82 protein-coding genes and 1 tRNA gene (1 of these 83 only partly in view) are annotated in these 88,122 nt (G+C 40.7%); 56 read left to right on the forward strand and 27 right to left on the reverse strand.

Annotated features, from left to right (window positions below; genetic code table 11):
• Nucleotides 1-311: the start of a T9SS type A sorting domain-containing protein gene (locus ACE1EF_RS15295; protein ID WP_375721553.1), read on the reverse strand. The gene continues 2,974 nt to the left of window position 1, outside the view; only the first 311 of its 3,285 coding nucleotides appear in the window; it begins with the start codon at nucleotides 309-311; the stop codon falls past the left edge of the window.
• A 432-nt stretch (nucleotides 312-743) separates the two neighbouring features.
• Here ACE1EF_RS15295 and ACE1EF_RS15300 point away from each other — a divergent pair, with 432 nt between their 5' ends.
• Together ACE1EF_RS15300 and ACE1EF_RS15305 are read left to right on the forward strand one after the other, a co-directional pair.
• Entirely contained in the window at nucleotides 744-1,946 is a 1,203-nt protein-coding gene (locus ACE1EF_RS15300; RefSeq protein ID WP_375721554.1) for an alpha/beta hydrolase family protein, read from the forward strand.
• Nucleotides 1,947-2,319: 373 nt separating this feature from the next.
• Nucleotides 2,320-3,582, forward strand: a complete 1,263-nt coding sequence (locus ACE1EF_RS15305) for a tyrosine-type recombinase/integrase (protein WP_375721555.1) — start codon at nucleotides 2,320-2,322, stop codon at nucleotides 3,580-3,582.
• A gap of 8 nt (nucleotides 3,583-3,590) precedes the next feature.
• On the opposite strand, the gene ACE1EF_RS15310 is transcribed toward ACE1EF_RS15305, so the two are convergent.
• Entirely contained in the window at nucleotides 3,591-4,214 is a 624-nt protein-coding gene (locus ACE1EF_RS15310) for a helix-turn-helix transcriptional regulator (protein ID WP_375721556.1), read from the reverse strand.
• A 173-nt stretch (nucleotides 4,215-4,387) separates the two neighbouring features.
• Between ACE1EF_RS15310 and ACE1EF_RS15315 the strand changes: the two genes are divergently transcribed.
• The 11 genes from ACE1EF_RS15315 (at nucleotide 4,388) to ACE1EF_RS15365 (ending at nucleotide 10,086) form a co-directional block, all read left to right on the forward strand.
• Nucleotides 4,388-4,615 carry a hypothetical protein gene (locus ACE1EF_RS15315; protein ID WP_375721557.1) on the forward strand — a complete coding sequence of 76 codons (228 nt, stop codon included), beginning with the start codon at nucleotides 4,388-4,390 and terminating at the stop codon, nucleotides 4,613-4,615.
• Between the two features lie 13 nt (nucleotides 4,616-4,628).
• Entirely contained in the window at nucleotides 4,629-5,048 is a 420-nt protein-coding gene (locus ACE1EF_RS15320; RefSeq protein ID WP_375721558.1) for a hypothetical protein, read from the forward strand.
• Nucleotides 5,049-5,091: 43 nt separating this feature from the next.
• Nucleotides 5,092-5,679, forward strand: coding sequence for a hypothetical protein (locus ACE1EF_RS15325; protein WP_375721559.1), 588 nt, complete (start codon nucleotides 5,092-5,094; stop codon nucleotides 5,677-5,679).
• A complete protein-coding gene (locus ACE1EF_RS15330) occupies nucleotides 5,666-6,937 on the forward strand; it encodes a VapE domain-containing protein (protein ID WP_375721560.1) in 1,272 nt (423 codons plus the stop codon). Before ACE1EF_RS15325 ends, ACE1EF_RS15330 begins: the two co-directional genes overlap by 14 nt.
• 280 nt (nucleotides 6,938-7,217) lie before the next feature.
• On the forward strand, nucleotides 7,218-7,925 hold the full coding sequence (locus ACE1EF_RS15335; RefSeq protein ID WP_375721561.1) for a hypothetical protein: 708 nt from the start codon (nucleotides 7,218-7,220) through the stop codon (nucleotides 7,923-7,925).
• A gap of 173 nt (nucleotides 7,926-8,098) precedes the next feature.
• A complete protein-coding gene (locus ACE1EF_RS15340) occupies nucleotides 8,099-8,518 on the forward strand; it encodes a hypothetical protein (protein WP_375721562.1) in 420 nt (139 codons plus the stop codon).
• 1 nt (nucleotide 8,519) lies between these two features.
• Nucleotides 8,520-8,678, forward strand: a complete 159-nt coding sequence (locus ACE1EF_RS15345) for a hypothetical protein (RefSeq protein ID WP_375721563.1) — start codon at nucleotides 8,520-8,522, stop codon at nucleotides 8,676-8,678.
• A complete protein-coding gene (locus ACE1EF_RS15350) occupies nucleotides 8,665-8,862 on the forward strand; it encodes a hypothetical protein (RefSeq protein WP_375721564.1) in 198 nt (65 codons plus the stop codon). Before ACE1EF_RS15345 ends, ACE1EF_RS15350 begins: the two co-directional genes overlap by 14 nt.
• Before the next feature lies 1 nt (nucleotide 8,863).
• Nucleotides 8,864-9,172, forward strand: a complete 309-nt coding sequence (locus ACE1EF_RS15355; protein WP_375721565.1) for a hypothetical protein — start codon at nucleotides 8,864-8,866, stop codon at nucleotides 9,170-9,172.
• Nucleotides 9,173-9,190: 18 nt separating this feature from the next.
• On the forward strand, nucleotides 9,191-9,568 hold the full coding sequence (locus ACE1EF_RS15360; protein WP_375721566.1) for a hypothetical protein: 378 nt from the start codon (nucleotides 9,191-9,193) through the stop codon (nucleotides 9,566-9,568).
• Nucleotides 9,569-9,579: 11 nt separating this feature from the next.
• The gene (locus ACE1EF_RS15365; RefSeq protein WP_375721567.1) at nucleotides 9,580-10,086 is read left to right on the forward strand and encodes a hypothetical protein; all 507 of its coding nucleotides are present in this window, start codon (nucleotides 9,580-9,582) and stop codon (nucleotides 10,084-10,086) included.
• 611 nt (nucleotides 10,087-10,697) lie between these two features.
• Here the strand turns inward: ACE1EF_RS15365 and ACE1EF_RS15370 are convergent.
• Genes ACE1EF_RS15370 through ACE1EF_RS15380 form a run of 3 tightly spaced genes read right to left on the reverse strand, consistent with a single transcriptional unit; the run spans nucleotide 10,698 to nucleotide 11,520 of the window.
• Nucleotides 10,698-10,934, reverse strand: a complete 237-nt coding sequence (locus ACE1EF_RS15370) for a hypothetical protein (protein WP_375721568.1) — start codon at nucleotides 10,932-10,934, stop codon at nucleotides 10,698-10,700.
• Nucleotides 10,931-11,323: a DUF6941 family protein gene (locus tag ACE1EF_RS15375; RefSeq protein ID WP_375721569.1), complete on the reverse strand. Its 393-nt coding sequence runs from the start codon at nucleotides 11,321-11,323 to the stop codon at nucleotides 10,931-10,933. Before ACE1EF_RS15375 ends, ACE1EF_RS15370 begins: the two co-directional genes overlap by 4 nt.
• A 2-nt stretch (nucleotides 11,324-11,325) precedes the next feature.
• Entirely contained in the window at nucleotides 11,326-11,520 is a 195-nt protein-coding gene (locus ACE1EF_RS15380; protein WP_375721570.1) for a hypothetical protein, read from the reverse strand.
• A 351-nt stretch (nucleotides 11,521-11,871) separates the two neighbouring features.
• Here ACE1EF_RS15380 and ACE1EF_RS15385 point away from each other — a divergent pair, with 351 nt between their 5' ends.
• Nucleotides 11,872-12,417 (forward strand): Panacea domain-containing protein, encoded by a 546-nt coding sequence (locus tag ACE1EF_RS15385; RefSeq protein ID WP_375721571.1) that lies wholly within the window; start codon nucleotides 11,872-11,874, stop codon nucleotides 12,415-12,417.
• A complete protein-coding gene (locus ACE1EF_RS15390; protein WP_375721572.1) occupies nucleotides 12,404-12,670 on the forward strand; it encodes a hypothetical protein in 267 nt (88 codons plus the stop codon). The genes ACE1EF_RS15385 and ACE1EF_RS15390 overlap by 14 nt, the downstream gene beginning before the upstream one ends.
• A gap of 77 nt (nucleotides 12,671-12,747) precedes the next feature.
• Here ACE1EF_RS15390 and ACE1EF_RS15395 read toward each other — a convergent pair.
• A tRNA-Gln gene (locus ACE1EF_RS15395) sits at nucleotides 12,748-12,818 on the reverse strand.
• 327 nt (nucleotides 12,819-13,145) lie between these two features.
• Here ACE1EF_RS15395 and ACE1EF_RS15400 point away from each other — a divergent pair.
• Nucleotides 13,146-14,837, forward strand: coding sequence for a Na/Pi cotransporter family protein (locus ACE1EF_RS15400; RefSeq protein WP_375721573.1), 1,692 nt, complete (start codon nucleotides 13,146-13,148; stop codon nucleotides 14,835-14,837).
• Nucleotides 14,838-14,839: 2 nt separating this feature from the next.
• Here the strand turns inward: ACE1EF_RS15400 and ACE1EF_RS15405 are convergent, their stop codons facing one another.
• The 3 genes from ACE1EF_RS15405 to ACE1EF_RS15415 all read right to left on the reverse strand — a co-directional run bounded on the left by ACE1EF_RS15405 (nucleotide 14,840) and on the right by ACE1EF_RS15415 (nucleotide 17,642).
• A complete protein-coding gene (locus ACE1EF_RS15405; protein ID WP_375721574.1) occupies nucleotides 14,840-15,028 on the reverse strand; it encodes a PspC domain-containing protein in 189 nt (62 codons plus the stop codon).
• A 93-nt stretch (nucleotides 15,029-15,121) separates the two neighbouring features.
• Nucleotides 15,122-16,378, reverse strand: coding sequence for a metallophosphoesterase (locus ACE1EF_RS15410; protein WP_375721575.1), 1,257 nt, complete (start codon nucleotides 16,376-16,378; stop codon nucleotides 15,122-15,124).
• Between the two features lie 142 nt (nucleotides 16,379-16,520).
• On the reverse strand, nucleotides 16,521-17,642 hold the full coding sequence (locus tag ACE1EF_RS15415; protein ID WP_375721576.1) for a GNAT family N-acetyltransferase: 1,122 nt from the start codon (nucleotides 17,640-17,642) through the stop codon (nucleotides 16,521-16,523).
• 159 nt (nucleotides 17,643-17,801) lie between these two features.
• On the opposite strand from ACE1EF_RS15415, the gene ACE1EF_RS15420 reads away from it, so the two are divergent.
• The 5 genes from ACE1EF_RS15420 to pruA all read left to right on the forward strand — a co-directional run bounded on the left by ACE1EF_RS15420 (nucleotide 17,802) and on the right by pruA (nucleotide 24,755).
• Nucleotides 17,802-18,761, forward strand: coding sequence for an ROK family protein (locus tag ACE1EF_RS15420; protein WP_375721577.1), 960 nt, complete (start codon nucleotides 17,802-17,804; stop codon nucleotides 18,759-18,761).
• A 6-nt stretch (nucleotides 18,762-18,767) separates the two neighbouring features.
• Entirely contained in the window at nucleotides 18,768-19,442 is a 675-nt protein-coding gene (locus tag ACE1EF_RS15425; RefSeq protein ID WP_375721578.1) for a hypothetical protein, read from the forward strand.
• A 51-nt stretch (nucleotides 19,443-19,493) separates the two neighbouring features.
• Nucleotides 19,494-21,623, forward strand: a complete 2,130-nt coding sequence (locus tag ACE1EF_RS15430; protein ID WP_375721579.1) for an HD family phosphohydrolase — start codon at nucleotides 19,494-19,496, stop codon at nucleotides 21,621-21,623.
• On the forward strand, nucleotides 21,613-23,001 hold the full coding sequence (locus tag ACE1EF_RS15435) for a TlpA family protein disulfide reductase (RefSeq protein ID WP_375721580.1): 1,389 nt from the start codon (nucleotides 21,613-21,615) through the stop codon (nucleotides 22,999-23,001). The genes ACE1EF_RS15430 and ACE1EF_RS15435 overlap by 11 nt, the downstream gene beginning before the upstream one ends.
• Nucleotides 23,002-23,123: 122 nt before the next feature.
• Entirely contained in the window at nucleotides 23,124-24,755 is a 1,632-nt protein-coding gene (gene pruA / locus ACE1EF_RS15440) for an L-glutamate gamma-semialdehyde dehydrogenase (protein WP_375721581.1), read from the forward strand.
• 77 nt (nucleotides 24,756-24,832) lie between these two features.
• Here the strand turns inward: pruA and ACE1EF_RS15445 are convergent, their stop codons facing one another.
• Entirely contained in the window at nucleotides 24,833-25,957 is a 1,125-nt protein-coding gene (locus ACE1EF_RS15445; protein ID WP_375721582.1) for a lipid II:glycine glycyltransferase FemX, read from the reverse strand.
• 253 nt (nucleotides 25,958-26,210) lie between these two features.
• On the opposite strand from ACE1EF_RS15445, the gene ACE1EF_RS15450 reads away from it, so the two are divergent.
• The 7 genes from ACE1EF_RS15450 to ACE1EF_RS15480 are packed head-to-tail and all read left to right on the forward strand — an operon-like array spanning nucleotide 26,211 to nucleotide 32,446.
• The gene (locus tag ACE1EF_RS15450; RefSeq protein WP_375721583.1) at nucleotides 26,211-27,332 is read left to right on the forward strand and encodes a DNA polymerase III subunit; all 1,122 of its coding nucleotides are present in this window, start codon (nucleotides 26,211-26,213) and stop codon (nucleotides 27,330-27,332) included.
• 41 nt (nucleotides 27,333-27,373) lie between these two features.
• A complete protein-coding gene (locus ACE1EF_RS15455) occupies nucleotides 27,374-28,564 on the forward strand; it encodes a PSP1 domain-containing protein (RefSeq protein ID WP_375721584.1) in 1,191 nt (396 codons plus the stop codon).
• On the forward strand, nucleotides 28,524-29,027 hold the full coding sequence (locus tag ACE1EF_RS15460) for a gliding motility lipoprotein GldH (RefSeq protein WP_375721585.1): 504 nt from the start codon (nucleotides 28,524-28,526) through the stop codon (nucleotides 29,025-29,027). The genes ACE1EF_RS15455 and ACE1EF_RS15460 overlap by 41 nt, the downstream gene beginning before the upstream one ends.
• Before the next feature lie 11 nt (nucleotides 29,028-29,038).
• A complete protein-coding gene (trmB, locus tag ACE1EF_RS15465) occupies nucleotides 29,039-29,794 on the forward strand; it encodes a tRNA (guanosine(46)-N7)-methyltransferase TrmB (RefSeq protein ID WP_375721586.1) in 756 nt (251 codons plus the stop codon).
• Nucleotides 29,794-30,126: an MGMT family protein gene (locus ACE1EF_RS15470; protein ID WP_375721587.1), complete on the forward strand. Its 333-nt coding sequence runs from the start codon at nucleotides 29,794-29,796 to the stop codon at nucleotides 30,124-30,126. The genes trmB and ACE1EF_RS15470 overlap by 1 nt, the downstream gene beginning before the upstream one ends.
• 6 nt (nucleotides 30,127-30,132) lie before the next feature.
• A complete protein-coding gene (locus ACE1EF_RS15475) occupies nucleotides 30,133-31,242 on the forward strand; it encodes an Mrp/NBP35 family ATP-binding protein (protein WP_375721588.1) in 1,110 nt (369 codons plus the stop codon).
• Nucleotide 31,243: 1 nt separating this feature from the next.
• Nucleotides 31,244-32,446, forward strand: a complete 1,203-nt coding sequence (locus ACE1EF_RS15480) for a dipeptidase (RefSeq protein WP_375721589.1) — start codon at nucleotides 31,244-31,246, stop codon at nucleotides 32,444-32,446.
• A 318-nt stretch (nucleotides 32,447-32,764) separates the two neighbouring features.
• Here the strand turns inward: ACE1EF_RS15480 and ACE1EF_RS15485 are convergent, their stop codons facing one another.
• The 6 genes from ACE1EF_RS15485 to ACE1EF_RS15510 all read right to left on the reverse strand — a co-directional run bounded on the left by ACE1EF_RS15485 (nucleotide 32,765) and on the right by ACE1EF_RS15510 (nucleotide 37,606).
• Nucleotides 32,765-33,808, reverse strand: a complete 1,044-nt coding sequence (locus ACE1EF_RS15485; protein WP_375721590.1) for a hypothetical protein — start codon at nucleotides 33,806-33,808, stop codon at nucleotides 32,765-32,767.
• Nucleotides 33,809-34,037: 229 nt separating this feature from the next.
• Nucleotides 34,038-35,351: a tRNA lysidine(34) synthetase TilS gene (tilS, locus tag ACE1EF_RS15490; protein WP_375721591.1), complete on the reverse strand. Its 1,314-nt coding sequence runs from the start codon at nucleotides 35,349-35,351 to the stop codon at nucleotides 34,038-34,040.
• 99 nt (nucleotides 35,352-35,450) lie between these two features.
• The gene (locus tag ACE1EF_RS15495; RefSeq protein ID WP_375721592.1) at nucleotides 35,451-35,720 is read right to left on the reverse strand and encodes a hypothetical protein; all 270 of its coding nucleotides are present in this window, start codon (nucleotides 35,718-35,720) and stop codon (nucleotides 35,451-35,453) included.
• A gap of 5 nt (nucleotides 35,721-35,725) precedes the next feature.
• Nucleotides 35,726-36,241, reverse strand: a complete 516-nt coding sequence (locus ACE1EF_RS15500) for a hypothetical protein (RefSeq protein WP_375721593.1) — start codon at nucleotides 36,239-36,241, stop codon at nucleotides 35,726-35,728.
• 70 nt (nucleotides 36,242-36,311) lie between these two features.
• On the reverse strand, nucleotides 36,312-37,382 hold the full coding sequence (locus ACE1EF_RS15505; protein ID WP_375721594.1) for a hypothetical protein: 1,071 nt from the start codon (nucleotides 37,380-37,382) through the stop codon (nucleotides 36,312-36,314).
• A 59-nt stretch (nucleotides 37,383-37,441) separates the two neighbouring features.
• Nucleotides 37,442-37,606 carry a hypothetical protein gene (locus ACE1EF_RS15510; protein ID WP_375721595.1) on the reverse strand — a complete coding sequence of 55 codons (165 nt, stop codon included), beginning with the start codon at nucleotides 37,604-37,606 and terminating at the stop codon, nucleotides 37,442-37,444.
• A gap of 299 nt (nucleotides 37,607-37,905) precedes the next feature.
• Between ACE1EF_RS15510 and ACE1EF_RS15515 the strand changes: the two genes are divergently transcribed.
• Nucleotides 37,906-39,111 carry an anaerobic sulfatase maturase gene (locus ACE1EF_RS15515; protein ID WP_375721596.1) on the forward strand — a complete coding sequence of 402 codons (1,206 nt, stop codon included), beginning with the start codon at nucleotides 37,906-37,908 and terminating at the stop codon, nucleotides 39,109-39,111.
• A 35-nt stretch (nucleotides 39,112-39,146) separates the two neighbouring features.
• Complete coding sequence (locus ACE1EF_RS15520; RefSeq protein WP_375721597.1) at nucleotides 39,147-39,557, forward strand: secondary thiamine-phosphate synthase enzyme YjbQ; 411 nt, start codon at nucleotides 39,147-39,149, stop codon at nucleotides 39,555-39,557.
• A gap of 256 nt (nucleotides 39,558-39,813) precedes the next feature.
• On the opposite strand, the gene ACE1EF_RS15525 is transcribed toward ACE1EF_RS15520, so the two are convergent.
• Nucleotides 39,814-40,551, reverse strand: coding sequence for a TrmH family RNA methyltransferase (locus ACE1EF_RS15525; RefSeq protein WP_375721598.1), 738 nt, complete (start codon nucleotides 40,549-40,551; stop codon nucleotides 39,814-39,816).
• 66 nt (nucleotides 40,552-40,617) lie between these two features.
• On the reverse strand, nucleotides 40,618-41,118 hold the full coding sequence (locus ACE1EF_RS15530) for a transposase (protein WP_375721599.1): 501 nt from the start codon (nucleotides 41,116-41,118) through the stop codon (nucleotides 40,618-40,620).
• A 280-nt stretch (nucleotides 41,119-41,398) separates the two neighbouring features.
• Here ACE1EF_RS15530 and aspS point away from each other — a divergent pair, with 280 nt between their 5' ends.
• From aspS to ACE1EF_RS15630, 20 genes are all read left to right on the forward strand, one after another.
• The gene (gene aspS / locus ACE1EF_RS15535) at nucleotides 41,399-43,159 is read left to right on the forward strand and encodes an aspartate--tRNA ligase (RefSeq protein WP_375721600.1); all 1,761 of its coding nucleotides are present in this window, start codon (nucleotides 41,399-41,401) and stop codon (nucleotides 43,157-43,159) included.
• Nucleotides 43,156-44,253, forward strand: a complete 1,098-nt coding sequence (locus tag ACE1EF_RS15540) for a Nif3-like dinuclear metal center hexameric protein (RefSeq protein WP_375721601.1) — start codon at nucleotides 43,156-43,158, stop codon at nucleotides 44,251-44,253. Before aspS ends, ACE1EF_RS15540 begins: the two co-directional genes overlap by 4 nt.
• A gap of 4 nt (nucleotides 44,254-44,257) precedes the next feature.
• Nucleotides 44,258-44,998, forward strand: coding sequence for a zinc ribbon domain-containing protein (locus ACE1EF_RS15545; RefSeq protein WP_375721602.1), 741 nt, complete (start codon nucleotides 44,258-44,260; stop codon nucleotides 44,996-44,998).
• 108 nt (nucleotides 44,999-45,106) lie between these two features.
• Nucleotides 45,107-45,691: a nitroreductase family protein gene (locus ACE1EF_RS15550; RefSeq protein WP_375721603.1), complete on the forward strand. Its 585-nt coding sequence runs from the start codon at nucleotides 45,107-45,109 to the stop codon at nucleotides 45,689-45,691.
• Entirely contained in the window at nucleotides 45,688-46,467 is a 780-nt protein-coding gene (locus ACE1EF_RS15555; RefSeq protein ID WP_375721604.1) for a hypothetical protein, read from the forward strand. Before ACE1EF_RS15550 ends, ACE1EF_RS15555 begins: the two co-directional genes overlap by 4 nt.
• Before the next feature lie 478 nt (nucleotides 46,468-46,945).
• On the forward strand, nucleotides 46,946-47,203 hold the full coding sequence (locus ACE1EF_RS15560; protein WP_375721605.1) for a DUF2061 domain-containing protein: 258 nt from the start codon (nucleotides 46,946-46,948) through the stop codon (nucleotides 47,201-47,203).
• Nucleotides 47,204-47,214: 11 nt separating this feature from the next.
• A complete protein-coding gene (locus ACE1EF_RS15565) occupies nucleotides 47,215-47,661 on the forward strand; it encodes a precorrin-2 dehydrogenase/sirohydrochlorin ferrochelatase family protein (RefSeq protein ID WP_375721606.1) in 447 nt (148 codons plus the stop codon).
• Between the two features lie 8 nt (nucleotides 47,662-47,669).
• Nucleotides 47,670-49,448, forward strand: a complete 1,779-nt coding sequence (locus ACE1EF_RS15570) for an assimilatory sulfite reductase (NADPH) flavoprotein subunit (RefSeq protein WP_375721607.1) — start codon at nucleotides 47,670-47,672, stop codon at nucleotides 49,446-49,448.
• Nucleotides 49,449-49,466: 18 nt separating this feature from the next.
• The gene (locus tag ACE1EF_RS15575) at nucleotides 49,467-51,167 is read left to right on the forward strand and encodes an assimilatory sulfite reductase (NADPH) hemoprotein subunit (protein ID WP_375721608.1); all 1,701 of its coding nucleotides are present in this window, start codon (nucleotides 49,467-49,469) and stop codon (nucleotides 51,165-51,167) included.
• 40 nt (nucleotides 51,168-51,207) lie between these two features.
• A complete protein-coding gene (locus ACE1EF_RS15580; protein ID WP_375721609.1) occupies nucleotides 51,208-52,032 on the forward strand; it encodes an SDR family oxidoreductase in 825 nt (274 codons plus the stop codon).
• The gene (cobA, locus tag ACE1EF_RS15585; RefSeq protein WP_375721610.1) at nucleotides 52,029-52,766 is read left to right on the forward strand and encodes a uroporphyrinogen-III C-methyltransferase; all 738 of its coding nucleotides are present in this window, start codon (nucleotides 52,029-52,031) and stop codon (nucleotides 52,764-52,766) included. Before ACE1EF_RS15580 ends, cobA begins: the two co-directional genes overlap by 4 nt.
• A 315-nt stretch (nucleotides 52,767-53,081) precedes the next feature.
• Entirely contained in the window at nucleotides 53,082-55,280 is a 2,199-nt protein-coding gene (locus tag ACE1EF_RS15590; RefSeq protein WP_375721611.1) for a hypothetical protein, read from the forward strand.
• Between the two features lie 91 nt (nucleotides 55,281-55,371).
• The gene (locus tag ACE1EF_RS15595) at nucleotides 55,372-56,679 is read left to right on the forward strand and encodes a DUF4861 domain-containing protein (protein ID WP_375721612.1); all 1,308 of its coding nucleotides are present in this window, start codon (nucleotides 55,372-55,374) and stop codon (nucleotides 56,677-56,679) included.
• A gap of 30 nt (nucleotides 56,680-56,709) precedes the next feature.
• Nucleotides 56,710-57,405, forward strand: coding sequence for a DUF6250 domain-containing protein (locus tag ACE1EF_RS15600; protein WP_375721613.1), 696 nt, complete (start codon nucleotides 56,710-56,712; stop codon nucleotides 57,403-57,405).
• 159 nt (nucleotides 57,406-57,564) lie between these two features.
• The gene (locus tag ACE1EF_RS15605) at nucleotides 57,565-59,148 is read left to right on the forward strand and encodes a T9SS type A sorting domain-containing protein (protein WP_375721614.1); all 1,584 of its coding nucleotides are present in this window, start codon (nucleotides 57,565-57,567) and stop codon (nucleotides 59,146-59,148) included.
• A 10-nt stretch (nucleotides 59,149-59,158) separates the two neighbouring features.
• Nucleotides 59,159-61,453 carry a family 78 glycoside hydrolase catalytic domain gene (locus ACE1EF_RS15610; protein ID WP_375721615.1) on the forward strand — a complete coding sequence of 765 codons (2,295 nt, stop codon included), beginning with the start codon at nucleotides 59,159-59,161 and terminating at the stop codon, nucleotides 61,451-61,453.
• A 90-nt stretch (nucleotides 61,454-61,543) separates the two neighbouring features.
• Nucleotides 61,544-63,076: a glycoside hydrolase family 28 protein gene (locus tag ACE1EF_RS15615; RefSeq protein WP_375721616.1), complete on the forward strand. Its 1,533-nt coding sequence runs from the start codon at nucleotides 61,544-61,546 to the stop codon at nucleotides 63,074-63,076.
• Between the two features lie 11 nt (nucleotides 63,077-63,087).
• On the forward strand, nucleotides 63,088-64,065 hold the full coding sequence (locus tag ACE1EF_RS15620) for a DUF6929 family protein (protein ID WP_375721617.1): 978 nt from the start codon (nucleotides 63,088-63,090) through the stop codon (nucleotides 64,063-64,065).
• A gap of 177 nt (nucleotides 64,066-64,242) precedes the next feature.
• Nucleotides 64,243-65,856 carry an alpha-L-fucosidase gene (locus ACE1EF_RS15625; RefSeq protein WP_375721618.1) on the forward strand — a complete coding sequence of 538 codons (1,614 nt, stop codon included), beginning with the start codon at nucleotides 64,243-64,245 and terminating at the stop codon, nucleotides 65,854-65,856.
• A 26-nt stretch (nucleotides 65,857-65,882) separates the two neighbouring features.
• Nucleotides 65,883-68,027, forward strand: coding sequence for a pectate lyase family protein (locus ACE1EF_RS15630; RefSeq protein ID WP_375721619.1), 2,145 nt, complete (start codon nucleotides 65,883-65,885; stop codon nucleotides 68,025-68,027).
• Here ACE1EF_RS15630 and ACE1EF_RS15635 read toward each other — a convergent pair.
• Nucleotides 67,990-68,799: an HAD-IIA family hydrolase gene (locus ACE1EF_RS15635; RefSeq protein WP_375721620.1), complete on the reverse strand. Its 810-nt coding sequence runs from the start codon at nucleotides 68,797-68,799 to the stop codon at nucleotides 67,990-67,992. The two genes, ACE1EF_RS15630 and ACE1EF_RS15635, sit on opposite strands and share 38 nt — an antisense overlap.
• 269 nt (nucleotides 68,800-69,068) lie before the next feature.
• Here ACE1EF_RS15635 and ACE1EF_RS15640 point away from each other — a divergent pair, with 269 nt between their 5' ends.
• Both ACE1EF_RS15640 and ACE1EF_RS15645 read left to right on the forward strand, forming a co-directional pair.
• Complete coding sequence (locus tag ACE1EF_RS15640; protein WP_375721621.1) at nucleotides 69,069-71,435, forward strand: beta-L-arabinofuranosidase domain-containing protein; 2,367 nt, start codon at nucleotides 69,069-69,071, stop codon at nucleotides 71,433-71,435.
• A 200-nt stretch (nucleotides 71,436-71,635) separates the two neighbouring features.
• Nucleotides 71,636-74,098 (forward strand): helix-turn-helix domain-containing protein, encoded by a 2,463-nt coding sequence (locus ACE1EF_RS15645; protein WP_375721622.1) that lies wholly within the window; start codon nucleotides 71,636-71,638, stop codon nucleotides 74,096-74,098.
• Between the two features lie 70 nt (nucleotides 74,099-74,168).
• Here ACE1EF_RS15645 and ACE1EF_RS15650 read toward each other — a convergent pair whose 3' ends face one another.
• Genes ACE1EF_RS15650 through ACE1EF_RS15665 form a run of 4 tightly spaced genes read right to left on the reverse strand, consistent with a single transcriptional unit; the run spans nucleotide 74,169 to nucleotide 76,892 of the window.
• Nucleotides 74,169-74,585, reverse strand: coding sequence for an OsmC family protein (locus ACE1EF_RS15650; RefSeq protein WP_375721623.1), 417 nt, complete (start codon nucleotides 74,583-74,585; stop codon nucleotides 74,169-74,171).
• Nucleotides 74,586-74,633: 48 nt separating this feature from the next.
• Nucleotides 74,634-75,371 (reverse strand): ribonuclease III, encoded by a 738-nt coding sequence (gene rnc, locus ACE1EF_RS15655; protein WP_375721624.1) that lies wholly within the window; start codon nucleotides 75,369-75,371, stop codon nucleotides 74,634-74,636.
• Nucleotides 75,372-75,374: 3 nt separating this feature from the next.
• On the reverse strand, nucleotides 75,375-76,631 hold the full coding sequence (gene fabF / locus ACE1EF_RS15660) for a beta-ketoacyl-ACP synthase II (protein ID WP_375721625.1): 1,257 nt from the start codon (nucleotides 76,629-76,631) through the stop codon (nucleotides 75,375-75,377).
• A gap of 24 nt (nucleotides 76,632-76,655) precedes the next feature.
• On the reverse strand, nucleotides 76,656-76,892 hold the full coding sequence (locus ACE1EF_RS15665) for an acyl carrier protein (protein WP_375721626.1): 237 nt from the start codon (nucleotides 76,890-76,892) through the stop codon (nucleotides 76,656-76,658).
• A gap of 156 nt (nucleotides 76,893-77,048) precedes the next feature.
• Between ACE1EF_RS15665 and purN the strand changes: the two genes are divergently transcribed.
• The 3 genes from purN to ACE1EF_RS15680 all read left to right on the forward strand — a co-directional run bounded on the left by purN (nucleotide 77,049) and on the right by ACE1EF_RS15680 (nucleotide 79,251).
• Nucleotides 77,049-77,615, forward strand: coding sequence for a phosphoribosylglycinamide formyltransferase (gene purN, locus ACE1EF_RS15670; protein WP_375721627.1), 567 nt, complete (start codon nucleotides 77,049-77,051; stop codon nucleotides 77,613-77,615).
• 72 nt (nucleotides 77,616-77,687) lie between these two features.
• Nucleotides 77,688-78,497, forward strand: a complete 810-nt coding sequence (gene zupT, locus ACE1EF_RS15675) for a zinc transporter ZupT (RefSeq protein ID WP_375721628.1) — start codon at nucleotides 77,688-77,690, stop codon at nucleotides 78,495-78,497.
• 10 nt (nucleotides 78,498-78,507) lie between these two features.
• Nucleotides 78,508-79,251 carry a transporter gene (locus tag ACE1EF_RS15680; protein ID WP_375721629.1) on the forward strand — a complete coding sequence of 248 codons (744 nt, stop codon included), beginning with the start codon at nucleotides 78,508-78,510 and terminating at the stop codon, nucleotides 79,249-79,251.
• Nucleotides 79,252-79,255: 4 nt separating this feature from the next.
• Here ACE1EF_RS15680 and ACE1EF_RS15685 read toward each other — a convergent pair whose 3' ends face one another.
• Nucleotides 79,256-80,866 (reverse strand): SGNH/GDSL hydrolase family protein, encoded by a 1,611-nt coding sequence (locus ACE1EF_RS15685; RefSeq protein ID WP_375721630.1) that lies wholly within the window; start codon nucleotides 80,864-80,866, stop codon nucleotides 79,256-79,258.
• 139 nt (nucleotides 80,867-81,005) lie between these two features.
• Between ACE1EF_RS15685 and bglX the strand changes: the two genes are divergently transcribed.
• Complete coding sequence (gene bglX / locus ACE1EF_RS15690) at nucleotides 81,006-83,267, forward strand: beta-glucosidase BglX (protein WP_375721631.1); 2,262 nt, start codon at nucleotides 81,006-81,008, stop codon at nucleotides 83,265-83,267.
• A gap of 65 nt (nucleotides 83,268-83,332) precedes the next feature.
• Here bglX and ACE1EF_RS15695 read toward each other — a convergent pair whose 3' ends face one another.
• The 3 genes from ACE1EF_RS15695 to ACE1EF_RS15705 form a co-directional block, all read right to left on the reverse strand.
• Entirely contained in the window at nucleotides 83,333-84,181 is an 849-nt protein-coding gene (locus ACE1EF_RS15695) for an alpha/beta hydrolase (RefSeq protein WP_375721632.1), read from the reverse strand.
• A gap of 206 nt (nucleotides 84,182-84,387) precedes the next feature.
• Nucleotides 84,388-86,001, reverse strand: a complete 1,614-nt coding sequence (locus ACE1EF_RS15700; RefSeq protein WP_375721633.1) for a sensor histidine kinase — start codon at nucleotides 85,999-86,001, stop codon at nucleotides 84,388-84,390.
• 4 nt (nucleotides 86,002-86,005) lie between these two features.
• On the reverse strand, nucleotides 86,006-87,823 hold the full coding sequence (locus ACE1EF_RS15705; RefSeq protein WP_375721634.1) for a PAS domain-containing sensor histidine kinase: 1,818 nt from the start codon (nucleotides 87,821-87,823) through the stop codon (nucleotides 86,006-86,008).
• Nucleotides 87,824-88,122 lie beyond the last annotated feature (299 nt).

The following is an 88,122-nucleotide window of genomic DNA, read 5'->3' on the forward strand; positions in this document are numbered from 1 at the left end:
TCAATGCTCCATCCTGTACCGATGGAACCGGCAGCTGCAGAACTGGAATTTGTTGTTCCGACAAGAAATTTAGAGTTGTCGATGCCACCGGGTTCTGTCAGTGAAAAATAAGCCGAAGAGAGCTGTGCTGCGGAAGGAGTAGCGTCTGTCCATCCGGTAAATCCATCTTCAAAACCTGGATTGGAAATCAGGTTCTGGCTCAATAGTACAAATTTTGTGTTGCCAACAGAAACTGTGTCACCTTGTTCCTGCGCCTGTACGTTCAACATGAATGCTGCAACTGCAATACATGTCATTATGATTCGGTTCATAAAAATAGTGTTCATATAAAATGCTTTTCCTGTACCAATTTAAATAATGGTATACGTTAATCATGCAAACAAACAATTTTTCCTTTCAATAAAGTGTAACATATAGCACTTATTCTGTCATTTTTTTTCAAAAAGTTGATAATAAGAGCTACAAAAAATGTCAGCTACAATACTTTCAAACCGTATACCTGATATCTTTTATCCGGTATTTTCCTCCGAAAGAATTTTATATAACCGTAAAAATATTAACGTTATGCAAGTGTTTTCAATTACATGGAAACAGCACACCTGTTTTTTTCATTTACTTTTCCATTTCATAGAATATGTCAATAATGGAACTTTTCTCAAAAGGGAATGCTTATCTTTATCATTTTGCCCGGGACCGCTTCTGTGTCAGGGTATAAAAGTATTTTGAAGTTAAAACAATATCATATGAAATACACAGGCTTCATATTAAAGACATTTATATTCATGTTGACTGGCATTATTCCTGATCAGGGGATATTTGCTCAGGGTAGATTCACCATGACTGTTTCTGCTGATGAGTTACCGGAATCAAAGGAGATGCCGGATCCACTGACCATGAATGACGGAACAAAGGTTACAACTGCAGAACAATGGCAAATCCGTCGTCAGGAGATGATACGAATTCTTGAAGACTATGAATACGGACATATGCCTCCGGCTCCGGGGAATGTAAAAGCTACAACTATTTCGAGTGAATCCGGTATTCCTGTAAATAAAGACAGCACGCTTACTGCAAATTATAGAAAGCAACACCTGACATTCGGACCCAATGCTGTATGTGGTTTTGACGTGGGTATATTCACTCCTGTTGGTGAAGGACCTGAAACGGGATATCCGGTATTTGTTACGCTTAGTTTTAATGCAGAGCGTTCAGGGATCTATTTTGCCGGGGAACCGCTGAAGCGTGGTTATGCGGTGGTTACGATTCCATATAATCAGCTTGGCGCTGACGCTCCGAACTGGAATAAAACCGCATTTTTTCCACATTATCCGGAATATGACTGGAGAGATTTTTCAGCATGGGCATGGGGCATATCGCGTGTAGTGGATTACCTGGAGACAGATCCTTTGATTGATGAGGATAAAATTATCATTTCAGGTGTATCGCGGCTTGGGCAGGCCGTATTGCTTGCCGGTGCCCTGGATGAACGAATTGCAATGACAGCACCGGTTGCAGGTGGTATGGCATGGCGTTTTTCAGGCAAAGAAATGGGAAATGGCCTGGGGCAGGGCATTACTGAGGTTGTTGATCAGAATACCTACTGGTTTGGTCCGAATTTCGAAAAATTCAGAAACCTGACGTCACACCTGCCCTGCGATCAGCACTGGTTACCTGCATTAACGGCTCCGCGCCTTTTTATACTGTGTAATGCGTTTAACGATGAATACGGAAGGGCCTATGCCGCATTACAAACTGTACTGAGCGCTCAGCCGGTGTACGAATTTCTGGGGGTTAAGGATAATCTGGGGATGCATTTCCGTGAGGGTGGTCATGGCATGACCATGGAAGACTGGAATGCTATCCTGGATTTTGCAGATCAGAAACTGCTCCATAAAACGGGAAATCGTGTATTTAACCGGATTCCGTCAGCAGAGAAATTGCCTTAATCTGGTACAGAGATTTTAAACAGGCTAAGTTCCGGAAGTCCGTATTATAAAAGGCATACTTAAGGTTTACTTGTTTCGTAGTTTTGTAGATTTATCGATCGGGTTTTAAGTATTTTGCATTGTTGAAAACGGCAGGGATCGTGTGGTAATATGTGTGCAATCACATTTGTGTTTTAACAAAAAAGCCTAACTATTAAATAGTTAAGCTTTTTGTCTGTTGTCCCACAAGGTTAACAATAATTTTTTACTGCACTTTTATAGCTTTCATAATTAGCACTTTATCAATATATTATTTTGCAATAATTTTCATAAATCACATCGTTTAGCTTTATTTTTTGTAACTTTTGCCCATAATTTGCCCAAAAGTATTTTTATGATACAGATAAGTTTTGTAATTCATGAAACAAAAAAAGTAACCGATACTGCAGGTAATATAAGCAAAGTGTATGTACCTAATAAGAATGGATTGGTTAGTGTGAAAATAGTTGTAACCTTTGATGGAGAAAGAGAACGTGGGAACCTGTTCAAAATAAAACCGGATGACTGGTCCGAAAAATACAGTAAGGTTAAGGCCAATAAAAAGAACATGCCTTATAATGATCACAATGAATTGAATGATTATATGAATGCACTAGAACACCGGATCAAGGCATTTTACTATAATAAGACATCCCAGGGTATTGCAGTTACCAAATCCGATATTAAGCAGATTATAAAATCCAAGATTCCTGCATCTGGCGAACCGTTTTTCGATGTCTGGCAACGTTTTATTGATGAAAGTGTGTTGGAAAAAGCATCTGGTACCATAAAGGCTTACGGGGCTTCTAAAACGTTCTTTGAGAATGCTTGTAGTTCACGGAAAATTACTCTTGATTTTAATAACGTAACCCCTGACTTAGTTGATAAACTCAAATTATACTGTATAGAAAACGGATACCAGGACAGTTACCTGGCTAAAAACCTAAAGGATTTTAAAACGTTTTGCAACTGGGGTATAAGAAATGACATTTTCCCTAATAGGGATCTTTCATTTTTAAAAATCAAATTACAGGAAAAGCAGGTTTTCTCTTTGACGAAGTCTGAATTCGACAAACTGGCAAATTTTGCTTTTGAAAATAAAAAGCATGAGAAGGTAAGGGACGTTTTTATATTTTCCTGCATGACCGGCTTGCGGATCAGCGATCTAAAATTCAGACCTTCTGATGTTGACCTGGAACAATCTGTTTTGAACCTTAGAGAGAAAAAAACCAAACACCTGGATGTAATTCCGCTGGTAGATCCCGCAAAGAAAATCTTAAAAAAGTATTCCGGATATAAATATGACAGAGCATTACCCGTGATGGCAGATCAGTATATGAATAGGATCCTTAAAGAATGTGCTGAAATTTGCGGGATAAACTCTGAAATTACAATTGAAAAAATTGTAAACGGTAAAACCATTTCAAAGTCAGTTAAGAAAAGCGAAGTAATATCTATACACTGGGGTAGAAAAACTTTAAGTACATTGGCAAGTGGTGTTTTAATGCCTGATCAAGTTAAAAAGATAACCGGACATAAATCACAGAAAGCATATGATAGATATATCAATCATCAAGTTGATGATTTAAGAGTAAAGCTGAATGAGTTGTTTGTTTAATCTGTGTTTTATTGTTCACCTAAAAATCGAAATATACCATGATCACCATAATCTTGGAATAAATAGAAATAATATGTATTGTATTTGTGATCTTTAAAAATGATATTGACTTTTTGATCGAATTCTTCTTTAAATGCTAAGTTACTAACTCTTTTTGCTCTAATATTATCTAATCCTTTGTATTCATCAATAAGTTCCTTTAGTAAAACTAATTCAGGTATATTTCTTTTTGAAATTTCTTTATATAACCTATTAGTGTCTTCCGCATACTGTAACATTTCTTTAAAGAAATAGTATAACTCCTCTTGTCTTTCAAATCTATCCAATTTACGTTTTAAGTCTTGAACGGCTTCGGATTGTGAATACATTTCTTTATTACTTAAAGAAAAATTTTCATTTGGATAATAACCGCCAAATTTAGTAAACGTAAAAAAATCGGTAATTGTAATTTCAAAAGCTCTACATATATTTATAAAGTTATTCAAAGACGGAATCATTTTATTGTTTTCATATTTCATGTAAGTTAACTTTGAAATATCTGCCTTTATGGCTACATCGTTTTGGGACATATCTTTTAACAGTCTAATTTTCTTTAAAGTATCCGCAAATTCCGCTATGTTAAATTCTTCCATTGAAATTTTTTTATAAAACTAATCATTTTCCCTTAAAACAGAGGTGTTTTCATTGGTGAAATTCACTGCAGGTATATAAAAAAATACCAAAAAGGTATAATAAAGTATGCCTATATTTGTAAATAACGTAATTATTGATTTACTTTGATATATTAAATTTCAAATTTACAACTATGAATAAAGAAAATGCAGTGTCCAGTAAAAACAGTGATGAGATTAAATCAAAATATGTCTCACAGCGAATAATGGCCAAAATGGCAGGGGTTTCACAACCTACTATTAAGAAATTAGAAGATATGGGAATCATATCTTCAATAAGAATACCTGGTTTACGTAGATGTTTATACGATCCAGTTAAAGTTTTAACAGCACTTGAAGAAAAGCAAAATGTAAAATCTTAAAATTTAAAAAACCATGAAAACAACAGATGTAACCAAAAAAATTGAAGAGTTCGTTAAAATGTACCCACACGAACAAATTACAGCAGAGTTTTTTAAGGACTATGTAATGCTTAACTCTGAAGATGAATTAAATGTATCGGGAGATTCTCTATTATCATTTGAGCTAATTTGTGATGTATCAAAATTGCTACCTGAATCCCTAAATGATAATGCAGCTCTAAACAAAATAAAATCCAGAATTGGAAGCTATCTGGAAATTGAATGCATAGAATCTGACCTAATGCATATAGTAACTTCTCTTCACAACTGTGAGGACTGGCGCGATCAGGACAAAAAAAATAGAGCAGAACTCCTGTGGCTTTTTAAGCACTTTGTTGAACTTATAAGGTCTATATATTCAGATGAGTTAAATAAAAATGATATAGCAGCATAACCGGTCGGTTATGCTGGTTTTCAATAAATAAATTCATTTTGGCATGATAAAACAAGATATAGATCAGGCCATTACTCAACTTTTCAATAAGATTAAATACCTATCCAACAATGGTTATCTTAATGATCGGTCGGTAAATCAATATAAGTGGATTATATCTACTATACAACAATACAAGAATGAAACCGAACAATATCAACTTGATACCGAATCGAAAATGAATGCCCTGAATGAAGATCGGTTAAAGTTGTTTAGACTGCTTGAACTGACAGGGTTAAAAGAAGATCTTATAAAAGAATTACTCTCAATACCACTACTTTTTTTAGAACAATATTTAGAGAATATTCACTCTCGTGAAGATTATTTGCAAAAAGAAATACTTTGGGATGAACTTATTCTAAAATACAGGTCAGTAAAGAGATTAGTGAACTTTGACATTGACATATTATCAAAATTTAAATCATTATGCCAGGATCAAACAATTAAGCATGATATAAAAATTGAATTGCTAACATCATTCAAAAAATGCAATCCACATTTAAAACAATTTTTCATAAAAATTGAAAATAACGCAGAATTCAATATCCACAAAGTTACCAAACAAATACAGTTGCATTATGCCGGATCTTAATATTGACGAAATTGAAAATAAAAAGAAGGAAACTGAAAAGCCTAAAAACAATCCTTTTCAACTAACAATAGATTATTTGAAGGAAAAATATGATTTCAAATATAATTTAATTAAAAATGAGTTTGAGTATAGGTTGTTAGATAGCGATGATTCAGAATATGAGGAGTTAAATGAGGATAGTGTATTTGTAGATATGATGATCGATATGCCAGCTTTTAAAGTAAGCAAATCGAATTTAGTTGCTATACTTAAAAGTGGATATGTTACAGTTAAATACAATCCTATTGAGGACTATTTTAATGATATTACTCAAAAGCCGTACGATCCTATTAAAGAGCCAGATTATATAAAGGAGATTGGTGACTATATTACGGCCGTGGACGGTGAACAGTTTGTTTATCATCTAAAAAAATGGCTAGTAAGGTCAATTAAATGTGCTTTTGTTCCTGATTATTATAACAAACAATGTTTTACCCTTAAAGATAGAAGGCAAAATAATGGAAAATCAACCTTTTGCCGGTGGCTTTGTCCGGGTTCACTAAAAGACTATTTAGCCGAAAATATTGGTACGGATAAAGATAGTTTGATTAAACTGTCTTCAAACTGGATAATAAACCTGGATGAACTTGCACAGATGACAAAAAGGGATCTGAATAGTTTAAAATCTTTGTTTTCCAAAGAGAATATAAATGAGCGTTTACCGTATGATGCCAGACCTAAAAGAGTTCCAAGAATTGCAAATTTTGTTGGAAGCACAAATGAAGATGAGTTTTTAACGGATGATACCGGGACTGTCCGTTGGCTGGTTTTTGAATTAAAGAGCATATCATGGGATTATGTGCATATTGGTATTGATAACATTTGGCGACAGGCGTTCCATCTGTATAATGATGAAAATTATAATTGTGAACTCTCAAAAGAAGATATTGAGAAAAACGAAGAAAGGAACAAAAAATTTAGGCTAAACTCAATGGAGCGGGATATGGTACAATTATACATACATGAGCCTGATAAAATCGAAAACGGGAAAAAGTCATATAAAAACATGGAAAATGTTAAGTTTTATAATTCAACTGAAGTGGTAAAAGAATTACAACTAAAAACAGGTATATCAAAACTTACTAATATCAACATGGGTAAAGCACTTAACTCTACTTTTGACAGGGATAAACATAAGGGGGTATATGGCTATTGGTTAAAATTCAGAACTGATCAGGAGATAGAGGATTATAAAAAAAGTAGTAACATCATAATTTGACGTTTTAATCTTACCCATCTTACCAAGCATATCTATTTAACTAATATATAAGCATTTATAAGGGTAGGTAAGATAATAATATAAGGTTTTAATATAATTTATATGCTTTATTTTCAGAATATTATAAGGGTAGGTAAGATAAATATGTTTTAACATGGGTAGTATCTATGATCTTACCCAATATATTTAAGTTACCCTTTTAATATGTTGATTTACAGGCGTTAGGTAAGAAGGTAAGAAAGGTAAGTACTTTTTTAACTTTTGTAAAATCTAAAAAATTATGAATCAAACGGAATTAAATACAAAGCAGATATCCAGACTTTTTGGTGTCACTGATGGATACCGGCAGCGTTTAAAACTAAAGGATCATTTTAACCTGGGATCATACGATAAAATTACTATTGAACACGTTGCCAGCTACTTTGATATTGATTTTTTTTATGTTGCAATATGTATCTTATTAAAGATTCCTCTAAGGATTACAAATAAAGATATTCGGGATATAATTAAACGTAGTAGTCCAAACACTCCTACAAGTATTTTAAAGCAGATGCAGGCCATGTATTCCAAACATGACCGTAATCAGTTATCTATCTTTGATTTTTCAAATTACAAAAAGATTGATACTATAAAGATCATATTACATTTATATGTTGAATATAATGGAAGTGGAATGGATTCGCTTGATCAGAATATCTGGGAACATGATATAAATATCCAGGATCATATTAAAAATGATAAGCTGGATTTAAATCGCATTTTTAATGTGGATGTCCTGATTCAAAATTCATATTTCTTTTATAAAATTAATAAAATATGCCCTGTAGAGTTTCCTCTTGAACTTAGAAGAATGAAAGAATTATATCAAATTAACACCTTTGGTGATGTTATTGAAAAACTACCTGACCTTATCAATATTACCGCTAACATTCTTGATGATACAAGGAATCCCGACGAATTTCACAGTTTTTTAAATATGATTAAGTAATAATTGACTTCGCTTAATTCATGGATTAACTTTATCTACGTAAAGGATTGACAAAGGGAATATCCTTGTTTTACAATAGACCAAAACAACAGTGTTTAAGGGGTGAACATAGGTATTTCTTAGAATGATCCAAAGTGTAAAAGAATAAAATGTTAATTCAAAAAATTAAGATTATGCCGTCAAAAAATCAGAAAAACATTAATGTCAGGGCGCATATCGAAACTGCCGAATTGTTCCAGGACACTTTTGAGCAATCAGGGGCGAACTCTAAAGGAGAATTCATTTCTATGTTGCTCGAAAATTATCTGAACCCGGATTACGAATCGAAGGTCAAAGCGGTAAAAGACCAGGTCGATAAAAAGGGTAAGGAAAATGAATCCTTGCTGCTTAAACTTAACGAGGCGAATACAACAGCAACCATGCTGGAAAATGAAATCGCCTTCTTTGATGAAAAGCTCGATCCCATTTTGCAAAATCACCTTGGTGAATTAGTAGCGATTAAAGATCCGGAAACCAAAGAAAAGGTTGAAATTGAGATTAACTCAATTCAGGATGTGTTTGAAGTTATCATGAAATCTGTAAAAATCAAGTAAGATGATTGTAGAACAAATTGCATATCCATTCGGTGGGGGTAAATCAAGCTCGTTGGTTGTTTTACTTTTAATAGCAGGTGTTGTTTTAACGGTTCTTTACAAAGATGAGATAATGAATTTTATTAACGCTTTAACACCGGGATCAAATGACACAAATTAAGACTGAATATATCTTGATTGCACTAGTTGTTTTAGTGCTGGCTGCTGTAATCCAGTTGTCAAGAATTGCCAAATTTTCAAAAGAGATACTTGCTGCCGATAAATTGGCTATTGAGAATGATAGCAGCGTCCCTGTTGAGAGTGTAAAACAGAAATCAGAACCAGAACCAGAAAAAAAAGAATAAAATGAGCTGGCTTAGTAAAGCAACTGGAATTGATATTGACCTAAATCCCTTCGATGGAGATGGATTAGGCGTTTCAAGAACTTCTCGGGATTCAAGTGTTTCAGGAGATAGATCCAATAACACTACACGAGCATCCGACACCTATCAAACTAATGGAACTAATATTTATGGGGCGAATGCCACGAGCAATTCGATTACAGATTATTCAGCAAAAACACAAAATAATACAGGGATAAAAAAACTATTCCCAATATTGTTTCTTTTAGTTGTGATAGTAGTTTTTATAAAAATATTTGTATTTAAAAAGTAACTAAATTTTATAAATATCATGGCAGAAGATACCAGGTCATTGTTAGAAAGAACAAGTGATTCTTTTCAAACTGAATTAGAAAAACAGAAAATAGCTGCACAAATAGCAGCTGAACAGAATAAAATAACAGAGGAAATTATTTTGCTGTTAAGCAAGGGATTCTCAATACAGGAAATTTTAGCTAAAGATTATTCTGTAGGCGATTTAAGAGAAGCTGGCATTTCAACGGATGAATTAATAAACACGGGTGTAGATTCTACAGATATTATTACTTCACGACCTACCGGATATACTAAAATTGAACAGTCAGATGCATCATTCTTCAGCAAGAATAAGACGGTAATTCTTATTGCTGGGCTTATATTCTCTGTTTTTATGATTTTTAACAACAGATAAATTAAGAAATTATGTCAGCAATTTTGGAAGCGGGAAATAAATCGAAAGAATATTCCATGGTTATTGATAATATTCTTTACGTATTAGGGCATAACAGAGCAGCCATACAAGGTTTGTATGATGAGTATGGCATTTCAGACGAGCCCACGCCGGAATCACTGATTTATTATGCTGGAAGATATGGCAAACAATTTGTCAAAGATCTTTATAGTGTCTCAAAAATAACCGTAAACTATTCAGGCCCATTATCTGATGAAGAGGTGCAGCAATGGGAGGAAGATTATAATAACTATTACAACAATGGCGGTAGTGGTGTGTTAGGCGGTTCAAATTCAATTTCAGATTTAACACGATACATTTACGCTGGACTGGATGTTTTAGGGTTTGCATTTTCAATTTTCAATAAAAATAAGCAGCCAGAAAACCCCTACGTTGAATCAAAAACCAATAATACACCTCTGTATATTTTAATTGGTGTGGCGGTAATATTTATTATTGTGGTTTTACTAAAAACATAGAACAAAAATATTTCGTAATTTTTTTCGAGGTCCATAACTTTCCCCCTGGCGATAGAATTCGCCGGGGTTTTTTTTCTCGAGTATCATTATTTATTTTGATGTGAGATCTCGCAATAATAGTTCTGCAGTACCGAATTTTATCCTGATAGGATCCAATCCTTTTACCTGGTTACACCGGTATAAATTATGATGCTGGCCAGCACAGTAAAATATTTCGATACCGGCAGCAAACCGAATATTATTTGATGTGATATCCATAAAAAGAAAAACCCGGGAACCACCCCGGGATTTATCTACCAAAAGTTCTATGGCCAAATAAAAACAACATTCTACCGACACAAATATACGTATATTTAATTAATATACATGTAGATATAAGAATTATATTAAGTGATTGAATAAATAAAAATCACTGTTTCCAGTGATTTTTACTTTTATGGTTTCCCGTGATTTTTTTTTCAAAGCCATTTTGTAATTTTATGGTAATGAAAAAATTACTTATGTTTAAGAATAGGGTATTGCCCCGCTGGTGACGGCGGGGTTTTTAGTTAAAATTTGTTAGTTAAAACGCATAACACCTGAAAGGATCAAGTGGAAGCAAGAATTTAGTGTTATGATGTTGGAGGGGGAGTGTCCTGTTGGATACTTACATTCTTTGTGAGATTAGTCAATGTTTTTATAGAATTTTCACTATAATCAACTTGGCCTGTAAAAAAAATTTTGTCTTTTCTAACTTTTGAATCTACAAAAGAATCTTTACCCCTGTTTTTCTTAAGTATCCAATCATATGCATAATTTGCAGCTACTCCAGCCACGAAACCTATTAAAAATGAAATCCAAGGGTTCATTTTCTTTCAGTTAAGTTAATAGAAATCTGTCTCAGCATTTTGTCACCTAAAAATAACTGAAATAGATGCTTTCCTGGTTTTTTGAATAAAACGTTGGTATTGGTAATACATATATTAAGATGTTTTAAAGGCTTTGACTCGTCATCTTTTAGATCAAACTTTCCAAGTATGGGTCTCAATAAGTCTTTACCATCTGGATCTAATACTAATATTTTAATATCTGAACCCTTTTCTTCTTCCGGCTCAAATACAATCCTGCCGGCAATCCCTAATACTGGATGCGTTGCTGGAAATTCGCGAGCAAATATCGTATCAAAAGGTCCAATGACAATCATTTTACCATGGTTGTCTTGGCAGTAATCGCAAATTGTAAAAATTTCTACTTCCATTTTTATTTAGTTAAAATGATAAAAATTGAGGTCCAATGTTCTCCTGCAGGAGGAGATACATTTTTAATATCTCGAACTAACCATCCTTCTTCAAGATATTCTTTAACTTGGTCAAGTTCCTGGACTTTAACACCCCTCTTTGAATCACTGAAAACATCATTAGAAATCGAAACGGAGATAATTTTGTGTTTTGCCATAGTAAATAAATTTAGATAAGTTATTTCTGCAATTTAATGATTTATTTGTTTTAAAAGATAAAAAGTAATAAAATTATTTTATTAATGTATTGATAATCATCAAATTAATTAAGCATAAAACTAACGGTTTTCCGTGATTTTAAGTTTTGGGGTTTTCCGTGAATTTTAATTCAATAATTTGTTATACTTTTAGGTGTGAATTAATAATATAATAACAACACATTAGGTTGTTGGCATTGAAGCAAATGACTTAAGCTGCTATTATTAAATATGTTAAATAATTAGGATGTGATATCGAAATATTCATATATTTGAAGTATTTAACAAACAATTAATGTAAACCCTTTTCATATGAGAACCCAAAATCCACAAATTAGGACAATAGAATTGTTTATTTATATAGCAGACAAATTAAAAAATGTTGAAACATACGGGGCTACTATGCTAAATAAAGCATTTTATTATATTGATAACTATAATTATTTAAGAACGGGCCACCCAATAACAAATTTCACATATATTAAACAAGACCATGGGCCTACTCCTAATCCATATCAATTTTTGTCTTTAAAGGAAAAACTGATAAGTGAAGGGAAAATTTATGAAGAATCCAAAGATCATCATGGTTACATACAAAGGAAGTGTTTAACTTCATTAAAAGCTAATACCTCTGTATTTGATGAAAATGAAATGGAGTTAATCGACAATCTTTTAAATGAATTAAAAGGGTATAATGCTTCTGAATTAAGTGAAATAACTCATACACATCCATCATGGCAAATTGCTATGGATAAGGAAGAATTACCGTTTTATTCGTTTTTTGTCACAAAGGTTGAACCAGGGGATGAGGATATCGATTGGGCAATACAAGAAATAGAATTATATGAGACTGTTTGAAATTTCCCGCAGTAAAAAAGTTGATGAATTTTCTGAAAAGATAGTAAAAAGTACCAAACAATTTTTCGAATTAGATTTAGGAATTGATTGGGGATTATCTAAAGGATCTGATCATCTAAACTTTAAAATTCGAGATAACTATTATTTATGGGTGACTGCCAAGCGCCCTTTTAATATCCCTCAGCTAAGGATATTATATAAGGTTGATAGTGAAAATGAATCAGTTGAAATTATTAATATAGATGTTATTTAATTTTATACATTTGCCCATAGTCTGCCCACGTCAAAAAAATAACCGCCTGAAGATCAGGCGGTTAAGTGTTTAAGAAGTTGTCCCACAAGGACTCGAACCTTGACTGACGGTACCAAAAACCGGAGTGCTACCATTACACCATGGGACAATCCTGAGCTCATTTCGTTTGAGCGCTGCAAATATAGAACACTTTTCAAAAATGCCAAAATAGAAAATGCAATATTTCATATTATGGTTACAGGTGAAGGGTGACATGTTACGAAGAAAGAATTTTAGTGTTCATTTCTCACTTTAAATTGTTCATTTCATGGGGCACCTGTTACCTTGTCAATCGTCGCCTTGTCTCCTGTCACTTTTTTAGAATAATTACATATTAGTATGTTTTTCAATAAAAAACGAAACACAGATGAAATATTCATTTCAAAAGTGTTTCAAAATAATATATTTGCAACAGAAATATTTGGAAACAAACACAATGAATTATTCTATTTATGATGTCCTGACGCTCATCGGGTCGCTTGGCCTTTTCCTGTTTGGGATGAAGATGATGAGTGAAGGCTTACAGAAGGTTGCAGGTGAGAAAATGCGGGCTATTTTAAGTGCCATGACAACTAACCGCTTTACCGGCATTCTAACGGGTGTTTTAATCACTGCGCTTATCCAGTCTTCATCAGCAACCACCGTTATGGTGGTAAGTTTCGTGAACGCGGGACTTTTATCGCTGATCCAATCCATCGGGGTGATTATGGGAGCCAATATCGGTACTACGGTGACGGCATGGATTATTTCAATTCTTGGGTTTAAAGTTAAAATGAGTGCCCTTTCGCTTCCGTTAATCGGACTGGGACTCCCGTTTATATTCTCAAAAGTAGGAAAACGCCGGTTCTGGGGTGAATTTATTATTGGTTTTGCCCTGTTGTTTATGGGACTCGAATTTCTGAAAGATTCAGTTCCTGACATCAAACAGAATCCTGAAATACTAAGTTTCCTTTCCAACTATACGCATCTTGGTTTTGGTTCGGTTTTAATCTTCCTGTTCATCGGAACGCTGCTGACCATTGTTATTCAGTCCTCCAGTGCCACCATGGCACTTACGCTTGTCATGTGTAATAACGGCTGGATATCGTTTGATCTGGCTGCGGCTATGGTTCTGGGCGAAAATATCGGAACAACCATTACCGCAAATCTGGCAGCGGCTGTAGCCAATTCCACGGCAAAGAAAGCTGCCCGGGCGCATCTCATTTTCAATATATTCGGTGTCGTATGGATGTTAATCGTATTTCGCTTGTTCCTGCATGGTATCGACTACCTGGTATCAGATGTCATCGGGCTCGATTCGCCCTACCAGGTGGCAACAGCGATACCTATTGCATTATCCCTGTTTCATACATCGTTTAATGTAATCAATGTGCTGGTGATGTTCTGGCTGGTACCGGTTATTGTGAAGACGGTCAACTATATGGTTAAACAAAAGGAATCAGACGAAGAATTCAGACTGAAGTATATCGCAACCGGCCTTCTCTCCACTTCTGAACTGTCTTTGGTTCAGGCAAAAAGTGAGATAAGTTTATATGCAGAACGCGTGCACAAAATGTTTAAGATTGCCCGGAAACTTTATCATATCAAAGATGAACGCGAATTCAGCAAGCAATACAGTCGCATTGAAAAGTATGAGACTATATGTGATAATCTTGAAGTGGAAATCGCATCTTACCTTACGCAGGTGTCAGAAGGGAAAATGACTCAGAACAGCACGGTTAAACTGCGATCAATGATGCGTATCATCAGTGATATTGAGAGCATTGCAGATTCCAACTTTAACCTGGCAAAGACCATTTTACGTAAAAAAGAGGGTAAGGTGAAGTTTGATGAGGATATTGAGCAGGAAATATTTGTCATGTTCGATCTGGTTGAAAAAGCGCTGAAAAAGATGGAGGAGAATCTTGCTGCTGTCGACTCAAAAGATGTGAATGTGAACGATGCCAACAACATTGAACACGAGATCAATAATTACAGGGATCAGCTAAAAATTCAGCATCTGGAATACATTAAGACCAAGCGCTATAAATACAAAGCCGGCGTTATTTTCATGGATTTGGTCACCGGAAGTGAGAAAATGGGTGATTCCATCATCAATGTGTCTGAAGCGCTGGTAGATAATAAGTAATTCTACCAGGGTTCTTCAGGAATCACAAAGATACAGATGATATAGGCCAGGATTCCACCTCCCCAGAAGGAAAGGATAACCCACAGGATCCGGATAATAACCGGGTCCACATTAAAATATTCTCCCAAACCGCCACATATGCCGGCTATCATTCTGTCATTCCGACTTCGATATAATTTCTGTGAGTTCATCTTTGCTGTTTTTGTAACAAAAATACAGCCCATCATTGTTGATGTCCAGAAAGAATAGATGAAAAGAGGAATTTTGTCGGTTAACTTATGGAATCAGGCTTTGCGAAGTTCCAGCAAGGTAATTTCCGGGGGCATACCTATACGCATTGGAATGCCGATAAAGCCCAGACCACGGTTGACATAAAGGTAACGACTGCCTATGGCATAAAGTCCGTCCCAGTATTTATATTTCCATTTCGCAGGACTCCATTTCAGGTTTTTGTAGCTGATTCCCATTTGCATACCATGGGTGTGCCCTGAAAGTGTAAGTTCTACCTTTGATTCCGGCAAAACTTCCGCTTCCCAGTGATCCGGGTCATGCGACATCAGTATTGTGAAATCATCTTTCGTGATACCCCGCAGTGTTTTGGACAGATCGCCATATTGCGGAAACGGTGGTAGTCCCCAGTTTTCGTTACCGGCCAGCTTTATGGTCTGGTTTTTCAAGGTCAGATCCACATTCTGGTTTCTGAGCAGGGTGAACCCAAAGCGTTTGTGTGCCTGCACAATCTGATCGAAGTTGCGTTTTTTCGCTTCTGTGGATTTCCATCTGCTGTAATTGCCATAGTCGTGGTTCCCCAGGATAGAGTATTTTCCGTATTTCGCTCTGAGCTTATTAAAAACGGGAGCCCAACCAATGGTTTCGTCACTGAAGTTATTGACCAGGTCGCCGGTAAAGAGAATCAGATCAGGATTTTCATCGTTGATCATGTTGATAATCGGATACAGACGATGGTATTCTTTGTTGTAATTGCCCAGATGGATATCAGATATCTGTATGATTTTGTATCCATCGAATGCTTCCGGTAGGTTTTTGAACCCTACGGGAACCCGTTTCACATAGTAGTTGAACCTGCCCCTCGCAATACCATACAACATTGATGCAAAAGGAATGGCAGCCACAAGCAACCCTGCCTTGCCTAAAAATTCAGAACGGGTGATCTTTTCTCCTTTTCTGGGACGGCGTTCACTCTTTAAACCTGAAAAAAACCGACGGATCAGGTTATATAAGTTATTCAGCAGGATAAAAAACAGGTAAATGCTTTTTGGAAGATAAATGAGTAAAAATAAGCCGATAATCCACATGAAATGATAGTAATAATTACCGGAATCAGCTTGTTTTAATAGCGAAAAATAATAGGCAAAAACCACGGAAAACGCTACCGGAATTATCCAGTAAATGGTAAAGAAAGAAAGTTTTATGAATTTCTGTCTCCGTGTGACCCAGCGGTTGATGTACTTATAGATCAACCCGTCGGCAATAAATAATAAAGCAATAATTACAAATAAAAACCAAAAATCAGCCCTCATTCCCTTTTCTGAATTTGGGGGGCAAAATTAATATAATTCTTTTACTAATGTATTTCAGATTAATTAATTAACAAAAATTCCCAGTTGTTAAGAATTGAAAGATGGCAGGAGTCAAACCCGAAGGCGCCCTGCAGATTACGGATTATATCTCTTTTTTAAAGCATCTTTTTTTCTTATGCTGAATATGGTCAAACGACTTCCACATTTGTATTGCCACAAAGTTGTTTTCCAACATGGCAGTGGTTTCAACATACTTGATACCGGCTTTGTTGGCTGTACGCCATAGATCATTCATCATAAGTGCTGCCACACCGCGTTTCTGAAATTCAGGAATCACACCGGTCAGCATCAGGTCCATCTCATCCGGTTTTTTAAAAGCCTGCATCACATGATACCAGCCAAACGGAAAAAGCTTTCCTCCGGCTTTTTGCATGGCTTTGGATAAGGATGGCAGGGCTATCAGAAAGCCAATCATTTTATCATTTTCATCGACCACAAGCTTAACATATTGCGGCAGCAGGATAGGATAATACTTATCAATGTAAAAGTTAATCACTTTATCAGGCAGCTCATAGGTGCCGAAAAGTTCAGTAAATGCTTTGTTAAACAGCTGAAAAATCTGTTCCTTATACGGGTCAAGTTCCTTCTTGGATTCAAATTCAAGGCTTCTTAGTTTGAACCGGTCCCGCAGCAGGTCGGCTACACGAAACGATTTTTCAGGTAATGCTTCAGGAAAGGTAATCCGGAACTCCAGCCAGTCAATTTCTTTCTCAAACCCAAGCCTGTCATAGTGCTTTTTATAATATGCAAAATGATAATCCGATGCTACGGCGGCTATCCATTCATGGCCCTCAATCAGTAGTCCCTGGTGGTCGAGGTTGGAAAAGCCCAATGGCCCCATAAGGGTTTTCATGCCCTGTTCCCTGGCCCACGACGTAACCGTATCAAACAGTTTATTTGCTACCTCTTCATCATCGATAAATTCAGGACGGGTAAACCGGGCTATCCGTTCGCCTGTTTTTTCATTGCGGGCCGGAATAATTATTCCACCTATTCGCCCAACCGGCTTGTTATCGCGGTAAGCCACCCAGAACTTTGAGACGGCAAATTCCATGGCCGGATTTGTATCAGGGGAAAGGGCTTTCTCTTCATCTTTTTTCATGGGTGGAACCCAGTAAGGATCATTTCTGTAGAGTTTGTACTGAAAATTTACAAAATCCTTAATCAGCTTTGTTGAGTTTACCTCTTTTATTGTTACGGCCATGATCAATTTTATTTTAAGCTGTGAAAATAATAATTTTTACCACGACAAAGAAAATTCATTTCATATATCATATCCTTAACCGTATTATTCAGGACTTTTTAAAAAAAACCGTATATTCGGGAGTTTTAAATCTAATCGTGGAATCATAAGTTTAATAATATGGAAAAGGTAGTTTTAGGTATCGATATTGGAGGAACCAATACTGAAATAGGATTTGTTACAGAACAGGGTGAGGTCGTGACTTCTGCTCATACACCAACACTCACAAATACAGATTTCAAACATTATTTTAATGCACTGGTTAAAGCCATCCGACGGGCCGAACAAGGGCTCAAGGGCGATTACAAAGTCATTGGGGCCGGTATTGGTGCACCTAACGGAAACTACCTGAATGGATGTATTGAAAATGCTGTAAACCTGGGCTGGGGCGATAAAGTGCCCATCATCGATATGCTGAAAGAGGAATTCGGATATGAGGTTTGTGTGCTGTCAAATGATGCGAATGCAGCAGCGGTAGGAGAGATGATTTTTGGCGGAGCAAAAGAATTTAAAAACTACATCATGCTGACCCTTGGAACAGGACTTGGAAGTGGCATCATCATAAACGGACAACTGGTGGTGGGTACCGATGGAAATGCAGGGGAGCTTGGCCATATGACTGTTGTGCCGGGTGGCCGGGAGTGTGGCTGCGGCCATCTCGGATGTCTTGAGAATTATTGTTCGGCAACCGGAATGGTGCGTACAGCTCTTGAATTTATGGCATACAATAAAGTTCCAAGTGTGTTGCGCGATATAAAACCATCGGATCTTACATCAAAAGATATTTTCGATGCTGCCCAGGCTGGTGATTCCATAGCGCTGGATACATTCCAGTATACCGGAGAAATTCTTGGTGCAGCCATTAATGATATGATTACTTTTTCCAGTCCCGAAGCGGTTGTCTTGTTTGGTGGCCCCACAAAAGCGGGCGATTTTATCCTTACACCAACCATCGAGTCTATGAAAGCCAATAAACGAAAGTTCATGAAGAATGAAGTTAAAGTGCTGATTTCTGAACTCGACGGTGCCCAGGCTGCCGTTCTGGGAGCTGCGGCTATGGCCTGGAAAGATATACAGTAAACCTTTATGTTTATCCGGTCACTGATACTGTCTGTACTGTTGTTGGTTACGGTGATGTATGTGCCGGCACAGGATGATGTGCACAAAACAGAAGAGAGAGATAAGCCGTTTTATGGTTTTTATGTGCCGGTAAATATTGTGACCAACAAAAATGAGTCTCCACTGAATGCCGGTGCGGGATTTGGCTTCATGTATGTATCTAATCCGTTACCTGATAAGGCTGTTTACTTCGGAGGGGAATTCTCTTATGTGTTTATGGGAAACGATAAAATTGTGTATAATCAGGACGAGTATTTAGCCAGTTCAGCCTCGTTCTGGAACCTGAATCTCCTGGTTCAGTACCGGATTTTCAGACACAACCGGTTCGGCATTTATCCCGAAGCTTCCGTTGGTCTTCTTATGCCCGGATTCTCATCAACTTACAACGAATACGATTATTCGCAGGAGGATTATGTGGGATCTCTTCAAAAAATAAGACTGTTTTTTACACCCGACGCCGGAGTTGGCGTTGCCTTTAAGTTTTTTGAATACTTCGATGTAAAATTAAGGTATAGTGTCAGCATGCCCGTAAAGCATTTTCATCCGTCCGATGTCTACGAAATAGGTACTGACATCTATTATCCATATGTAAAAAAATCCATCAACAGATTTGAAATAAATGTGGCAGTTCCGGTGAATTAGGCTTATTGTGGCTGAATTTTACTAAATTTACACATGTCAAAACGATAATGAATGGCTGCAAAAATTAAGAAGAAGCATTTTGGATACCTGTACCGGGCCTTGTTATTTATGGGAGCCGTGGCATATATCTTATACCTTTTCCCCAGGGAAGGGAAATTCCGGTATGAGTACCAGAAAGGAAGAACATGGCAACATAATACACTAATTGCACCGTTCGATTTTCCGGTTATGAAATCTCAGAAGGAACTGACAGCAGAAAAAGATACACTTTTAAAAAACCATCACCCATATTATAAGGTATCTTTAAGCGAGACGGCTGACATTGAAAAGCAGATTGAAAAACGGTTCGATCTGGAATGGCAGCAATACGATCTGCCTGAGAATAAAGAACGCTCTTATCTTGAAGCCGTCAATAAACTGGTGGATGATACCTATTCACAGGGGGTGATCTCATATTCCGATTTTAACCAGCTTCAGATCGATGGCCAGGAAGCTGTAGTCGTTATTGGAGAGGATTTTGCCAAAACCAAATCCATATTCGATTTACAAACTTCTAAAATGGCATATGAAAGGATTATGAAGGCCGTTTCCGGGATTGATTCTCTGCCCAGATTTGCTGAATTTGTCACCAGCCTTGATCTTAACCAGTACCTGGCTTCCAATCTTGATTATGACAAAGAACTGACCACTAAATCGAAAGAGGAGCTGCTGGATAAAATTTCGCTGAGCAGCGGTCTTATCCGGGCAGGTGATCCTATCGTTGATCGCGGTCAGCGCATTGATGATAACGTGTTTAAAGTACTGGAATCATTCCGGACTGCATACGAAGAGAGGCTGGGAAATTCAGAGAAAAGAGAGATAATAATTTTGGGGCAGGGTATTATCATAACTGTATTACTGACCACGTTCTATACTTTCCTGTTTTTCTACCGAATTGATATTTTCAATAATAACCGTGATATCACGTTTATTATCGTTAACATACTAATATTTATAACGATAACTGCGTTGTTTAAGCAGTTTACAACCTGGTCTCTTTATCTTATTCCCTTCGCCATTCTGCCTGTTGTTCTGCGCACCTTTTTCGATTCGCGAACGGCAATTTTTGCCAATGTAATCACCATTCTGCTGGCATCGTTTTTTGCCGGGAACAGTTTCGAATTTATCCTGCTTGAGATCACCGTTGGTATGGCCGCTGCATTCAGTCTGAAAGAGTTGTATAACAGGGGGCAGTTGTTCAGGGCAAGCGTGATTGTATTTCTATCCTACTGTCTGATTTATCTTGGTCTGGCCCTGGTACAGGAAGGCAGTTTCAAACAACTGGTACTGGAATATAAACACTTTTTGTTTTTTGTCCTTAACGGTTTGCTGATGTTGTTTGCCTATCCTTTGATTTATATTTATGAAAAGGTTTTTGGTTATTTATCCGATGTGACCCTGATGGAACTGTCCGATACCAACCACCCTTTATTGCGGCGTTTGTCAGAAAAGGCGCCGGGTACATTTCAGCATTCCATTATGGTGTCTAACCTGGCCCAGGAGGCAGCGATACGGATAGAGGCAAATCCGCTACTGGCACGTGTGGGCGCTCTGTACCATGATATTGGCAAATCGGTACAATCCGTATATTTTACAGAGAACCAAACCGGAAAGATAAGTCCGCATAACTCATTGGAACCGGAGGAGAGTGCTAAAATCGTCATTGACCATGTAAAGGAAGGTGTTAAGCTGGCTAATAAACATGGTCTGCCCAAAATGATAGTGGATTTTATTCTCACCCATCACGGACTGGGGAAAACAAAGTTTTTCATGATTCAGGAAGCCAAGGCTCACCCTGATAAGGAAATTGATGAACACAAATACATGTATCCCGGACCAAATCCGTTTACAAAGGAAACAGCCATATTAATGATGGCCGATTCAGTGGAAGCGGCCAGCAGATCGCTTGAGGAATATACTGATGAATCCATCAATAACCTTGTTGAGAAGATTATCCAGAATCAGTTGGACGAGGGCTTTTTTAAATACGCACCGATAACATTCCTGGAGATTGAAAAAGTAAAGGAAACCTTTAAGGAAAAACTGAAAAATATCTATCATACCCGGATCGCTTATCCCAAAGAAGCGCTAGAATCTCAAAAAGACAAGCAGAATAAGACGAAGGGAGCTGATGAGAAGTAGTGTTATTTGTTTTCTGATGGTGGTTTCGGGCTGCATCAGTACCGTTGCTATGGCAACGAAAACCATTGTTGCCGGCAAAGCCGCATCTGCCGGTAGAAGACAGCTGGAACTTACAACACATAAACAACAGATTTTTGAGCATCCTGAATTGCTTGCTTCAGCAGAAACTGACAGCTCCGGTACGTTTGTGTTCAGTTTTGATATTTCTGAGATCAGGTCTGTTACGCTGAATATGGGTTCATACACTCTGCGATTTCTTATTGAGCCGGGGGACAGTGTCTTCCTTAAGCTGGGAAATTATGTGCCCTTAACCAGAGGACAGTTATACGATCCCTATTTTAAGCCGGATATATTCCTGTTTGTGCCTGAAGCCGGTCGTTCAGCAGTGCTGAATGATAATGTACTGAAGTTTGAAACCTGGTACGACTCACTTTATCAGTCGGCGATGCAAACATTAATTGTTTCACGTAACGATTCTTTCACCGTAGCTGAATGGCATAAACAGTTTGGTTCAGCCCCTAAAAGCACATTTTTTGACCGTTATAAATGGTATACATCCTCATCTCTTTATAAGATGGCTTATCCGTATGCGAAGGATAGTCTGATAAAGTTGTATTTTGCATCTCCAGAGCCGGATGAGGAAAATCCTGCATTCTGGGATGCGTTTAATGCCACTTTTAAACCGGCCATGATTGAAGAAGGTACAAATACCTTATATCAAACGATGGTTGAGCCGATTTGGAAAAGCGATTTCAGAGCGTTGCATGAGGCGGTAAAGGTGTTTTACGGGATTTCAAACGATGCCATGACCGATCTTGTGATTTTAAAAGGGGTTTATGAAGTTTGGTACCTCTTTCCTGATCTGCAACCCATGTTGGAGAAGCTTCTGAACCAGGCAACAGAGCTCATTCAGGATGAAAACATAAGAGCCATTGCCGGTGAAATGCTTCAGGAGCTTACGGCTATGATGCCAGCGAAGCCTGCTCCGGACGTTAAACTGGTCAATAAACACGGGTTTACTTTGAATTTAGCAAAACCGGGAAAATATGTATTGCTGGGTTTCGTCAGTCCTGAGCTGTTGCAGTGTCGTCGCGATTTTATTATTCAGGATGAATCGGCTAAGAAATACGGTAATCGTTTAATAATGGCAAATGTGGTTTTGCATCAACCACAAAAGGATTTTCTGGAGTTTGATGCAGCTTATAAAGGGAGTATACAGTTTATTTATCCGGATCAACCCGAAAAACTGGCAGATAAATTCAGAATTAAAGGTCTTCCGCAGTACTACCTGATTGATCCTGATGGCAGGATTATAGCTACACCGCGACAGGGAGGATTAGTACAAATGTTCAAAAAACTTGAAACTTTGTATAAATAAGGGCACTCCTGATTTTTTTCATACTTTTTCCATCGTCTGACCCATATATTTGTTACCGCACACAAGTCAGAAAAACGGGTATTTTACAACTATGCCCCGATTTTAAAATTTTACAGATTAACATGGGAAAAGGATTTTATCACGTACCGGTAGCAAAGAATGAGCCTGTAATGAGCTATGCACCAGGTTCAAAAGAAAGAGCAGCAATTAAAAAGAAACTAGCTGAAATGAAGGCTGTGACAGTAGATATACCAATGGTTATTGGTGGTAAAGCTGTTTACACAGATGTAAAAAAAGACATTCGTCCGCCTCATAATCATAGTCATTTACTCGGGCAGTTTAATTATGGTGACAAGTCGCATGTAAAAATGGCCATTGATGCGGCCCTTGCTGCAAAGGATAAATGGGCCGCTTTGGAGTGGCAGCACCGGGCAGCCATATTCCTGAAGTGTGCCGATTTAATAGCAGGTCCTTACCGCGATAAAATCAATGCCGCAACCATGCTGGGACAGTCTAAGAATATTTTTCAGGCAGAGATTGATGCAGCCTGTGAGATGGCAGACTTTTTCAGATTTGGAGTTAAAGAAATGGTTAGGATGTATGATATGCAGCCGGAATCTTCGACGGGAATCTGGAACTACAATAACTTCCGTCCCCTGGAAGGTTTTGTGTTTGCACTTACACCCTTTAACTTTACATCAATAGCAGGTAACCTGCCGGCGGCTCCGGCCATGCTCGGTAACACCGTGGTGTGGAAACCCTCGCGAACAGCAATTTACTCGGCGCATGTTTTGATGGAAGTATTTATTGAAGCCGGTGTACCTGCCGGTGTCATCAATATGATTTTTACTTCGGGACCCGAAACAGCTGATGTGGTATTCGAACATCCTGAATTTGCAGGAATTCACTTTACCGGATCAACAGGCGTTTTTCAGGGCATCTGGAATACTATCGGAAAGAACATCCATAAGTATAAAACATATCCGCGCATCGTGGGTGAAACAGGTGGTAAGGATTTCATCTTTGCCGATCCTACAGCAAACCCACAGGCCGTGGCTACAGCGATGACCCGTGGTGCATTTGAATACCAGGGACAGAAATGTTCTGCTGCATCCAGGGCTTACATTCCAAAATCAATGTGGAACGAGGTTAAAGAAAGTGTAGGAAAAGATCTGGCTGCCATTAAAATGGGCGACCCGGAAGATTTTTCAAACTTCGTGAACGCCGTTATAGATAAGTCGTCTTTCAACAAGCTATCCGGCTATATTGAGGAGGCTAAAAAATCGGCTGATGCTGAGGTGGTGTTTGGAGGTGTATGCGATGATACCAAAGGGTATTTTATTCAACCTACTATTATTGAGGCGAAAGTGCCGGATTATATCACGATGCAGGAAGAGTTGTTCGGCCCTGTGCTTACCGTTTATGTATACGAAGATGATAAAATGGAAGAGACACTGGAAACTCTGAACAGTACTTCGATGTATGCACTGACGGGAGCTATTTTCTCTCAGGATCGTTATAACATCACACACATGGTGAAGAAGCTGGAAAATGCTGCAGGAAACTTTTACATTAACGATAAACCTACCGGTGCCGTTGTTGGACAGCAGCCATTTGGCGGTTCAAGAGGATCCGGTACAAACGATAAGGCAGGCTCAATTTTCAACATGCTGCGCTGGGTAAGCGTTCGCACAATTAAAGAAAATTTTGTATCGCCCAAAGACTTCCGTTATCCTTTTATGGAGGCGGAATAACCATACCAATATTTTTTTTACCATAAACAGGCGGCAGTTTTGTCGCCTGTTTTCGTTTGTCAGAATTCCTTTACGTTTTAATTATTATGATACGTCGGATAGTTCAGTTCCTGTGCCCTGAATGTGATGTATTCCTTTTGATTCAGGGGATAATCCCAGCAACCCATACGGTGGTACATGTATCCTCCAAAACCTGATTTAAACCTGTAAAGTCCGTGGAGCGGGTGTGCCGTATACCGGTTTGGAGCAACGCCAAACATGTCATATTCTGTACATCCTGCTTCCTGAGCCAGTCTTATGGCTTCCCACTGAACGGCATAACTGGCCATCAGGTTACGGCATTTGCCGGATGAAGCACCGTAGAGATAAGTCCCCCTTTTTCGTGACAGAATCAGGAACATGGCCGCCAGGAATTCTCCGTTATAGTCAGCCATGATCAGGCGCGGTTCAACATTGGGGTCAGCGCTTAAATTACGGCTTCTGAGTACAGAATAAAAATAGTCTCTGTTGTGAATAGTGATGTGATTACGTATGGCGGTTTCCTTGTATAGTTCGTACCATGAATCCAGTTTTTCCAGACCGTAACTCCTGACTTCAACACCTTTGCGTTGAGATAACCTGATGTTATAACGTGTTTTTGATTTCATGTTTTGCATCAGATCGTCCGCACTCTTCTTAAGGTTCAGAAAAATGGTGTTTGAAGGTAGCATATCACTGTAACTTTTTACCAGATTCCAGTTGTTGGTGTTATAGTTGATCCTGAATTCCTGGTTACGGAACGATGGCGGACCAAGCCATTCGCCGTTTCTGTCAAAGTTGTCGTTATCTTCAGCCCACTGATTTTCCCAGGGAAGATCGTACCGTATCACAATACAGTTTTTAGGCAGATAAGCTCTCAATGCTTCCGAAAGTTCTTCAAGAAATACACCATGGTTTTCAAAATCCGGTTCATCTTTTGGTCCGTAGGGAATATAGGCAATACACTGTTCTCGGTTAATGTATTTAATAAGAACCAGGATATCGTCCTGTACCTTTTTTCTGTTGTCCGACCCGGGATGTAAAATGTCGCGTGTTGCGCTATATTTAAACGCATATGGTTTAAATCCCTGCCGGTATTTTACATCCGCCCAGAACGATGTTTGCTGTACGATGTTCGACGTACCAATTTCCTCAATCTTTTTAGTCTGAATTCCGCAGTACATTACTTTTTTGTTTGAGCGCTGCAAAAATAGAATTCTGAATAAAAGAGACAAATTCATGTGTATTAAACTTTTAAATGGGGACTAATTCAGAATGTTTCAAAATTTCTTCGATCGGAGTAGCATTGAATTTCCGGAACAATCACTATCCCGGCAGAAATTTCTGACATAACGAACCACGGTTCAGGAATAAATTAATTCTCAAAATTTGTCATTTGGTACGGTTAGGTTAAATTTGGGTTTTTAAAACGCAATCATGTATTTCAAAGATATTGCCGGACAGGCACCCGTAAAGCAACAGCTGCTTGATGCATACAAAAAACAGCGCATTCCGCATGCCTTGTTATTCAGTGGACCTGAGGGGAACGGGAAGCTGGGACTGGCAATTGCTTTTGCCCGCTATATAGCCTGCAGGAACCCTTTGGATGGTGATGCCTGCGGTACCTGTCCTTCCTGCATTAAGTTTAATAAACTGGAGCATCCGGATATGCATTTTGTGTTTCCTGTAGTTAAGAAGAAAGGCAGACAAGGCATATCTGATGAGCTGATAGAAGAGTGGCGTTCATATATCCTCGGATCACACTATGTATCCATAAATGGTTGGATGTTGCAGATTGATGCAGAGAATAAACAACCGATCATCTACACCGAAGAGAGCGAGTCGATCGTAAAAAAAGCCTACACAAAATCATACGAGGGTGGCTATAAGTTCATGATCATCTATTATCCTGAGCGGATGCACCTGAGTTGTGCCAATAAACTGCTGAAGCTGATTGAAGAACCACCTGACAAAACATTGTTTATCCTGGTGAGTGAAAATACCGATCAGTTGCTTACCACCATTCTTTCACGTTGTCAGATCATTAATATTCCCCGTATTGCCGATGAGGATATCAAAACAGCTTTGCTGGCATCGGAATCCATTGAAGAAACAAGGGTTGATGAAGTGGTTCGCCTGGCCGGCGGGAATTTTGTGAAAGCCAGGGAGCTGATTACGCAATCGGAAGAAAACAGGATAAACCTGGATTTTTTTATCAGCCTGATGAGACTTGCTTACGGTCGTGACATCGTATCACTGAAACAGTGGACAGAAGAAATGGCAGCTTCGGGCAGGGAAAATCAGAAGAATTTTCTGGGCTATACACAACGGCTTATCCGTGAAAATTTTATTCTGAACCTGAAGCAGGAAGATTTGAATTACATGAATGCGGAAGAGCGTAATTTCTCGGTGAAATTTTCGCCATTTGTGAATGAACGCAATGTGATAAAAATTTATGAAGAGCTTGATTTGGCCCAGCGGCATATTGAACAAAACGTGCACGGGAAAATGGTTTTTTTTGACTTGTGTCTCAAAATGATCATGTTGCTTAAGTCCTAATTAAAAGCTACTTTTGCATATTTAATACTAAAATATTAGTGATGGAGGAACGAACTAACGGAGGGTTGGAAAACAATAACATAAATCCCAATATCAACATAAAATCCGATCAGTTGCAGAGTTTCAGGCTCGACGCCCAGAAACTGAGCGTGCATGACTGGTTGAGTGATTTGCCTGAAGCTTTTCAGGCCAGTGATCTTGTAGAAGTACAGTTTAAAAATACCAGGAAAGGATATTTCCGGAATTCAGCAAAACTCAATCTGACCATCGGCGATGTGGTGGCTGTGGAGTCAACACCGGGGCACGATATCGGTGTGATCACGTTAATGGGGGAACTTGTTAAACGCCAGATCAGAAAAAACAACATCGACACTAATCGTTATGAGATTAAACGGGTATACCGTGTGGCAAAACCCAATGATATAGAGAAATGGGAAAAAGCCAGGTCACGTGAGCACAGCACAATGATCCGGTCCCGGCAGATTGCCAAGGATCTTGGACTTGACATGAAAATAGGGGATGTGGAATTTCAGGGAGACGGTAACAAAGCCATATTCTATTATATTGCCGATGGACGCGTGGATTTCAGGCAACTGATTAAGGTTCTGGCAGAAGAATTCAGGGTCAGAATTGAGATGAAACAAATAGGTGCAAGGCAGGAAGCCGGACGTATTGGCGGTATTGGTCCCTGTGGGCGTGAGTTGTGTTGTTCGTCCTGGATGTCAAAATTTACATCGGTCAGTACGGCAGCAGCCCGTAACCAGGAATTGTCGCTTAACCCGCAGAAACTGGCGGGCCAGTGTGGTAAACTGAAATGCTGCATGAATTATGAGCTGGATAATTACCTTGAAGCCAGGAGTGAATTGCCGGACACCAATATTCCCCTGGAAACAAAGGACGGTAAGTATTACCATCAGAAAACAGATGTGCACAAAGCTTTGCTGACCTATCTGTCCAGCGGATCGAAAGGACCTAATATGGTGACTATTTCTGCTGATCGCGTAAATGAGGTGATCAGGATGAATAAAAAAGGTAAAATGCCTGATAAGCTGGAAGCCAAGGCAACCGTTGAGGCAGTACCTGAAGTTGGCTACGATAATGTGGTAGGCCAGGATGATCTGCACCGTTTCGATAATAATTCCCGTAAAAAAAGACGTAAACCAGGCAGGAATAAAAGGAATAACAGACAAAATGCTCAGAATAAAAACAGGAATAACAACCAGCAGAATTAGAAATCTGTTACCGGTAGGTATGTTATCATTGTTACTGTATGCCTGCGATCCTTCCATGGTATACGATACCTGGAATACCATTCCGGATAATTCATGGAACAAGGACAGCATCTCTGTTTTTCATCCTGTAATAACAGATACTGTTAATCCGGTGAACCTGGTTTTGGGTGTGCGCAACACCAACGATTATCCATACAGCAATATGTGGTTATTTGTTACAACTCAGACACCATCGGGCTTATCAAGAAAAGATACGTTCGAGGTTGTTCTGGCTTCATCGTACGGAAAATGGTATGGTTCGGGTTGGGGAAATACCTACACATCGCTGCACTATTACAAAAGAAATGTCATTCTGAACGAGAGTGGTGAATATACCATATCATTGCAGCACGGGATGCGTAAAGATGAACTGAAAGGTGTTAATGCAGTAGGTTTCCGGATTGAGGAGCTTAAAGCAGATTAAATTTTTTAGGCGTGGGGAAAGGTAAATTACAGAAGTTTGATGAGATGGAAGGGTTCCCTCATGTATTTCAGTATCCGTTCGGAGTACTGAAACAGAATGGGTTTCCGTTAAAAGGGAAATGGAACAGTGAATTCTTCAGGAACTCAAATCCTGTAGTCCTGGAACTTGGTTGTGGCAAGGGAGAGTATACCGTCGGTCTCGGGAAGTTGTTTCCGGATAAAAACTTTATTGGAATTGATATAAAGGGAGCCCGGATGTGGAGTGGTGCACGGCAAAGCTTTCAGGATGGGATGGAAAATGTGGCATTCTTAAGAACCAGCATTGAATTACTGGAGCATTTCTTTAAACCGGGTGAAGTGAGTGAGATATGGCTTACCTTTCCGGATCCGCAGATGAAGAAGGTCAGAAAACGACTGACGGCAACAAATTTTATGGAAATGTACCGCAAAGTCATGAAACCTGACGGGCTGATTCATCTGAAAACCGACAGCAACTTTCAGTACCGCTACACCTGCGAGATGGTAAAAGAAAATGAATTTGAGGTGCTCGAATCAACCAGTGACCTGTACCATGAGGATTATACAGGCAGTGTATTGTCCATAAGAACGCACTACGAACAGCAATGGCTTGACAGAGGTCTGACCATTAAATATATCTCATTCAGGTTGCACGACAGAGCACTTGCTGAACCGGATGTAGAAATTGAATATGATGCTTACCGTAGTTATAACCGCAGTAAGAGAAGTGTGAAAGAAGCCGGTTCCTGATGAGCGATTTATACGAACAGATTTACGGAATTGTACGTCAGATACCACCCGGCAGGGTTACATCTTACGGCGCCATTGCACGATGCATCGGAACAGGAGGCGGCGCACGTATGGTTGGCTGGGCAATGAATGCTAGCCACAGCTTGGGTGACTGGGTGCCGGCGCACCGGGTGGTAAACCGGAACGGGATGTTAAGCGGCAAACATCATTTTGGCGGATCAACCGTTATGGAAGACCTCCTGAAAAGTGAAGGTATTGAAGTTGTGGATGACTGCGTTGTGGATTTCAGGAAACATTTCTGGGATCCTTTTGTTGAACTGGAAATAAAATAAAAAGTTATGGATCATATATATCCCAAGTTAGTAACAGAAGCATTAAGCCATGTAAAGTATCCCGGAAACGGTAAAGATATTATTTCACTGGGCATGGTGGAGGATGACATCAGAATTGACGGACGCAAAGTAAGTTTTTCACTGATATTTGAAAAACCGAACGATCCGTTTCGTAAATCGCTGGTAAAAGCGGCGGAGACCGCCATTAAAACTTATATTGGCGCCGATGTGGAGATTGATGGTAATGTGCATGTAAAGGTAAAAGAGCAGCCTAAAAAGAAAGAAAGAAAGGTTTTGCCGCAGGTTAAAAATATTATAGCTGTCGCATCGGGTAAAGGTGGTGTGGGGAAATCTACTGTTGCCTCCAATCTTGCCGTGGCTTTGTCAAAGGCTGGTTATAAAGTCGGACTTTTTGATGCCGACCTTTTCGGGCCATCGGCACCTAAGATGTTTGATGTGGAAAATGAAAAACCGGTGGCTATTGAAGTGGACGGAGCCGAGGGTATTGCTCCGATTGAAAAATATGGCGTGAGCATGTTATCCATCGGCTTTTTTGTTGATCCGAATAATGCCCTGGTATGGCGTGGTGCCATGGCAACCGGCGCCATTAAACAGTTGATCGAAGAAGGACACTGGGGTGAACTGGATTATTTTGTGATTGACCTTCCTCCCGGGACCAGCGATATCCATCTGACCATTGTACAGACCATTCCCATAACAGGCGCCGTGATTGTAAGTACACCGCAGGAAGTAGCCCTGGCAGATGCCCGTAAAGGAATCAATATGTTTGAGAATAATAACATTAAAGTTCCCGTTCTTGGCCTGGTGGAAAACATGGCCTGGTTTACACCTGAAGAATTTCCGGATAACAGGTATTATTTGTTTGGTAAGGAAGGATGTAAAAAACTGGCAGAGCAGATGAATGTGCCCTTACTCGCACAGATTCCAATCGTGCAAAGCATACGGGAAGGTGGTGACGAAGGTCGGCCGGTGGCCCTTGATGAAACTTCTATAACGGGTAAAGCATTTGCAGAACTTGCCAAACGTGTGGTTGAGGAAACAGACCGGCGAAACCGCGAACTGGAGCCCACAAAAAAAGTAGAACTTAACGATTAACATGATACGATTTACCCTGCTCTCTTTTTTGGCTTTTCTTTTATTCAGTTGTACAGAGACAATGGAACAAAAAGCCGATCGTATTCATAAAACAATGGTTACCCTCGATTCTCATACGGATACGCCATTGAATCTTATGGACAGCACATTTGACATGCGGCAGATGCATGATCCCGTGGTAACCCATTCAAAGTACGATTATCCGCGAATGCAAGCGGGTGGACTTGATGCGGCCTTCTTTGCCGTTTTTGTGGGTCAGGCAGCACGCACTGAAGAGGGTAATCAAAAGGTTATTCTGAAAGCACATCAGATCATGGATGCCATTTCCCGTGAGGTGAATAAGAACAGTGATCTGGTTGGACTTGCAGTTGATCCTGACGACGCTGCCCGGTTGAAAGCCGAGGGGAAAAGGGCTATCTACATCGGAATAGAGAATGGTTATGCCATAGGGAATAATATCGATCTTCTGGATGAGTATTACAGTAAGGGTGTGCGTTACATGACGCTGTGTCATACCAGAAACAATGACATCTGTGATTCTTCGACTGATTCAACAGAATTTAACGGACTGTCAGAATTCGGTTTTCAGGTTCTTCAGCGCATGAATGATCTGGGAATGCTGGTCGATGTTTCCCATATCAGTGACAGCTCGTTTTACGATGTGATCCGGGCAAGCAGAACTCCCGTGATTGCAAGTCACTCCTGTGCACGTGAAATCTGCGATAATCCGCGTAACCTTACGGATGATGAGCTTAAGGCCCTGTCCGAAAATGGTGGTGTGATCCAGATGTGTATCCTGAGTGATTATGTAAAAGCACCTGCTCCCAATCCGAAGCGTGATTCTGCTATGGCCGAATTGAAGCAGCGTTATAACAGCTTTAAAAATTTAACGGAAGAACAGAATAAAAAACTCTGGCAGGAGTGGCGCGAGGTTGATGATATGTATCCTAACGAACTGGCAACCGTCAGTGATGTGGTGGATCATATTGATCACATCGTTCAGGTAGCAGGAATTGACCATGTGGGCATAGGAACCGATTTTGACGGAGGAGGTGGCGTAAAGGACTGTTATGATGTAAGCCAGATGAAGAATATTACCATTGAGCTGTTGCGTCGTGGATATTCTGAAGAGGATATTGCCAAAATCTGGAGCGGTAATTTTATGCGTGTATTCAGGGAAGTTCAGCGTTTACGGAAGGTTTGAAATGTTCACATACAACCCTTAAGGGCGTTAATTCCACTCCTGCTGATAACACATGGTTTCATCCTGCACTGATGCTGTAAGTCCTCCGGACTTTGCAGGCTAATCATATCTTTCATTCAACAGGTAGTACTAACTAATGGGAAATAATTGCATGAATGATACAATAGCATGAACTCAGGGCAACGCCCTGTGTGAATAAATAATGTACATCAATTACCCTGAACGGGAAAAACCCATTAATCTTCCGTTCCGGATTTGTTGTAATCCGGATCAGTAAAAAGGAAAAATAATACTACTTATTCCGAATCCCTGATAAAATTAATGCAATGCGTATCTGATGTTATCCCCATGCATGTAATCGCCGTAGCCCAGATTCACACCTACCCAGTCTCCGGTCGTAGCTGTTGTACTGGCACCGTCTCCGTTTGTATCACCTAAAGCTGAATCATCCCTAAATGATGTAATAATTGCGCCGTTATGGTTCAGAACACCGTTGGCAATGATATCAATTCTGGTGTCCTGATACATTTTTATAACCACATCGGATTGCAACGTTAAGCTGTAACCATCGTCAATTCCGATATGCCCGGTTGCAACATATGGCACTTCATTTTCTGACCAGTTAACATTATGGTTCATGGTATAGCCTGATACAAATATGCCATTGAACGTGTTTGTCAGAGTAGGCATATCCGGATCGTGAAAAATATTGGATGAACCAAAACTGTAATTGACATCTATGGTTACAGGTATGCGGTTATCGAAGAACGTATTATTGGTCACTACCGATGAGAGAGCGGTGGCAATGAGATATAAGGCACCGTTGGTGTTGTCGTCAAGCTCGCCCCCGTAATTGTGTGCAAAAACGCAATCGGTTATAATAACTTCACCTTTTGCTTCCAGCGTTGCCGTATGGTCACCAAATCCACCGCCATACAAAAATTTGCAGTGTGTGAAAGTTGATAAATCTCCTGCCGCAATGACACAACCCCAGTCTTTTACTGCCGGAGAGGAAATTTTTCCATCTTCATTTGTGTCGCCTTTGTATGAATCGTCTTTGATGGACGTGAAGATGATAGGAGCTTCACTGGTTCCGATAGCCTGAACTGAACCACCTGCGTTTATGTCAATACGTTTTCCGGATGTAAATTTTATTACTGTTCCCGGAGAAATAATGAGAGTGGCTTCAACCTGTACCGCTTCGTCAACAATATAAACCTTTGATGAATCAAGTGTCGTATTCTCATAGACATTGGTAAGGTTTGTTGTGTTTTTTTTAACGTCATCTTTTTCGCATGCGAACAGAAAAACGAAACATCCTGAAATAAGGATAATTTTAAAAAGTGCGAATTGAGTTTTCATAGTGATTGCAATTTAAATATAGGAAGTTCTAAATTACTACAAATAGATATGTCATGGTTCTGGTAGACAGCGAATTATTTTGTATTGAATGAAAATAAATATCCTACAAATTGCTGTAAATGAATGAAAAATTTCGTATAATAGGCAACATGTTATAAAGTCCTGTTACCAGGTAATATTTTTCAGCTCATACAGGCTTTTAATGCCGGAGTATAAAAAGCCAGAAGTATTATTCTATTGTGTGTTCAACCCAGAGTATAAACCTGGTATTTTTTGAGGTTTTAAACCGGTCATCAATTCTGTAACCAATCACCCAGGCAATGTCATCAGCAGAAAGGAGGACCTTCACAGATTCTTTTTCAGCCAGATTAATTTTATTATCGATCAGAAAATCGCTGACTTTTTTATATCCCTTCATGCCCAGCGGTCTGAATTTATCGCCCTGTTGCCATGACCTGATTCTTAAAGGTAGTTTTAGTTTATCCAAATCCAGACAGGCAATGTGTGCTTCTTTAGGAATGGATTCGAGTTGATTAATGGAAAGTTCTTCAAAATGCAGGTTTGAATCCAACTTATTTTCCGGATAAACCTCTCTTGCTCCAACCTCTTGCTCCTGCTGTTTTACGGGTTCTATTAAAAGATAATCCCTGTCTGCCAGTACATAGTAAGCCCCGCTGTAAAAGCGTGCCCCGCTGTGATAAGGCCAGGCATCGTATATTTCCTTTATTGTGGCTGCGTTGAACCCAAAATCTGCCAGTATGCCATACAGAATAGTCAGACTTGCCGGATTTTGAAACAGTTTTTCAATCGGAATCCGATCCGGATCAACCATATTTTTTTCCTTCCAGTTCCGGATATATTCTTCAACGATAATTGCCGATTCTGTAAAGCGCAGGGATAAATCATCCACCGAATTTGTAAATGCCGGATTCAGTTTTTCAATGGGCGGCAGTATTTCGTGCCGGATAAGGTTGCGTCGGAAGCTTGTATCTGAATTCGATTTATCCGTTCTGAACGGCAGATGGTTTGATGTTATATAGTCTTCAACTTCTTTTCGGGTCATACATAACAACGGACGGATGATCTTTCCGTTTTTGGGCAGCATTCCTCTCATACCCGTAATTCCGGTGCCGCGGATCAGGTTCATCAGAATGGTTTCTGCTTGGTCATTTTTATGATGTGCCACGGCAACTGCATCAAGATGATATGTTTCAAGAAGTGTATTGAACCAGTTATATCGGATTTCGCGGGCAGCCATTTCAACCGAAAGTTTATGTTGTTTTGCATAGGCTTTGGTGTCTTCCTCCAGGTAGTAGAAAGGAATATGAATCTCCTCGCAGAAATTACGGCAAAACAGGGCATCTTCGTCAGAATCTTTATCCCGCAACCTGAAGTTGACATGCGCTGCTTCGCAGGCATAACCCATCTCAGCCAGCATATGCAGCAGAACAACAGAATCGGCGCCGCCGCTTAAACCCACAAGGATCTTATCCGATGGCCCTAAAAGTTGATGTCTGTCAATAAAATCAGCTACCTTCTTCATCTCGGGAACAAAGGTAAAAAAGTTTGGCCTGAAAAGATATCCGCACAATTGGAATCAGGATAATGGAAATGAAATGATACAATACAATACCGAATAATCTTACCGCATTATTCCTGCACCCATAACCATGGTTGAAAATGCTGTTACTGCAATAGCTGCACCAATGATAATAATAAAAATTCCGATCCATTTAATGATATTTCGAGCCTTTTCATATTGGTACTGATCTATCAGTCCCTCAGGAATTGGTTTACGGATGATGAAAGACAGAATGGTTTCAAAATGATCTTTGATCAGTAAACCGATGCTGATCCGTAAACCGGCCTTAGCCAGTGAAAGTAAAAACGGGATAAAAAAGAATGTGCGCATAAGGATTAATATTTGAGGTTAAAACGTGTATTTTCTATAATACCATCAGTCACAGAAATTTTTATAGTTGAATCTGCATTGATGGCTTCAAACTCAAAAAAAGCAGAGAGTTTTCGATTCACCGTGTCAAATTCCGGGAAGTAAATGACGCCTCCGATCTGATTGGTTGTGGTAAAAATATCGTTTAGGTCATCATAACTGCATAAGACCTTAGCCCTGTTTACAGAGTCAAGCTGATAAAAACCTTTATGGTCAATATTCATAAATTTAAAGCTTAATTGAGTTAACTGCTCGCACGTACTGTTAAATTCAAGTATTAATTCATTATCCTGTACGTAAAATGTGTTGTTGGTCTCCGGGAGCCCTAAAAGCTTATCATTACATGGTATAAATTTATAAGCGTTTATATAGGCTGATATTCGCTCCGGTTCTGTTTTATGATCATCTTCTGTCGTAATAGTGATTTTTACACAGGAAAGAAATGAGAAAAGGATGGCATAAAGCATCAATGTTTTTTTCATGGCTACCAGATTTTTCCCATATTACACAAAAGCTTGAATGTTTACTGTTTTAACCTCTTCAGCTTCTATTCTATAAGTTGAAATGCAATCCAAAAACAGCAGAATAAGCAATCAGTTTGAACTTTATATCTTCATTCAGAATTGTAAAACCAAATGGCGTAAATTCCGTGTTAACCGTTGTATATAAGCCTATCGTTTTATTTATGTTAAATTTTACGCCGAGGTTTAACCCCATGGTATGTTGAAGATCGTGGTAATTTTCATAGTCAAGAGAAACAAGATTATAACCTGCGCTTGCCATAGGTTGTACGTGTTCAGAGGGATACAAATACTGTAGCTGAAGTGGTATTTTTACAATACCAATCGTTTGCGTCTCAGTATTTATTCTACTTCCTGTAATACCAGTTTTAACAGATAATTTATCATTGGCCCTCGGTAAAGAAAAATAAAAATAACTTCCATATTCTGGTGATATGCCTTCGGAGCCACCGTATTTCGTAACTCCGGCAAAGGGCGCGACAGAAATCTTCAATACAGGAATTTTCGTTTCATATACAATGCATTTTTCGTCATCACATACGGCATTGTGATATGCTTCTGCCAGTTTTATAAGACTCTGATGCTCCGGTTTTTCTACAGATAAAATGCGCGGTTCAATTTGAGGGGCATCCTGCATATAGTATTTGAGATAGCCAATATGAATGGTCGATTTATGCCAGACTTTTTTATTGTTAATCATTTCAATACCTTCATCAAACTTAAGCTCAGATAATCCAATACCTTCTTTATCAAGAAAATAATGATCTCCGGTTTTATCCCGTAAATAATAAACATCAACTTTCCCCTTAATCAGGTATTCAAGGAATACTTTTTTATTTCCAACCTTTCGGGACACAAAGTATTTACCATTATGGAAGCGAAATCCGATAATGTCTTCAGGCATGAATTTACGTACAACGTGGTCGGAGCCCTTGAATGTACAGATGCTTCCCATAAGAAAATCACCACGGTAATCAATACGACCTTGTAATGTATCCCCAGAATGTTTTAATACATAACCAGGCCTGAAATCATTTTGTGCATATAAATAGATCGTTGAGTTCAAGAACAAAACAAAAATTATAAAAATGGTTCTTTTCATTTGGTTATCAGTTGATTTATACAGTTTGTTAATTATCATTTTGGTCTGCCTTAAAACAATTATTGATTAGTTATTAACATCTCGTTTGCCATAACCATTGGCATTTTCATGCCATCAGGTAATTGAGGATTTTCCTTAATATATGAATCTCCAATAATTTTCTGTTCAATTTTTGCCTGAATAATCCAGCCAGTCATTTTGTCTATTTTAATATCTGATGTCATTGAACCTTTAATAAATATTTCATTTTAAAAGTTTTAAAGGTTTGTATTTATTATACTTCTTGTATTCTTTTTCAAAGTTTTAATTCAAACAGGTTAAAAAAAGCAATTAATATTAAGGAAGTTAAAAGTAAATAAATTTCATAAATAATAAACTACCAGTAAGTAATTATCACATTACGACAGTTTCTATTATTCATTCTTCAATCAAATCCTTAATCTGTCACTTCTTACCCGTAACCCGTCACTTGTCACCCGTCACCTGCATAACTTTTATTACTTTTGAGGAAAATCGTTTGCAAATGGCATTTAAACCACTGGAATCTGTTTTGATCAAACCTGCCGGTCCGGATTGCAATCTGGGATGTACGTATTGCTTTTATCTCGAAAAGGAGCAGCTTTTTACACATAGTAAAACGCACCGCATGAGCGACGAGGTTTTGGAAATGCTGATTAAGCAGGTAATGCAGCAGTCGGGTCAGTCGATATCCATAAACTGGCAGGGAGGTGAACCGACGTTGATGGGACTGGAATTTTACCGCAAAGCCATGGAATATGAGAAGAAATACGGCTTCGGGAAAAATGTGGGGAATGGACTACAGACCAACGGATTATTGCTGGATGAACGATGGGCTGATTTTCTGAATGAATATAACTGGCTGGTCGGATTAAGTCTGGATGGACCTGAATATATTCATAACAGGTACCGGCTTACCCCGAACAGCAAACCATCGCATGCTCTTGTAGAAGAAAAGGCCAGAATGTTGCTCGGTAAAGGAGTGGAGGTAAATGCCATGTGCTGTATTACCAGTTACAGCTCGGGTTATGCCAAAGAACTCTATAGCTATTTTAAAGAGCTCGGGATCAGCTGGATGCAGTTTATTCCCATTGTAGAAACGGACAAGGATAATCCGCGTAAATCTGCCCCTTTCTCACTTACAGCAGAGCAATACGGCGGTTTTCTGGTGGAACTTTTTGAACTCTGGAAGGCAGATTTTGTGGATGGACAACCAACAACACACATCCGCGATTTTGATTCTGTATTTTATCCTTATGTTGGATATGAGGCTCCTGAATGCACTTTGCGACCGGAATGTGGTGTGTATACTGCCGTGGAACACAATGGCGAAGTCTATTCCTGCGATTTTTTTGTGGAACCCAAATGGAAACTGGGCAATATTATGGATGGGGACCGACTGATTGATATGCTCAACTCTAAAAAGCAAACGCAATTTGGTCTGATGAAAACCAAACTTCCCCGTAAATGTCAGGTCTGCCACTGGAAAAAATATTGCTATGGAGGTTGTACCAAGGACAGGATCAAAGATCCCAGAGACAATGGAATGCCCCGGTTTTGTCAGTCATTCATCACCTTTTTTGAACACGCCGATCCCTTTTTAAGAGAACTTGGGGATAAATGGAAGGTGGATCAGGCAAAAATGGAAGCCCAACAGCAACAACAACAGTCCAACAGCAATACGTATAATGCATTCGGAGATTTCTCCTGATTTAAACTATTTCCCCTGAAAATAATTATACAAGTATGGTATCTCAAAAGGAATTTACATTAGGAAATAAACCACGGGGTTTTCATCTCGTGACATCAGAGGTGTTACGGCATATCGGCGATTTGCCTGAAACAGGAATATTAAATCTGTTTATTAAACATACTTCTGCAGCCCTCTCGCTTAACGAAAACGCAGATCCTTCTGTGCGACACGATTTTGAGCAGATTATGAACCATATTGTACCTGAAGATGAGCCATATTATACCCATACATTTGAGGGAAGTGATGATATGCCTGCACATGTAAAATCGTCACTCATAGGGCCATCTGTAACGATACCCATTAAGAATCACCGCTTGAATCTGGGCACATGGCAGGGTATTTATCTCTGTGAATTTCGCAACTACGGTGGCGCCAGAAGATTAGTGGCAACGATTTATTCATAGCTTTCTCCCGCAGATTTCGCAGATGATTGCAGAAATAAATTTTGTCGTATCAGGGGACAACGCGTGAAATCATATAGATGTCGCGGGAGAAGTCACTTAAGGTATCCGTTTTGGATGAAAATGACTAATATGTTTGGTGGACCATGTAGGGAATTAGAGGGTAAGCGCAGGAATAAAACCATGCGTCATATCATTCGTTACATGATACTAGAATATAAAATCTAATCTGCTCAGATCTGCGTTATCTGAGGGATACTCAAATTCTTCTTCTGAACTCCGAGCACACAATGGCTGTTGCTGTCGCCACATTCAGTGATTCAGAAGTTTGTGAATTCCCGGGATATGGAGGTATTAAAAGTTTATGTGTAACCAGGTCTGATACAGCATCCGAAATTCCGTTACCTTCGTTTCCCATTACAATAATTCCGTTCGAAGTAAGATCAGAAGAGTATATATCCTCGCCCTCCAGGAACGTACCGTAAACAGGCGCTCCCGAAATACGCAGGAAATCTGTCAGGTCAGTATAATGTATATTTATCCTTCCCAGTGCGCCCATGGTGGACTGAACCACTTTGGGATTATATACATCGACCGTCCCTTTGGAACAGACTATATTTGTTATGCCGAACCAGTCGCAGAGGCGGATAATGGTTCCGAGGTTTCCCGGATCCTGGATGTCATCCAATGCCAGGATTAATTCTTTGCCGGGATCACAAAGCGATAAATCGGTACGTTTGCGTTTAAATACGGCAAAAACACCCTGCGGATGTTTCTGGAGTGAGATTTTCTGAATGTCGGCACTGTCAACCACTTCTACTTTAAAGCCGTTAAATTCATCTTCGAATTTTCTTTCAATTAAAATACTTTCCGGTTTGAAGTAAGGCAGCAGGTCAAGCACCAGTTTAGGTCCTTCTGCAACAAATACCAGCTCATTGTCCCTGTTCTTTTTCAGTCCCAGTGCGCGGTAATACTTTAGTTGTGATTTTGAAAGCATGCACAAATATAAGTTTATTTAGTCACCGGGTGATTATAACTATGACGTAAAGTATTCACCCGGTGACTAACAGATAATAAGCTCTTCTATTCTTTTCCTGTTTATAAGTTGCCCGTTTCTTATTCCGGTAAAATCCAGATAAGATGAAAATTCCCAATCCTCAGGTGCATTTACAAGCCCTGCCTTAATTGGATTTTGATGAATATGTTCAAAACAAACCTGAACATAATTTAATTCAGGCATATCAATAGTTAGTACCGTGCCAAATTCAGAATTGAAATAGGAAGGATTTAACTCTGTATTTTTCGTCAGACAAAGTGCCTTAGTCCTTTCTCTGAAAAGTGATCCGGTTCTGTTTTCCTGTAAATTTATTGCACGTGTATAGGAGCGTAGCATTATAGCTATCGACTGGTTCAATGTTCTGGTTCGATTAATATTTTGGTTTATGAAGTCTAATTTTGCCTTATTTACATATATCATCAGATGAAAATGGTTGGGCATTAAACACCAGGCAATGATGTCAGAAAAAGGGAGAATATATTCTTTTATCTTTTGAAGAAAAAACATGTAATTATCTCTTGTGAAGAAAATTGGTTGTCTGTTAATGCCTTGGTTTTAAATGTGGTAAATGCTTTCGTTCTCGAATTGCATGATATTTGATTTAAGGTCTGTTCAATATAAGAAGGTTTAATTGAAAGGGCAAATCTTTCCCCTCTTAGTCACCGGGTGATTATAGTCGAGTTGTAAATTATTCACCCGGTGACTAAGCTTTAAACCATGATAAAAACTATTTTTCTTATTCTGCGGATTCAATTATCTTTGTTCGACATTTTTAAATCGTATTTCGATGTACAGAACACACACTTGTGGAGAACTCAGATTGGACCATGTAAACCAGAACGTTACCCTTGCAGGATGGGTGCAGCGTACCCGTGATCTGGGAGGTATGACTTTCGTTGATCTGCGCGACCGTTATGGCATTACCCAGCTGGTTTTCGATATGGATACCAATAAAGTTTTATGTGAATCGGCCCGTAAGCTTGGACGCGAATTTGTGATTCAGGTAGAGGGAGCAGTTCAGGAAAGAAGCAATAAAAACAATAAAATACCAACCGGTGATGTAGAGATCATCGTTAACAACTTAAAGGTTCTGAATCAGTCAGATGTTCCACCATTTACGATTCAACGTGATACCGATGGCGGTGACGAACTGCGCATGAAATACCGATATCTGGATTTGCGTCGGGAACCTTTAAAGGAAAATCTTATGCTGCGTCATAAAATGGCTTTTGAAACACGTCGTTATATGGATGAACAGCAGTTTGTAGAAGTGGAAACACCGGTGCTGATCAAATCGACACCGGAAGGGGCACGTGACTTTATTGTACCTTCACGTGTGAATGAGGGACAGTTTTATGCCTTACCACAAAGTCCGCAGACCTTTAAACAGTTATTGATGGTGGCCGGTTATGACCGTTATTTCCAGATTGTAAAATGTTTCAGGGATGAAGATCTGAGAGCTGACCGTCAGCCGGAGTTTACGCAGATTGACTGCGAGATGTCGTTTGTGGAACAACAGGATATTCTGGATACGTTTGAAGGATTGACAAAGCATCTATTCAAAGCCATAAAAGGCATAGATATGGAATATCGTTTCCCGAGGATGTCTTACGATGAAGCCATGGCAAACTATGGATCCGATAAACCGGATACCCGCTTCGAAATGAAATTTAAGGAACTCACCGGTATGGTTCAGGGAAAAGGATTTGTGGTATTCGACAATGTGGAATATGTGGGTGGAATTTGTGCTGAAGGATGTGCCGAATATACCAGGAAACAACTGGATCAACTGACGGATTTTGTAAAAAAACCGCAGATCGGTGCTAAAGGTCTGGTTTATGTGAAGTTTAACCCGGATGGAACGGTTAAATCATCGGTAGATAAATTTTATAGTGAAGAGGATCTGAAAACCTGGGGCGAACTATTTGGTGCAAAACCAGGTGATTTGGTTTTAATTCTGGCAGGTGAAAGAAAAAGAACATTAACTGCATTGAATGAGCTTCGACTTGAAATGGGAAGCCGTTTGGGATTGCGTGATAAAAATACGTTTTCGCCCCTTTGGGTGGTTGATTTCCCGCTGTTTGAGTGGGATGAGGAAACACAACGGTTTTATGCCATGCACCATCCGTTTACATCACCTAAAAAGGAAGATGCTGAATATATTAACAGTGATCCGGGAAGGGTTCGTGCCAATGCCTACGACCTTGTAATCAATGGTGTTGAAATTGGTGGCGGTTCCATCAGGATTCATAACGAAGACCTGCAACAGAAAATGTTCGATGCCCTTGGGTTTACTAAGGAAGAGGCCAAAGCCCAGTTTGGGTTCCTGATGAATGCATTTAAATACGGAGCACCACCGCATGGAGGTATCGCATTTGGTTTCGACCGGCTGGTTTCAATGTTTGCCGGACTCGATTCTATCCGCGATGTGATTGCTTTTCCAAAAAACAATGCGGCACGTGATGTTATGATCGATACACCATCGAAGGTTTCGCAGGTTCAGCTGGATGAACTTAGCATTGCATTGAATGTTAAACCTAAAGCGTGATTAAAGTAAGAGAGATAACCGAAGTCCTGGAGGCTTTTGCTCCGTTGGCACTGCAGGAGAGTTACGATAATGCCGGCTTGCTTGTAGGTGATCCGGATATGAATGTCAGTGGTGTACTTATTACGCTGGATGTAACATCCGAAGTCCTGGAGGAAGCTATACAACATAATCTGAATATGATTGTGGCCCATCATCCGTTTATCTTCTCGGGTCTTAAAAAGATCAATGGTAAAAACGATATAGAGAATTGTCTGATCACAGCCATTAAGAATGATATTGCCATTTATGCCAGCCACACTAACACCGATGCAGCCGCAAACGGACTGAACCAAAAATTTTGCGATCTGCTCAATCTGAAAAACTGCAGAACGCTTTCTCCAATGAACGATGCTTTGGTAAAACTGGTCACGTTTGTTCCTTCCGATTATGCTGAAATAGTCAGGAATGCCATATTTGAAGCAGGCGCCGGGCATATTGGCAATTATGATTGCTGCAGTTATAACCTGGAAGGAGAAGGGACATTCCGGGCTTTGGAAGGAACCAATCCTTTTGTAGGCCTTAAAGGGGAGTTGCACTTTGAAAAAGAGGTTCGGATCGAAACGGTTTTACCGTCCTTTATGCAACATAAGGTGGTGGCAGCTATGATCCGGTCTCATCCGTACGAAGAGGTGGCATATGATATTTATCCCCTGAAAAACTCCTGGAAAGGTGCCGGAATAGGAATGATCGGAGAATTGGAGGAACCATTGGGGGAAGTGGATTTTTTCAGGAAACTGAAAGAAACGTTAAATATTTCCGTGATCAGGCATACGGAATTTTTAAGTAAGCCGGTTAAAAAAGTGGCTCTTTGTGGTGGCGCAGGATCATTCCTTATTGACGATGCCATAAGGGCAACCGCCGATGTTTTCATTACCGGAGAAATTAAATATCACGATTTTTTTAAGGCTGAAAACAGAATAATTCTGGCTGATACCGGACACTTTGAAAGTGAACAATTTGTAAAAGAAGTTTTTGGAGAACTACTTCAGAAAAATTTTTCTAAATTTGCAGTCCGATTATCGGAAGTAAATACAAATCCAATTAAATATCTGTAACAACATGGCAGAGAATGTAATGACCGTTGAAGAGAAGTTAAAAGCGTTATTTGACCTTCAACTCGTAATGTCAGACATAGATAAGATCCGTACACTTCGTGGTGAGTTACCTCTGGAAGTTCAGGATCTTGAGGATGATATTGCAGGGCTTGAAACACGTATTTCCAAATACAAAGAGGATATTGAAGAACTGGAAACAGCTATTTCGACCAAGAAAAACGAGATAGAAGAAGCTAAAATGCTGATCGAGAAATATACCGAACAGCAGAATAATGTGCGTAATAACCGTGAGTATGATTCTTTGTCGAAAGAGATTGAATTCCAGGGACTGGAAATTGAACTGTTCGAAAAACGTATTAAAGAGTATACGGCAGAAATAGCTCAGAAAAGGGAAAGCGTGGAAAGTGCTGAAACAGAGCTGAAAGAACGTACTGAAGATCTGGATGCAAAAAAGGGAGAGCTGAATGAGATCATCAATGAAACAAAGGTTGACGAGGAAAGCCTTCGTGACAAAGGACAACAGATTGAAACAAGCATTGAGCCCCGTTTGCTGACAGCCTTTAAACGTATCCGCAGAAATGCTCGTAACGGATTGGCTGTTGTAACTGTTGAGCGTGATGCATGTGGCGGTTGTTTTAATAAAATTCCACCACAAAGACAGCTGGACATTAAGCAGCACAAAAAAGTTATTGTATGCGAATATTGTGGTCGTATCCTTGTGGATAACGAATTAAAGGAAAGTTAAAAGACTTAAAACTTTACAGATAGAAGGGTAATCGGGAGCGGTTACCCTTTTTTTATGCACTGATTTTGACTAAATTTAGGTTGAAAACAGCAAAATAATTTACAGTGCATGAATCTTAGGGAGCTTTTACTCAGAACCAGGAGCTACAGACGGTTTGATGAATCATACCGGATTCCGGAGGCAGAGCTGGAAAAGCTGGTGGAACTGACACGGTTTGCACCTTCAGCAAGAAATCAACAGGTGTTGCGCTATATTATCGTTTCAGATAAAAAGACCTGCGATGCCATATTCCCAATTACAGCCTGGGCGGGATATCTGAAAGACTGGAATGGTCCTGTATCTGGTGAACGTCCTTCAGCTTATATCCTGGTGCTTAAAGATCGTGATCTGACTTCCAATCTTTATTGTGACGATGGTCTGGCGATACAAACCATTATGCTCGGTGCTACGGAGAAGGGCCTCGGTGGTTGTATCATCGGTTCATTCAGCAAACAGGCTTTGCTTGAGATGTTTAATCCAGGTGAAAATTTTGAAGCACTTTATCTGATCGCGCTGGGTAAACCAATTGAGACAGTCGTAATTGATGAGGTTAAAAACGGAGATGTTAAATACTGGCGTGATGACAATCTTGTGCATCATGTTCCCAAACGCCCGTTGAAAGAGTTAATATTAACCAAAAATGAAACGCCATGAAACGTATATATTTTCTTACAGCTATCATATTTTGTGTGACCGGTGTTCTTAAAGCACAAAACGGCACAGATTCACTTACCTTTACCGGTACAGTGTTCGACCGTGTTACACTCCAGACACTTGATGATGCGGTTTATTTTAATGGGCCACATACGTACGGACTGCAACCGGGCGGCCGGTTCAGAATAAAAGCTGCCGTTGGTGATACTATTATCTTCAGTTATCTGGGCTATAAAGATCTGATCGTCACCCTGGATGATTCCCTGGCCAATAATAATTACCTGATGGGTGTTTATCTCTCTCCGGTTGCTACATTGTTATCAGAAGTTGTTATAGTACCAAGATACTACAGTCTTGAGGTTCTGGTTGCCATAGATCCGGTGAAACAGGCAAAGGAACAGGCATATGCAGAACGAAACCTAAAGATGTCGGCTTATCAGGGACTTCTACCTGCAACTAAAATGGATAACGAGATGAACCAGAAGATGAGCATTGAAAAACATCGCATGGATGTGGAATACAAACGAATGCTGAGTCCGAATCAGATGGTTGGAGTCAACTTTTTTACTGTTGTACCCGAAACAAAGGAATACCTGGCAGGCTTAAGGCAAAAAGGCTTAGCCCTGGATCTGGGGAAGATTACAACACAGGAAGAAGAGGACTACCTGCGCTCGATCTTTAAAGCCATGCAGGCAGAAAATAAGGCAAAAAAGAATGTAATTGAGATTGAGGATACGCTGCTTAATGAAGAGATCAAAATTCCGAAAAACGATTAGCCGGATTCCCAAATTTTACGTGATGCTTATTTATATCAGAGATTCTGGTCAAATTTTTTTTGTATTCCGAAGGACACTCAATGAGCAACTTATTGTGCTGACTTATAATTCTAAAACGAATTGTTTGTAAGTATTTATCCGGAGTTTTGAAATGTGTTCTAATTTAGATTGAATAAAAAAAGGCTTGTTTTGAAAAATTATTACTCTATATTTGCCTCCGAAAAGTGACAAAAATCATATTTTAACTCTGTGATGATTAAAAATTCTTCTGACATAAAAGTAAACATGATGGCATGTATGATGTGTATGTGTTGTAACGGTTATATTATGCGGAAGGATAAAAATATATAGTAAGCGAATAATTTTTTTAAAGGCCCTTCTGCTACCGCGGGAGGGCCTTTTTTATTGTTTTCAGATTTTCAGGTAACCGCAGGGTTACTTTGTAAAGAACAAAAGAAAAATTTTAAACAAAACGTTTATGCCAAAAAAACTTGAGAGTGCCAGGATCGTGGAGAAGAGAAGCAGAAGTATTGTGAAAACAATATCGTGGCGTACGCTTGGAACAATTGATACCATAATCATTTCGTATTTTATTATAGGCGATGTGCATTTTGCCATGGCCATTGGGGGCGTGGAGGTTTTTACCAAAATGGCCTTGTACTTTTTCCATGAGCGAGCCTGGAGCAGGATCAATTTTGGAAGAGCAAAGGAAACACCCATTGATTATGAAATTTAAAAACTATGAACATGGAGCATAATTTCTTACCCATAGCTATAGATATTGCAAACCAAAGAATACTTATCATAGGCGGAGATCAGAGTGCATATAAAAAGCTTAAGATACTTCATCGTTATGGTGCCGAAGTCGAAGTTCTGGCCAGATTTATCTGCGATGAGATTAAACAGTCGGGAGTGAAGTATTTTGAAACAGATTATGACAAATCGTATTTAAAGGGTTATCTGATGCTGTATTCCTGTACCAATAATGATGCACTGGATCAACAGATTGTAATAGATGGTAACGAGGCAGGTGTTTTAGTCAACATTCATGATAAACCTGACCTATGCCAGTTTATTTCACCGGCCATCCACAGAACAGGAAATATCTCAGTCGCAGTAAGTTCAAACGGCAAAGATGTATATGAATCCATCCGGATACGAAACAAGATCCGGGACGAACTAACTATTGAATAAAAATAATCATGAGCATAAAATCAAATCCATTAAATGAAAACCAGCTAAAAGCCTTTAATCAGCTGGTGGAGGAGCTGAGCCCGAACCAGTTGTTCTGGATCAGCGGATATCTGGAAGGCCGGCTGGCAGCAGCAGGTTTTAAAACTGATAACGCCGTTGATGCGGCGACCGTAGTAACACATCAAAAAACAAGGCTTACGGTTTTATATGGCACAGAAACGGGAAAATCTCAAAAAGTAGCTGAAGAGCTGGCAAAGAAAGCCGGAGAAAACGGAGCAGAGGTGAACCTTGTCAGTTTGTATGACTATAAGCCAAAATCGCTGAAGGACGAGGAGAATGTGGCTGTAATTGTGAGTACACACGGCGAAGGCGAACCACCCGATATGGCTGAAGATTTTTATTCGTTTATAACCGGTAAACGGGCTCCGGAACTGAAGCATGTAAAATTCGGGGTGCTGGCGCTTGGCGATAAGTCTTACCGATTTTTCTGTAAAACAGGAGAGGACATATACAATGCCTTCGAAAAGTTGGGTGCTCAAAACCTGACACCACTCGTAAAATGCGATGTGGATTATGAAGACGATGCAACAACATGGGTTGATACACTGGTTCAGAAACTGAAACCATATGCTCCGGCCGTAGTTGAAACTAATCAAGAAAGGACACAGGCAACATCTGAATATTCCAAAAAACACCCCTTCCTGGCTCCGGTGCTTGAAAAAGTGAAGATCACAGGTCGGGATTCGGATAAGGAAGTATATCATTTCGAATTGTCTCTGGAAGGTTCCGGGTTATCCTATGAACCGGGTGATTCGGTGGGAATCTTTACCAGGAATCCAAATCTTCTTGTGGAGAGGATCCTGAATCATTCCAGCCTTGATCCCGGACAAAAGGTGAACCTTAAGATAGGGGAGGTTACTCTGAAAGATGCCCTGACCTATCACCTTGAGATCACGGTCCTTTCGGTGGATATTCTTCAGAAGTACTACAATAAAACGCAAAATGAAGCACTGAAGGAGGTGTTGGATAACAGTAAAATTCTGGAAGAGTTTTTATACGGAACAGACTTTCTTGATCTGCTGGAAGACTTTCCATACGCCTGGGAAGCACAGGATTTAGTGGATCTGTTGCGTCCCCTGCCGCCAAGGTTATATTCTATTTCTTCCAGTCAGGAAAGTGTTGGCGATGAAGTGCATGCCACCATTGCCATCGTGCGCTATACACGCAAAGAGAGGGACCGGCTAGGTGCCTGTTCCACACATCTGGCTGATCGTGTGGTGCAGGATGAGAAAATTCCGTTGTACATCGAAAAGAACCCGGCCTTCAAGTTACCGGCAAATGGTGCTAAAATTATAATGGTAGGCGCCGGAACTGGCGTTGCCCCTTACAGGGCTTTCCTGCAGCATCGTGAAAGCCAGGGTAAAAAAGGAAATACGTGGCTCTTCTTTGGCGAACGCAGATTTCAATCCGATTTTCTTTACCAGGTTGAGTGGCAGAAACTACTGAAATCAAATCATCTTGAACGTATGGATGTGGCTTTTTCAAGGGATCAGAAGGAGAAGCATTATGTACAACACCGGCTGAAGGAGCAACAGAAGGAAGTTTATGAATGGCTGGAAAACGGAGCCCATCTTTACCTCTGTGGCGACATGAAACATATGGCAAAGGATGTCAACAGAACACTGCTGGATATTATTCAGGATCAGGGAGGTAAAAACATAGAAGAGGCACAGGCCTATGTGAAGCAGCTGAAAAAAGAAAAACGGTTCCAAACCGATGTGTATTAATTGAAAAAACCTTTAATAATGAGCGATAACATAAAATGGGAAGAACTTTCCGAAGTTGAAAAAATAAAATATGACAGTAATTACCTGAGGGGAACACTGAAAGAGAGTCTGGCTGATCCGATAACGGGAGCCATTGCAGCTGATGATACCCAGGTGTCAAAGTTTCACGGCATTTATCAGCAGGCGGACCGGGATATTGAAAAGGAACGCAAACAGCAGAAGCTGGAACCGGCTTATTCATTTTTAATCCGTCTTCGACTGCCAGGTGGAAAGGTTACACCGGAGCAGTGGCTGAAGATGGATGCAATTTCGGATCAGTATGCCAATGGAACACTAAAGTTAACCACCCGTCAGACATTTCAGTTACATGGCGTTTTAAAACGTAACCTGAAACCGACCATTCAGAAGATGAATGAGAGCCTGATGGATACCATCGCAGCATGTGGCGATGTGAACCGTAACGTGATGAGCCATGCCAATCCTGCGGAATCAATTCTGCATCCCGAGGTGATCGATTTGGCCAAACGGTTAAGCCTGCATCTCATGCCTAAAACGGGCGCTTACCACGAAATCTGGCTCGATAAAAAACTGGTGGCTGACAGCAAGGATGAAGTGGAACCATTATATGGCAAGCGATATCTGCCCCGTAAATTCAAAATTGGCGTTGTTATTCCGCCCCAGAACGATTGTGATGTTTTCTCACAGGATTTAGGGTTGATTGCCATTGCTGATACAGATAAGATTGCCGGATATAACGTAGTAGTTGGCGGTGGTCTGGGATCAACATTTGGCATGGAAGGCACCTATCCGCGAACCGGAGATGTCATCGGGTTTGTTAAACCGGATCAGGTACTGGATGTGGCTGAGAAAATTTTAACCGTTCAAAGGGATTACGGAGATCGCAAAAACCGCAAACAGGCCCGACTGAAATATACGATTGACCGCCTTGGTCTGGATTGGTTTGTTTCGGAAGTGGAAAACCGGTTGGGATATAAACTGGAAGAGGCCAGGCCATATAAACTAACACGTAACGGAGATAATTTCGGATGGAGAAAAGGAACAGATGGCAGGTGGCATCTGACCTATTTTGTGGAAGGAGGACGCGTGAAAAACACCGGCGATAAACGTCTTAAGGATGCCTTGCGCGAAGTTGCAGAAACCATTGATGGTGAGTTTATTCTGACCGGTAATCAGAACCTCATTATAACGGGCGTTTCGGATAAGTCAAAGGAAACCGTGAATGCGATTCTGAAAAAGTACAAGGTGTCACCGGAAAATATATCGGGTCTGCGCAAGAATTCCATTGCCTGCGTGGCATTGCCAACCTGTCCGCTTGCTTTTGCGGAAGCGGAGCGTTATCTGCCTGACCTTGTCACAAAAATTGAGCTTATTCTGGAGAAATACGGACTTTTTAAAAAGGAGATCGTAATTCGCATGACCGGCTGTCCCAATGGATGCGGCAGACCATATCTTGCGGAGATTGGCCTCATCGGTAAATCTCCGGGCTATTATAATCTTTACCTGGGAGGTAATTTTGTGGGATCCCGGCTTAACAGTCTTTACCGTGAAACCATACCCGAGGAAACCATTTTGTCGGAGTTGGATCTTATCATTAAGGATTTCTCTGAGGCACGGCGCACAGGAGAACAGTTTGGTGATTTTGTGATCCGTAAAAATTATGTTAAAGAGATTAAGGAAGGAAAAGAATTTAAGCATTAATGCCCTGATCTTTGTTTAATATGAAAGGCAGGAAAAGAATATGAAAGAAAAAGTTTCCATATTGGGTTGTGGCTGGCTGGGAACAGCAGTTGCTAAAAGACTTATCGTTGCCGGTTACACCGTCAGGGTTTCAGCAGCTACGCCTTCACATGTAGAAGAACTTGAGGATGCCGGCTTTGATGCGTACCGCGCACTGGTTCATCCGGAATATCTTGAAGCGGATGATCCGGCATTTTTCGATTGCGATGTGCTGATGATCTCCATTCCGCCAAAACGTATCGATACTATTGAAACCGTTTTTCCATCTCAGGTTTCTCAAATAATTGACAAAGTGAAAGAACACGCCATACAAAAAGTGGTGTTCATTTCCTCTACATCCGTATATGAATCCAAAGGGACCATTGTTAAGGAAGGAGAGGAAGGAGAACCTGAGAAAGCAAGTGGAAGAGCATTGCTGAAATCCGAACTGATGTTGCTGGCTCAAACGGAATTTCAATCAACTATACTTCGCTTTGGCGGCTTAATCGGCGGAACCAGAAATCCTGCCCGTTTCCTTTCGCGGAGATCGGAAGTTCCGGCTTATACACCGGTCAACCTGATTCACCAGGACGACTGTGTGAATATAATTCAGCAAATCATCGAAAAGAATGTTTGGAATGAAATCTTCAATGCAAGCAGTCCGGTTCATCCAACACGAAAGGAGTTTTATACCCGTGCTGCTGAGGTAAGTGGTTTACCTGCACCTGGTTTTACAGATAAAGAAGAGCCTTATAAAATTGTGAGTAGCGATAAGCTGATCAAAAGGCTGGGCTACCGGTTTGTTTACGAAAGTCCGGTGGATTACCTTAACGATATTGAACCATGACCGACGGACATCTGATATCCATTGTTGGCGCTGGTCCGGGTGATCCGGAATTGCTGACTGTAAAAGCGCATAAGAGACTGAAAGAAGCGGATGTGATATTGTACGACGCCTCTATGGGAAGTGAAATGTTGCAGCTGGCAAAGCCTGACGCCATTAAAAAATTCGTAGGAAAGTCGCATGCTGACGGCCAGGACCAGACCGTGAGACAGGATGCCATCCATCGGGAATTTCTGATATGGGCTGCACAGGATAAACGTATTATTCGGTTAAAAGCAGGTGATCCGATGGTTTATGGCCGTGGTGCCGAGGAGATCAGGTTTTGTAAGGAATGCGGACTGAATTATGAGGTCATTCCGGGATTAACGGCAGGAGTGGCTGCTTCGTCCCTTTTTTCGCTCCCTTTAACAGAACGTGGGAAAAATAATCTGATCCTGTTTTATACCGGACAGGATAAAGGGGAAGGATTTCCTGATATAGATACCTCAACAAATGTTCTGAAGAACGGATCGCCGGTAATTGTGTATATGGGATTGAAAACGCTTCCGTTGCTGTCTCAGCAGCTGGTCGAAAAAGGCGTGGATCCATCCCTGCCGGTTCAGATCCTGAGCCGGATTTCCCAGAAAGATCAGTCTCATCTGTCAACGACACTTGCAGATGTCAGTACGCTGTTAAGCCAGGAAGATCCGCCTACACCTACCCTGGTCATTATCGGAAGAAATACAGGGATGATTTGATTCTTTTCTAATGCCCCTTCAGGGCGTTGGATTTTCAGCTTCGGGAAACACAGGGCTTTGCCCTGCGTTTATGCTTCAGCACCTTTGGTGCAGTCTTAACTCCATTTTTGCGAATCGCTAAAAAGTCCGAAGGACTTATAGCAATAACACCGGGCATCACCCGGTATTGGGTATCATCAAAGTTCCATTGTCCTGAAAGGGCACAAGAATCACAAGTTTATTTCCATCAGAATGGGATGACAAGGACCTGCGTTTGCGTTTCATTGCCGGAAGCCGTTTTCAAAACCTAAATATTTAGTACCTTTATTCGGATTTTTGAAAACCTCAGTTTTAAGTATTATGGTTCAGTTCCGCTCTATCTTTCGAAAACCGAATTTTTGTCTGGTTTTAATCCTTTCATTTATTAGTGTGATGGCCTGTAAGTCAGGTGAAAAGGATGTTGTCAACTCAAAACCGATTGATCGTTACGATCTGGTGACACGCCATAATGTGGTGATCCATGAAACTGATCCGATGGCAGTCATATCGGTAGGTAACGGAGATTTTGCGTTTAACGCTGATGTAACAGGTTTTCAGACGTTTGAAGATTATTATTATACTAATGGCATACCGCTGGAAACACGCACTACATGGGCCTGGCATTCCTTCCCTAATACGCAGCATCTAAAACTGGAAGATGCCATGACGCCAATAGATTTTCATGGCAGGGAAATTGAATATGCCAGTCTTCAGAATTCACCTGCCGGTGATTATTTTCGTAAAAATCCTCATCCGGTTGCTATGGGGCAGATAAGCCTGGTGGATCAGGATAATAAAGCATTAGGACCTGACGCTATAGATAAGATTAATCAGAAGCTCGATCTCTGGACCGGTTTGGTGACCAGTCAGTATACCGTTAATGGAGAACCGGTTCAGGTTGAAACCGTCAGTGATCCTGAAAGGAGCCTTGTCGCTTTTAAACTTGCATCAAAGCTTCTGAACTCCGGTAAACTGAAACCTGCTTTCCGTTTTCCGTATGCCTACGACCTGAGTAAAAAGAACAAACCTGCCCTGGACTGGAGTAAGCCGGATCAGCATGAAACAACCGTTATTTCTGAAACACCGGATGAGGTTATTCTGCAGCGGACCATTGATACAAGCCGGTATATCGTAAAGATTCACTGGAAAGGGAAGGCAAAATGGGTAAGAGATGCTGCTCACCGGTTTCATCTGAACTGTACCGGAAGTGACAGTATTGAGCTGGTATGTGAATTTTTACCTGTGAATACAGCCGATGAAATTCCATCATTTGATGAGACTAAAACTGCATCGGCCTCTTCCTGGAATGATTACTGGATGAATGGTGGAGCCGTTGATTTCTCAGGCAGTACAGATCCAAGGGCAAAAGAGCTGGAGCGGCGCATTATTTTGTCGTTATACCTGATGAAGGTGAATTATGCCGGATCATTTCCACCGCAGGAAACCGGTCTGGCCAACATCAGCTGGTACGGGAAGCATAATTCAGAGGTCTACTGGATTCATGCGGCGCAGTTTTACCAGTGGAATCATACTGATCTTTTAGAAAAAGGACTACAGTGGTACAGGAAGATACTTCCTGTGGCGATGGCTGATGCCAAAAGCAAAGGCTTTGAAGGAGCACGCTGGCCGAAGATGTCCGGCATAAACGGAAGAGTAAGTCCCGGAGGCATAAATCCGTTTATCATCTGGAATTTTCCAAATCCGATATATTTATCGGAGCTCGTTTATCGTGCGCATCCTGATTCCACAACATTGAATACATACAGTGATATTGTTTTTGAATCCGCAAAATTCCTGGCATCATATGCCTGGTACGATGAGGCTACGGATCGTTACATTTTGGGTCCGCCCATAAAAAGTGTAAATGAAAGCACCTTAGAAAATACAACGATGAACCCGACATTTGAGCTGGCTGAGTTTTATTACGGACTGAAAGTTGCGCTGGACTGGAGGGAACGGCTTCATTTGAAACGTGTACCGCAGTGGGATGATATTCTGAACAAGCTTGCACGGCCTACTGTTCAGGACGGGAAATATGTGGAACTGGAATCCGATCCTAATATGTATAACAGTCAAAGGCATTATTCGTCTGCCATGCTGATGGCTTTGGGTTATTTACCAAAAACACCGATGATAGAAGAAGACATAATGCGCAACACCTTTGAAACCATTTATGAACGAAATGGCCTGAATAGCTTTGTAAGCTGGAGTATGGGAAAAGGTGCGCTCAGTGCTGCCCGTCTGGGGGATGCTGAGAAAGCCGTTAATATTGTGTGTAATGATGCTCCTCAGGCCAGGTTTTATAAAACCGGGTATGTGCCGCGTCCCAAAGAAGGCAGGAAAAACCCGGCTTATCTTCCGGTTAATGCATCATTTCTGGAGGCTGTTGGGCTTATGGCAGCCGGATGGGGTGAAGATGATCAGGACATAGCACCCGGATTTCCGAAAGATGGATCGTGGACTGTACGTGTGGAAAACCTCAATAAGTTACCTTAGTGCTGAATAGAAGGTTTTTCCGCATAAAACTGGTTCACCAGCCATACTTTTTTTAATTTGGCGGAATAAAATGAAAATCCAAAATTAGTATATGATGAAAAAACATTTTATCACAACAGCTTCAGTATTTTTAATGGTTTTGCTGTTCACCCATTGTGGAACGAAACAGCCGGAAAAGGAGATTAGTTTAACCAATACATCGGATGTTAATCTGATTGATAAGGCTATCTCTGTTAAGCGGTCTGATATTCCGGGCTATTCCAAAGAAAGTGCTTATCCGCTTATTTTATCTGAAAAAGGAGATACGATACCGTCGCAGTTAAATGACCTGGATGGTGATAAAAACTGGGATGAGTTATTTTTTGTGGCTGATCTTCCTGCAAAAGGTTCCGGAACATTCACGTTTAAGTGGGTTCAGTCACAACCGCAGTATGTCATCAGAACCAGTGCACGGTTTGGAAAACGGACCTCTGCAACGACTCCGGTTCAAGCGGAAACCAGTGATACCCTGTATGCGAAAGATTTACCCAAAAGTCTGGGATATCAGCCTTATCAGACGGACGGGCCATCATGGGAAAATGATAAAGTCGGTTTCCGCCACTATTTTGACGGAAGAAATGCCAACGACCTGTTTGGAAAGAAAGCTCCGTTTATGTCACCCGAAGATGTCGGGATTAATGCCAATGGTGAGGTGGAAGACAATTATCATGTCATGGCAGACTGGGGCAGAGATATTCTCTCTGTCGGGAATTCTGTTGGCCTGGGAGGTTTTGCCCTTATGACCGGTGATCAGTTGTTGCGTTTGGGTGTAACTGTAAATGATTCAGTGAATAATGTGGCTATGACCTCATTTGAAATTACGGCTGAAGGTCCGGTAAAATCTGTGATGAATTACCATTACATGAACTGGAACCCTGAAGGTGAAGACAGGAATTACGATGTTAAAGAGACCACCAGCATCTGGCCGGGCATGTATGCCTATCAGAATAAAGTGGAGTTTGATGGTCTTAAGGGTGATGAAACCCTGGTGGTTGGTCTGGTAAATATCAACAATCAGAATCCGTTGGAGGAGATTCCGGTGAATGATCAGTGGATGGTACTGTTGACGCACGATATGCAGACTTACGACCGTCAGTGGTGGCTTGGACTGGCGCTCATTGTACCGCGTGATATTTACGAAGGCTACACCGAAGCTCCTAAATCTGGTCAGCTGTCCAACACCTTCCTGGCAAAACTTAAAGTATCAAACCATGAGCCTGTAACATATTATGCGGCAGCCGGATGGGAGATTGCTGATGAACGGTTTAAAGATCATGACTTCTGGGTAAATTATGTGGTAGATCTTACTAAACAGTTGTCAGCAAAGGTGGACGTAAGCGTAAAACCTAAAGCAGAATAGCAGATGCTGAACTTAAAAACACGACAAATATTGCCAGTTATATTACTAGCCGTAACCGTTTTTGTAAGCTGTGGTTCAAAAAAGGATAACGGCAAGGGGCCGGATCAGTATAAAAAAGGTAAGTTACTGTATGCTGATGAATTCTCGGATGGTTTGAAACAGTGGGTTCCCGAAGTTGAAGATAAACCGGGTTCTTATGTAAAAGTGGAAGATGGGAAAATGATTGCTGATGTTCAGGGTGGAGCTACCATCTGGTTCAGGCATGAGTTGCAGGGAAATATTCTGATTGAATTTACCAGGACAGTCATTATGAATGGCGGCCCTAACGATCGCATATCGGATATGAACATGTTCTGGATGGCTACTGATCCAAATAATGATACCCTGTTTACACGAAACGGAGTTTTTGCAAAGTACCATCCGTTATTGTTGTATTATGCCGGTATCGGAGGGAACACAAATTCGACCACACGGTTCAGAAAGTATGATGGTACAGGCAACCGGATTCTTTATACAGATTATTCGGATGAGGCTCATTTGCTGAAACCCAACAAAACATATAAGATTCAGATTGTGGTGTATAACGGAACCACCAAACTGTTTCAGGATGGGGAGATGTATTTTTCATTTACAGATGACGATCCCCTGACCAAAGGATATTTTGGTTTCAGGCTGGTAAAGTCGCATCAGACAATGGATGATTTTAAGGTGTACAGGCTTAAATGATTTTGTCTGAAAATCAGTTTTGCCCCTCACCCTAAAGGGTGCCTGATTTTCATTTCCCTTCAGGGAATTAAAGGGTAAAAATGAAAATGTAGGAGCTTTTCTGTCAAAATGATATAATTAAACATTATGGCTTGATTGTCACCCGTAATTTTAAAAAGGATGAAGAAACAAATTTATATAGTACTGGGTATGCTGATTGGTATATCTGCAGTTGTGAGTGCCACATCGTATTATGTGGCTACAGATGGGAGTGATACAAATCCGGGAACGATAGATCAGCCTCTGGCTTCCTTACAGAAGGGACAGGAAAAAGCATCGCCGGGCGATACGGTATTTGTAAGAGGCGGAACATACCAGGTTTCTGCCAATGCGGTGTCCAATGTGGTATCCGGGTTGTTTGCCTGTGTAACGTATCTGGACAAGAGTGGCCAATCGGGAAAGCGGATGCATTACTTTAATTATCCGGGAGAACGGCCTGTTTTCGACTTTACGCTGGTCAAACCATCAGATCGGAGGGTGGTCGGTATTTACGTCAATGGAGATTATATCCATATAAAGGGTTTGGAAATGACCGGCATACAGGTCACCATTACAACGCACACCGAGTCTTATTGTGTCTATAGCAGAGGAAACTATAACATTTACGAAAATCTGATTTTGCATGATAACAAGGGAACCGGAATACGGCATTATGGAGGTGGTCATAATCTGTTTCTAAACTGCGATGCCTACCGGAATCATGATGATGTCTCAGAAGATGGCAGGGGTGGTAATACCGATGGTTTTGGTTGTCATCCCGGTGATGGTGGTACCGGAAATGTATTCCGTGGCTGTCGTGCATGGTTCAACAGCGATGATGGTTTTGACTGTATTCGAGCACGAGAAGCCATAACATATGAAAACTGTCAGGCCTTTTATAACGGCTATTCACCCGTTTTTAAAAGCCTTGGTGACGGGAATGGTTTTAAAACAGGGGGTTTTGCACATGATGTCGCAGCTGATATCCCTGATCATATCCCTTCGCATACCGTGCGGTTTTGTCTTGCTGTCAATAATAAAGCTAATGGTTTCTACTCCAATCACCATTTGAACGGTAATACGTGGTATAACAATACAGCCTATCGCAATGGCGTAAATTATAATATGGTGAACCGGGAAAGTCCGGAATCCGACAACATCAATGTGAACGGGTATGATCACACTCTGGTCAACAATTTGGGATATAAAGCCAGGAGCAGTGAAACTGCATATATCGATCTGAGCCGGAATACACTGGTAACGAATTCGTTTAATAATAGCTCAGTCACCGTTTCGGATGCTGATTTTCTGGAACTGAACGAATATTATATTACCCTTCCCAGAAATTTAGACGGGACTATACCGGATAACGACTTTATGCATCTGGCCCCCGGAAGCGATCTGATCGATGCTGGAACTGTAACCGGGAAACCGTATTATGGAAAAGCACCTGATATCGGTGCCTTTGAATATGAACCGGGTGAAGCATATCAGCCTTCTGCAGCTGTAGGGTTTGCAATCTCTCCGAATCCCGTAAAATCGTATATAAATTTAGATACTGATCAATATAAGGATATTAAAATAATAGATGCCACAGGTAAGGTATCAAATTCCGGAAGTAACCTTAATAAGCTGGATGTTTCGGATTTGAATACAGGCATCTATATCTTAAAACTGATCACAAATAATGGCAATATTTTGACAACAAAGTTTGTAAAGCTGTAATCTCATTTTAATGAATAAGAAGATAAAATCACTTCCCGGACTCCTTTTAATCAGTCTTTTTTTTGTTTTTGGCTTAATTACAAAAGGAGCTGTTAATGAAAAATGTCAGCCAACAGAACTATCCGTCAATTTCCTAACCCGGGCCGGGCAGGTATTTTTGAACGGCTATCCGGTCAATACAACTTTACATGATGCTGTTCACCGGAATGAAAATTTCCAGTTTACAGAAATTGCCCAGAAGAAACCGTTTTTGGGCTGGCTTGTAAATTCGGATCAGGATAATACGTTGCAAACCGCTTATCGTATTCTGCTTGCATCTAATCTGCAAGACTTACAGAACGATAATGGCGACCTGTGGGATTCAGGGAAAACAGAAAGTGATCAATCGTTAAATATAAGCTATGAAGGGAAGGCTTTGCAAGCTAACACTGTTTATTTCTGGAAAGTAAAAACCTGGGACAATCATGGAAATGAATCGCCCTTTTCTGCGGTGTCACAGTTTAAAACAGCATCGAACCTGGTGGATTATGAAACCGCCCGTTATCCCTTACAAAAACAGGATGAATTCCCTGTTGCAGTAAAGGATCAAACGAACAATGTGACCATTATTGATTTTGGGAAGGATGCATTTGGAAGACTCCGGCTCAATCTTGAAAGTCAAACAGGCGAAGATACAATCACGATACGCCTGGGTGAAGTGGTGAAGGATGGCAGTATTGATCGTGATCCGGGAGGAACGCGCCGTTTTTCAACGTATCAACTGGCTTTGAATACAGGCCGGAATACCTATATTATTGCTATTCGTCCGGATAGGAGAAATACCGGGTCGAGGGCCATTCATATGCCGGCTTATACAGGTGAGGTCACGCCATTCCGTTATTGCGAGATTGAAGGTTATAATGGTAAGATAGAACCGTGTGACGTTATCAGGGAGGCTGTTTTTTATCCGTTTAATGAAACAGACTCTTATTTTACAAGTTCAGATACCGTACTGAACCAGGTATGGGAACTTTGCAAATATTCCATGAAAGCAACTTCGTTTACCGGCGTGTTTGTAGATGGTGACCGGGAACGGATACCATATGAAGCCGATGCGTTGATCAATCAACTGGGATATTACAGTGTGGTACGGGACTACAGTATCGGACGTTATACTGAAGAGTATCTGATTCATCATGCCACCTGGCCTACGGAATGGATTCTGCAGTCTGTTGTAATGGCGTGGTACGATTATTTGTATACCGGAAACAAGGAATCCCTTAAACAATTTTATAAGGATCTGCAGGCAAAAACACTTTTACCGCTGGCTGATGAGTCGGGATTTATCAGTACCAGAACCGGGAAAGTAACCCCGGAATTGTTAAAGTCAATACATCTCAATGATAATATCCGTGATATTGTGGATTGGCCGCATACGGGTATTCTGGGACTGGGTAAAAATGAGAAGGGAGAAACCGATGGGTTTGTGTTTACAGATATAAATACGGTAGTCAATGCCTATCATTATTTTGCATTGATCGCAATGGCAACCATTGCAGGAGAATTGGGTAAAAAAGAAGACCAGGAGTTTTATGCATCACAGGCCGGGAAACTGAAGGACGTTTTTAATAAAGAGTTACTGGATAAAACAAGGGGAATTTATGTTGACGGCATCGGAACCGACCATTTTTCACTCCATTCCAACATGTTCCCTGTAGCTTTTGGTCTGGCACCAAAGAAGAATGTGGATCAGATTTCTGATTTTATCCGCTCAAGGGGAATGGCCTGTAGCGTGTATGGATCACAGTTTTTGATGGAAGCCGTTTACGACAATCATGACAGCCGGTATGGTCTGGACCTGCTAACCTCAACGTCGGAACGCAGCTGGTACAATATGATCCGTGATGGCTCCACCATTTCCATGGAAGCCTGGGGAAACAAATACAAGCCAAATCAGGACTGGAACCATGCATGGGGAGCTGCACCGGCCAATATCATTCCGCGTAAACTCATGGGCATTGAACCACTTGAGCCCGGATTTAAAAGAATACAGATCAAACCACAACCTGCTGATCTTGAGTACGCCAAAATAAAATGCCCAACCATCAGAGGGGCAGTGTATGTGTCGTTTACAAATAAGCCCGGAGAAGCTTTTAAGCTGGATATTTCTGTTCCGTCCAATACGACAGCTGATGTTTACGTTCCGGTTCAACCCAATGCCAGACATTTGTTTCTTAACGGACAAAAAACCAGATACAAAAAGGTTAACGGATTTTTAAAAGTTGAAGGGGTAGGATCGGGTAACAACGTATTTGAATTGAAATAAATGGTCATTTTATTCAGGATTTAAAAGGTTTAAAGTCCTGTTTTCGATTAAATTTTCTATTTTAACGACTTAAATGCAGAATATAATATTATGAACAAGCAGATTACAGGAATACTCATTTTGATGATCGTTTTAGTGAGTTGTCAGACACCTCAGAGTACTGTTATAACAGAGCAAACACCCTGGGGTGAACAGGTGTTTGAAGTCCCTTCATTCAAAAATAAAGTGTACAACATTCAGGATTTTGGCGCGAAATCCAAAACAAAATTTAATAATCAAAAGGCCATTCAGGAAGCAATTGATAAGTGTGCTGAAGCCGGTGGTGGGAAAGTTGTGATTCCTGAAGGAACCTGGAGCACGGCCTATCTTGAATTAAAATCAAATGTGAATCTCCATCTGGACAAAGGTGCAGTTTTGTCCTTTCTGGACAGCATCCCGTTGTACGCCGTTCCGACCTTTACACGCTGGGAAGGCCTGGAATGTATGAATTACCACCCATTGCTTTACACACGCAATCAGGAGAATGTAGCCATTACCGGTGAAGGTATTCTTGAGGGTAACGGTAAGGCATGGTGGGATCTGGCCAAAGGCACTCAGATAAAATCGCTGACTAAGTTATACGATCTGGTAGAGGCAGGTGTAGCACCGGAAGAACGCAACTGTCTGGCCTTTGAACCAACATCTTATCTGCGTCCGGCCATGGTTCAGTTTATAAGCTGTAAAAATATTTTGGTGGAAGGCATCGAGTTGCATTCAGGACCCATGTGGACTACCCATTTTGTATATTGCGAGAATGTCGTAGCAAGAGATCTGAGGGTTATAACCACAGGAACAAATAACGATGGAATTGTACCGGATGCCACTAATGGCATGCTCATCGATAATTGCTATTTTTCAACAGGTGACGACTGCATTGTGATTAAATCCGGCTTGAATGAAGATGGCTGGCGGGTTGGAAAAGCCAGTGAGAATATTGTCATCAAGAACTGTACAACCAAGCACGGACATGGTGGTGTGGTCATTGGGAGTGAGATGTCGGGTGGCGTACGTAATGTTTACGCTCACGATTGCGACTTTAGTCAGACACAACGCGGATTACGCATCAAGTCTATGAAAGGCCGGGGTGGTGTGATTGAAGACCTGTGGTTTGAAAAAATTCGCATGGATAACATTGAGCGGGAAGCCATTAAGATAAACATGCATTACGGCAGCAGTTCCATTAAGCCGCGTACGGATAGTTTGCCGACTTTCAGAAATCTTCACTATAAGGATATCACTTCTAAAAATTCACAGTATGCTATCAGAATTCAGGGAATAGATAGTCTTTTTGTGGATGAGGTATATTTTGAAAACCTGACACTGGAAAGTAAATATGGCATTGTAATAGAAAATGCAGAGCATACAGAATTTAAAAACCTGAAATCCACGACTAAGGATTATTATCCTTTGAGACTGTCAAATGTGCAAAATCTTACTTTCGATTCAGTTGAATTTGTATCCGCAAGCGAGACTATGATTAATGCAGAAAAAATGGTTGAGAATGTACGGTTTAAAGGAGTAAACGATAAGGACTTTAAAGAACTGTATAAGTCGGTTTCAAATCCTGATATCGTTGTAGAGTAAATAAACGTAAAATGAGGAGGATTTTTTCTGTTCCCGGTCTGCTTGTTATTATTTGCTTTCTGTTGCCAGTTTGTCTTGAAGCTCAGAGCATTGTATTTGATGCAAATGTAAATAAGCAGATAACACTTCCACACATTTCGTCTGCATCTGCTTTAGTGAAATATCGTGGCAGCTACTTTATTGCGGGTGATGATTCCCCATATCTGTTTCAGTTGAACACCAAATATGAGGTAGTGGATTCTATCAAAATATTCAGCACGAAACACCTTGAAAACGGAAGGCTTCCAAAACATGAAAAGGCCGATTTTGAATGCATGACAGTAGTGCCCTGGGGAAAAGATTCTGACCTGTTGGTTTTTGGTTCAGGCAGTACAGGTGAAAAAAGTGAGGTGATGAGCCGAGTCGATTTTGATGGTCAGGATCATAAGGTTACGACTTACGATTTGGCTAAGCTCTACAAACATATTGCACAAAAATCTGATGCGCAGGCCGGCATAAATTTTGAAGGAGCCGGACTCTGGAAGAAGAAGCTGATCCTCCTGAATCGTGCCGACAATGCACTGATTATGATGGATCTTGATGATTTCAGAGACTATATTAAAGACGATAAAAAAGATAAACCGGACATTAAATCCATAAAATTCAACCTGCCTTCCGTTAACGGCGTATCTGCCAGGTTTTCTGGTATGTGTCTGTTGCTGGAAGAAGATATTCTTGTTTTTTCTGCATCGGTGGAGAATGATCCGAACTGGATCGACAATCAAAATATTGTAGGGAGTTATATTGGACTGATAGATTTGAATCAGCTTGAAAATACGACTCCGGTTTGTGAAAGAATAATGCATAACGGCAAACCATTGCAGGATAAAGTGGAATCTGTTTATGTGGTCAGCAGCACCAATTCAGATATAAAACTGCTGGGTGTAACTGACAATGATGATGGTAGTTCTAAACTATTGGAGATCGATTTTCGTAAAAGGACACACTAATCCTGGTATAACTAATACCTGAATCTTAATTGAACAACAGGTTCTGATGTTTAAAATATACACATTTTAGATTAGTGCATACAATCTCTTCTTAATCTGATTGGTTTAACTTTGATAATGGTTTAGTTTCTCATCTGAGAATATTGATGTTTAATTACTGCAACAATTAATTATATCATGAAAAAATCCTTGATCCTCATCTTTGTTGCACTGATCGTTTTTTCGTGCACATCAAATAAAAAGGAAAAAATGCAGACCGGCTTGTTTGAACCAACCTGGGAATCGTTGAAACAATACGAGGTTCCGGAATGGTTCAGGGATGCTAAATTTGGTATCTGGGCTCATTGGGGACCACAATGTCAGCCGGAAGCCGGGGACTGGTACGGGCGTCATATGTATGTTCAGGGGCACTGGCAATACAATTATCACCTGGAACATTACGGTCATCCTTCAGAATTTGGATTTAAGGATGTAATTCATGAATGGAAGGCGGATAAATGGGATCCTGAGAAACTGGTTGCATTGTATAAGCGGGCCGGTGCAAAGTATTTCTTTGCTATGGGGAATCATCACGATAACCTCGATTTATGGGACAGCAAATACCAGGAATGGAATTCCGTAAATGTTGGTCCGCATATGGATATTCTTGCCGGATGGGCGAAAGCAGCCAAGGCTAACAATTTGCCATTTGGAGTCAGTATTCATTCAGCGCATGCATGGCGTTGGTACGAAACAGCACAGCAATCAGATAAAACAGGAGATCTGGCAGGCGTGCCTTATGATGGAACACTGACGAAAGATGATGGAAAAGATACCTGGTGGGAAGGTCTGGATCCTCAGAATTTATATGCCCAAAATCACCCCTTAAGCAAAAACAGTGAAGATCCCGGCTCAATCGGTGGTCAGTGGGCATGGGGAAATGGAGCGACTCCTCCTTCCGAAGAATACTGCCTTAATTTTTACAACCGGACGGTAGACATGATCAATACCTTTGAGCCCGATCTTATTTATTTTGATGACACCGGCTTGCCCCTATGGCCTGTCAGTAATGTTGGGCTGGAATTAGCGGCTCATTATTACAATAAAAACATGGCTGATCACGATGGAAAACTGGAGGCCGTTCTCTTTGGAAAAATATTGACAGATGACCAGAAAGAATGCCTGGTCTGGGATGTGGAACGTGGTGCACCGGATGCCATTCAGGATAAAGCATGGCAAACCTGTACCTGTATTGGTGGATGGCATTATGATCGCAGTTTGTATGAAAGAAGCGGATATAAATCAGCAAAAACTGTCATCCAGATGTTGGTGGATATTATCAGTAAAAACGGGAATCTTTTGTTGAATATTCCTGTTCGGGGCGATGGTTCCATTGATGAAAAGGAACTTGCAGTTGTTGAGGGTATTACAGAGTGGATGGATACAAACAGTGAATGCATTTACGGAACACGGCCATGGGCCATTTATGGTGAGGGACCCAAAGCTGACAGCACCAACCCGATCAAAGATCAGGGATTTAATGAAGGTAGAGGAGCCGCGTATTCATCTGAAGATATCCGGTTCACAAAAAAGGGAGATGTGTTATATGCTGTTGTTATGGATCAACCGGAAAACAATCAGATACTTATTAAGTCATTAGCTGTTAACGGTCCGTATTTCAAGGATAAAATGAAGCATGTGGAACTGGTAGGCGGCTCGGTTAACTCTTTCCGTTTCGACGAGAATGGCCTGACTGTTCAGTTGCCCCAAAATGATCGGACAGACATGCCGTGTGTGCTAAAAATATATTGAAGACAGCGTTTCAAAAAATTAAATTCATGAAGAATCCGGACCGCACCCTGCCACATGCTAAATTTTTACTGTTTATCCTCATGTTGACTGCTTACGGTATTCCGCTTCTGGCTGAGGGTGACGGATATGGTGAAAATCCCGGAGGCGCTGGCGGAGATACTATCATTGTAGATAATGCAAACGATTTAAAATCCCTGGCTGGCTCATCCACGCCTTATGTTCTTCTGATTAAGGACACAATTGATGTTGGTTCAGAGGTTCGTGTGAGGAGTTATAAAACTATTTCAGGCCTGAATTCAAGCTCAACAATTATTGGCGATATTAATATCAGCGGTGGAACGCATGATGTGGTTATTAAGAACCTGAATATAACCAATCCGGCAAATGATGGCATCACAATACGGGAAGCACGATATGTATATGTAACCAATTGTACGGTTTACGATTGTGCGGATGGGTGCATTGATGTTACGGTTGAATCTGATTTTGTGACGATTTCATATTGCAGGTTCTATTATGACCAGGTTACCTTTCATAAATTTGTAAATTTAATTGGTGCCGATGACAGCAATATTACCGACCGGGGGAAATTGCATGTTACGATGCATCACAACTGGTGGGATACGGGATGTACTTCGCGTATGCCACGGGTGCGTTTCGGGCGTGTACATGTTTACAATAATTATTTCAGTTGTGTCGGAAATAACTATGCAAACCGTGCTGCTCTCGAAGCCCAGATATTATCAGAATACAATTATTTTGAGGGCGTAAGAGACCCGTTAGCCGTTGAAGGCGGCGAGGCCCGAAGCCAAGGCAATATTTATGATAGCTGCGAAGGTACTGTTTATGAGGGTACGGATGATGTTTTTACAGCGAGTTATAATTATACCACTGTAAGTGCCGAAGATGCAAGAAGTGAGGTTATTGAAAAAGCCGGAAATGAAAACAGGGATTCTGTTCTGACCAATCAAAAGAAAGAAACAATAATAAACTGGAATGACCTTGATCCCATTACCTTCGGTACGCCTTTGGATGAAACCCGGCTTAATGCAAGTGCCAATGGAAATACAGGTTCACCCATATACAGCCATCCCATTGGATCCCAATTGCCTGAAGGATATAATACCATTACGGTATCTTTCCCGGAAGATGATAACTATAAGGCTGCGAGTAAAACAGTGAATATCAGGGTGAATTATGAATATTTTGCACTTCGTATTAACATCACTGATGGTGTTGATTCCGGATTGGTAACCGTATTTCCTGAGGGAAATCTTGTAGAAGGAGAACGTTTATATCCTAAGGGGACAGAGGTGACTTTAACGGCATCTTCCAATCCTGTTTCAGATTTTGAACACTGGAACGATAATTATAATGATACAGCAATTACCATTACGATGGATCAGGATGTTCAGGTCAGTGCAAATTACAAGCAATTGGATTACATCGTTGCCTGGGATTTTTTTATGGATGGTGATGATATAAGACAACCTGATTTATTTGCGACAGAGGATAACCGGAATGCAACATTTTCGCTGCTTAAGGAAGATAACGCATCTTACACCTGGACTTTATTTTCAGGCGATAATCTGTTGTTTGGTAAAAATGCAGCGATGATCCGGAAGGGCAGATCTTCTGCCGGCGACTATTTTTTTGCTATCCGGTTTGATGCTGGTCATTACAGGAATATTCGGCTGACCGCAGAAATGCTGGGTTTTTCTGCTTATTATGTTAACCAGAATGTGGAATATTCAACAGATGGCATAACCTATTATAAAGTCGGTGAATTTAATCTTAACGAAGATTCTGTGTGGTATGCAAATGAATTTTATCTGCCGGAAGCTGCCAATCGCAGGGATTCAGTGTTTGTCCGGTTCATTGCGGATAAAAGTTCAGAACTGATCACAAACGGATCAATCCTGGGCGCATCCATCAGTAACATTTATGTGTATGCGGATAATGTGACGTATGATCAGATTCAGACATTTGTGGCGGGCCGGAAGATTGATAAGGTTATCTATTATTCTGTTGATGGAAAAGCAAACCCGCATCCTGTACAGGGAATCAATATTGTAGCTACCGTATATGACGATGGAAGTGTTGCTACCCGGAAGATTTTTATTAAAGACCCGGTTATTTTCCCTGCGAATAATCTTTTACAATCTCGTTGACACCCTTTAAAACGTAGTGCGGACGATAGGCAAATTCCTTGATGGTTTCTGTGGTTGATATGCCTGAAAGCACCAGGCAGGTGTCAATTTCTGCTTCTATCCCGGCTACAATATCAGTATCCATACGGTCGCCTATAATAATGGTATCTTCACGTTGAATACCCAACTTTTTCAGAGCGATGCGCATCATTAGCGGGTTAGGCTTACCTACAAAATAGGCCTGCTTGCCTGTGGCCAGTTCAATGGGAGAAATCAATGCTTTTGTGGCAGGAGCAATACCATTTTCTATCGGGCCGGTCAGGTCAGGATTGGTTCCAACCAGTTTAGCCCCTTTGTTAACCAGGTTAACTGCTTTTTCGATGACTTCGTAACTGTAGGAACGCGCTTCCCCCATCACCACGTAATCCGGATCGATGTTGTTGCTGGAATAGCCGGCGTTGTACAGTGCATTAATCAATCCGGCTTCGCCAATGATATAGGCACTGCCATTCGGTTTTTGATTCTGCAGAAAAGTAGCAGTGGCCAGGGCGCTGGTGTAAAAATGTTCGGGACCCACATCGAGTCCCATTCGCGACAGCTTCCCCTGTAATTCTTTAATGGTACGTTCGCTGGAATTGGTGAGGAATACAAATTTCTTATTCTCCTCCTTAAGCCAGCCAACAAATTCTTTTACTCCATCCAGAATTTTGTTGCCATGATAAATTACACCATCCATGTCACAGATAAATCCGGATTTGTTGCGGATATTTTCAACCATTGCTTTTTTTGTCATCGATATACTGATTTATTGGAGTTTTCTAATCGCTTCTTTTTTCAGATGTTAAATTACAACCTTTCTTTATGTTATCCGTTATTTTTGTTTGTTTTTTAATTCCGTATTATCAGAATTTGATTATGTGAAATATTATTTACGCAGGATTGGTTTATTTTGTAATAATAGAACATGGCATTTTTTATCTATCCGGAGGCTCATTAATACATTTAAAAAATATTAGTTTAATTTGTAATATTGCAATTTTCCGGAGCATAAACACATTAAGCATGAAAACCTTAAAAAGTATATTAGTTATTATTTGCCTGATCCCGGCATTTTTGACTGCACAGGTCAAAGAACAACTTGAACTTTTCCCTTTAAACTCAGTGCGTCTGCTTGAAAGCCCTTTTAAGCATGCAGAAATGAAGGATATGGAATATATTCTGGCGCTTGATCCTGATCGCCTGCTTGCTCCTTATCTTAAGGAAGCCGGTCTGGAACCCAAAGCGGAAAACTATCCTAACTGGGAGAATACTGGATTGGACGGACATATTGGAGGTCACTATCTTTCCGCTCTTGCAATGATGTATGCTGCCACAGGCGATCAGCGCATGAAGGACAGAATGGATTACATGCTCAGTGAACTGAAACGGTGTCAGGATAACCATGACGATGGCTACCTGGGTGGTGTGCCCGGAGGACGTGCCATGTGGAAGGAAATTGCCGAAGGACATATTGATGCAGGGGCTTTCAGCCTGAATAAAAAATGGGTGCCCTTGTATAATATTCATAAAATTTATGCCGGATTGCGTGATGCATATCTTTTTGGCGGAAGTGAAGAGGCTAAGGAGATGTTGATAAAACTGACAGACTGGGCTATCAAACTGGTATCAAACTTGTCTGAGGATCAGATACAGGATATGCTGCGAAGTGAGCATGGCGGACTGAATGAAGTATTTGCGGATGTGGCTTTTATTACGGGAAATGATAAATATCTGACCCTTGCCAAACAGTTTTCCCATCATTATGTGCTTAATCCCTTGCTTCAGCACGAAGACAAACTCACCGGAATGCACGCCAATACCCAGATTCCTAAAGTGATAGGATTTAAACGTATTGCTGAATACGATGGCGATACAACATGGGCCGATGCTGCCCGTTTCTTCTGGGAAACCGTCGTGGATAACCGGACTGTCACAATTGGCGGGAACAGTGTACGAGAACATTTCAATCCGGTGGATGATTTTTCAGGAATGATCAATAGCGAGCAGGGTCCTGAAACCTGTAATACCTATAACATGCTCAAGTTGACTAAAATGTTGTTTCTGTCCGATCCGGACGTTAAATACATGGATTATTATGAGCGGGCATTGTATAATCATATCCTGTCAACGGAGGAACCGGACAGAGGAGGGTTCGTATATTTTACACCCATGCGTCCCGGGCACTACAGGGTATATTCTCAGCCTGAAACCAGCTTCTGGTGTTGTGTTGGTTCAGGCCTCGAAAACCATACCAAATACGGTGAGCTGATCTATGCCCATGACGGTGATGATCTGTATGTAAACCTGTTTATTCCATCTACACTTGATTGGAAAAAGAAAGGCATTAAAATTACCCAGAACACCGCATTTCCGGATAAGGAAAAGACGGAATTAACGCTTAATTTAAAAAAGAAATCAAAATTTGGAATTCATATCCGGTACCCGGAATGGATCACCAAAGGGGGGATGACCGTTTTCGTGAATGGGGAACCGGTTGAAATTCCGGATCAGCCCGGAGAATATGTAACCGTATACCGGAAATGGAAAGATGGTGACAACATAAGTGTCTCCCTTCCGATGCATACCACTGTTGAACAGATTCCTGACGGCGAACATTATTTTTCTATTCTTCACGGGCCGGTAGTGTTAGCGGCCAAAACAACAACAGATAATATGCCGGGACTCTATGCCGATGCCAGCCGCGGAGGACATATTGCATCAGGAGAAAAAATTCCGCTGCAGGAAATGCCGATCATAGTAAGTGAGCCGGATCAGATTGCCGCAAAAGTCAAGCCTGTACAGGGCGAAGCACTAACATTTACCCTCGACGATCTCTATTCTGGAGATTACAGCAACCTGACGTTAATACCGTTTTACAGACTGCACGATTCACGCTATATTATCTACTGGCAAAGTGAAACGGAAGATGCCGTAAAGGAAATTAAAGCAGAGATCGCCGCTAAAGAAGCAGCCGAACAGGAACTGGAACGCAGCACTGTTGACCTGATTTATCCGGGGGAACAGCAGCCCGAATCGGATCATTTTATAAAGTTTGATCGATCCAATGCCGGAGTCAATGCCGGCAAACACTGGCGTGATGCACAGGGATGGTTCAGTTATGAATTAAGAAATCCTGATAAAGTACCGGTAAAACTACGTGTGATGTATTTCAGCGGAGACCGGGGCCGGAATTTCAATATCCTGGCCAACAACAAGGTGATCGCAGAAGTGAATCTAAGAGGCAGGAGAGGAAATGATTTTTATACGGTAGACTACGATATTCCTGATGATATAGCGTTAAGTACTTCGGGTACTTTTATTGTTAAGTTTGAAGCAAAGGAAGGTTCAGTTGCAGGGGGAGTCTACGAAGTCAGGTTGTTAAAAGATTAAAGGACATAAGCTCTGCTAAGTTTTTTGATCTGTTCCTGGTGAAATAATCGTTCTCAGAATTAAACCCGAAAGAAGGATTAAGCAACTAAAAGATGTAGCTTTTATCCGCTTCATCAGGATGGTTGGACGTCTGATTTTTTCAGTGCCTTCATTTTTCGTAACTTGTGGACGCGTACGAATTACCCTAAAACGATCAGAACATGGAAGATCAGATGAATTCCCGGTTAAAACTTGCATTTGATTTTGTCAGTTACACCAATCAGAATCTCTTTCTTACAGGCAAAGCCGGAACCGGGAAAACAACATTTTTACACGATTTAAGACAAAAAACATTTAAGCGTTTGGTTGTTGTGGCACCTACAGGAGTGGCAGCCATAAACGCCGGAGGTGTTACTATTCATTCCTTTTTTCAGTTGTCTTTCGGACCCCAGATTCCCGGAACTGGAAGTGCAGAAGTTAACAATGGCCGTTCAATGGTCTTTAAGCGCTTCAGTAAAGAAAAAATCAATATTATACGTAGTCTCGACCTGCTTGTGATTGATGAAATAAGTATGGTCAGGGCCGATGTGCTGGACGCTATAGATGCTGTTCTGCGCAGGTTCCGTGACAGGGATAAACCCTTTGGCGGGGTTCAGCTGTTAATGATTGGAGATCTTCAGCAGTTGGCTCCTATCATTAAAGAAGAGGAATGGGAACTTCTTAAACCGTATTATGATACGGGTTTTTTCTTTAGCAGCAATGCACTTCGGAAAGCTTCATTCCAAAGCATAGAGTTAAAAAAGATTTTCAGGCAGGAGGATGAGGATTTTATTTATCTTTTAAATAAGATCCGTGATAACAACATTGAGCCAACCGAACTGGAAGCCTTAAATAAACGTTATATGCCCGGATTTAAACCCGACGATAAGGATGGGTATATAACGCTGACCACACATAATTACCAAGCAAACGAAATAAATCAATCTAAACTGGATGCACTGAAGCAGAAGTCTTATACCTTTTCAGCTGTTATCAGCGATGATTTTCCTGAATACATGTATCCAACTGACCCGGAGCTCATCCTTAAAAAAGGTGCACAGGTTATGTTTGTTAAAAACGATTCGTCTCCCGAAAAACGTTACTTCAATGGTAAAATCGGTAAAATAAGCGAAATCAATGCATCTTCGATTATGGTAAAATGTCCGGATGATCAGGAGGCAATTCAGGTTGAAACCGAACGCTGGGATAATACTAAATATACTTTAAATGAAGATACACAGGAGATTCAGGAGGAGGTGACGGGTTCATTTTCACAATATCCGCTGAAACTCGCGTGGGCTATTACCATTCATAAAAGCCAGGGACTGACATTTGAAAAAGCCATTATCAATGCGAGACAATCCTTTGCCCATGGTCAGGTGTATGTTGCCCTGAGCCGCTGTAAATCCCTGGAAGGAATGGTGCTGAGTTCGCCTATAGACCTGCAAAGTATTAAAAGTGATATTTCTGTACTCTCGTTTACAAAAGAGGCAGAGGCTAAACAACCAACCTCAGAAGATTTTCAGAAAGCACGTACGAAATATCAGCGCTACCTGCTTTCTGAGCTTTTTGATTTTAGCTCCATCCGTGCCCGAATTCAGTATGCACAGTATCTCTGCAATGAAAATAAAAATATACTGCTTGGGGATCTCCCTGATCAACTGGCACAGATTCAGCCGGTGTTAAAGGAGGAATTGATAAGTGTCGCCGATAAGTTCCGGTTACAGATTGACAGTCTGCTTCCCCTTTCTGATGATATTGAGCATAACACCTTGCTACAGGAGAGAATCACTAAAGCGTCCCATTACTTCAGTGAGAAACTTGAACAGTCTGTTACAGAACAAATCAATGCCGGTAATTATGAAACAGATAATAAAAAAGTGCAGAAGCAACTCGGGAATGCTGTGGAAGAATTACAACGTGAGCTGCGCATCAAAGCAAAGGTACTGTATGCCTGCAGGGATGGATTCTCTGTAGTATCCTATCTCGAGGCCAGAGCAAAGGCATCAGTCGATAAAACAAGCAGTTGGAAAAGACGGAGCAGAGATGAAAAAGTAAGCACCGTTTCAAAGCATCCGGATTTTTATAGGCAACTCGGCACATGGAGGAGCGTTAAGGCTGATGAACTGAATGTCAGCACTTCGCGTATTATCCGGCAGACAGCCTTACTGGAAATTGCAGACCTTCTGCCTGCAACAGCAGTGGAGCTAAAATCCATCCGGGGTATGGGTGGAAAAAAGATAAAACAATTTGGGAAGGAGATCCTTGAAATGGTTATCCGGTTTCGAAAAGAATTGAATTTGGATCTGCCTGCAAATGCAGAAAAAGAACCTGAAAAAGCCATGCTGGATTCAAAAGGCGTAAGTTTTTCCATGTTCAAAACAGGTAAGTCGCCACTTGAGATTGCTCAGGCCAGAGGAATGGCAGTTTCCACCGTTGAGGGTCATCTGGCGCAGTTTGTAAGTCATGAAGAATTCAACCTGGACAGGTTGGTGGTAAAAGAGAAGCAGGATAAAATTCTCAGGGAAATAAAACGTAAACCCTACGATTCCCTTACAGAGTTAAAACAGCGTCTTGGTGAAGATATCGGTTATGGCGATATTCGCTTCGTTTTAGCCTTCCATAAAGCAGAAAGGAATGGCTGAAGGGCATAAAAAAACGGTTAAACTACAGATCAAACTCTATGTTTAGCCGTTTTAATGCCTTAATCGTATTCTATTTCAGTATTCTGATTTCCGTTTCAACCGGGATAGCCATTTTGTACAGGGCCTGAACACCACAATATTTTTCTGATGAAAGATTGACTGCTTTCTGGAGTTTATCCAATGGCAGGTCGTTACCTTTAAATTCATAAATCACTTTCATGGATTTATAATATTTGGGGTGCTCTTCGGTGCTTTCGCCTTCAACTTTAATGTTCAGTGAATCATACTCCACGCGCATTTTTTTAAGAATAGATACCACATCCATTCCTGTACATCCGGCAAGAGAAACCAACATAAGCTTTTTAGGGCGTGGTCCTTTGTCTTGTCCCCCGACTTCAGGACTTGCATCAAGCGTGAGTTTATGACCGTCAAGATCTGTCGTAAAAGACATCCCTTCGTCCCAGGATAAATTAATTTCGTGCTTCATATTTAAAATTTTATATATTTAACGGAGAGTAAATAAAAAAGTTCAGAATTAATACAGGTTCTTTTCTTTTAGAATAAGAATGGCTTTCTTCGCTGCATCCTGATGGCTCTCTTTCTTTGATGTTCCTGTGCCATCAGCATAAAGTTCATTGTTAATCAGGACCTGCGTGTAAAAGGTTGGAACATTATGTTTGTTGATCACTTCCCTGACCAGTGAAAAAGAAATTTCCTTTCTGTTTTTCTGGCTCCATTCCAGTAACAGCGATTTATAATTGCTATCCTGGCGAACCATATTTTTCATTTCGTCAAGTTTCTTATAGAGTTTGTGTTCTACAAAACTTTTACAGTTGTTATAGCCCTGATCCAGGTAAACCGCTCCGATTAGAGCTTCCAGGGTATTTCCTGGAATATTGGTATTCGGATTATTACTGGTTGTTTTAACCAGTTTTTCCAGGCCCAGATCTTCAGCAAGACTGTTCAGTGTATTTCTGCTCACCAGTTTTGCCCTGGCACTGGTGAGAAAACCTTCATTTCTGTTGGGATAGTTCAGATAAATAATATCTGCAACGATGGCATCCAGAATGGCATCTCCCAGAAACTCAAGACGCTCATTGTTGACATGCCTGCCATTTTTCTGCTTAATGGAGGTAGACTTGTGAATAAAGGCCAGTTCGTAAATGTCAGGATCATTCGGTTTGAAACCGGTCAGCTCCTGAATGGTAAACGAAAAAGACTTTTCCTTTTTGGGAAGGAAAAGTCTTTTTAACCGTTCAATATTTTTAATCACTCCTTATTCGGTGAATTTTTTTATGATAACAGAAGCATTATGTCCGCCAAAACCAAATGTGTTGGAAAGTGCAGCGTTAACCACACGTTTCTGTGCTTTATGGAACGTGAGATTCAGTTTTGAATCAATACCGGGATCCAGTTCCTGCAGGTTGATTGTCGGAGGAATAATATCTTCTCTTACAGCGAGGATACAAGCCATTGCTTCGGCTGCTCCGGCTGCACCAAGCAGGTGACCTGTCATCGATTTGGTAGAACTGATGTTCAGGTTGTATGCGTGATCTCCAAAGACCTTTTTAATAGCCTGTGTTTCTGCAATATCACCGAGCGGAGTAGCCGTTCCGTGTACATTTACATAATCAATATCTTCCGGATTCATGCCGGCATCTTCAAGTGCACGTTGCATAACCAGGGCTGCACCAAGTCCTTCCGGATGAGGTGCTGTAATATGATAAGCATCGGCAGACATTCCACCACCCACAATTTCGGCGTAGATTTTTGCCCCACGTTTAATGGCATGATCATAATCTTCCAGGATAAGACAACCTCCACCTTCACCCATCACAAAGCCATCACGTGTTTTACAAAACGGACGTGAAGCGGTCTCAGGGTTTTCATTATTGGTAGACAGTGCCTGTGCTGAATTAAACCCACCCACACCTGATTCGGTGATGGCAGCCTCTGATCCTCCGGTGACGATCATTTCGGCTTTACCTAAACGGATATAATTCAGTGCATCAATGATTGCATTTGTTGAAGATGCACAGGCGGAAACCACACCAAAGTTAGGGCCGCGTAAACCGTATTTCATCGAAATATGTCCGGGTGCAATATCAGCAATCATTTTAGGAATAAAGAAAGGGCTGAAACGTGGTGTTCCATCACCCTTTCCAAATGCTGTTAATTCCTGCTGGAAAGTTATGAGCCCACCAATTCCGGCTCCCCATATAACTCCAACCCTGTTTTTATCAACAGAATCGTCTTCCATTATACCGGAGTCTTCAATTGCCTGGGAGGCACTAACAATAGCGTACTGGGCAAAAAGATCCAGCTTACGTACTTCTTTGCGGTCAAAATATGCCTCGGCGTTATAGTTTTTAACCTCGCACGCAAACTTGGTTTTGAATAAAGAAGGGTCGAAATGGGTTATGATACCTGATCCGCTTACTCCTTTAGACAAGTTGTCCCAGAACTCCTGTACTGAATTTCCTAGTGGAGTAATAGCCCCAAGGCCAGTGATTACAACTCGTTTAAATTCCATGCAAAAATTTTAAAATGCGATTAATTAACCAGCGTTTTCTTCTATGTACTTGATAGCATCTCCAACTGTAGAGATGTTTTCAGCCTGATCGTCAGGAATAGAAATATTAAATTCCTTTTCAAATTCCATGATCAGCTCAACAGTGTCAAGCGAATCAGCTCCAAGGTCATTGGTGAAGCTAGCTTCAGGAGTTACTTCTGTTTCGTCTACTCCCATTTTGTCAACGATGATCGCTTTAACTCTTGATGCAATGTCAGACATAACTTTTTAATTTTAGTTAATAATTAGTTTCGAAAATATCGCTGCAAAGAAATATATTTTTTCTGTAATAATTAAAATTTTGTGACACAAAAATCATATTTTTGAGCAGTTTAACATGCAATTTAAGAAATTTTGACGAAAAATAATATATTGTAAATGAATAAATTAGCGCTTTTAGCAAGTGGTTCGGGTTCTAACGTGGAGAACTTCTATAATTATTTTAAGAATAACCATGATATTGAGATCTCTATTGTGCTCTGTAATAACCCCAAAGCCTTTGTTATAGAGCGATGCAGACGTCTTGGAATACCCTGTGTAGTCATTAACAGGACGCAGTTTTACAATTCTGATGAAATAATTGAGGTGCTAAAGTCGTATTCGATTGATTTTATTGTACTTGCAGGCTTTTTATGGCTCATACCCGATAACCTGATAAAAGCGTACAACAGGAAGATGGTCAATATTCATCCGGCCTTATTGCCTAAGTTTGGCGGTAAAGGCATGTATGGCGATAATGTTCACAAGGCTGTTGTTGAACATAAAGAGGTAAAGTCGGGTATAACAGTTCATTATGTCAATGAAAATTTCGATGAGGGAGAAATAATCTTTCAGGCAGAATGCCCGGTTTTGCCCGATGATACTTATGCCGAGGTCGCGGCAAAGGTACATGAACTGGAGTATGCCTGGTTTCCCCGGATCGTAGAACGCCTGTTGAAGGAGTAGCTGATTCTGCCCTAATGAAGGATTGTTGTATGGTAGTGCTGCTGTTACAGGATAATTTTTAAAAAAGAAAGTATGGAGATGCATGGTGTTTTGTTTGCTTTTGCCCTGACGCTTTTTGCCGGCCTTTCAACAGGCATTGGCAGCATTCTTGCATTTTTTACCAAACACACCAATACACGGTTTTTATCTGTCGCTCTTGGTTTCTCAGCAGGGGTAATGATTTATGTTTCCTTTGTGGAGATCTTCAACGAATCCATTCATCTGCTGTCACAATGTTATTCTGAAAAGACGGGGACGGCATATGCAGTACTATCCTTTTTTGGTGGCATCCTGTTTATCGGGCTCATTGATAAATTCGTTCCCAGTGATGAAAATCCGCATGAAATGCGTATGGTGGAAGATATTGCTCAGAGTAAAAAAGGTTCAAAGCATAAGCTGATGCGGACCGGTTTGTTTACAGCCCTGGCCATTGCCATTCATAACTTTCCGGAAGGTCTGGCCACCTTTACGGCGGCTTTGGCTGATCCGGAAGTAGGAATCGCTATTGCTGTGGCTATTGCCATTCATAATATACCTGAAGGCATCGCTGTTTCCGTACCTATTTATTATGCTACCGGAAATAAAAGAAAGGCATTCCGCCTGAGTTTTTTGTCGGGAATGGCCGAGCCTGTAGGTGCTTTGGTCGGTTATCTTATTTTAATGCCGTTTATGTCTGAAACCCTTTATGGTGTACTTTTTGGTTTTATTGCGGGTATTATGGTATTCATTTCAGTAGATGAATTGCTGCCCGGAGCTGAAGAATACGGCGAACATCATTACTCCATTTACGGTTTAATAAGTGGAATGGCTGTAATGGCTGTAAGTTTATTGCTTTTTATTTAAACTTCTTATTATGAAACTGATTGTTTCTTTCATACTATTAATAAGCCTGCAGAATGGATTTGCACAGGATATGGTGACCGACCGTCCGGATCAAACCGAATCAGCCAGTATTGTACCTAAATTACATGTTCAGCTTGAGTCCGGATTTGATTTTACTGACGCCAGCTCTCTGTCGGATATTAAAGATGTAAAAAGTATTCAGTCCTTGCTTCGTTTTGGTTTGACTTCAGTACTTGAACTCAGGCTGCGTTTTTCAAACGAAACCGCAACATTGGTTAATGATCCTGAAAACAGTATAAGCAATATACTGAATCCGGGGTTTAAATACCGCCTGTTTAAAGGCGCCGGCCTTATTCCCGATGTTGCAGTAATGGGATCTTTCCTGTTGCCGGTTACATCGGATGACGGGAGTCAGTTCTGGTCGCCGGAAATAAGACTTGCAGCGCAACATGATCTCCTGGATTTCTTAAGTATGGGCTATAATCTCGCCCTGTTCTGGGACAACAATAATTATGATACCCAAAAGTTTTATTCTGTGTCTATGGGATTAAATGTTATTCCTAAAACCGGACTGTTCCTGGAGCTTTTCGGAGAAGATTACAGAACACTCGGAACCATGGGGTACATTGATGGTGGGTTTACGTTTAACATCATCAATAATATACAGTTGGACGCTTACCTTGGTTATGGACTGAATGATAACGCCAATGATATGTTCTGGGGTGTTGGCCTATCAGTCAGGTTGCCAAAATAATGCTTTATTCCGTTTTAAAATAGTCATCCAAAGCTTCACTTATAATCTTTGCAATTACCATTTGGCCTTCCGGTTTCAGATGAATCCCATCAATGGTCACGTAATCAAAAACACCTTCAAGGTGCGGATAGGTATTGATGTAAACACAACCTTCTTCTTTTGCCACTTTTTTAAATTCCTTATTCAGGTATTTTATCCTGTCGTTTCCTTTCAGATATTTATCGTGCAGTTCCGGGTGTGGGTTCATCGGTGGAGGTGAAACAATAAACAGCTTTGGGTGCGACGACCGATACACAGGATGTGCTTTTATCTTTGCGATAAGGGTACGCATGCTGTCCGGAACATTTTTTATATTTTCAGTAAAAACAGCTTTGCAGTCATTCGTCCCCAGCATGATGACAATAGCATCCTGTTTCCCGCTGTAAGCATATGCTTCGTCCATGTAACGGTCAATATTGTGCAAGGTGTTTAGTGCAGGACGGTTCAGATTATTGTATCCTATGGTGTTACCGGAAATGCATGAATTATAGATAAAGTCCTCAAACCTGACTGTTTTAAGCTGGGTGACCCACCCGAAATAAAACTCACCGTTGGAATCTCCTATGGCAAGTATATTTTTGCTTTCCGTAGGATTAAGTGCCACGTCTGTAAGCATCTCGTGTGTGCCTTCAAACACTGTCAGCTGGATCAGGTCCTTGTAACTTTTACGGTATTGGATAAGCCTTTTACCCAGTTTTCCCTTTGTAAGTGACTGATAATTTTGTGATGCCACAAGTGTTAACATATCGCTTTCCGGTACAATTGCTTCAGTTTCCGTTGCATCAAAGTCACGTACAACCTTATTGTAAAACTTCAGGGATTGCGTCACCGGAACCGAGCCAGTGTATCCGTCATGGATGCCGGTATAGATAAAAAGCTTGGCTTTATGCCTTTTCTCAACCGGTGTTTGCATAAATAACGGAGATCGTTTGTGTGCCTCCTTTTTATCAATGTAATATCCTTTTGAACCAAAATTTCTGCCGGTGGTGCATATGGCAATATCACGTGCATACTTGTTCTTTCTACCTTCTGACTCATTAAACCACGCTTCGAGGTCGGATATCGGTACCCAGGCAGAAAAAGTCTTTACCGGATAAATCGTGTTCATATACGCCAGAAGGGTCGCATAGCCGCCGCCACTTACCCCAACGATATGGATTTCGGTGGTGTCAACACGGGCATGATGAATAGCATAAGCAATAGCATCATCAATATCCTGTATAACCTTTGAACTGCCACATGCGTCAAATTTATTATTTGCGCCACGAAAATCAGGATGAATGTAAACGAACCCTTTGCTGATACATTCCAAAGCCAATGGATCTTTCTGTGTGTAATCTCCGCTCCAGGTGTGGAGGCTGACGATCAAAGGTGCCGGTGACTGATCCGAACCAGCATAAAACATGGCTTTCTGTTCTGTGTGATCAGATGTGGAATTAACAGTAATCTCATGGCACTCCGAAGGCCAGTCTTTTTTAGTTGTATCATCCCATGCAGGATTATCTTGTGAAAGTAAACGAAAACTCATAAGAATCAATACGAATAAAATACCTGTAAAACCTGATTTGGCTTTCATGTTAAAAGTGTTTAATGATCGAGAATGTAAAAGTACAAAACCAATTAATGGTATGAAAATCAATCCTGAAATGTTTATTTTTATTGTAATTTTGAATGTCAGGATATATCCTGATATGAACCTCAAAAATTGATGTGCCATGCGGAAGTTAATATGTGCCCTGCTTGTTTTACCTGTTCTGACAGTCATTACAGTTAAGGCTCAGCAGCCGGATTATGATCGTAAAGTTGATAGTCTGCTGTCTGTTATGACCCTGGAGGAGAAAATTGGTCAAATGAACCAGTATAATGGCTTTTGGGATGTTACCGGCCCTGTTCCCACCGAAAAAAGTACGAAGGAAAAATACGATAATATCATTTCAGGAAAAGTTGGTTCTGTGCTGAATGTTCTGGGAACAAAGGAAGTCCGCAAGTTGCAGGAGCTGGTTGTAACAAAAAGTCGGCTTGGTATTCCACTGGTTTTTGGATTTGATGTGATTCACGGATACCGGACTCTTACACCTATTCCTCTGGGCGAAGCTGCCAGTTGGGATCTGGATGCCATTGAAAAATCAGCCAGGATAGCAGCACTGGAAGCATCTGCAGCCGGCCAGAACTGGACCTTTGCTCCAATGGTTGATGTCTCACGCGATGCACGCTGGGGAAGGGTAATGGAAGGTGCAGGTGAAGATCCGTATCTTGGGAGTCTTATTGCGAAAGCACGGGTCAGAGGTTTTCAGGGTGAAGATCTGTCTTCATCCGGTACAATAATGGCATGTGCCAAGCATTATGCCGGTTATGGTTTTGCCGAGTCCGGCAAAGATTACAATACGGTGGATGTTGGAACTTCTACCATATTCAATGTGATTCTTCCTCCCTTCAGAGCTGCGGAGGAGGCCGGAGTAAAAACATTTATGAATTCATTTAATGAACTCAACGGCGTACCGGCAACCGGCAATAATTTTTTATTGCGTACCATTTTAAAAGGTGAATGGGACTTTGATGGTTTTGTGGTATCCGACTGGGGTTCTATCTCTGAAATGAAGGCACATGGTTTTGTAAAGGATAACCGGGAAGCTGCAGAAAAAGCGGTTAAAGCCGGATGTGATATGGATATGGAATCTTATGCTTACATAACCTATCTCAAAGATCTTGTTGAGTCGGGACAGGTGGATGTAAAACTGATTGATGATGCCGTAAAACGTATACTCCACGCAAAGTTCGAGTTAGGCCTGTTCGATGATCCCTATAAATACTGTAATGCGGAGCGGGAAAAGAAAATCATCGGTCAGGAGAGCAACCGTAAAGCCGCATTGGATATGTCCCGAAAATCGATGGTTCTGTTAAAAAACGATGAATTATTGCTGCCATTGAATAAGGAGGGAGTAAAAATTGCCCTTATCGGCCCGCTGGCAGATGATAAGGATAGTCCGCTGGGGAACTGGGGAGGCGCTGTAGTACGAAATTCAGCGATCTCTGTTCTTGAAGGTATGGAGCGGTATACCGGCAACCAACTACGATTTTCAAAAGGAATACAATTAGTCAGTAATGAACCGGCATTTGCTGCCGGAATATCCATAAATGCAACAGATACTTCAATGATGAGTGAGGCTGTTAGCCTGGCCCGGGAAGCAGATATCGTGGTTATGGTTTTGGGTGAACACGGTATGCAGAGCGGTGAGGGCCGGAGTCGTGCTTTTTTAGGTCTGCCCGGTTTACAGCAGCAGTTAATGGAAGCGGTATATGCCGTAAATCCAAATATTGTGCTAGTACTAATGAATGGCAGGCCATTGGCTATTCGCTGGGCAGCTGAAAATATACCATCTATCCTGGAGGCCTGGCAGCCTGGCAGTATGGGAGGACAGGCTATAGCAGAAATCCTGTATGGGGATTATAATCCTTCAGGAAAGCTTCCAATGTCTTTCCCCAGAAGTGTCGGACAGGTGCCGCTTTACTACAATCATAAAAGTACCGGTCGTCCGGGGCCAAAGAAAGATGTGTACTGGTCTCATTATATTGATCAGAGCAACGATCCGTTATTCCCCTTTGGTTTTGGTTTGAGTTATACTGATTTTAAATATACAAACCTGCAGGTGAAAGCTACCTCAACACCGGAAGTGTTTGTCTCGGTAGTGATTCAGAATACAGGTGAAATGTCTGGAGAAGAGGTGGTGCAGCTGTACATCAGGGATGAAGTTGCCAGTGTTACACGTCCGGTGAAAGAATTAAAGGGATTTAAAAAAGTTATGCTTAAAGCAGGCGAAAGTCGTAAAATCTCATTCATTCTGACTAAAAACGAGCTTGGATTTTATAATAATGAAGGAGAATTTATTTTTGAACCCGGTGATTTTGAAATCTGGGTAGGACCCAGTTCTGCCGATGGTTTGCACACTTCACTATTTGTGGACCGGCTGGATGATTAATCATTTGGCCTACCGGTGAAAGTGCATGTGTTCAATTATTAATGACTCGTAGTGACTGTTAATCGTTATTTGTCGGTCCTTTTAAGCCATTTTTCTGCAAGAACCGGCCATGTTGTTCCGGCCAGTGATCCTTTTCTCAAACCATAACCATGTCCGCCTTTCGGGAGCAGATGAAGTTCAACAGGAACCTTTGCATCGCGCAAAGCCGTCGTCATTACCAGGGCGCTGTTGCTGTAAGGGTCGTCTGCTGTGGCAAAAATAAACACAGGAGGTGTGTTCTTATCCACTTTTAGTTCGGGAGTCAGGGCTCTGTTTTCGCCCAGATCCAGGTAGGCAGGATAGATCAGCATGGCAAAGTCGGGTTTGCACGAAACGGTATCTGTGGCATCCTGTTCCGGATACGTTTTCTCATTATACAGCGTAGATACACGGGCACTCAGGCTTCCTCCGGCTGAAAATCCCATGACGCCAATTCTGTCATTATCCAGCTGCCAGTCAGGAGCATGACTCCTGATAATTCGAATGGCCCTTTGTACGTCCATTAATGCACCGGCCTGTTTTTGAGGAACCCTGTACTGCAACACAAAAGCAGTATAACCAATGCTGGTAAGCCATTCGGCAATTTCATATCCTTCTTTGTCAACGGCTAAAATACTGTAACCACCACCCGGGCAAACCACAAATGCACCCTTGTTCTTTATACCAGGTTTTGGATCAAACCGAACCAGAACAGGATTGGTAACTTCAGCTATGCGGGTTGTATTGCCGCCATTATTAGAACTTATAACAGCAGTATGTTTTGGTGCAGTTTCTCCGGGAACCTTCTCCGGCCATACCTGGATGGTATCTGTTGCCTGTCCTGATACAATGAGTTGAAAAGCAAAAAGGGCGAAAGTTAGTGTCAGCCATTTCATGGGATCCGTTTTTATGATTGGATCACAAATTTAAGAAAATATGCAGACTTTTATTTAATGACAGCTCTTAATGGATTTGGTTTTGTTTATTAATTCGTTTATTTTTGAGTAACAAATTTAACGAATTAAAACTTCGCGGTTTACAAAAAAGGCTGTCTGAACGATTTCAGGCAGCCTTTTCTCTCATCTATTAAACTCCAAATTCCCTATTTGGGAATACCTTTTGTGTGGAGAGTGAACGTAAAAGTACTTCCAACACCCTGACGACTTTCGACTTTAATATCGCCATTGTTTTTTTCTACGAATTCTTTACACAGGATTAATCCCAGGCCTGTTCCTTCTTCCTGGGCTGTGCCATATGTTTTAACTTTTTCAGATATCTTAAATAGTTTAGATACCTTTTCATGCGTCATCCCTATACCGGTGTCTGAAATGGATACATCAATACGGCCTCCGTTCAGCCTGGATTCGTTACATGAAATCTTAACTTCACCGCCATTATTTGTAAACTTAAGAGAATTGGAGAACAGGTTCCTGACAACCGTGTGTACCATATTCTTATCTCCGAATACATAGGTGTCCCTTGGTATTTCTGACTTTATCCTGATTTTTTTACTTTGTGCATGATCCTGTTGCATCTCAAGAATGTCCCGTGTGATTTCTTCCAGATCAAAATATTCAGGCTCATAGTTAATCCTTCCGGTTTGAACGCGTGCCCAGTCCAGAAGATTCTGCAATAATTTATAGGCGTTTTCGGATAGGCGTCTTATGCGGTTCAGAAAATTCATTTTGCCCTCATTGTCGAGTTCCTCAAAATCTTCAATCAGTATTTCTGAAAATCCTATAAGGGTATTGAAACTTCCTTTAAGGTCGTGGCCAATTATGGAAAAAAACTTATCTTTTGTGGCGTTGGCTACTTCCAGTTCTCTGGTTCTTTGCAGAACTTTTTCTTCAAGTGATGCGTTTAATGCTGCAAGTTCTCTGTTTTTGGTTCTGATCTGGTCTTCCTGAACATAACTCCGGATAGCTTCCTTAATGGTAAGCGCAAGATCTTCCTTGTCCCATGGTTTTGGGATATACCGGTAAAGCTTGGCCCAGTTTATGGCATTGGCTACACCTTCCACACTGGCATGGCCAGTCAGCAGTATTTTATGGGTCTCCGGTGAAATTTCATGTATCTTTTTCAGCAGTTCATCGCCTTTCATATACGGCATCAGATAATCAGAGATGACCACAGGAATCCTGTAGCCTTCTTCCTTTAATTCATGGAATATTTCAATAGCTTCTTCCGGATTATCAGCTGTTTCAATGATGAACTTGGAACCCCATGTGTCTTCAAGCTGATCCTTGAGTGCATCCAGGATCATCTCTTCATCATCAATGCAAAGAATGACTTCTTTTTCACTGACTGTGCTTTTGGATTCAAATTTCTGCATGGCAGCCCGGAGCGTTTCTATGAGATTCTCTTCGTGCCATGGCTTGCTGATGCATGAAAACAGGTTGGCGTTTTCAATGGCATTCTGAATCGCGTCTTTCGAAGCATGACCCGTAAGCATGATAGGTACGATTTCAGGATACAGCTGATGGGCCTGGACTAGAAATTCGTCTCCTTTCATTCCCGGCATCAACCAGTCTGAGACGATAACAAGTACATCAATGTTTTCCCGGCTTAAATCACGAAGAACCTCATTGGCTTCATCTGCATTTTCTGCCGTTTCATAAATAAGATTATCCCCGAAATGTTTTTCAATCTGCTCCTTCAGACTCTCAAGAATTATCGGTTCATCATCGATGCATAAAATTGCTCTTTTCTTTGGCATGGCATTAATTTTTTGGAAGTTCAATAGAAAATGTGGTGCCTTTATTTATTTCAGTATCGATGGTTATTATACCGTTGTGTTTCTCAACAATGCGTTTTACAATGTCAAGACCGATTCCTGTTCCCTCACCGGATGCTTTTGTTGTGAAAAACGGCATAAAAATCATATCTCTTATATCATCAGGTATACCACTGCCGGTATCTCTGAATTCAACAATTATGGTATCTGACTTATCTTTTACACTAATATGTAATTCCCCTTTATTATTCATGGCATGAATGGCATTCGTAATCAGGTTGTTCCAAACCTGACTGATCTCGTCCGGATAAACATATATAAACGGAACCTTATCATAATTCCGGAAAATTTCCACCCCATGTTTCAGCTTATTGTAGTTCAGCGTGACGACGGTTTCTATATTGTCAATAATATCTGTATGCGATTTTTTACCGTCTGGTGTCCTGTGGATGTATTTCTTTAATGCCGAAACAACCTGTGATGCCTTTTCTGTGGCAATGGCTATGTTTTCACTGTTTTTAAGTACGGAAATCATATTTTTAGCTGATTTGAGTACTTTGAGCGCATCGGTTTTATCCAGGTATGCAATGATGGTTTCAAGCTGATCCTGTTGATTCAGATAGACTATGATATCTGCAATGGCATTCCCGTTCCCGTTACCCGATCCGTTAATTTTCTGTTCAATCTCTTTTTTAAGCTGTCTTTTTTCCCGTGATCCAAGCGTATGATTAGTGTATCCGGTATAATTGTTGAGTAACAGTTTCAATAACTCCATTTCTTCCGGTGAGAAAAGAGTGAGGTTTTGCTCAACATTATCGATTAATTGTGTAAACGATGTTTTGATGTTGGAATTGGAGGCATTAATTGCGCCCAGTGGTGTGTTTACTTCGTGAGCTATCCCGGCGATCAACTGGCCCAATGCCGCCAGTTTTTCAGTATTGATAAGTTGTGATTGCGTTGCCCTCAGGTCAGCTACCATTTCTTCCAGCTCACTGTTTTTCCATTCCAGCTCAAAGTGAGCTTTTTCAATCGCTTTCTCCGCATCTTTTAAGTCGGTTATGTCTTTCGAAATCCCAAATGTTCCGATCAGCGTACCGTTATTATTATAAAGCGGTTTTTTTGTAGTGTGCACCCATGTAATTCTACCGTTTGGCCATACTTCTTTCTCTACCTGTATAATTTCCTTTCCGGTTCGTAGTATTTCCTGTTCATCATTAAACGCCTGTTGTGCATGCTCTCTGGCAAAAAAATCGAAATCAGTTTTACCAATCAGTTCACTCTGGTGTTTAACCCCGAATAGTCTGAGCATGGATCGGCTGGCCATTAAAAACCTGCTTTCAAGGTCTTTGAAGTAAATATATGCCGGCATCTCTGCCATAATTTTTTCAAGATAAAACTCTTTGCTGTAGGTTTTTGCTTCCGAATTATTACCGTTGTACGCTATTTCGAGTTGCTGGAGTATACGGTCAGGGTGGTCTGTTTCATCACTGTGTACAGCAATGGCGTTTACTTTCACATTTACAGTTTTACCTGATTTATGTATGCGTTGACTGTTATATGTAATATGAGATGTTGAATTATTCTGTAATTGGGCAAGTTCAGCTTTTTCCTGTTTAATCAGTCCCGGTGGGATAAGATCAATAGTGGTAAGTTGCCTGGCTTCATCCGGAGCGTATCCCAGCAGTTCGGCATAAGGTTTATTCATCCTTACCAAAATTCCCTGCATGTCAGTTATTATACTGGCCGTAGTGGAGTATTGAAACGCCATATCAAATGCAGATGCTTTTTTTAACGTATTACTCACAATTAAGTAGATTATTTCGAAAACAAATATATAATAAAAATAAAATTAACACAAAATTAATAAAGAATATTATTAGGTTAACTGTGAGTTAATCGCTAGATGTCTGGAATTAATTCACTCAGATTTAGCAACTTTATAGGGTTAAAATTATTTTATATGTTATACAACACAATTCCAGGCAGTTAAGAAAAGGGTTTGGATTGGTGTAAAAAAAAGATTGGGAAAAGTTTGGATAATAGGGATAAAGATTGCTTTCTTTGCAGCCGCTTTTGGAAGGGGTAGAGGCCCTGGAATAGATG

Source organism: Quyinboa sediminis, assembly GCF_042219855.1.
GTDB lineage: Bacteria > Bacteroidota > Bacteroidia > Bacteroidales > UBA5342 > JBHJHP01.

Excerpts from the sequence above, each read along its gene's own strand:
- ACE1EF_RS15300 (WP_375721554.1), top strand. The coding sequence starts at position 744 with ATGAAATACACAGGCTTCATATTAAAGACATTTATATTCATGTTGACT.
- ACE1EF_RS15305 (WP_375721555.1), top strand. The coding sequence starts at position 2,320 with ATGATACAGATAAGTTTTGTAATTCATGAAACAAAAAAAGTAACCGAT.
- ACE1EF_RS15310 (WP_375721556.1), bottom strand. The coding sequence starts at position 4,214 with ATGGAAGAATTTAACATAGCGGAATTTGCGGATACTTTAAAGAAAATT.
- ACE1EF_RS15315 (WP_375721557.1), top strand. The coding sequence starts at position 4,388 with ATGAATAAAGAAAATGCAGTGTCCAGTAAAAACAGTGATGAGATTAAA.
- ACE1EF_RS15320 (WP_375721558.1), top strand. The coding sequence starts at position 4,629 with ATGAAAACAACAGATGTAACCAAAAAAATTGAAGAGTTCGTTAAAATG.
- ACE1EF_RS15325 (WP_375721559.1), top strand. The coding sequence starts at position 5,092 with ATGATAAAACAAGATATAGATCAGGCCATTACTCAACTTTTCAATAAG.
- ACE1EF_RS15330 (WP_375721560.1), top strand. The coding sequence starts at position 5,666 with ATGCCGGATCTTAATATTGACGAAATTGAAAATAAAAAGAAGGAAACT.
- ACE1EF_RS15335 (WP_375721561.1), top strand. The coding sequence starts at position 7,218 with ATGAATCAAACGGAATTAAATACAAAGCAGATATCCAGACTTTTTGGT.
- ACE1EF_RS15340 (WP_375721562.1), top strand. The coding sequence starts at position 8,099 with ATGCCGTCAAAAAATCAGAAAAACATTAATGTCAGGGCGCATATCGAA.
- ACE1EF_RS15345 (WP_375721563.1), top strand. The coding sequence starts at position 8,520 with ATGATTGTAGAACAAATTGCATATCCATTCGGTGGGGGTAAATCAAGC.
- ACE1EF_RS15350 (WP_375721564.1), top strand. The coding sequence starts at position 8,665 with ATGACACAAATTAAGACTGAATATATCTTGATTGCACTAGTTGTTTTA.
- ACE1EF_RS15355 (WP_375721565.1), top strand. The coding sequence starts at position 8,864 with ATGAGCTGGCTTAGTAAAGCAACTGGAATTGATATTGACCTAAATCCC.
- ACE1EF_RS15360 (WP_375721566.1), top strand. The coding sequence starts at position 9,191 with ATGGCAGAAGATACCAGGTCATTGTTAGAAAGAACAAGTGATTCTTTT.
- ACE1EF_RS15365 (WP_375721567.1), top strand. The coding sequence starts at position 9,580 with ATGTCAGCAATTTTGGAAGCGGGAAATAAATCGAAAGAATATTCCATG.
- ACE1EF_RS15370 (WP_375721568.1), bottom strand. The coding sequence starts at position 10,934 with ATGAACCCTTGGATTTCATTTTTAATAGGTTTCGTGGCTGGAGTAGCT.
- ACE1EF_RS15375 (WP_375721569.1), bottom strand. The coding sequence starts at position 11,323 with ATGGAAGTAGAAATTTTTACAATTTGCGATTACTGCCAAGACAACCAT.
- ACE1EF_RS15380 (WP_375721570.1), bottom strand. The coding sequence starts at position 11,520 with ATGGCAAAACACAAAATTATCTCCGTTTCGATTTCTAATGATGTTTTC.
- ACE1EF_RS15385 (WP_375721571.1), top strand. The coding sequence starts at position 11,872 with ATGAGAACCCAAAATCCACAAATTAGGACAATAGAATTGTTTATTTAT.
- ACE1EF_RS15390 (WP_375721572.1), top strand. The coding sequence starts at position 12,404 with ATGAGACTGTTTGAAATTTCCCGCAGTAAAAAAGTTGATGAATTTTCT.
- ACE1EF_RS15400 (WP_375721573.1), top strand. The coding sequence starts at position 13,146 with ATGAATTATTCTATTTATGATGTCCTGACGCTCATCGGGTCGCTTGGC.
- ACE1EF_RS15405 (WP_375721574.1), bottom strand. The coding sequence starts at position 15,028 with ATGAACTCACAGAAATTATATCGAAGTCGGAATGACAGAATGATAGCC.
- ACE1EF_RS15410 (WP_375721575.1), bottom strand. The coding sequence starts at position 16,378 with ATGAGGGCTGATTTTTGGTTTTTATTTGTAATTATTGCTTTATTATTT.
- ACE1EF_RS15415 (WP_375721576.1), bottom strand. The coding sequence starts at position 17,642 with ATGGCCGTAACAATAAAAGAGGTAAACTCAACAAAGCTGATTAAGGAT.
- ACE1EF_RS15420 (WP_375721577.1), top strand. The coding sequence starts at position 17,802 with ATGGAAAAGGTAGTTTTAGGTATCGATATTGGAGGAACCAATACTGAA.
- ACE1EF_RS15425 (WP_375721578.1), top strand. The coding sequence starts at position 18,768 with ATGTTTATCCGGTCACTGATACTGTCTGTACTGTTGTTGGTTACGGTG.
- ACE1EF_RS15430 (WP_375721579.1), top strand. The coding sequence starts at position 19,494 with ATGGCTGCAAAAATTAAGAAGAAGCATTTTGGATACCTGTACCGGGCC.
- ACE1EF_RS15435 (WP_375721580.1), top strand. The coding sequence starts at position 21,613 with ATGAGAAGTAGTGTTATTTGTTTTCTGATGGTGGTTTCGGGCTGCATC.
- pruA (WP_375721581.1), top strand. The coding sequence starts at position 23,124 with ATGGGAAAAGGATTTTATCACGTACCGGTAGCAAAGAATGAGCCTGTA.
- ACE1EF_RS15445 (WP_375721582.1), bottom strand. The coding sequence starts at position 25,957 with ATGTACTGCGGAATTCAGACTAAAAAGATTGAGGAAATTGGTACGTCG.
- ACE1EF_RS15450 (WP_375721583.1), top strand. The coding sequence starts at position 26,211 with ATGTATTTCAAAGATATTGCCGGACAGGCACCCGTAAAGCAACAGCTG.
- ACE1EF_RS15455 (WP_375721584.1), top strand. The coding sequence starts at position 27,374 with ATGGAGGAACGAACTAACGGAGGGTTGGAAAACAATAACATAAATCCC.
- ACE1EF_RS15460 (WP_375721585.1), top strand. The coding sequence starts at position 28,524 with ATGCTCAGAATAAAAACAGGAATAACAACCAGCAGAATTAGAAATCTG.
- ACE1EF_RS15470 (WP_375721587.1), top strand. The coding sequence starts at position 29,794 with ATGAGCGATTTATACGAACAGATTTACGGAATTGTACGTCAGATACCA.
- ACE1EF_RS15475 (WP_375721588.1), top strand. The coding sequence starts at position 30,133 with ATGGATCATATATATCCCAAGTTAGTAACAGAAGCATTAAGCCATGTA.
- ACE1EF_RS15480 (WP_375721589.1), top strand. The coding sequence starts at position 31,244 with ATGATACGATTTACCCTGCTCTCTTTTTTGGCTTTTCTTTTATTCAGT.
- ACE1EF_RS15485 (WP_375721590.1), bottom strand. The coding sequence starts at position 33,808 with ATGAAAACTCAATTCGCACTTTTTAAAATTATCCTTATTTCAGGATGT.
- tilS (WP_375721591.1), bottom strand. The coding sequence starts at position 35,351 with ATGAAGAAGGTAGCTGATTTTATTGACAGACATCAACTTTTAGGGCCA.
- ACE1EF_RS15495 (WP_375721592.1), bottom strand. The coding sequence starts at position 35,720 with ATGCGCACATTCTTTTTTATCCCGTTTTTACTTTCACTGGCTAAGGCC.
- ACE1EF_RS15500 (WP_375721593.1), bottom strand. The coding sequence starts at position 36,241 with ATGAAAAAAACATTGATGCTTTATGCCATCCTTTTCTCATTTCTTTCC.
- ACE1EF_RS15505 (WP_375721594.1), bottom strand. The coding sequence starts at position 37,382 with ATGAAAAGAACCATTTTTATAATTTTTGTTTTGTTCTTGAACTCAACG.
- ACE1EF_RS15510 (WP_375721595.1), bottom strand. The coding sequence starts at position 37,606 with ATGACATCAGATATTAAAATAGACAAAATGACTGGCTGGATTATTCAG.
- ACE1EF_RS15515 (WP_375721596.1), top strand. The coding sequence starts at position 37,906 with ATGGCATTTAAACCACTGGAATCTGTTTTGATCAAACCTGCCGGTCCG.
- ACE1EF_RS15520 (WP_375721597.1), top strand. The coding sequence starts at position 39,147 with ATGGTATCTCAAAAGGAATTTACATTAGGAAATAAACCACGGGGTTTT.
- ACE1EF_RS15525 (WP_375721598.1), bottom strand. The coding sequence starts at position 40,551 with ATGCTTTCAAAATCACAACTAAAGTATTACCGCGCACTGGGACTGAAA.
- ACE1EF_RS15530 (WP_375721599.1), bottom strand. The coding sequence starts at position 41,118 with ATGTTTTTTCTTCAAAAGATAAAAGAATATATTCTCCCTTTTTCTGAC.
- aspS (WP_375721600.1), top strand. The coding sequence starts at position 41,399 with ATGTACAGAACACACACTTGTGGAGAACTCAGATTGGACCATGTAAAC.
- ACE1EF_RS15545 (WP_375721602.1), top strand. The coding sequence starts at position 44,258 with ATGGCAGAGAATGTAATGACCGTTGAAGAGAAGTTAAAAGCGTTATTT.
- ACE1EF_RS15550 (WP_375721603.1), top strand. The coding sequence starts at position 45,107 with ATGAATCTTAGGGAGCTTTTACTCAGAACCAGGAGCTACAGACGGTTT.
- ACE1EF_RS15555 (WP_375721604.1), top strand. The coding sequence starts at position 45,688 with ATGAAACGTATATATTTTCTTACAGCTATCATATTTTGTGTGACCGGT.
- ACE1EF_RS15560 (WP_375721605.1), top strand. The coding sequence starts at position 46,946 with ATGCCAAAAAAACTTGAGAGTGCCAGGATCGTGGAGAAGAGAAGCAGA.
- ACE1EF_RS15565 (WP_375721606.1), top strand. The coding sequence starts at position 47,215 with ATGGAGCATAATTTCTTACCCATAGCTATAGATATTGCAAACCAAAGA.
- ACE1EF_RS15570 (WP_375721607.1), top strand. The coding sequence starts at position 47,670 with ATGAGCATAAAATCAAATCCATTAAATGAAAACCAGCTAAAAGCCTTT.
- ACE1EF_RS15575 (WP_375721608.1), top strand. The coding sequence starts at position 49,467 with ATGAGCGATAACATAAAATGGGAAGAACTTTCCGAAGTTGAAAAAATA.
- ACE1EF_RS15580 (WP_375721609.1), top strand. The coding sequence starts at position 51,208 with ATGAAAGAAAAAGTTTCCATATTGGGTTGTGGCTGGCTGGGAACAGCA.
- cobA (WP_375721610.1), top strand. The coding sequence starts at position 52,029 with ATGACCGACGGACATCTGATATCCATTGTTGGCGCTGGTCCGGGTGAT.
- ACE1EF_RS15595 (WP_375721612.1), top strand. The coding sequence starts at position 55,372 with ATGATGAAAAAACATTTTATCACAACAGCTTCAGTATTTTTAATGGTT.
- ACE1EF_RS15605 (WP_375721614.1), top strand. The coding sequence starts at position 57,565 with ATGAAGAAACAAATTTATATAGTACTGGGTATGCTGATTGGTATATCT.
- ACE1EF_RS15610 (WP_375721615.1), top strand. The coding sequence starts at position 59,159 with ATGAATAAGAAGATAAAATCACTTCCCGGACTCCTTTTAATCAGTCTT.
- ACE1EF_RS15615 (WP_375721616.1), top strand. The coding sequence starts at position 61,544 with ATGAACAAGCAGATTACAGGAATACTCATTTTGATGATCGTTTTAGTG.
- ACE1EF_RS15620 (WP_375721617.1), top strand. The coding sequence starts at position 63,088 with ATGAGGAGGATTTTTTCTGTTCCCGGTCTGCTTGTTATTATTTGCTTT.
- ACE1EF_RS15625 (WP_375721618.1), top strand. The coding sequence starts at position 64,243 with ATGAAAAAATCCTTGATCCTCATCTTTGTTGCACTGATCGTTTTTTCG.
- ACE1EF_RS15630 (WP_375721619.1), top strand. The coding sequence starts at position 65,883 with ATGAAGAATCCGGACCGCACCCTGCCACATGCTAAATTTTTACTGTTT.
- ACE1EF_RS15635 (WP_375721620.1), bottom strand. The coding sequence starts at position 68,799 with ATGACAAAAAAAGCAATGGTTGAAAATATCCGCAACAAATCCGGATTT.
- ACE1EF_RS15640 (WP_375721621.1), top strand. The coding sequence starts at position 69,069 with ATGAAAACCTTAAAAAGTATATTAGTTATTATTTGCCTGATCCCGGCA.
- ACE1EF_RS15645 (WP_375721622.1), top strand. The coding sequence starts at position 71,636 with ATGGAAGATCAGATGAATTCCCGGTTAAAACTTGCATTTGATTTTGTC.
- ACE1EF_RS15650 (WP_375721623.1), bottom strand. The coding sequence starts at position 74,585 with ATGAAGCACGAAATTAATTTATCCTGGGACGAAGGGATGTCTTTTACG.
- fabF (WP_375721625.1), bottom strand. The coding sequence starts at position 76,631 with ATGGAATTTAAACGAGTTGTAATCACTGGCCTTGGGGCTATTACTCCA.
- ACE1EF_RS15665 (WP_375721626.1), bottom strand. The coding sequence starts at position 76,892 with ATGTCTGACATTGCATCAAGAGTTAAAGCGATCATCGTTGACAAAATG.
- purN (WP_375721627.1), top strand. The coding sequence starts at position 77,049 with ATGAATAAATTAGCGCTTTTAGCAAGTGGTTCGGGTTCTAACGTGGAG.
- zupT (WP_375721628.1), top strand. The coding sequence starts at position 77,688 with ATGGAGATGCATGGTGTTTTGTTTGCTTTTGCCCTGACGCTTTTTGCC.
- ACE1EF_RS15680 (WP_375721629.1), top strand. The coding sequence starts at position 78,508 with ATGAAACTGATTGTTTCTTTCATACTATTAATAAGCCTGCAGAATGGA.
- ACE1EF_RS15685 (WP_375721630.1), bottom strand. The coding sequence starts at position 80,866 with ATGAAAGCCAAATCAGGTTTTACAGGTATTTTATTCGTATTGATTCTT.
- bglX (WP_375721631.1), top strand. The coding sequence starts at position 81,006 with ATGCGGAAGTTAATATGTGCCCTGCTTGTTTTACCTGTTCTGACAGTC.
- ACE1EF_RS15695 (WP_375721632.1), bottom strand. The coding sequence starts at position 84,181 with ATGAAATGGCTGACACTAACTTTCGCCCTTTTTGCTTTTCAACTCATT.
- ACE1EF_RS15700 (WP_375721633.1), bottom strand. The coding sequence starts at position 86,001 with ATGCCAAAGAAAAGAGCAATTTTATGCATCGATGATGAACCGATAATT.